General features: G+C 71.9%; 108 protein-coding genes and 2 tRNA genes (2 of these 110 cut by a window edge). 25 read left to right on the top strand and 85 right to left on the bottom strand.

The features are described 5' to 3' along the window. The 4 genes from frr to rpsB form a co-directional block, all read right to left on the bottom strand. Positions 1-373, bottom strand: the 5' portion of a protein-coding gene (gene frr, locus ACYU7L_RS14945; RefSeq protein ID WP_460798819.1) for a ribosome recycling factor. Its footprint begins 182 nt before the window's first position; only the first 373 of its 555 coding nucleotides appear in the window; the start codon lies at positions 371-373; its stop codon lies beyond the left edge, outside the window. Positions 374-421: 48 nt separating this feature from the next. Further along, complete coding sequence (pyrH, locus tag ACYU7L_RS14940; RefSeq protein WP_460798063.1) at positions 422-1,135, bottom strand: UMP kinase; 714 nt, start codon at positions 1,133-1,135, stop codon at positions 422-424. Positions 1,136-1,336: 201 nt separating this feature from the next. Next, positions 1,337-2,149, bottom strand: coding sequence for a translation elongation factor Ts (gene tsf / locus ACYU7L_RS14935; protein WP_460798060.1), 813 nt, complete (start codon positions 2,147-2,149; stop codon positions 1,337-1,339). Positions 2,150-2,194: 45 nt separating this feature from the next. Continuing rightward, a complete protein-coding gene (gene rpsB / locus ACYU7L_RS14930; RefSeq protein WP_460798056.1) occupies positions 2,195-3,187 on the bottom strand; it encodes a 30S ribosomal protein S2 in 993 nt (330 codons plus the stop codon). A gap of 447 nt (positions 3,188-3,634) precedes the next feature. Here rpsB and ACYU7L_RS14925 point away from each other — a divergent pair, with 447 nt between their 5' ends. Beyond that, positions 3,635-4,237, top strand: a complete 603-nt coding sequence (locus ACYU7L_RS14925; protein WP_460798054.1) for a M23 family metallopeptidase — start codon at positions 3,635-3,637, stop codon at positions 4,235-4,237. On the opposite strand, the gene ACYU7L_RS14920 is transcribed toward ACYU7L_RS14925, so the two are convergent. From ACYU7L_RS14920 to rpsP, 14 genes are all read right to left on the bottom strand, one after another. Then, positions 4,222-5,121 carry a tyrosine recombinase XerC gene (locus tag ACYU7L_RS14920; protein ID WP_460798817.1) on the bottom strand — a complete coding sequence of 300 codons (900 nt, stop codon included), beginning with the start codon at positions 5,119-5,121 and terminating at the stop codon, positions 4,222-4,224. The genes ACYU7L_RS14925 and ACYU7L_RS14920 overlap by 16 nt on opposite strands. Before the next feature lie 63 nt (positions 5,122-5,184). Then, positions 5,185-6,333 (bottom strand): DNA-processing protein DprA, encoded by a 1,149-nt coding sequence (dprA, locus tag ACYU7L_RS14915; RefSeq protein ID WP_460798051.1) that lies wholly within the window; start codon positions 6,331-6,333, stop codon positions 5,185-5,187. Beyond that, positions 6,330-7,919, bottom strand: a complete 1,590-nt coding sequence (locus ACYU7L_RS14910) for a YifB family Mg chelatase-like AAA ATPase (RefSeq protein ID WP_460798049.1) — start codon at positions 7,917-7,919, stop codon at positions 6,330-6,332. Before ACYU7L_RS14910 ends, dprA begins: the two co-directional genes overlap by 4 nt. Position 7,920: 1 nt before the next feature. Further along, positions 7,921-8,295: a YraN family protein gene (locus ACYU7L_RS14905; protein WP_460798045.1), complete on the bottom strand. Its 375-nt coding sequence runs from the start codon at positions 8,293-8,295 to the stop codon at positions 7,921-7,923. Between the two features lie 107 nt (positions 8,296-8,402). Further along, positions 8,403-9,956 (bottom strand): pilus assembly protein TadG-related protein, encoded by a 1,554-nt coding sequence (locus ACYU7L_RS14900; protein WP_460798043.1) that lies wholly within the window; start codon positions 9,954-9,956, stop codon positions 8,403-8,405. Between the two features lie 29 nt (positions 9,957-9,985). After that, positions 9,986-10,474: a TadE/TadG family type IV pilus assembly protein gene (locus ACYU7L_RS14895; RefSeq protein ID WP_460798041.1), complete on the bottom strand. Its 489-nt coding sequence runs from the start codon at positions 10,472-10,474 to the stop codon at positions 9,986-9,988. A gap of 107 nt (positions 10,475-10,581) precedes the next feature. Next, positions 10,582-10,890 carry a DUF2469 domain-containing protein gene (locus ACYU7L_RS14890; protein ID WP_460798039.1) on the bottom strand — a complete coding sequence of 103 codons (309 nt, stop codon included), beginning with the start codon at positions 10,888-10,890 and terminating at the stop codon, positions 10,582-10,584. Then, positions 10,887-11,639, bottom strand: coding sequence for a ribonuclease HII (locus tag ACYU7L_RS14885; RefSeq protein ID WP_460798037.1), 753 nt, complete (start codon positions 11,637-11,639; stop codon positions 10,887-10,889). The genes ACYU7L_RS14890 and ACYU7L_RS14885 overlap by 4 nt, the downstream gene beginning before the upstream one ends. Positions 11,640-11,657: 18 nt before the next feature. Then, positions 11,658-12,455, bottom strand: coding sequence for a signal peptidase I (gene lepB / locus ACYU7L_RS14880; protein WP_460798034.1), 798 nt, complete (start codon positions 12,453-12,455; stop codon positions 11,658-11,660). 37 nt (positions 12,456-12,492) lie between these two features. Next, positions 12,493-12,843: a 50S ribosomal protein L19 gene (rplS, locus tag ACYU7L_RS14875; RefSeq protein ID WP_460798031.1), complete on the bottom strand. Its 351-nt coding sequence runs from the start codon at positions 12,841-12,843 to the stop codon at positions 12,493-12,495. A gap of 225 nt (positions 12,844-13,068) precedes the next feature. Continuing rightward, positions 13,069-14,229: a tRNA (guanosine(37)-N1)-methyltransferase TrmD gene (gene trmD / locus ACYU7L_RS14870; RefSeq protein ID WP_460798029.1), complete on the bottom strand. Its 1,161-nt coding sequence runs from the start codon at positions 14,227-14,229 to the stop codon at positions 13,069-13,071. Further along, positions 14,230-14,808, bottom strand: coding sequence for a ribosome maturation factor RimM (gene rimM / locus ACYU7L_RS14865; RefSeq protein WP_460798026.1), 579 nt, complete (start codon positions 14,806-14,808; stop codon positions 14,230-14,232). Between the two features lie 137 nt (positions 14,809-14,945). Beyond that, on the bottom strand, positions 14,946-15,188 hold the full coding sequence (locus ACYU7L_RS14860) for an RNA-binding protein (protein ID WP_460798814.1): 243 nt from the start codon (positions 15,186-15,188) through the stop codon (positions 14,946-14,948). Between the two features lie 5 nt (positions 15,189-15,193). Next, complete coding sequence (rpsP, locus tag ACYU7L_RS14855; protein WP_460798024.1) at positions 15,194-15,700, bottom strand: 30S ribosomal protein S16; 507 nt, start codon at positions 15,698-15,700, stop codon at positions 15,194-15,196. Between the two features lie 316 nt (positions 15,701-16,016). On the opposite strand from rpsP, the gene ACYU7L_RS14850 reads away from it, so the two are divergent. Both ACYU7L_RS14850 and ACYU7L_RS14845 read left to right on the top strand, forming a co-directional pair. Beyond that, positions 16,017-16,532, top strand: a complete 516-nt coding sequence (locus ACYU7L_RS14850) for a hypothetical protein (protein WP_460798021.1) — start codon at positions 16,017-16,019, stop codon at positions 16,530-16,532. Positions 16,533-16,580: 48 nt separating this feature from the next. Next, positions 16,581-17,519, top strand: a complete 939-nt coding sequence (locus ACYU7L_RS14845; protein WP_460798019.1) for a response regulator — start codon at positions 16,581-16,583, stop codon at positions 17,517-17,519. Positions 17,520-17,586: 67 nt separating this feature from the next. On the opposite strand, the gene ACYU7L_RS14840 is transcribed toward ACYU7L_RS14845, so the two are convergent. From ACYU7L_RS14840 to ACYU7L_RS14815, 6 genes are all read right to left on the bottom strand, one after another. Further along, positions 17,587-18,666 carry an amidohydrolase family protein gene (locus tag ACYU7L_RS14840; protein WP_460798017.1) on the bottom strand — a complete coding sequence of 360 codons (1,080 nt, stop codon included), beginning with the start codon at positions 18,664-18,666 and terminating at the stop codon, positions 17,587-17,589. A gap of 17 nt (positions 18,667-18,683) precedes the next feature. Beyond that, entirely contained in the window at positions 18,684-19,052 is a 369-nt protein-coding gene (locus ACYU7L_RS14835; protein WP_460798015.1) for an NYN domain-containing protein, read from the bottom strand. Positions 19,053-19,082: 30 nt separating this feature from the next. Then, positions 19,083-20,669 (bottom strand): signal recognition particle protein, encoded by a 1,587-nt coding sequence (gene ffh / locus ACYU7L_RS14830; RefSeq protein ID WP_460798012.1) that lies wholly within the window; start codon positions 20,667-20,669, stop codon positions 19,083-19,085. Positions 20,670-20,748: 79 nt separating this feature from the next. Beyond that, on the bottom strand, positions 20,749-23,004 hold the full coding sequence (locus ACYU7L_RS14825; protein ID WP_460798009.1) for a [protein-PII] uridylyltransferase: 2,256 nt from the start codon (positions 23,002-23,004) through the stop codon (positions 20,749-20,751). A 123-nt stretch (positions 23,005-23,127) separates the two neighbouring features. Beyond that, positions 23,128-23,466 carry a P-II family nitrogen regulator gene (locus ACYU7L_RS14820; RefSeq protein WP_460798007.1) on the bottom strand — a complete coding sequence of 113 codons (339 nt, stop codon included), beginning with the start codon at positions 23,464-23,466 and terminating at the stop codon, positions 23,128-23,130. Next, positions 23,463-24,809: an ammonium transporter gene (locus ACYU7L_RS14815; RefSeq protein ID WP_460798003.1), complete on the bottom strand. Its 1,347-nt coding sequence runs from the start codon at positions 24,807-24,809 to the stop codon at positions 23,463-23,465. Before ACYU7L_RS14815 ends, ACYU7L_RS14820 begins: the two co-directional genes overlap by 4 nt. A gap of 214 nt (positions 24,810-25,023) precedes the next feature. On the opposite strand from ACYU7L_RS14815, the gene ACYU7L_RS14810 reads away from it, so the two are divergent. The 3 genes from ACYU7L_RS14810 to ACYU7L_RS14800 are packed head-to-tail and all read left to right on the top strand — an operon-like array spanning position 25,024 to position 29,093. Beyond that, entirely contained in the window at positions 25,024-25,980 is a 957-nt protein-coding gene (locus ACYU7L_RS14810) for a rhamnan synthesis F family protein (protein WP_460798001.1), read from the top strand. Continuing rightward, positions 25,970-26,683, top strand: a complete 714-nt coding sequence (locus tag ACYU7L_RS14805; RefSeq protein ID WP_460797999.1) for a hypothetical protein — start codon at positions 25,970-25,972, stop codon at positions 26,681-26,683. The genes ACYU7L_RS14810 and ACYU7L_RS14805 overlap by 11 nt, the downstream gene beginning before the upstream one ends. Beyond that, positions 26,583-29,093 carry a glycosyltransferase gene (locus ACYU7L_RS14800; RefSeq protein WP_460797997.1) on the top strand — a complete coding sequence of 837 codons (2,511 nt, stop codon included), beginning with the start codon at positions 26,583-26,585 and terminating at the stop codon, positions 29,091-29,093. The genes ACYU7L_RS14805 and ACYU7L_RS14800 overlap by 101 nt, the downstream gene beginning before the upstream one ends. 43 nt (positions 29,094-29,136) lie before the next feature. Here the strand turns inward: ACYU7L_RS14800 and ftsY are convergent, their stop codons facing one another. After that, a complete protein-coding gene (ftsY, locus tag ACYU7L_RS14795) occupies positions 29,137-30,303 on the bottom strand; it encodes a signal recognition particle-docking protein FtsY (RefSeq protein ID WP_460797995.1) in 1,167 nt (388 codons plus the stop codon). A gap of 20 nt (positions 30,304-30,323) precedes the next feature. After that, positions 30,324-30,494: a hypothetical protein gene (locus tag ACYU7L_RS14790; RefSeq protein WP_460797993.1), complete on the bottom strand. Its 171-nt coding sequence runs from the start codon at positions 30,492-30,494 to the stop codon at positions 30,324-30,326. 238 nt (positions 30,495-30,732) lie between these two features. On the opposite strand from ACYU7L_RS14790, the gene ACYU7L_RS14785 reads away from it, so the two are divergent. Then, entirely contained in the window at positions 30,733-31,812 is a 1,080-nt protein-coding gene (locus ACYU7L_RS14785; protein WP_460797991.1) for a class I SAM-dependent methyltransferase, read from the top strand. A gap of 6 nt (positions 31,813-31,818) precedes the next feature. Here the strand turns inward: ACYU7L_RS14785 and ACYU7L_RS14780 are convergent, their stop codons facing one another. The 11 genes from ACYU7L_RS14780 to ACYU7L_RS14730 form a co-directional block, all read right to left on the bottom strand. Further along, positions 31,819-32,289 carry an acyl-CoA thioesterase gene (locus tag ACYU7L_RS14780; protein WP_460797989.1) on the bottom strand — a complete coding sequence of 157 codons (471 nt, stop codon included), beginning with the start codon at positions 32,287-32,289 and terminating at the stop codon, positions 31,819-31,821. After that, positions 32,286-35,840 (bottom strand): chromosome segregation protein SMC, encoded by a 3,555-nt coding sequence (gene smc, locus ACYU7L_RS14775; protein ID WP_460797986.1) that lies wholly within the window; start codon positions 35,838-35,840, stop codon positions 32,286-32,288. Before smc ends, ACYU7L_RS14780 begins: the two co-directional genes overlap by 4 nt. 77 nt (positions 35,841-35,917) lie before the next feature. Next, a complete protein-coding gene (locus ACYU7L_RS14770) occupies positions 35,918-36,115 on the bottom strand; it encodes a hypothetical protein (RefSeq protein ID WP_460797984.1) in 198 nt (65 codons plus the stop codon). A 159-nt stretch (positions 36,116-36,274) separates the two neighbouring features. Then, positions 36,275-37,168, bottom strand: coding sequence for a bifunctional DNA-formamidopyrimidine glycosylase/DNA-(apurinic or apyrimidinic site) lyase (mutM, locus tag ACYU7L_RS14765; RefSeq protein WP_460797982.1), 894 nt, complete (start codon positions 37,166-37,168; stop codon positions 36,275-36,277). A 3-nt stretch (positions 37,169-37,171) separates the two neighbouring features. Then, entirely contained in the window at positions 37,172-37,966 is a 795-nt protein-coding gene (gene rnc, locus ACYU7L_RS14760; protein ID WP_460797978.1) for a ribonuclease III, read from the bottom strand. Then, positions 37,917-38,102, bottom strand: coding sequence for a 50S ribosomal protein L32 (gene rpmF / locus ACYU7L_RS14755; RefSeq protein ID WP_460797976.1), 186 nt, complete (start codon positions 38,100-38,102; stop codon positions 37,917-37,919). The genes rnc and rpmF overlap by 50 nt, the downstream gene beginning before the upstream one ends. 68 nt (positions 38,103-38,170) lie before the next feature. Next, a complete protein-coding gene (locus ACYU7L_RS14750) occupies positions 38,171-38,686 on the bottom strand; it encodes a YceD family protein (RefSeq protein ID WP_460797973.1) in 516 nt (171 codons plus the stop codon). Positions 38,687-38,830: 144 nt separating this feature from the next. Then, a complete protein-coding gene (gene coaD, locus ACYU7L_RS14745) occupies positions 38,831-39,325 on the bottom strand; it encodes a pantetheine-phosphate adenylyltransferase (protein WP_460797971.1) in 495 nt (164 codons plus the stop codon). A gap of 4 nt (positions 39,326-39,329) precedes the next feature. Beyond that, positions 39,330-39,932 (bottom strand): 16S rRNA (guanine(966)-N(2))-methyltransferase RsmD, encoded by a 603-nt coding sequence (gene rsmD / locus ACYU7L_RS14740; protein ID WP_460797969.1) that lies wholly within the window; start codon positions 39,930-39,932, stop codon positions 39,330-39,332. After that, complete coding sequence (locus tag ACYU7L_RS14735) at positions 39,929-42,166, bottom strand: ATP-dependent DNA helicase RecG (protein WP_460797967.1); 2,238 nt, start codon at positions 42,164-42,166, stop codon at positions 39,929-39,931. The genes rsmD and ACYU7L_RS14735 overlap by 4 nt, the downstream gene beginning before the upstream one ends. A 13-nt stretch (positions 42,167-42,179) precedes the next feature. Beyond that, positions 42,180-43,832 (bottom strand): DAK2 domain-containing protein, encoded by a 1,653-nt coding sequence (locus ACYU7L_RS14730; protein ID WP_460797965.1) that lies wholly within the window; start codon positions 43,830-43,832, stop codon positions 42,180-42,182. Between the two features lie 220 nt (positions 43,833-44,052). Between ACYU7L_RS14730 and rpmB the strand changes: the two genes are divergently transcribed. Continuing rightward, positions 44,053-44,238 (top strand): 50S ribosomal protein L28, encoded by a 186-nt coding sequence (gene rpmB / locus ACYU7L_RS14725; protein WP_460798812.1) that lies wholly within the window; start codon positions 44,053-44,055, stop codon positions 44,236-44,238. A gap of 146 nt (positions 44,239-44,384) precedes the next feature. Here rpmB and ACYU7L_RS14720 read toward each other — a convergent pair whose 3' ends face one another. After that, positions 44,385-45,347: a thiamine-phosphate kinase gene (locus ACYU7L_RS14720; RefSeq protein ID WP_460797963.1), complete on the bottom strand. Its 963-nt coding sequence runs from the start codon at positions 45,345-45,347 to the stop codon at positions 44,385-44,387. A 118-nt stretch (positions 45,348-45,465) separates the two neighbouring features. Here ACYU7L_RS14720 and ACYU7L_RS14715 point away from each other — a divergent pair, with 118 nt between their 5' ends. Continuing rightward, positions 45,466-45,702, top strand: coding sequence for an Lrp/AsnC ligand binding domain-containing protein (locus ACYU7L_RS14715; RefSeq protein WP_344735486.1), 237 nt, complete (start codon positions 45,466-45,468; stop codon positions 45,700-45,702). Between the two features lie 2 nt (positions 45,703-45,704). Then, complete coding sequence (locus ACYU7L_RS14710; protein ID WP_460797960.1) at positions 45,705-46,229, top strand: DUF3515 domain-containing protein; 525 nt, start codon at positions 45,705-45,707, stop codon at positions 46,227-46,229. 22 nt (positions 46,230-46,251) lie between these two features. Here ACYU7L_RS14710 and ACYU7L_RS14705 read toward each other — a convergent pair whose 3' ends face one another. Continuing rightward, positions 46,252-47,391, bottom strand: coding sequence for a D-alanine--D-alanine ligase family protein (locus ACYU7L_RS14705; protein ID WP_460797958.1), 1,140 nt, complete (start codon positions 47,389-47,391; stop codon positions 46,252-46,254). A 33-nt stretch (positions 47,392-47,424) separates the two neighbouring features. Between ACYU7L_RS14705 and ACYU7L_RS14700 the strand changes: the two genes are divergently transcribed. After that, entirely contained in the window at positions 47,425-48,504 is a 1,080-nt protein-coding gene (locus ACYU7L_RS14700; RefSeq protein ID WP_460797956.1) for a trans-sulfuration enzyme family protein, read from the top strand. Between the two features lie 39 nt (positions 48,505-48,543). Here the strand turns inward: ACYU7L_RS14700 and ACYU7L_RS14695 are convergent, their stop codons facing one another. From ACYU7L_RS14695 to ACYU7L_RS14685, 3 genes are all read right to left on the bottom strand, one after another. Then, complete coding sequence (locus ACYU7L_RS14695) at positions 48,544-50,058, bottom strand: hypothetical protein (RefSeq protein ID WP_460797954.1); 1,515 nt, start codon at positions 50,056-50,058, stop codon at positions 48,544-48,546. Between the two features lie 212 nt (positions 50,059-50,270). Continuing rightward, complete coding sequence (locus ACYU7L_RS14690; protein WP_460797952.1) at positions 50,271-51,272, bottom strand: NAD(P)H-dependent glycerol-3-phosphate dehydrogenase; 1,002 nt, start codon at positions 51,270-51,272, stop codon at positions 50,271-50,273. Beyond that, positions 51,272-52,027, bottom strand: a complete 756-nt coding sequence (locus tag ACYU7L_RS14685) for a lysophospholipid acyltransferase family protein (protein ID WP_460797949.1) — start codon at positions 52,025-52,027, stop codon at positions 51,272-51,274. Before ACYU7L_RS14685 ends, ACYU7L_RS14690 begins: the two co-directional genes overlap by 1 nt. 147 nt (positions 52,028-52,174) lie before the next feature. On the opposite strand from ACYU7L_RS14685, the gene cofC reads away from it, so the two are divergent. Then, entirely contained in the window at positions 52,175-52,876 is a 702-nt protein-coding gene (gene cofC / locus ACYU7L_RS14680) for a 2-phospho-L-lactate guanylyltransferase (RefSeq protein ID WP_460797947.1), read from the top strand. On the opposite strand, the gene ACYU7L_RS14675 is transcribed toward cofC, so the two are convergent. The 3 genes from ACYU7L_RS14675 to leuC form a co-directional block, all read right to left on the bottom strand. Further along, the gene (locus ACYU7L_RS14675; protein ID WP_460797945.1) at positions 52,877-53,632 is read right to left on the bottom strand and encodes an HU family DNA-binding protein; all 756 of its coding nucleotides are present in this window, start codon (positions 53,630-53,632) and stop codon (positions 52,877-52,879) included. A gap of 194 nt (positions 53,633-53,826) precedes the next feature. Next, positions 53,827-54,435 (bottom strand): 3-isopropylmalate dehydratase small subunit, encoded by a 609-nt coding sequence (gene leuD, locus ACYU7L_RS14670; RefSeq protein WP_460797943.1) that lies wholly within the window; start codon positions 54,433-54,435, stop codon positions 53,827-53,829. A gap of 40 nt (positions 54,436-54,475) precedes the next feature. Next, positions 54,476-55,894, bottom strand: a complete 1,419-nt coding sequence (leuC, locus tag ACYU7L_RS14665; RefSeq protein ID WP_460797941.1) for a 3-isopropylmalate dehydratase large subunit — start codon at positions 55,892-55,894, stop codon at positions 54,476-54,478. Positions 55,895-56,013: 119 nt separating this feature from the next. On the opposite strand from leuC, the gene ACYU7L_RS14660 reads away from it, so the two are divergent. Then, entirely contained in the window at positions 56,014-56,736 is a 723-nt protein-coding gene (locus ACYU7L_RS14660; RefSeq protein WP_460797939.1) for an IclR family transcriptional regulator, read from the top strand. Positions 56,737-56,742: 6 nt separating this feature from the next. Here the strand turns inward: ACYU7L_RS14660 and ACYU7L_RS14655 are convergent, their stop codons facing one another. The 12 genes from ACYU7L_RS14655 to ACYU7L_RS14600 form a co-directional block, all read right to left on the bottom strand. Beyond that, positions 56,743-57,234, bottom strand: a complete 492-nt coding sequence (locus ACYU7L_RS14655) for a methylated-DNA--[protein]-cysteine S-methyltransferase (protein WP_460797936.1) — start codon at positions 57,232-57,234, stop codon at positions 56,743-56,745. A 1-nt stretch (position 57,235) separates the two neighbouring features. Next, complete coding sequence (locus ACYU7L_RS14650) at positions 57,236-58,786, bottom strand: AlkA N-terminal domain-containing protein (protein WP_460797933.1); 1,551 nt, start codon at positions 58,784-58,786, stop codon at positions 57,236-57,238. A 63-nt stretch (positions 58,787-58,849) separates the two neighbouring features. Beyond that, a complete protein-coding gene (locus ACYU7L_RS14645; RefSeq protein ID WP_460797931.1) occupies positions 58,850-59,800 on the bottom strand; it encodes a class II glutamine amidotransferase in 951 nt (316 codons plus the stop codon). A gap of 31 nt (positions 59,801-59,831) precedes the next feature. Continuing rightward, positions 59,832-60,821, bottom strand: coding sequence for an FKBP-type peptidyl-prolyl cis-trans isomerase (locus ACYU7L_RS14640; protein ID WP_460797929.1), 990 nt, complete (start codon positions 60,819-60,821; stop codon positions 59,832-59,834). A 107-nt stretch (positions 60,822-60,928) separates the two neighbouring features. Beyond that, complete coding sequence (locus tag ACYU7L_RS14635; protein WP_460797927.1) at positions 60,929-61,966, bottom strand: zinc-binding dehydrogenase; 1,038 nt, start codon at positions 61,964-61,966, stop codon at positions 60,929-60,931. Positions 61,967-62,017: 51 nt separating this feature from the next. Next, positions 62,018-63,151 (bottom strand): hypothetical protein, encoded by a 1,134-nt coding sequence (locus ACYU7L_RS14630; RefSeq protein ID WP_460797925.1) that lies wholly within the window; start codon positions 63,149-63,151, stop codon positions 62,018-62,020. Then, on the bottom strand, positions 63,148-63,636 hold the full coding sequence (locus ACYU7L_RS14625; protein WP_460797923.1) for a SigE family RNA polymerase sigma factor: 489 nt from the start codon (positions 63,634-63,636) through the stop codon (positions 63,148-63,150). Before ACYU7L_RS14625 ends, ACYU7L_RS14630 begins: the two co-directional genes overlap by 4 nt. A gap of 135 nt (positions 63,637-63,771) precedes the next feature. Further along, positions 63,772-63,844 (bottom strand) — tRNA-Glu (locus tag ACYU7L_RS14620). A 93-nt stretch (positions 63,845-63,937) separates the two neighbouring features. Next, positions 63,938-64,009: transfer RNA gene (locus ACYU7L_RS14615), tRNA-Gln, on the bottom strand. Positions 64,010-64,034: 25 nt separating this feature from the next. Further along, the gene (locus ACYU7L_RS14610; protein WP_460797920.1) at positions 64,035-65,054 is read right to left on the bottom strand and encodes a lysostaphin resistance A-like protein; all 1,020 of its coding nucleotides are present in this window, start codon (positions 65,052-65,054) and stop codon (positions 64,035-64,037) included. A gap of 2 nt (positions 65,055-65,056) precedes the next feature. After that, positions 65,057-66,481 carry a glutamate--tRNA ligase gene (gene gltX / locus ACYU7L_RS14605; RefSeq protein WP_460798808.1) on the bottom strand — a complete coding sequence of 475 codons (1,425 nt, stop codon included), beginning with the start codon at positions 66,479-66,481 and terminating at the stop codon, positions 65,057-65,059. 81 nt (positions 66,482-66,562) lie between these two features. Continuing rightward, positions 66,563-67,372, bottom strand: a complete 810-nt coding sequence (locus tag ACYU7L_RS14600) for a fumarylacetoacetate hydrolase family protein (RefSeq protein WP_460797917.1) — start codon at positions 67,370-67,372, stop codon at positions 66,563-66,565. Positions 67,373-67,412: 40 nt separating this feature from the next. On the opposite strand from ACYU7L_RS14600, the gene ACYU7L_RS14595 reads away from it, so the two are divergent. The 4 genes from ACYU7L_RS14595 (at position 67,413) to ACYU7L_RS14580 (ending at position 70,432) form a co-directional block, all read left to right on the top strand. Next, positions 67,413-68,297 carry a 3-methyladenine DNA glycosylase gene (locus tag ACYU7L_RS14595; protein ID WP_460797914.1) on the top strand — a complete coding sequence of 295 codons (885 nt, stop codon included), beginning with the start codon at positions 67,413-67,415 and terminating at the stop codon, positions 68,295-68,297. A 10-nt stretch (positions 68,298-68,307) separates the two neighbouring features. Beyond that, complete coding sequence (locus tag ACYU7L_RS14590) at positions 68,308-68,874, top strand: M23 family metallopeptidase (protein WP_460797912.1); 567 nt, start codon at positions 68,308-68,310, stop codon at positions 68,872-68,874. Beyond that, on the top strand, positions 68,871-69,482 hold the full coding sequence (locus tag ACYU7L_RS14585) for a pentapeptide repeat-containing protein (RefSeq protein ID WP_460797911.1): 612 nt from the start codon (positions 68,871-68,873) through the stop codon (positions 69,480-69,482). The genes ACYU7L_RS14590 and ACYU7L_RS14585 overlap by 4 nt, the downstream gene beginning before the upstream one ends. Before the next feature lie 68 nt (positions 69,483-69,550). After that, positions 69,551-70,432, top strand: a complete 882-nt coding sequence (locus tag ACYU7L_RS14580) for a PT domain-containing protein (RefSeq protein ID WP_460797909.1) — start codon at positions 69,551-69,553, stop codon at positions 70,430-70,432. Positions 70,433-70,481: 49 nt separating this feature from the next. Here ACYU7L_RS14580 and ACYU7L_RS14575 read toward each other — a convergent pair whose 3' ends face one another. Both ACYU7L_RS14575 and cimA read right to left on the bottom strand, forming a co-directional pair. Next, complete coding sequence (locus ACYU7L_RS14575) at positions 70,482-71,888, bottom strand: amidase (RefSeq protein ID WP_460797907.1); 1,407 nt, start codon at positions 71,886-71,888, stop codon at positions 70,482-70,484. Positions 71,889-72,085: 197 nt separating this feature from the next. Then, positions 72,086-73,666 carry a citramalate synthase gene (gene cimA / locus ACYU7L_RS14570; RefSeq protein ID WP_460797905.1) on the bottom strand — a complete coding sequence of 527 codons (1,581 nt, stop codon included), beginning with the start codon at positions 73,664-73,666 and terminating at the stop codon, positions 72,086-72,088. 276 nt (positions 73,667-73,942) lie between these two features. Here cimA and ACYU7L_RS14565 point away from each other — a divergent pair, with 276 nt between their 5' ends. Beyond that, entirely contained in the window at positions 73,943-74,608 is a 666-nt protein-coding gene (locus ACYU7L_RS14565) for a PaaI family thioesterase (RefSeq protein WP_460797903.1), read from the top strand. 24 nt (positions 74,609-74,632) lie between these two features. Here the strand turns inward: ACYU7L_RS14565 and ACYU7L_RS14560 are convergent, their stop codons facing one another. The 5 genes from ACYU7L_RS14560 to ACYU7L_RS14540 all read right to left on the bottom strand — a co-directional run bounded on the left by ACYU7L_RS14560 (position 74,633) and on the right by ACYU7L_RS14540 (position 79,199). After that, positions 74,633-76,333 carry a serine/threonine-protein kinase gene (locus ACYU7L_RS14560; protein ID WP_460797900.1) on the bottom strand — a complete coding sequence of 567 codons (1,701 nt, stop codon included), beginning with the start codon at positions 76,331-76,333 and terminating at the stop codon, positions 74,633-74,635. Between the two features lie 22 nt (positions 76,334-76,355). After that, positions 76,356-76,769, bottom strand: a complete 414-nt coding sequence (locus tag ACYU7L_RS14555; RefSeq protein WP_460797897.1) for an MmcQ/YjbR family DNA-binding protein — start codon at positions 76,767-76,769, stop codon at positions 76,356-76,358. A 38-nt stretch (positions 76,770-76,807) separates the two neighbouring features. Further along, entirely contained in the window at positions 76,808-77,884 is a 1,077-nt protein-coding gene (locus ACYU7L_RS14550) for a branched-chain amino acid aminotransferase (protein ID WP_460797894.1), read from the bottom strand. Positions 77,885-77,971: 87 nt separating this feature from the next. Next, positions 77,972-79,063, bottom strand: a complete 1,092-nt coding sequence (locus ACYU7L_RS14545; protein ID WP_460797892.1) for a 3-isopropylmalate dehydrogenase — start codon at positions 79,061-79,063, stop codon at positions 77,972-77,974. A 10-nt stretch (positions 79,064-79,073) separates the two neighbouring features. Then, on the bottom strand, positions 79,074-79,199 hold the full coding sequence (locus ACYU7L_RS14540; RefSeq protein ID WP_460797890.1) for a hypothetical protein: 126 nt from the start codon (positions 79,197-79,199) through the stop codon (positions 79,074-79,076). 386 nt (positions 79,200-79,585) lie between these two features. Here ACYU7L_RS14540 and ACYU7L_RS14535 point away from each other — a divergent pair, with 386 nt between their 5' ends. Beyond that, positions 79,586-80,152 carry an O-methyltransferase gene (locus ACYU7L_RS14535; RefSeq protein WP_460797888.1) on the top strand — a complete coding sequence of 189 codons (567 nt, stop codon included), beginning with the start codon at positions 79,586-79,588 and terminating at the stop codon, positions 80,150-80,152. Here the strand turns inward: ACYU7L_RS14535 and yczE are convergent. After that, positions 80,133-80,825, bottom strand: a complete 693-nt coding sequence (yczE, locus tag ACYU7L_RS14530) for a membrane protein YczE (protein ID WP_460797886.1) — start codon at positions 80,823-80,825, stop codon at positions 80,133-80,135. The genes ACYU7L_RS14535 and yczE overlap by 20 nt on opposite strands. A gap of 61 nt (positions 80,826-80,886) precedes the next feature. Here yczE and yczR point away from each other — a divergent pair, with 61 nt between their 5' ends. Then, positions 80,887-82,344 (top strand): MocR-like transcription factor YczR, encoded by a 1,458-nt coding sequence (gene yczR, locus ACYU7L_RS14525; RefSeq protein ID WP_460797884.1) that lies wholly within the window; start codon positions 80,887-80,889, stop codon positions 82,342-82,344. A 41-nt stretch (positions 82,345-82,385) separates the two neighbouring features. After that, positions 82,386-83,681 (top strand): TerC family protein, encoded by a 1,296-nt coding sequence (locus ACYU7L_RS14520; protein ID WP_460797882.1) that lies wholly within the window; start codon positions 82,386-82,388, stop codon positions 83,679-83,681. Between the two features lie 30 nt (positions 83,682-83,711). On the opposite strand, the gene serA is transcribed toward ACYU7L_RS14520, so the two are convergent. Beyond that, a complete protein-coding gene (gene serA, locus ACYU7L_RS14515; RefSeq protein WP_460797880.1) occupies positions 83,712-85,298 on the bottom strand; it encodes a phosphoglycerate dehydrogenase in 1,587 nt (528 codons plus the stop codon). A gap of 282 nt (positions 85,299-85,580) precedes the next feature. Between serA and ACYU7L_RS14510 the strand changes: the two genes are divergently transcribed. After that, on the top strand, positions 85,581-87,191 hold the full coding sequence (locus tag ACYU7L_RS14510) for an ABC-F family ATP-binding cassette domain-containing protein (RefSeq protein ID WP_460797878.1): 1,611 nt from the start codon (positions 85,581-85,583) through the stop codon (positions 87,189-87,191). Between the two features lie 6 nt (positions 87,192-87,197). On the opposite strand, the gene ACYU7L_RS14505 is transcribed toward ACYU7L_RS14510, so the two are convergent. The 12 genes from ACYU7L_RS14505 to ACYU7L_RS14450 form a co-directional block, all read right to left on the bottom strand. Then, positions 87,198-88,088 carry a hypothetical protein gene (locus ACYU7L_RS14505; protein WP_460797875.1) on the bottom strand — a complete coding sequence of 297 codons (891 nt, stop codon included), beginning with the start codon at positions 88,086-88,088 and terminating at the stop codon, positions 87,198-87,200. After that, positions 88,085-88,417 carry a type VII secretion target gene (locus ACYU7L_RS14500; RefSeq protein ID WP_460797872.1) on the bottom strand — a complete coding sequence of 111 codons (333 nt, stop codon included), beginning with the start codon at positions 88,415-88,417 and terminating at the stop codon, positions 88,085-88,087. The genes ACYU7L_RS14505 and ACYU7L_RS14500 overlap by 4 nt, the downstream gene beginning before the upstream one ends. Beyond that, positions 88,414-88,857 carry a YbaB/EbfC family nucleoid-associated protein gene (locus tag ACYU7L_RS14495; protein WP_460797870.1) on the bottom strand — a complete coding sequence of 148 codons (444 nt, stop codon included), beginning with the start codon at positions 88,855-88,857 and terminating at the stop codon, positions 88,414-88,416. The genes ACYU7L_RS14500 and ACYU7L_RS14495 overlap by 4 nt, the downstream gene beginning before the upstream one ends. Positions 88,858-89,049: 192 nt before the next feature. Beyond that, positions 89,050-90,483 (bottom strand): argininosuccinate synthase, encoded by a 1,434-nt coding sequence (gene argG, locus ACYU7L_RS14490; protein ID WP_460797868.1) that lies wholly within the window; start codon positions 90,481-90,483, stop codon positions 89,050-89,052. A 63-nt stretch (positions 90,484-90,546) separates the two neighbouring features. Next, entirely contained in the window at positions 90,547-91,254 is a 708-nt protein-coding gene (locus ACYU7L_RS14485) for a DsbA family oxidoreductase (RefSeq protein ID WP_460797865.1), read from the bottom strand. A gap of 153 nt (positions 91,255-91,407) precedes the next feature. Further along, entirely contained in the window at positions 91,408-92,436 is a 1,029-nt protein-coding gene (gene ilvC, locus ACYU7L_RS14480; RefSeq protein ID WP_460797862.1) for a ketol-acid reductoisomerase, read from the bottom strand. Between the two features lie 74 nt (positions 92,437-92,510). Further along, a complete protein-coding gene (gene ilvN, locus ACYU7L_RS14475) occupies positions 92,511-93,068 on the bottom strand; it encodes an acetolactate synthase small subunit (protein ID WP_460797860.1) in 558 nt (185 codons plus the stop codon). Between the two features lie 11 nt (positions 93,069-93,079). Then, positions 93,080-94,858: an acetolactate synthase large subunit gene (locus ACYU7L_RS14470; protein WP_460797858.1), complete on the bottom strand. Its 1,779-nt coding sequence runs from the start codon at positions 94,856-94,858 to the stop codon at positions 93,080-93,082. Between the two features lie 249 nt (positions 94,859-95,107). Beyond that, positions 95,108-95,812 carry a VOC family protein gene (locus ACYU7L_RS14465; protein ID WP_460797856.1) on the bottom strand — a complete coding sequence of 235 codons (705 nt, stop codon included), beginning with the start codon at positions 95,810-95,812 and terminating at the stop codon, positions 95,108-95,110. After that, on the bottom strand, positions 95,809-96,225 hold the full coding sequence (locus ACYU7L_RS14460) for a VOC family protein (RefSeq protein ID WP_460797854.1): 417 nt from the start codon (positions 96,223-96,225) through the stop codon (positions 95,809-95,811). The genes ACYU7L_RS14465 and ACYU7L_RS14460 overlap by 4 nt, the downstream gene beginning before the upstream one ends. Before the next feature lie 10 nt (positions 96,226-96,235). Beyond that, on the bottom strand, positions 96,236-97,255 hold the full coding sequence (locus ACYU7L_RS14455) for a S66 family peptidase (protein WP_460797852.1): 1,020 nt from the start codon (positions 97,253-97,255) through the stop codon (positions 96,236-96,238). Between the two features lie 40 nt (positions 97,256-97,295). Then, the gene (locus tag ACYU7L_RS14450; RefSeq protein ID WP_460797850.1) at positions 97,296-98,543 is read right to left on the bottom strand and encodes a kynureninase; all 1,248 of its coding nucleotides are present in this window, start codon (positions 98,541-98,543) and stop codon (positions 97,296-97,298) included. Between the two features lie 48 nt (positions 98,544-98,591). Here ACYU7L_RS14450 and ACYU7L_RS14445 point away from each other — a divergent pair, with 48 nt between their 5' ends. Next, a complete protein-coding gene (locus tag ACYU7L_RS14445) occupies positions 98,592-98,867 on the top strand; it encodes a DUF6916 family protein (RefSeq protein ID WP_460797846.1) in 276 nt (91 codons plus the stop codon). 52 nt (positions 98,868-98,919) lie between these two features. Here ACYU7L_RS14445 and ACYU7L_RS14440 read toward each other — a convergent pair whose 3' ends face one another. The 7 genes from ACYU7L_RS14440 to ilvD form a co-directional block, all read right to left on the bottom strand. Further along, a complete protein-coding gene (locus tag ACYU7L_RS14440; RefSeq protein WP_460797843.1) occupies positions 98,920-100,227 on the bottom strand; it encodes an ABC transporter substrate-binding protein in 1,308 nt (435 codons plus the stop codon). Beyond that, the gene (locus tag ACYU7L_RS14435) at positions 100,220-100,732 is read right to left on the bottom strand and encodes a GNAT family N-acetyltransferase (protein ID WP_460797842.1); all 513 of its coding nucleotides are present in this window, start codon (positions 100,730-100,732) and stop codon (positions 100,220-100,222) included. Before ACYU7L_RS14435 ends, ACYU7L_RS14440 begins: the two co-directional genes overlap by 8 nt. Then, positions 100,732-101,259: a phage tail protein gene (locus tag ACYU7L_RS14430; RefSeq protein ID WP_460797840.1), complete on the bottom strand. Its 528-nt coding sequence runs from the start codon at positions 101,257-101,259 to the stop codon at positions 100,732-100,734. The genes ACYU7L_RS14435 and ACYU7L_RS14430 overlap by 1 nt, the downstream gene beginning before the upstream one ends. Positions 101,260-101,268: 9 nt before the next feature. Further along, entirely contained in the window at positions 101,269-101,772 is a 504-nt protein-coding gene (locus tag ACYU7L_RS14425; RefSeq protein WP_460797838.1) for a phage tail protein, read from the bottom strand. Positions 101,773-101,784: 12 nt separating this feature from the next. Further along, positions 101,785-102,282: a phage tail protein gene (locus tag ACYU7L_RS14420; RefSeq protein WP_460797836.1), complete on the bottom strand. Its 498-nt coding sequence runs from the start codon at positions 102,280-102,282 to the stop codon at positions 101,785-101,787. Positions 102,283-102,318: 36 nt separating this feature from the next. Then, positions 102,319-109,770, bottom strand: a complete 7,452-nt coding sequence (locus ACYU7L_RS14415; RefSeq protein WP_460797833.1) for a cadherin domain-containing protein — start codon at positions 109,768-109,770, stop codon at positions 102,319-102,321. Positions 109,771-110,067: 297 nt separating this feature from the next. Then, positions 110,068-111,771 (bottom strand): dihydroxy-acid dehydratase, encoded by a 1,704-nt coding sequence (ilvD, locus tag ACYU7L_RS14410; RefSeq protein ID WP_460797831.1) that lies wholly within the window; start codon positions 111,769-111,771, stop codon positions 110,068-110,070. Between the two features lie 56 nt (positions 111,772-111,827). Here ilvD and ACYU7L_RS14405 point away from each other — a divergent pair, with 56 nt between their 5' ends. Together ACYU7L_RS14405 and ACYU7L_RS14400 are read left to right on the top strand one after the other, a co-directional pair. Then, positions 111,828-112,556, top strand: coding sequence for an HAD family hydrolase (locus tag ACYU7L_RS14405; RefSeq protein WP_460797829.1), 729 nt, complete (start codon positions 111,828-111,830; stop codon positions 112,554-112,556). Then, positions 112,556-113,381: the start of a glycoside hydrolase family 65 protein gene (locus ACYU7L_RS14400; RefSeq protein WP_460798806.1), read on the top strand. Its footprint extends 1,721 nt past the window's final position; the window shows 826 of its 2,547 coding nt (coding positions 1-826); it begins with the start codon at positions 112,556-112,558; the stop codon falls past the right edge of the window. The genes ACYU7L_RS14405 and ACYU7L_RS14400 overlap by 1 nt, the downstream gene beginning before the upstream one ends.

Raw genomic sequence — 113,381 nt, 5'->3', positions numbered from 1 at the left:
CCCGGCCGTCCTCGGCCTTGCCCTTGGCGACCTTGATGTACTCCTTGCGGCGCTCCTGGCTCAGGTCCGGGAAGACGCAGCGCAGGGTCTTGCCGTCGTTCGAGGGGTTGACGCCGAGGTCGGAGTCGCGCACGGCCCGCTCGATGGCCCCCATCGCGCCCATGTCGAAGGGCGCGATCAGGATGATGCGCGCCTCGGGCGCGGTGAACGACGCCAGCTGCTGGATCGGCGTCGGGGAGCCGTAGTAGTCGACGAGGATCTTGTTGAACATGCTCGGGTGCGCCCGGCCGGCCCGGATCGCGGCGAACTCCTCGCGCGTCGCCTCGACGGACTTGGTCATCTTGTCGTCGGCCTCGTTGAGGATGTCCTTGATCACGGGTTCTCCTTGTGTCGGTGGGTGGTGCGGTGGTGGCGCGTCGACTCAGCCGCGCGAGAGCGTCGTCCCGATCTTCTCACCCGTGACGACGCGACCGATGGTGCCCGTCTCGGAGAGGTTGAAGACGATCATGTCGAGGTCGTTGTCGCGGGCCAGGCTGACCGAGGTGGCGTCGGCGACCAGCAGACCGCGGGTGAGGAACTCGTCATAGGTGAGGGTGTCGAACTTGACCGCCTCGGGGAACTTGTTCGGGTCGGAGTCGTAGACCCCGTCCACGCCCTGCTTGCCCATCAGGATCACCTCGCAGCCGATCTCCAGCGCGCGCTGGGCGGCCACGGTGTCGGTGGAGAAGAACGGCATGCCGGCGCCGGCACCGAAGATCACGACCCGGCCCTTCTCGAGGTGCCGGATCGCCTTGCGGGGGATGTAGGGCTCTGCGACCTGTCCCATCGCGATGGCGGTCTGCACCCGGGTCTCGACGCCGTGCTTCTCGATGAAGTCCTGCAGCGCGAGGCAGTTCATCACCGTGCCGAGCATGCCCATGTAGTCCGCCCGTGAGCGCTCCATGCCGCGCTGCTGGAGCTCGGCCCCGCGGAAGAAGTTACCGCCACCGACGACGATCGCGACCTCGGTCCCACCGCGGGCGACGTCGGCCACCTCGCGGGCGATGCTGTTGATGACGTCGAGGTCCAGACCGACCTTGCCGCCGCCGAACACCTCGCCTGACAGCTTGAGCAGGACTCGCTTGTATCCGGTCACGGGGATTCCCTTCGTACGGCGGGTGGCGGGCGGCGGTGGCCGCTCAGCGCCCTGGGTCGGCTGCACAGCGGTCGTGTGCACAGCGGTCGTGTGTACAGCGAAGGAGGCCGGTCCGACGATGACCCCGATGTTCTCGGATCATGTGGGACCGGCCTCCTCGAGCTCGGGCCGCCGGCGGGCGGCCGGAGCAACCTTACTGGGTCAGGCGCCGACCTCGAAGCGCGCGAAGCGCTTCACGGTCGTGCCGGCCTCGTCGAGCACCTTCTGGACCGACTTCTTGTTCTCCGTGACCGACGGCTGCTCCAGCAGCACGACGTCCTTGAAGAACCCGTTCAGACGACCCTCGGTGATCTTGGCGATGGCCTGCTCAGGCTTGCCCTCCTCACGGGAGGTCGCCTCGGCGATCTCGCGCTCCTTGGCGACGATGTCCGCGGGGACCTCGTCACGGGTGAGGTACTGCGGGCGCATCGCGGCGATCTGCATCGCGGTGCCGCGAGCGGCCTCCTCGTTGCCGTCGTACTCCACGAGCACACCCACGGCCGGCGGGAGGTCGGCCGCACGCTTGTGCATGTAGACCACGACCGGGCCGTCGAAGTAGGCCACGCGACCGAGCTCGATCTTCTCGCCGATGGAGACGGCGAGGTCGTGCACGGTCTCGCCAACGGTCTTGTCGCCCAGCTGGACGGCGCTGAGGGCCTCGGCGTCGCCGGCCTTGGCCTCGGCGGACGCGTCGGCGATCCGCTGAGCCGTGGCGACGAACTCGTCACCCTTGGCGACGAAGTCGGTCTCGCACTTGATCTCGACCAGGGCACCGCCCGAGGTGGCGACCAGACCGGCCGACGCCTCGCGCTCAGCGGCGCGCTCGGCCATCTTCTTGCCGCCCTTGATCCGCAGGATCTCGACAGCCTTGTCGAAGTCCCCCTCGGCCTCGGTGAGCGCCTTCTTGCAGTCCATCATGCCGGCGCCGGTCAGCTCGCGGAGCTTCTTGACGTCAGCGGCGGAGATGTTCGCCATGTTCCTTCTTCCTCGAAGTAGTCGAAAGCGATGCGGTGGAGGCGCTCAGGCCGGAGCGTCGGTGGACGCCTCGGCGGGCGCCTCGGTGGCCTCGGTGGCCTCGGCCGGAGCCTCGGTCGACTCAGCAGCGGCCTCGGCGGGCGCCTCGGTGACGGCCTCGGCAGCAGCGTCGGACGCGGCGGCCTCGGTGGACGCACCGGTCGCCTCGGAGGCCGGGGCCTCCGCAGCGGCGTCGCCACCGGTCGCCTCGACGGCGGCCTTCTCGGCGTCACCGGTCAGCAGCTCGCGCTCCCACTCGGCCAGGGGCTCGGCAGCGGCGGCGCTGTCGGTGGCCTCGGCCTTGCCACCGGAGCGGGCGATGAGGCCCTCGGCGACGGCGTCGGCGACCACGCGGGTCAGCAGGCCGACCGCGCGGATGGCGTCGTCGTTGCCCGGGATCGGGAAGTCGACGAGGTCGGGGTCGCAGTTGGAGTCCAGGATCGCGATGATCGGGATCCGCAGCTTGCGGGCCTCCTCGACCGCGAGGTGCTCCTTGTTCGTGTCGACGATCCACACGGCGTTGGGCGTGCGGCCCATCTCGCGGATGCCGCCGAGGGTCTTGTCGAGCTTGTCGCGCTCCCGCTTCATCTGAAGCAGTTCCTTCTTGGTGCGACCCGAGCCCGCGACGTTGTCGAAGTCGAGCTCGTCGAGCTCCTTCAGACGGTTAATCCGCTGGTGCACGGTCTGGAAGTTGGTGAGCATGCCGCCCAGCCAGCGCTGGTTGACGTAGGGCATCCCGACGCGCGTCGCCTGCTCGGCGATGGCCTCCTGGGCCTGCTTCTTGGTGCCGACGAACATGATCGTGCCGCCCTTGGCCACCGTCTCCTTGACGAAGGCGAAGGAGCGGTCGATGTAGGCCAGCGACTGCTGCAGGTCGATGATGTAGATGCCGTTGCGCTCGGTCATGATGAAGCGCTTCATCTTCGGGTTCCAGCGACGGGTCTGGTGTCCGAAGTGGACGCCGCTCTCGAGGAGCTGGCGCATGGTCACGACTGCCATGAGGGGTTCTCTCCTGTTGTGTGGAGGCACCGTCCGTGGCGCCCGTCCTTCGAGCAGGACGGACCGGTGGTGCTCTCCGGTTGTTTTCAGTTGCCGCAGCCGACGGGTGCCGGCTGCCCTGACGCTCGAGCGCCGATCCCACCCGGACCAGAGCTGGTGCTCAGGGCCGGGACCGAGGATCGCCGCCTGCGGATGACCGGGCCGGCGAGGAGCATGCCGGACCCGCCGCGGAGGACGAGCGTGCGAAGTCAGTCCACTGGACTGCTGGTGGCAGCGTAGTCCACCTGTCGAGGTAGCCGCTAATCACGCTCCTCCGGTCTGGGCGCTCCTCGGCGCCGTGTCCTCCCCCGGACCACCAGTCGTCCACAGACGGCCGTCGCAGGCCGCTTCTCCACCGGCCCGGTCGTGCCGGCTGCGAGACCGGTCCGAGTCGCGCACGCTGACGGCATGCGCGTCGCCTCATCCCTCGTCCTGTGCCTCGCCCTGCTCTGGGCCACCGCATCCCCTCTGCATGCCGACGAGCAACCGCGCGGCACGTGGCCACTGGACCCGGAACCGGAGGTCGTGGAGCGATTCGACCCGCCCGACACCCCCTACGGCGCGGGCCACCGGGGCGTCGACCTCCTGGGCTCCGTCGCGCAACCGGTGCGGGCTGCCCTGGCCGGGCACGTGTCGTACGCCGGACGGCTGGCGGGGCGCGGGGTCGTCACGGTCACTCACGGCGAGACCCGCACGACCTACCAACCGGTGACCGCGACCGTGGCCGTGGGTGACCCGGTGGCTGCGGGTGAGCGCATCGGCGCCCTGGAGCTCGCCGGCTCCCACTGCTTCCCTCGGGTCTGCCTGCACTGGGGCTGGATCCGAGGCGACACCTATCTCGATCCACTGCTCCTGGTGGGGGGTGGCCCGGTCCGGCTGCTGCCTCAGTGGGGCGACCTGCCGGTGACGGGCTCCGGCCCCACGCACGGCGGATCGCGAGAGAGCCCCGCCCTGCCCCTCCGGCGCCTGGAGCTGCCCTACGCCGACTGGCTGGCTCAGGCCCTGGGATGAGCCTGCTGGTAGGCGCGCCGCAGCCGGTCCGTCGTCACGTGGGTGTAGATCTGCGTGGTGGCGAGGGAGGCATGGCCGAGCAGCTCCTGGACCGACCGCAGGTCGGCGCCCCCCTCGAGCAGGTGCGTCGCGGCGCTGTGCCGGAGCCCGTGCGGGCCGATGTCAGGCGCGCCCGCCACCCCGGCGATCCGCCGATGCACCAGGGTGCGGACCGCCCGTTGGTCGATGCGCCGGCCCCGCACGCCCAGGAAGAGCGCGGCGCCGGCCCCCTCGGCCCACAGCTGCGCCCGACCGAGGTCGAGCCACCGGTCCACCGCGGCGGCGGCGGGCTGGCCGAACGGGACGCTGCGCTCCTTGCGTCCCTTGCCGAGCACACGCACGACGTTGCGCTCACGGTCGACGTCACCGAGGTCGAGCGCCACCAGCTCGCCGACCCGGATCCCGGTGGCATAGAGCAGCTCCAGCATCGCGACGTCACGCAGCCCCACCGGGCTGCCGTCGTCGGCCAGCTCCGTGGCGGCCTCGATCAGGTCGCGCGCCTCATCGACTCGCAGCACGGGTGGCAGCGAACGATGTGCCTTGGGCGATCGCAGGGACGACCCGGCGTCGCTCTCCGACCGGCCGGTGCGGGCGGCCCACCCGGTGAACACCCGGGCCGCCGTGGCGCGACGCGAGAGCGTCGTACGCGACATGCCGGTCGTCTGCTGCAGGGCCAACCAGCTGCGCAGGGTCCTCAGGTCGAGCTGGGAGACGTCGTCGAGCCCCATCCGGGCGGCGTGACGCAGCAGACCGGCCACGTCTGCGACGTAGGCCCGCACGGTGTGGGGGGTCAGGTCGCGCTCGGAGACCAGATGGCGCTCGTAGTCGCCCAGCACCCGGGCCATCGCCTCGGGCAGGTCCTCGTCCTCGGCCACCTGCCCAGCATAGGACCGCGGCGCTGCCCTGGGTCACCGCGCCGCATCCGTCAGCCGCCAGCCGACGCCGGACTGCTCGACGAGTCCGAGACGCGCGAGGGCCCCGAGCGCGGAGCGGACCTCCACCAGCCCGATGCCCGCGGTTCGCGCAACCGAGTCCACGGGGGCTCCCCTCACGACCGGCACCGCATCCAGGACCTGCTGGTGGCGCAGGGTCAGCCGGTCGCGGACTCGGGTCGGTCCACGTGGCACCTCGACCAGGTGCTCCCCCGCTCCGCCGACCTGCTCGAGCACCTCCTCCCCGCTGGTGACCAGGCTCGCGGCACCGCTGCGGATCAACTGATGGACCCCCTGTGAGGGCGCGCTGGTGACCGGCCCCGGAACCCCCATCAGGGGCCGGAGGAGACGCTCCGCCCAGTTGGCGGTGTTGAGCGCCCCGCTGCGCACGGCGGCCTCCACCACCACGGTGCCACCGCTCAGGGCCGCGATGATCCGGTTGCGGGCGAGGAAGCGGATGCGTGTCGGTGCGCAGCCCGGCGCCGCCTCCGAGATGATCGCCCCCTGTTCGCCCAGGTGAGCCAGCAGCCGGCGATGCGCGGCCGGATAGACGCGGTCGGCGCCGCACGCCAGGACGGCGACCGTGGGCCCGCCCCCGGCCAGGGCGCCTCGGTGCGCCGCCTGGTCGATGCCGAAGGCGGCTCCCGACACCACACAGAAGCCGGCGCGGGCGATCACCGAGGCCATCTCCGCCGCTGTGTCCGCCCCATAGGTGGTGGCCGATCGGGATCCGACGATGGACACGGAGCGTGCGAGCTGCTCGAGCCGCACGGGTCCTCGGATCCACAGCCCCAGCGGCGACCCGCCGCGGTTCTGCAACGGCTCCGCCACCCCGAGGTCGTCGAGGCTGGCGGGCCACTCGTCATCCCCGGGGATGACGAACCGGATGCCCAGCCGCGCCGCCTGCTCGAGCTCGCGCTCCGGGTCGACCTCCGCCATCCGTGCGGCCGTGTCGGTGAGCATGCCCGCGATGTCGCGCTCGCCGGCGAGGTGCTCGTGGACCCGGACGGCGCCCACCTCAGCCACGAGCGCGACCAGACGGGGGTCGCCCGGCTCGGTGATCCGGTTGAGGGCGACCCTGGCCAGCCGCTCCGCATCGCCTGGTGATGTCGGTCGGCTGCTCATCGGGCGGCTCGCTCGAGGCTGGCGAGGGGCAGGGCGTCTCCGGTGCGCAGGCACAGAGCCGTCATCAGCTCGGTGAGCCCGGGCCGCTCCACCCCGAGCAGGTCGCCGACCGTCCATGCCAGCCGGTGCACACGGGTGGCCCCTCGCCGGCTCAGCCGGCCGGCGTACATCTCGTCGTCCAGACGCTCCTGGGCCTGCTCCGTGAGCGGCCACTGCTCACGCAGCAGGGGCCCGGGCGCCTGGCCGTTCAGCCGCCAGGTCTGGCCGAGGTAGCGCTGCCGCTGGCGCTCGCGGGCCCGCTCGACGCGCTCCAGCACGCAGGCCGAGGACTCCCGCTCCGCGAAGGGGTCGCGCGCCTCGTGGGGCCGAACCGGCAGCACGTGGCGGACGATGTCGATGCGATCCGCGATGGGCCCGGTGAACTTGCGGCGGTAGTCGCGTCTGCGCACCTCTGTGCAGGTGCAACGGTTCTCGGCCGCGCTCGGATGGAAGTCGCCGCAGGGGCACGGATTGCACGCAAGCACGACCATCCCCCGAGCGGGGAACGTCGCCGACTCCTCACCGCGCGAGATCGTCACCTCTCCGCTCTCGAGGGGCTGACGAAGCGCCTCGATGACGTCGGCGTTGAAAAGCGGGAACTCGTCGAGGAACAGGACCCCGCAGTGCGCCCGGCTGACCTCCCCGGGTCGGACCCGACCGGACCCGCCGCCCAGCAGTCCGGCCTTGCTCGCACTGTGGTGCGGCGCGAAGAACGGCGGCCGGACGATCATGTCGTCGCCGGGCTCGAGCGCACCGGCCAGCGAGTGGATGGCGGTGATCTCGAGGGACTCCTCCGGGGTCAGGTCCGGGAGGATGCCCGGGATCCGCTCGGCCAGGGTCGTCTTGCCGGCTCCCTTCGGTCCGGACAAGAGCAGGTGGTGGCCCCCGGCAGCTGCCACCTCGACGGCGTAGCGCGCGTCCTGCATGCCGACGAGGTCGGCGAGGTCGAGCTCGCCCATCCGGTCCTGGCCGCGCCAGGCGAGCAGACGATTGCCCGACATGGGCGCCACCGGTGCCGCGTCGGGGACCTCCTTGCCGCAGAGCTCGGCGACCACCTGGGCGAGCGAGCGCACACCGAAGACCGACATCCCCGGCACCATCACGGCCTCTCGCGCCTGGGGCTCGGGCACGAAGACCCGGGAGATGCCCCGCGCGGAGGCGGCCAGCACCATGGGCAGCACCCCCGGCACGGAGCGCAGCCCCCCGTCGAGGGTGAGCTCGCCGATGAAGACGCTCTGCGCGAGCGCCTCGCGCGGCAGCTCCCCCGCAGCCGCGAGGACAGAGACGGCGATGGCCAGGTCGAAGTGGGTTCCGCGCTTCGGCAGGTCCGCCGGGGAGAGGAGGATCGTGACCCGGCGCGTCACGGGCCACGGGAAGTGGCTGTTGGCGACCGCCATCCGACAGCGGTCGCGGGCCTCGTTGAGAGCCGAGTCGACCCGTCCTACGAGCGTCGTGCCGACCATGCCCGGTGAGACGTCGGCCTGGACGTCGATGAGGTGGCCCAGCGCCCCTTGGAGCGAGACGGTGTGGGCGGTGGCGAAGGGCATGTCAGCCGATCCCCCGCACGTGCTCGATCACCGACGGTCCGCGCCGTGGCCGCACCACCCCGACCATGTCGAAGCGGACCTCCGAGGCGCGCACCCGGTGCTCCTGGAGCCAGCGGGCCCCGAGCTTGCGCAGGCGACGCAGCTTGACCTCGTTGACGGCCTCCAAGGGGCCACCGAAGTCGACCGAGGAGCGCGTCTTGACCTCGCAGATGACCAGCACGTCGCCGTCGCGCAGGACCAGGTCGATCTCCCCCATCTCGCACGACCAGTTGCGGTCGAGCAGGACCATGCCCTGCTCGCGCAGGTGGCGCTCCGCCAGTCGTTCGCCGTAGCTGCCCAGCGCGAGCCTGCGCGCCGCCGATGCCGATGTCGTCATGTTGGCCTCCTGCGCCCAGCCTCGCCGCAGCGGGCGACGGAGCTGCCTGCGTGGAGCGCGCCTGTGGACAAGCGCCCTCGCCCGACGCCCTGTGGACGCTGAGTGGCTCAGCCGCGCAGGGCGGGGACGCCGCAGCTGGGCGTGGGACGGGCGAACACGTCCGCTCCACTGATCTGCACGCCCAACGAGGAGAGAAGAGGGTCGAGAAGGGCGGAGTCGAGAGTCTGGATCACCGGGTTGACCACCTGCTCGAGCAGCAACGGCTCGACCAGCTCCTGCACCAGCGCGCCGAGGGGTAGCCCCAGGGTCCTCAGGCCGCTGACGTCCGCTCGAAGGACAGGGAGTCCACTCGAGCCGGCCCCGACTCGCGCCGCAGTGTCGTAGTCCCCATCGACGATGTCGATCACCGCCTGACCCGAGGAGCTGGTCTGCCCGGAGACGGTGATCGGCCCGGAGATCGCGGGAACCAGCCCGAACACCGCGTCGATCTTGACCTCGAGGGTGAGGTCGACGTCGAGCAGCCCGTCCGCCACGTCGACGGTGATGCCTGGGCCGGGATCGCACCTCACGTCGCGCAGCGTCCCCTGGGCCGGGGCCACGTCCACGACCCCGTCCAGCCGGACCTCCGTGCTGAGGACTCCCAGGTTCAGCGACAGCAAGGACGAGGTCAGCTCGAGACCGACCTGCGACGTCGATGCGGTGGCCACGTCCTTGCGCCCGCAGCCCACCTGGGGGGCCTGGGTGACGTGCGCCGACACGGCCACGCCGGCCAAGGGGCCCAGGTCGACGGAGAGCTCCGGGACGGAGATCGCGTTGGCCTTGTTGGCCGCGAACGCGGCCGCGGTGACGAGGTCGAGCACGTTGAGGGTGGCCGCCAGCCCCGCTGCCCCGTCCGTGCCGACGCTGAGCAGGTCGCGGACCGGGACACTCAGGCTCACGTCTCCGACGGCGACCGCCAGCGACTCGAGCAGCTCCACCCCGGCCACCGAGTCCGACTCACTGTCCAGCACGTCCGCGAGCGCGAGATAGAACCGCGCCAACGGCACCGAGGTCCCCAGGTGCACCAGTTCCAGGACCGTGCCCGCCCCGAGGTCGGCCTCGAGCAGTCCGGCGAGCGACACGTCGAGCGCCGCGAGAGCCCGGTAGTCCAGGACGTCGAGCTCGAGGCCGCTGTCGATGCCACCGAGGAGGGGGCCCAGCAGCGGGGACTGGCCGGCGCGCAGCTGCGCGGCGTACGAGCCGAGAGCGAAGCAGGCGCCGGCGTCCGCCGAGGCGACGGCGCTGCGCGAGGCCCCACCCTCGCCGGGGACGAAGGAGAACCCGACCGCACCGTCGGCACGGACCCGCACCGCGGTGGGGATGCCGGCTCCGGTGACCACGCTGAACTCCCCGTCGGCGCCCACGACGCCCAGGTCGACCGTGACGTCCGGGTCACGGTCGAGGGTGTCGCCGTTGCGGGCCTCGCTGGCCTCCTTCGCGACATCGAAGAAGCCGCCGGGGTAGTCCTGCGCGCTGCGCCCGTCGAGCTCGCGCGCGAGGTCGAGTGCGACGACGTCGGCGAGCGCCTGCATGTCGCGCCGCAGGACCCGCTGCTGGCCGAGGTCCACGGCGAGCGCGGCGACCAGGATCAGCAGGGTCATCGAGACGGCGACGAAGGGCACGATGGCGCCCCGTTCGTCGCGGGAGCGCCTCAACTCACCCTCGCGACGGCCTCGTAGCGGAGGCTCTCCGGCAGCGGCACCCCCGGCAGCTTCGGCAGGAGCGGGTCGTCGGCGTAGGTGTAGTCGAGCACGACGTGCGCGCAGTCCTGGCTGGCGTCGTTGGCGCAGGGACCGAGCGTGACCGTGCAGACGCCCGCCCCGTCTGCCCCGTGCCGCAGGGAGCCGGCAGTGCACGTCACCCCATAGCTCGAGAGCGCCTCCTGCAGCGCCGCCTCGGCCTTGCCCTGACGTTGTGCCGCCAGGGGCGCCACCGCAGCCGCCCGCGCCGCCTCGGCCGCCCCTTGGCTAAGCGCCTGACGGAAGCTCAGCATGTAGCCGTAGCCGATGATCCCGAAGAGCAGCACCAGCAGCAGCGGGACCACGAGGGCGAACTCCACTGCCGCGGCGCCCTGCTCGCCACGACACCGACGCGCGCGCCCCAGGGGCACCCCACGCAGCCCTGCCCTGCTCTCAGCCACCAGCCCCACCCATGCGCTCTTCGGCAACGTCCTGTGCCGCCGGTCACACAGGGTAGGGGCCCCGCCCGATCCCTCGGCAAAGAAACCGCCCGCCGGACGGGACCGGACTAGACCTTCGGCGGGTCGATCTCCGACGGGGCGAGCTCCTCGACGTTCACGTCCTTGAAGGTCAGCACCTTGACGTTCTTGGCGAACCGGGCCGGGCGGTACATGTCCCACACCCACGCGTCACTCATCGAGACCTCGAAGAACACGTCGCCGACCTCCGTGCGCGCCTTCACGTCCACCTGGTTGCACAGGTAGAAGCGTCGGTCGGTCTCGACGACGTACTTGAAGATGCCCACGACGTCGCGGTACTCGCGATAGAGGTTGAGCTCCATCTCGGTCTCGTACTTCTCGAGATCCTCGGCACTCATCGCGACTCCTGGACTGACGATCGGGGGGCGGGCTGTCGTGGGGCGGGCTGCCGGGCGGCGGGCTGACTTCCGAGCATCCCACAGTCATCCTCGGGCTCCAGGCCGGCCGCCCGGCGCACGTTGACGAACCGCATCCGGTGGACCTGCGAGGGGCCGTGCTGGATCAGCGCAGTCGTGTGCACGTCGGTGATGTAGCCCTTGTGGGTCTTGAAGTCGTACGCCGGGTACTCGCGGTCGAACTCGCACATGATCCGGTCGCGGGTCACCTTGGCGAGGACCGAGGCAGCGGCGATGCAGGCAGCGACCCGGTCGCCCTTCCACACCGCCAGCCCGGGGGCGCCGAGACCGTCGACAGGGAACCCGTCGGTCAACACGTAGGCGGGACGCACGTCGAGCAGGGCCACGGCGCGACGTAGCGCCTCGATGTTGGCCACGTGCATCCCGAGCCGGTCGCACTCGTCGGGGCCGATGACCACGACCGACCAGGCGACGGCTCGGCGCACGATCTCGGTGTAGCAGCGCTCCCGCGCCCTCTCGGTGAGCAGCTTCGAGTCGGCCAGCCCGGGGATGGCCCCGCCCCTGCCGGGAGCCAGGATCGCGGCCCCCGCGACGAGTGGCCCCGCACAGGCGCCGCGCCCGGCCTCGTCGACGCCGGCGATCGGCTCGATGCCGACGCGGCGCAGGGCCCGCTCGTAGCCGTAGAGACCGGCGTCACGGCGCACGGTCAGGCCGCGGGGAAGCTCAGTCACCTCGCGCACACCAGCTCGTCATCCGGCGTCGGGCACGTCCGCGAAGGCGTCGGGCCGGTCCAGCCAGTCCCACCGCTCGCGGGGCCAGACCAGGGAGAACACCTTGCCGACCACGAGATCCTCGGGGATGAACTCGTCGCCCGGCACACAGTCGGTCTCCTCGGTCTCGCGCCCGCACATGTGGAACGACGAGTCCGCGGAGTGATTGCGGTTGTCCCCCATCACGAAGATGTGGTTCTCCGGCACCGGGCCGGCCTTCCACTCGCACGACGACTTCATCGGCCCCGCGCACTCGTCCGTCGACCCCGGCTTGGTGAAGCCCGACTCGTCGATCGCAACGCCGTTGATCATCAGCCGACCCTGCTTGTCGCAGCACTCGATCACGTCGCCCTCCACCCCGATCACGCGCTTCACCAGGTGTCCCCCGGAGGGGTAGAGCCCGACCGCGGCCATCAGCTTGGCCGCCGGGTTGGTCGGGCCAGCCGACTCGACCTCGTTGAGCCAGCCGCCCGGGTCCTCGAACACCACGACGTCACCACGCTGCGGCGTGCCGCCGGCCCAGTAGGAGGGCTTCTGCACCAGGATCCGGTCGTTCTCCACCAGGCCGGGCTCCATCGACTGCGAGGGGATGTAGAACGCCTGCAGGAAGAGCGCCTTGATCGCGACGGCCAGCACGAGGGCGATGGCCAGGAGCAGGATCGTCTCCTGCCACAGCGGGAGCGACTTGCGGGCCTTGGTGCGGGAACGCGAAGACCGCGACCCCTGCTCCTCGTCGGTCTCGACGTCGGGAGTGGGATCGCGGTCTTCGGAAGTCACGCGCAGAGCGTAGCCACAGGTCTGATGAGCAGAGTGCTCAGGCCTCGCGGCGCTCCTTGATCTTCGCCTTCTTGCCGCGCAGGTTGCGCAGGTAGTAGAGCTTGGCGCGACGCACGTCGCCGCGGGTCACGACCTCGATCTGCTCGAAGATCGGGGAGTTCAGCGGGAAGGTGCGCTCCACGCCGACGCCGAACGTGACCTTGCGGACCGTGAACGTGCGGCCGACGCCCGAGCCCTGGACGCGGATGACGACGCCCTGGAAGATCTGGACGCGGGCGCGGTTGCCCTCGACGACCTTGACGTGCACCTTGATGGTGTCACCGGCGCGGAAGTCCGGGACGTCATCGCGCTTCTGCGCGTTGCCGAGCTCGGAAATGATGTTGGTCATGTCTCTCCTCACGGATGCCACAGGTCAGCCGCGTTCGATGTCGTTCGTGATGGCCCGGTGCGGGTGGCCGGCGGCGCCGACTCCCCCTGTGGCAGGAGAACTGACGCGGACCCTCCGTGTGTGACGCGGGAGCAGTCCTTCGGCCGACTGGGCCGAGGAGCAAGTCTGCCACAGCCCTAGGACGACGGGCCAATCCCGACCGACGGCCGTCACGGGCGAGGGCCGTCAGCCGTCGCGCCGTCGCTTCACGAGCCTCAGCACGCCGGCCACCGGGTGCGGGGCCGGCCGATAGCCCACCGAGCGCGCGGCCCGGATGGTGTCCTCGCTCCCGCTGAGCGCGAACAGGGCGTACGACGTGGCCTCCGCCGGGGCCGTGGCCTCCGCATGCTGGAGCAGCACCTTCCCGATCCCCTGCCGCTGCAGGTCGGGGGCCACCAGCAGCCGGCCGATGACCCAGTCGGCCCCGTCGCTCTGTGCCCGGACCGACGCGATCATCCGGCCCCCGGCGCGAATGACCCAGGTCTGCCACTCCTCGAGCCCCTGGCGGATGTCGTCGAGGCTCTCGTGCAGGGCCGCGACGGGCGCGCCAGGATCCTCGATCACGGCCTGGACCAGGCACGCCCGCTGCAGCACCATCAGCTCGCCGGCGTCGCCGGGCTCGGCCCGACGCAGGAGCGCGGTCAGGTCACCGACCGTGAGAGCCGTCGCCGGGTGGGCCAGATCCGGTCGTCGTTGCGTGGTGCGGTGCAGCGCCTGCTCGTGGCGCCAGCGGGAGATCGCACCGTGGTTGCCACTCATCAGCACCGGCGGGACGTCGAGTCCGCGCCAGGAGGCCGGCTTGGTGTAGACGGGGTACTCCAGCAGACCGTCCTCGTGCGACTCCTCCACCAGCGAGTCAGGATTGCCCATGAAGCCCGGGATCAGACGCACCACAGCCTCAGTGATGGCCAGCGCCGCCACCTCGCCCCCGTTGAGGACGTAGTCGCCGATCGAGATCTCACGGACCTCCGTGCGCTGCCCCGCGTGGTCGATGACCCGCTGATCGATGCCCTCGTAGCGCCCGCAGGCGAAGATCAGGTGCTGGTGCTGGGTCAGCTCCCGTGCCACCGCCTGGGTGAAGGGCTGCCCGGACGGCGTCGGCACCACCAGCGTGGCCTGGTCGAGCCCGAGCGCGTCCAGCGCCTCTCCCCAGGGCTCGGGCTTCATCACCATCCCGGCGCCACCGCCGTAGGGCGTGTCGTCCACGGTGCGGTGCCGGTCGTGAGCCCAGTCCCGCAGGTCATGGACCTCGATGTCGAGCAGGCCGCTCGCCCGGGCTCGACCGGCCAGGGAGAGCTCGAGCGGCGCGAGGTATCCCGGGAAGATCGAGACGATGTCGATGCGCACTCAGCGCCCGTCCTCGTCGTCCGGGAAAGGGCTCACCAGCCCGGGTCGATCCGCGACCACCAGGCGCCCGGCGGTCAGGTCGACCTCGGGAACCAGCTGGGAGACGAACGGGACCAGCGTGTCTCGACCGTCGGACGTGCGGATCGTGAGCAGGTCCTGGGCCGCGCCGTGCGCCACCGCCGTCACCTCACCGAGGTGCGCGCCGTCCACGTCGTACGCCGCGAGTCCGACGAGCTGGTGGTCGTAGTACTCCTCGGGGTCCTCCGGGGACGCGTCGAGGGCGAGCTCCGCGTGCAGGACGATGCCCCGGGCTGCCTCGGCGGCGTCGCGGCCGGCGATCTCCTCGAACGTCACCAGCAGCACCTGCTGATGCCATCGCGACCGGGCCACGGTCAGCGAGCGCAGGGTGCTCGCCGAGCCTGCGGGCGGCTGGGCCCGCAGCGTCACACCGGCCGCGAAGCGCCGCTCGGGCTCGTCGGTGCGGACGTCGACGGTGACCTCGCCGCGCAGGCCGTGCGGCTTGCCGATGCGACCGACCACGACCTCGATCGTGTCGTCACCCAACGGGGAGCGCTCCACGCAGGTTCCCTCTCTCGAAGTCCCCGGTCCGTGGTGACGGACCGGGGGCGGATGTGACGTGCGGGGCGCCTCCCCCATGAGACGCCGAATGGGTGCCACCCCGGAGGGGACGGCACCCATTCTCTAGCAAGTGAAGCTCAGCGACGCCTGTCGACGTCCACGAAGTCGATCCGGGCACCGCCCCGACCGGCCAACGCGGAGATCACCGTGCGGAACGCGGTGGCCGTGCGGCCGTTGCGGCCGATGACCTTGCCGAGATCGTCCGGGTGGACCCGCACCTCGAGGATCGAGCCGCGGCGCAGCTGCTTGTCCTGGACCGAGACGTCGTCGGGATTGTCGACGACTCCCCGGACGAGGTGCTCGAGTGCCTCCGCGAGCATCATGCTCAGGCCTCGGTGCTCTCAGTCTCGGCAGCAGCCTCGGCGGGCTTCTCCTCGGCCTTGGCGGGCTTCTCCTCGATCGCGGGCTTGTCGGCCTCGGCCGACTTGTCCTCGGCCTTGTCAGCCTTCTTTGCCGACTTCTTCGTGACAGCCTCGCTCTTGGCGGAGCTGTGCGCCTCGGCGAGCGCCTCGTTGAAGATGTCGATCTTCGGGCGCTTCGGCTCGGCGACCTTCAGCGTGCCCTCGGTGCCCGGAAGGCCCTTGAAGGTCTGCCAGTCACCGGTGATCTTGAGGATGGCGGCGACGGCCTCGCTGGGCTGCGCGCCGACACCGAGCCAGTACTGCGCCCGCTCGGAGACGACCTCGATGTACGAGGGGTCCTCCTTGGGGTGGTACTTGCCGATCTCCTCGATCACCTTGCCGTCGCGCTTCTTGCGCGAGTCGACGACGACGATGCGGTACTGCGGCACCCGGATCTTGCCCAGGCGCTTCAAACGAATCTTGACGGCCACGTTTGTGGTGTCTCCTCGGAAATTGTGGTGGGTGAGGACTCCCGAACCGGGTGGGGACCAAGCGGTCGTCCTCGATGGGCGCTGCATGGTCGGTTGAGAGGGACCGTCCGTGCAGGACTCAGCCGGTCATTGTGCCAGATGTCGCCGAGGCATCGGAAATCCCGGCCCGGGCTCAGCGGCACGACATCATGGTCGCATGACCACCCCGCCCTCGTCCTCCCCGCCCGGCGGGCCTCCCTCTCCGCCGCCGCCTCCGCCCTGGGCGCCCTTCCCGGCCCCGCCGCGGCGACCTCGACCGAGTCCGTGGTGGTTCGCCGTGGGGGCCGCACTGCTGGTGCTCGCCGCCGTGGCCGGCGTGGGACTCTTCGTCTGGACCCTGGTCGGCTTCACCGAGACCGACACCGCCGTGCCCGCCGACGGCGAGACGCACACGGTGACGGTTCCCTCCGAGGGGGACCGGATGCTCTGGTACGACGAGTCGCGGGTGCGTCCGGAGTGCATCGTGGAGGACGCCGCCACCGGCGAGAGCCTCACGCTGCGCTCCCCCGGCGGCTCCTTCACCCGAGGTGACGGCTCTGCCAGCTGGCGCGCCTTCCACCGCTTCGACCCTGGCTCGGGCGAGCTGGTCGTGACCTGCACGTCGTCCGCATCCGACGCCGAGGTCGAGATCGGACCGGCCCCGCGCGTCGCCACCCTGGTCGGCGGCATCCTCGCCACGCTGCTCGTGCCCGTCCTGCTCGGCGGGATCGGGCTGATCGTGCTCGTGATCACCGCGGTCCGCTTCGCGACGGGTGATCCGCGCACGCCCCCCGTCCGGTCGGGCCCGAGCTGATCGGTCGATACGCCTCACGTGCAGGGCGAACCTGCCGAAGAGTGCCGTATGGCCACTGCCGCTGCACCGTCCACCGCGCCCGTGGCCCTGGTGATCGAGGACGACGCGGACACCGCCGATCTCCTCCACCTGGTCCTGTCGCAGGCCGGCTTCTCCGTCGTCACTGCCACCAATGGCGCCGACGGGCTGACACTCGCCCTCATGCACCGCCCGGCGCTCGCCACGATCGACGTGTCGATGCCCGGCATGGACGGGCTGGAGACGACCCGGCGGATCCGCGACTTCAGCGGCACCTACATCGTCATCATCAGCAGCCGCTCCGCGGAGCAGGACATCCTGGCCGGATTCGAGGCCGGTGCCGACGACTACGTCCCGAAGCCGATCCGGCCACGTGAGCTGCAGGCCCGCCTCGCCGCGGTCGCTCGACGACCCACCACGTCGTTCGTCCAGCAGCCGGACCACGCAGCCTGGGCCGCGGCGGAGGAGGATCTCGAGCGCTCGGCCTACCACCAGCAGGTCGTGGCCGGCGCCAAGCCCGACCACCCCCTGGTCTCAGCCCCGGAGCCGGAGGCCTGCGACCCCGAGGCGGACCCGGACGACGAGGACGGTGGCGAGGACGGTCGCGACGGCATGCTCGACCTCGGCATGCGCTTCATCGGCAACTGGGTGGAGTTCAACGGGCTCCGGATCAACCCCGGCCGCAGCCTCGTCGTCGTCGACGACCGCCTGGTCGACCTCAACCCGCGGCAGTTCGACCTGCTCCAGCTGATGCTCTACTCGGGCACACGCTCCCGCACCGCCCGCTTCCTGGCCCTGCAGCTGCGGGGCGAGACGGAGGCCACGACGACCACGCAGGCCTTCCACGACCGCGACTGGATCGACTCGATGATGGAGAACCTGCTCCACCGGGTCGGCGAGAACCCGGACCGCCCACGCTGGGTCGAGATCCTGCCGAAGTCGAGGTACCGCCTGATTCAGCCGGCCTAGCGCGCCCCTCCCGGCGTCACCCTCCCCCTTGACGCCGGCCTGCTCGCTGGCCTGCTCGACGGCGTCCTCACGCCACCACGTGCCCGCGAAGCACCACCCGGCTGGGCGCGTAGAGCACCGACGGGTCGGCCACCGGGTCACGATCGACGACCACGAGGTCGGCCTCAGCGCCCTCCTCGAGGGTCGCGGCGAACCCGAGCCACTCGCGTGCACGCCAGGAGGCGGCCGCGATGACGTCGGCCGCCGGCAGTCCGAGCTCGACCATGGCCATCACCTCACCTGCCAGGTGACCGTGGCGAGCGGGACCGCCACCGTCGCTGCCCACATAGAGCGGCACACCCGCCTCCCAGGCGCTCATCAACACCTCGCGCCGCTGGGCGTAGAGCTCCTCCATCGTCGCGGCGTACGCCGGGAACTTCTCGCGCCCGTCCGCGGCGAAGCCCGGGAACTTCGCCGTCTGCATGACGGTCGGGACCAGCGCCACCCCGGCCGCGGCCATCTGCTCCACCTGGTCGAGACCGAGCCCGGTGCCATGCTCGATGCAGTCGATGCCCGCCTCGAGGAGCCCCGGGAGGACGTCGCGTCCGAAGCAATGCGCGGTGACCCTGGCACCCTCGGCGTGCGCGGCCGCGATCGCGGCGGCGAAGGACTCGGCGGGGAAGGACGGCGCCAGGTCGCCCTCCTCGCGCGAGATCCAGTCCCCGACCAGCTTGATCCAGCCGTCCCCCGCCCGCGCCTGCTCCGCGGCGTAGGTCGGCAGGTCGTCGGGCTCGATCTCGTGGCCGAAGTTGCGGATGTAGCGCCGGGTCCTGGCCAGGTGGCGCCCGGCGCGCACCAGGCGCGGCAGGTCCTCGCGCTCCTGCACCCAGCGGGTATCAGCGGGCGAGCCGCAGTCGCGCAGCAGCAGGGCTCCGGCGTCCCGGTCGGCCAGCGCCTGCCGCTCGACCTCGGCGTCGTCGACGGCTCCCCCGTCGTCCAGGCCGAGGTGATTGTGGGCGTCGACGAGACCGGGCAGCACCCACCCCTGGGCGACGGTCTCGGCGCCGGCCTGCCGCTCGTAGGTGATGCGGCCGTCGACGACGTACAGGTCGCGCACCTCCCCATCGGGCAGGACCGGACCATGGATGTGGAGGGCGGGGGCGCTCATGGGCGCGACGCTACCGCTCAGAGCTGGTCGAGCAACCAGGACGGGCCGAGCACGACGGCGCCGAGCCCCTGGACCCTGGCCTGCAGCATCCGGTCGGCGGTCACCACCGTCACCCGGTCGCCGCTCTCGGCCGCAGCCGCCACCTCCGCGACGATCGTGGCGTCGCCGTCCTTCGGCGCGTGGACGGTGCGGACGTGCGCGTCCCGGCCGGCCCGGACGCCACTTTTGGCCGCGCCCTCGAGCACCAGCACCACGACGTCGTACGACGTGTCGGCGACGAGCAGCCCCTCGTGGAGGCGTCGGGCGGCACCGGCCCGGTCCTTCCACCAGCCGTCGGGGCGGCTGCCCACGACGTTGGCGCCGTCGACGACCAGGACCGTGCTCACTTCAAGACCGTGCTCACTTCAAGACTGTGCTCACTTGAGGAACTTGGAGAAGTCCTTGGGCAGGTCGAGCGCGGCGGCGGCCTTCTCGTAGTCCAGCTCCTCGCCGGCCGGCTGGCCGAACGGGTTCGGCGCCTCGGCGGCCTTGGCCTGGGCCGCCTTCTTGGCCTCGGCGGCCTTGGCGGGGTTGCCGGAGACGCGCTTGCCCTTCGCCTTCTTGGCGGCAGGCTTGGCCTTGGCCTTCTTGCCGCCCCCCATGCCGGGCATGCCGGGCATCCCCGGCATGCCGGGCATCCCGCCGCCGCGAGCCATCTGCATCATCATCTTGCGTGCCTCGAAGAACCGGTCGACGAGCCCGTTGACGTCGGAGACCTGACGGCCCGAGCCCTTGGCGATGCGCGCCCGGCGCGAGCCGTCGATCATCTTCGGGTTGGCCCGCTCGGCCGGCGTCATCGACTGGATGATCGCCTGGATCCGGTCGATCTCGCGCTCGTCGAAGTTCTCGAGCTGCTCGCGGAACTGCCCCATCCCGGGCAGCATCCCCATGATCTTCGACAGCGACCCCAGCTTGCGGACCTGCTGCATCTGCTCGAGGAAGTCGTCGAGGGTGAACTCGCCACCCTGGCCGCTCAGCTTCGAGGCGGCCTTCATCGCCTGCTCCTGGTCGAAGGCCTTCTCGGCCTGCTCGATCAGGGTCATCATGTCGCCCATGTCCAGGATGCGCGACGCCATCCGGTCCGGGTGGAAGAGGTCGAAGTCGGTCATCTTCTCGCCGTTGGACGCGAACATGACCGGCTTGCCGGTGATCGAGGCGATCGAGAGCGCCGCACCACCGCGGGCGTCGCCGTCGAGCTTGGTGAGCACGACGCCGTCGTACCCGACTCCCTGGAGGAAGGCGAGCGCGGTGTTGACCGCGTCCTGGCCGATCATCGCGTCGACGACGTAGAGCACCTCGTCGGGGCTCACCGCGTCGCGGATGTCGGCGGCCTGCTGCATCAGCTCGGCGTCGACGCCGAGGCGACCGGCGGTGTCGACGATGACCACGTCGTGGAGCTTGCGCTTGGCCTCCTCGATCGAGGCGCGGGCCACCGAGACCGGGTCACCGCCGTGCTCGACCCCCTGGGAGTTGCCCGGCTCCGGCGCGAAGACCGGGACCCCGACGCGCTCACCGTTGACCTGGAGCTGGTTGACCGCGTTGGGACGCTGCAGGTCGCAGGCCACGAGCAGCGGGGTCTTGCCCTGCTCCTTGAGCCACAGCGCGAGCTTGGCGGCCAGCGTCGTCTTGCCCGCCCCCTGGAGCCCGGCGAGCATGATGACCGTCGGCCCGCTCTTGGCGTAGCGCAGCCGGCGGGTCTCGCCACCGAGGATCGTCACGAGCTCCTCGTTGACGATCTTGACGATCTGCTGGGCGGGGTTCAGCGCCCCGCTGACCTCCTCGCCACGGGCCCGCTCCTTGACGGCGCCGACGAACTCCTTGACCACGGGCAGGGCCACGTCGGCCTCGAGCAGGGCGATCCGGATCTCACGCGCGGTGGCGTCGATGTCGGCGTCGGAGAGCCGGCCCTTCCCCCGGAGGTTCTTGAAGGTGTCGGCGAGCCGGTCGGACAGAGTTGCGAACAAGGCGGGTATCCCCTGTGGTCAGCGGTGTGGAGCGATCTCGAGCGGTGACACGCCGAGCGGTGACGGTCGGGGACCAAGACTAGCCGCCACCCGCGCCCGCGTCCGACTCGCCCGAGAGGGCCGCGCGTACGGCGTGCGCCGCACTGGCCGCACGGTCGTCGGCCAGCGCCCCCGCGCCGCTCTCCTGGAGGTAGAACACATCCACCGCCTGGGGTCCCAGCGTGTCGACGTGCGCCGAGCGCACAGTGATGTCGAGGCGCGCCAGGGCCGCGCACACCAGGAACACCACGCCAGGGCGGTCCGTCGCCCGGACTTCGAGCACCGTCGCCTCGCGGGAGGCCTCGGGATGCACGACCACCGTGGGCGCCAGCACCCGCCGGTCGGCCGGGCGCAGCCGGGCCCGGGGGTCCACCCGCCCCTCGGCGATCGCCTCGAAGCGCTGGCGCAGCACGGTGGCGTCGAGGTGCTGGTCGGGCACCTCCCAGACCGACACGCCGTACTGGTCCTGGGCCCAGGCTCGGGCGGCGCGCACGTGGGTGCGCTGCAGCGCGAGCATGGCGGCGGCGTCGGCCAGGAGCCCCACCCGGTCGCGGGCGACGACCACCACCCGGGCTCCGTCGGGCAGCGGCTCGACCGTGACCGAGACGGCACCAGGGTCGCGGCGCACCTGGTCCGGGACGGGGACCTCCTCGTCCACGACCCGGGGCACCGAGGCTCCGGCGGCCCGGGCCAGCAGCGCAGCCAGCGTGCGCTGGGCCAGCCGACGCACGAGACCGGCCCGCCACGCTGACCAGGCCTTCGGGGACGCCGCCCGCGCGTCCGCCTCGCTCAGGGCGACGAGAAGGGACAGCACCTCGGGCGAGGTGATCCGCTGGGCGACGTGCTCCACCGTGGCGGGGTCGTCCGGGTCTCGGGTGGTGGCGGTCTCCGCGAGGAGCAGGTGCCAGCGCACCAGCGTCGCGATCACCTCCACGGTGTCCGGGGCGAACCCCATCCGCGTCGCCACGCCGCGGGCGATGGGCTCGCCGGCCACGCTGTGCTCGGTCAGACCGCCCTTGCCGATGTCGTGGAGCAGCGCGGCGACCATCAGGACGTCGGGACGGGCGACATCGCGGATCAGCGCGGAGGCCTCGACGCAGGTCTCCACCACGTGGCGGTCGACGGTGAAGCGGTGGATGACCGACGCGTGCGGCAGCAGCCGGATCCGCTCCCACTCCGGGAGGATCCGCGACAGCGCGCCGGTCTCCTCGAGGGTCCCCCAGACCGCGAGCAGCCCCCGGCCCGACGCGAGCAGCCGCACCAGCAGTCGGCGCGCCTCGGCCGACCAGGGCTCGGGCAGCGCCGGACACTCGCGGACCAGGCGAGCGGCCGTCACCGGGGCGAGCACGACATCACGCTCGGCCGCCTCGGCCGCCGCTCGCAGGAGCAGCAGGGGGTCGTCGGCCGGGGCGACCTTGCCGTCGAGCACGACCTCGCCCCGCGAGAGGGCGACCCCGGCGGCCAGCGGCACCAGCTCGGGGCGTCGTGCCCCGCGGGAGGAGACGGGCCGGTCCAGCACGGCCTCGATGCGGCGCCAGGCGAGCTGGGACAGGTGCGTCACCCGGCGTCCCGCCTCACGGACGTGGCGCTGCACCGCGTGGGCGTCGTCGAGTCCCAGGTCGGAGGCGAGGTCCGCCCAGGCCTCCGGCGCGATCCGGTCGGTGGCCCGGCCGGCATGGCCGTGCACCACGTCGCGCACGTCCAGCAGGGTCTGCCGGCTGCGCTCCAGCTCGGCGTGCGGCACGTCCACGAGCCAGGTGGCCACCAGCGCCTTGAGCACGCACCCGTCACGCAGCCCGCCCTGCGCCTCCTTCAGGTCGGGCACCGAGACGTGGGCGAGCTCCCCCAGCAGCTCATGGCGTGCCTGCACCAGCCGGCGCAGCTCCGGCATCCGGTCGCGTGCGTCGCGGCGCCACTGCGCCAACATGGTGGTGCGCAGTCGCAGCGTGAGGTTGGGGTCGCCCGCGAGGTGGCGCAGATCCAGCAGCCCGAGGGCGACCTTGAGGTCGCCGGCAGCCGTGCTCACCATCTCGCTCACCGAGCGCACCGAGTGGTCGAGTCGGGCCCCGGAGTCCCAGATGGGGTACCACAGCTTCTCCGCCAGCCCCTCGGGCGCGACGTCGTCGTCGTGGACGAGGACGACGTCGAGGTCGGAGTACGGCGCGAGCTCACCGCGTCCGTAGCCTCCCACCGCCACCAGAGCCACCCCGGACTCCGGGCCGTGGCACGTCTCGTAGGCCCCCGCGCACAGCGCGTCCGCCTCCTGGGTCCTGGCTGCTCGTTGCGCCGCGGTCATCGACTGCATCCTTTGCGTGGAGGTGGTGCATGGACGTGGCACGGCCCCGACTGTCACGGAGGACAGCCGGGGCCGATCAAGCGCTCCCCTGCTCGGCGTGCGGCCGGGAGCCGGTGCCACGACTCAGATCGCCGCTTCGTTCCGGTCGCCCGTGCGGACCCGGACCACGGTCTCGATGCCGCTCACCCACACCTTGCCGTCGCCGATCCGGCCCGTCTGGGCGGTCTTGACGATGATGCCCACGATGTCGTCGGCGTCGTTGTCGTCGACGACGATCTCGATGCGGATCTTCGGCACCAGCGCGATGTCGTACTCCGCGCCCCGGTAGACCTCGGTGTGGCCCTTCTGCCGGCCGTAGCCGCTGACCTCGCTGACGGTCATCCCCGTCACTCCGAAGGTCTCGAGGGCCTCGCGGACCTCTTCCCACTTGTGCGGCTTGATGACCGCGGTGACCAGCTTCATGCGTTGGCTCCTTCCGAGACCGGGGTGGTCTTCTTGTCGAGCACCGACGGCGTACGACGCGCGCCGCCGCCGGTGGCGAAGTCGTAGGCGGACTCGCCGTGCTCCGCGAAGTCGATGCCCTCGACCTCGTCCTCCTCGCTGATCCGCCAGCCCATCGCCGCCTTGATGGCCAGGGCGATGAGGAGCGTGGCGATCGCCGACCAGATCATCGCGAAGACCGCGACGGCGACCTGGACCACCAGGAGCTTCACGCCGCCACCGTAGAACAGGCCCATGTCGCCCTGGGCGAGGAAGCCGATGCCCACGGTGCCGACCAGACCGCCGACGAGGTGGACGCCGACCACGTCGAGCGCGTCGTCGTAGCCGAAGCGGTGCTTGAGGCCGACCGCGAGGGCGCACAGCGCACCCGCCACCGCGCCGAGGATGATCGCGCCCACCGGCGAGACAGCACCGCAGGCCGGGGTGATGGCGACCAGGCCGGCGACGACGCCGGAGGCCGCACCGAGCGAGGTGGCCTTGCCGTCACGGATCTTCTCGATGAGCAGCCACCCCATGATCGCTGCGCACGTCGCGACGGTGGTGTTGAGCCACACGAGACTGGTCTCGGCGACCCAGTAGGCCGCGTTGCCCTCGGCGTCGAGGTCGCCGCTGGGCACCCACGAGGCGACGTTGAAGCCGAACCAGCCGAACCACAGCAGACCTGCACCGATCATCGTGAGCGTCAGGTTGTGCGGCTTCATCGGCTCCTTGCCGAAGCCGAGTCGCTTGCCGATGACGATCGCCAGGACGAGACCGGCGATGCCGGCGTTGATGTGGACGACCGTGCCGCCGGCGTAGTCGATCGGCGCCACCTCGGCGCCGCCGTCGCCGGAGAAGATCAGGTCGGCGAGGCCGCCCTCGGCACCCGAGAGGAAGCCGCTGCCCCACACCATGTGGGCCATCGGGAAGTAGGACAGGGTCACCCAGATCGGGAGGAAGACCAACCAGGCGGAGAACTTCACCCGGTCAGCGATCGCGCCGCTGATCAGGGCCGCGGTGATGACCGCGAAGGTCATCTGGAACCCGACGGCGATGTAGCCCGAACCCTCGATCCCGTCGAGGCCGAAGCTCTCGAACGGGTTGTTGAAGAGCATCGCGACGTCCTCGGTGCCGTAGGACATCGACCAGCCCCACAGCACGTAGACGATGCCGACGACGCCGATGGCGGAGAACGACATCATCATCATGTTGAGCACGGACTTCGAGCGGCTCATGCCGCCGTAGAAGAGAGCCAGCGCCGGCGTGGTCATCAGCAGGACCAGAGACGCTGACATCAGCGTCCAGGCGTGCAAGCCGTAGTCCATCGAACCTCCAGGGTTGCATTCTCGGCAGACGGGGAACCGGCTCTCGACTGCGCTGTCCGCCGGGGTCCCGCCCCATTGCGCCCAACTTTCAGGCGATGAGGTTTCGACCCACGCCGTGTGATGTTGCGCGCATGCAACGAGTGCCCCCGGTTTGTTACTTCCCCGTGAACGCGAGCCGGTCCCCTATCCTGCTGGCGTCTCGGAAGGGGGATACGTGACCCGACTCGCTGTGATGGCCCACTACGACCCGCGAGGGGAGCTCGGCCCGCACGTGCGGCGCCAGGTGGAGGCCCTGGTCTCCGCTGTCGACGACGTCTCGGTCGTCACCACCGTCGAGCTGACCGGCGAGGCGCGCGGCTGGCTGCGCGAGCGCTGCCGACTCATCGAGCGCCCCAACTACGGCTACGACTTCTTCAGCTACAAGGTGGGTCTCGAGCAGGCGGGCGATCTCACCCGCTACGACGAGGTCATCGTGTGCAACGACAGCTACGTCGGCCCCCTCACGCCGTACCCGCGGATGTTCGAGGCGATGGCCGAGCGTCCGGTCGACTTCTGGGGGTTCACCGCCTCCGAGCGGGTCCAGCACCATCTGCAGAGCTTCTTCGTGGCCTTCCGGCCGTGGGTCGTGGAGTCGCAGGCCTTCGGGACGTTCTGGGCGGAGATGGCGCCGCTGCCGAACCGCACCGCGGTGATCGTCAACTACGAGATCGGGATGACGGCGCGGCTGGAGGAGGCGGGCTTCCGGTCCGGCTCGTTCTTCGAGCCCACGGAGCACGACCGCGCCGTGGCCCGGCGCCGGGTGCAGTGGTGGGCGGCGCGCCGCACCGGCATCCCCCGCAACCGGATGGTGCTGGAGGAGCTGCGCGAGCACGCCCGCACCGACTGGAACCCCGCGGCGGCGCTCGCGGATCGGGCCCTGGACCGCACCCCGGACGGGGGACGGCTCCCCTACGTCAAGATCGACACGCTGCGCTACGACCCCTACGACCTCGGGGCGGGGCGTCTGTTGGAATACTGCGAGGCGGCCTACCCCGCGCAGTTCGACGGGGTCCGGGGCTACCTGGAGCAGACCGCGCGGTTCTATCCGCCCCGCCCGTCCGAAGTCCTCGAGGAGGCCCCCGCCGTGCTGAAGAAGCTCCGCCCGATCGTGGAGTACAAGCGTGCTGGGTGACCTCCGGGCACGGGTGGGAGGTCGCCGCCGGGCCCATGCCGACGCGGTGCGCGCCACGATCGCCCGCGAGATCATCGAGGCGTCCGACCTGTTCGACCAGGAGTGGGTCGAGGCCCAGCTCGCGACACGCTTCGAGAGCCGGTCGGACGCGATCGACGCCTATCTGCACGCCCGCCCCGCCTGCTCCCCGCACCCCCTCTTCGAGCCGGAGTGGCTCGATCAGCGCGGTCACGACCGTGATCAGGCCTACGACGCGCTGTCCTGGTACGTCGACAGCCGCGAGGTCCGCAACCGTCGCCTGACGCACCCCCTCGTGGACCTCGACGCGATCGTCGAGCAGCTGCCCGACGCCCGCAAGCATCGCTACGGCCCGCTTGCCCTGTGGGCCTCTCTGGCCGGGGACGACACCCTGGTGCCCACGCCTCGCGACGTACCGCCCGTGACCTGGGGTCGCCTGCGCGAGCAGTCGCTCCGCTCGGCGCGCGAGTGGCGCAAGCTCAACCGCGTGGTCGACGCCCCGCGGCTCACGTCCCGGGCACCCCAGGAGGCCGACCTGGCCACCCCCGCCCCCCCCCGCCACGGGCCAGGGTCCGCTGGTCTCGGTGATCCTCCCGACCTGGAACCGCGCGGCCACCCTGCACACGGCCGTGGAGTCGGTCCAGGCCCAGTCGTTCGAGCGGTGGGAGCTCATCGTCGTCGATGACGGCTCCACCGACGACACCATGGCCGTCCTGCGCGGCATCACGGCCTTCGACAGCCGCGTGGTCGCGGTGGCCTCCGAGCACGCGGGAGTCAGCCACGCCCGCAACGTCGGGCTCTCCCACGCCCGCGGCACCTACGTCGCGTTCCTCGACTCCGACAACACCTGGCGTCCCGACTTCCTGCGGGTGATGCTCGGCCGGCTCGAGGCCGAGGGCTGGGGCATGGCCCACGCCGCCCTGCGCCTGCACCGCCGAGACGGCGTCGTCTACCGCGCCTTCCAGGGCACCCGCGCCCATCTGCTGGCCCGCAACCACGTCGACCTCAACGTGCTCGTCGCGCGCCGGGACCTCGTGCTCGAGGTGGGCGGCTTCGACGAGACGCTGCGCCGCGCGGTCGACTACGACCTGGTGCTGAAGCTCGCCGCACGCACCGATCTCCACCTCGTGGACTACGTGGGTGCCGAGTACAGCGACGACACGGGGGCCGAGGACCGGATCAGCGTCCGGGAGCCCTCGACGTGGATCTCGGTCGCGCTGTCGCGCCACCTGCTCGACTGGGAGCAGACCGCGGAGCTGCATCCCGGGCGCACCAGCGTCGTGCTTCCGGTCCGCACCACCATGCGTCTCACGGCCGAGTGGATCCGGGCCCTGGGTCGGCACCCCGGCAGCACCCCGGAGCGCGACCTCGAGCTCGTCGTCGTCGCCAACCGGCTGCGCCGCGCCCATCACGTCATCGTGTCCCAGCTCAGCATGCTCTTCGACGGGGTGAGGGTCGTGCCGCTCGCCGCGGACGTGGGAGCGGCCGCTGCGCTGGACGTCGGGCTGACGGCCTGCACGGGTGAGTACGCCGTGCTGGTGCGTGGCGGCGTCGCCCCCGACCGGGACTCGGTGCTGTCCCTGACCGAGGCACTCGCCGAGAGCGGGGCGACGTTCGCCCAGCCCGTCCTGCTCGACGCGGCCGGCTCGATCCTCTGCGCCGGGGCCGTCTTCGGGCCCGACAACGCCCGGCCGGAGCCGTTCCTGGCCGCCCACCCGCTCAGCGACGCTGTCCGGTTGGGCCGGCGCACGATCCCGGCACCGCTGGGCCCGGTGCTCGCCGTCCGCACCGAGGTCGCCGTACGCCACCACGGCCTGGACCCGCTGTTCGGCGAGGCGCTCCCGGAGCTGGCGCTGGCTCTCACGGCAGGTGCCGCTGCGGGTCGCGCACCGACCGTGCTGGAGCCCACTGCCACCTTCACCGTGCGCAGCGGCGCCTACGCTGCGCCTGCCGACCTCGCCACCAGCCTGGGCATCGTCGATGAGCGGTGGCCGGACTCCCCCGGGGCCTCGAGCCAGATGTGGGAGGCCGCCGGGTTCGAGGTGGTGGGCCACCGCTACGACGCGGTCCCGGCCTCGGGCCAGCCGACGCTCCCCGGCCCCCTGGACCGGGTGATGCTCACGCCACGCACCGTCATCCGGGTGCCCCGCGCCCAGGTCAGGGAGCAGCCACCGCGGCTGCGCTGGGCGATCGACCTCGCCTCACCGGCCGGACCTCCCGGCGAGCGCTGGGGCGACACCCACTTCGCCCGTGCCCTGGCGCAGGCGTTGGAGGCTCGTGGACAGCAGGTGGCGATCGACGCACGAGAGGCCCGTCACCGCCCGACCCGCGACCTCGACGACGTCGTCCTCGTGCTGCGCGGCCTGGACCGTGTGCACCCGCGCCCGGGGGCGCTCAACCTCGAGTGGGTCATCAGCCACCCTGATCTGGTGGACGCCGAGGAGGCCGCCGCGTTCGACCTCGTCTACGCCGCGAGTCTGTCGTGGGCCGCGGAGGTCTCGGCGTCGTGGGGCGTGCCGGTCGCTCCCCTGCTCCAGTGCACCGACCCCGCGCTGTTCCACCCGGGGCGCGGCGAGCAGGAGAGCGGCCCGGCCGTGCTCTTCGTGGGCAACTCGCGCGGTGTCTTCCGCACCAGCCTCCGGGTGGCCCGCGCCGCCGGAGCCGACGTGACGATCTATGGCGGGGGCTGGGCGCAGTTCCTGCCCGATCCCACGTCGATCAAGGCGACCCACGTGGACAACCGCGAGGTCGGCGGTCTCTATGCCTCCGCCGGAGTCGTGCTCAACGACCACTGGGAGGACATGCGCCGCTTCGGGTTCATCTCCAACCGGCTCTTCGACGCCGCGGCGTGCGGCGCCCGGGTGGTCAGCGACGAGATCGCGGGCCTCGAGGTCTTCGGCGGTCTGGTGCAGACCTTCACCGGGGAGGACGACATGGCCCGGCTGCTCGCGGAGCGTGACCAGCGCTTCCCCGACGCCGCTGAGCGGATCCGGATCGCGGCGCAGATCGCGGCCGAGCACTCCTTCGACCACCGCGCGGAGACACTGCTCGAGGACGCCGTCCGGGCGCTCGCCCGTCGTACCGGCTCACGGTAGGGGTGAGGTGCGCGCCCCCACCGCGAGGTGGGGGCGCAACACGTCAGCCCAGGAGCGCGTCGACGAACGCCTCGGCGTCGAACGGCGCGAGGTCGTCGGCGCCCTCACCGAGGCCGACCAGCTTGACGGGCACGCCGAGCTCGCGCTGGACGGCCACGACGATGCCGCCCTTGGCCGAGCCGTCGAGCTTGGTGAGCACGATGCCGGTGACGTTGACGACCTCGCTGAAGACACGCGCCTGGATCATGCCGTTCTGCCCGGTGGTGGCGTCGAGGACGAGCAGCACCTCGGTCACCGGGGCCTGCTTCTCGATGACCCGCTTGACCTTGCCGAGCTCGTCCATCAGGCCGGCCTTGTTCTGCAGGCGACCCGCCGTGTCGATGAGCACGGTGTCGGCGCCCTGCTCGGTGCCGGCCTTGACGGCCTCGAACGCGACGCTCGCGGGGTCGGTGCCCTCAGGTCCGCGCACGACAGGGACGCCGACGCGCTCGCCCCAGGTGGCCAGCTGCTCGACGGCGGCGGCTCGGAAGGTGTCGGCCGCGCCGAGCACCACGCTGCGGTCCTCGGCGACCAGGATGCGCGCGATCTTGCCCACGGTCGTGGTCTTGCCGGCGCCGTTGACGCCGACGACCAGGACGACACCGGGGTGGCCGTCGGTGCCTGTCACCTGGAGACGGCGATCGAGGGTCGGGTCGACCAGCGTCAGCAGCTCCTCGCGGAGCACCTCGCGGGCATCGGACGCGGTCGAGCCCTCCACCCGCAGCCGGGTCCGCAGCGCCTCGACCAGCTGCTGGGTCGGGGCGACGCCGATGTCGGCAGTGAGCAGCGTGTCCTCGATGTCCTCCCAGGTGTCCTCGTCGAGCCGGTCCCGTGAGAGGAGCGCCAGCAACCCGCGGCCCAAGGTGCCCTGGGAGCGCGAGAGACGCTGACGCAGCCGCACCAGCCGTGAGGCCGTCCCCTCGGGACGCTCCAGGACGGGGGCCGCCGCCTCCGGCGGCGCGACCGGCGCCTCCGCCGGCGGCTCGGCGGTCACCGGCGGCGCGGCCTCGCGCTCCTCGACCTCGGCCTGCGGCGGAGTCAGGACGTCGGTGCCGGCGGCAGGGGGCAGCTTCGTGCCGCGCCGCCCGCCTGCGAGCAGGCCGGCGACCGCGAGGACGCCGACGACGGCGACGCCGATGATCAGGTAGAGCCAGTCACCCAGGAAATCCATGGCGCCCATCCAACCAGGGGTCAGAACCGGGAGTCGTCCAGGGTCGGCACGGAGTCGGCTCCCCTGCGCAGGAGGCGCCCCAGCCAGGGAGCGCCGGGGACCTCCTCACCACGGTGGGGGTAGGTCACGTAGACCACCACGACCCCGGCGACGAGCAGGATCACGAGCATCGTCACGACGATGGAGAACACGGTGGATCACTCCCGAGTAGAACGCTTCGCGGCCGTCTGCGGCCACGGGGTCAAGGTTCGCACACCCCGCCGACGACACGCCGATCCCGACGCCCCGGCGCGTCGTACTCGCGTCTGCCGGAGGCGGGCCCGTGACCCCATGGTGACTCACCTCACGCCCGGACCGTGCTGTGCGGGTCCGCGCCGCTAGGCTGCCGAGCCAGGACGAACCCACCCGACGGACGCCGGAGGCAGCAACGTGCCCGAGCTTGAACTCAACCGTCGGCAGCGACGGCTGTGGGACCTGCACGACCTCAGCACCGGCCGCGGGCTCGAGATCGGTCCGCTCCACCACGCCCTGGTCCCCCGGGCGCACGCCGACGTCCGCTACCTCGACGTGTTCGACCGGGCGGGGCTGATCGAGAGCTATGCGTCGGACCCCAACGTCGACCCGGCCCTGATCCCGGAGATCGACTTCGCGCTGTACGACGGGGAGCGGGTCCGCTCGCTCCCGGAGGCGGTGGGCGCCGGCGGGCCCTTCGACTGGGTGGTCGCCTCCCACGTGATCGAGCACGTGCCGGACGTCGTGGGATGGCTCGCGCAGATCGCCGAGGTGACCGTCGACGACGGCCGGCTGCTGCTCATGGTCCCCGACCGGCGCTACTGCTTCGACGTGCACCGCCCGGGGACGACGGTCGGGCAGATGCTGCAGGCCCACGAGCTGGGCGACGTCGTCCCGTCGGTCCGGGCCGTCTACGACTACAAGCGTGGCCACGCGGTCACCCGCGCCGGCGCCGCCTGGAAGGGCCGCCCGCCGGGGTACGAGAACCGGATCTACTCCCTCGAGCAGGTGCTCGAGCAGGTGGCGCGAGCCCGATCCGGGGAGTATGTCGACAGCCATGTGTGGACCTTCACCCCCGGCACGCTCGCCGAGCAGCTGGTGGAGCTGCGCAGGCTGGGGCTGAGCGACTGGACGATCGAGGAGTTGCGCCCCACCCTGCGCAACGAGCTGGAGTTCTCGGTCGTGCTGCAGCGACTCCCCAGAGACCCCTCGGCTCGGCCGGCCCCGTCCCCGGACGAGCCCGGCGCCGATGTGCGGATGCCCGACTGGGTCGAGGAGTCCGCCAAGCTGCGCGCCGACCTGGTCGAGTCCCGGAGCCGGCTGCGCCGCCGTCGTGAGCGGATCACCCAGCTCCAGGCCGAGCTCGCAGCGAGCCGGGCCTCCAACCAAGGGCTGCGCCGCGAGCTGGAGTCGACGCGTCGCTCCTGGCGCTGGCGGATCGGCGGCGCCGCCACGCGTCCGATCGGGATCGTGCGGCGACGCCTGCGGTCTCGCTAGACCCCGTCAGGGACGCAGCAGCGGCTCCACGGCGGCGCGGATCGCGTCGGGCAGGGGCGCGACGGGGCGCTGTCCCTTGCCGTGGGTGTTGTCGACATAGACGTGGACGAAGCGTCCCTCGGCCGCCGCCTCGTCGGAGTCGCCCTGGAACAGACCGATGCGATAGACGATCGAGGAGCGGCCGACCTTGTCGACGACCAGACCGGTGTCGATGGGGTCGGGGAAGCCGAGCTCGCGGAAGTAGCGACACGACGTCTCCGCGACCACCCCGATCTGCGGCAGCTCGCGCACGTTGGTCCCCGTGGCCTCGAACAGGTGGGCGTTGACGGCCGTGTCGAAGAGCTCGTAATAGGTCGCGTTGTTGAGGTGGCCGTAGGCGTCGTCGTCGCGCCAGCGGGTGGTCACCTGGCGCCAGGCGACGTAGTCCGACCGGGTCGGTCGGCCCGTCGTCCCGCTGCCGTTCGCAGTGGCGCTCATGCCGTCTCCGTCTCGCGCAGTCGCTGGCTGATGACGGCGGACACGCCGTCCCCTCGCATCGTCACTCCGTACAAGGCGTCTCCGACCTCCATGGTCCGTTTCTGGTGGGTGATGACCAGCAGCTGGGAGTTCTCGCGAAGCTCCTCGTAGATCTCCAGCAGCCGGCCGAGGTTGGTGTCGTCGAGGGCGGCCTCGACCTCGTCGAGGATGTAGAACGGCGACGGGCGGGCCTTGAACAGCGCGACCAGGAACGCCACCGCGACCAGCGACCGCTCGCCGCCGGACAGCAGGGAGAGCCGCTTGACCTTCTTGCCCGGCGGCCGGGCCTCGACCTCGACGCCGGTGGTGAGCATGTCGCCGGGGTCGGTGAGCAGGAGGCGGCCCTCCCCTCCGGGGAAGAGCCTCGCGAACACGTGGTCGAAGGCCACGCGGACGTCCTCCCAGGCCTCGGTGAAGACCTGCTCGACGCGGTTGTCGACCTCCCGGACGATGTCGAGGAGGTCCTTGCGGGTCCGCTTGAGGTCCTCGAGCTGCTCGGACAGGAACTGGTGGCGCTCCTCCATCGCGGAGAACTCCTCGAGCGCCAGCGGGTTGACCTTCCCCAGCATGGTCAGCGCCCGCTCCGCCGCACGAAGCCGCTTGGTCTGCTCCTCGCGCACGAACGGCACCGGGTCAGGGACGACGCCGTCCTCGTCGGGCGCCTGTGTCGAGGGCACCAGCTGGTCGGGGCCGTATTCGGAGATGAGCGCCTCGACGCCCAGACCGAGCTCCTCGAGCGCCCGCTCCTCGAGCTGCTCGATGCGCATCCGCTGCTGGGCGCGGGCCATCTCGTCGCGGTGCACCGAGCTGACCAGCTCGTCGTGCTCACGCTGCAGGTCGCGCAGTTGGGCCCGGACGGCGAGCAGCTCCTGCTCCCGGCCCTGCCGAGCGTGCTCGACCTCCGCCCGCACCTCGGCGGCGTCCGCGACCGAGCGCTCCAGCCGCTCGAGCACGGCTGCGACGCCCACGCCCACTGCTCCGGCGGCCCGACCCTCGCGCATCAGCTGCTGACGACGCTCGGCGGCGCGGGCGCGCGCCTCGCGCTCGTTGCGGGCCGTGCGCAGCAGACCGTCGGCCCGCCCGTGGATCGCCCGGGCCCGCTCCTCGGAGGTGCGCAGGGCCAGACGTGCGTCCATCTCCTCCTGGCGGGCCGCTCGCGCCCGCTCGACGAGCTGCTCCCGGGCGCTGGTGTCGGGCTCCTCCTCGGGAGCCTCCTCGGCTGACGCGAGCCGCTGCTCGAGCTCGGCGAGCCCGGCCAAGTCACGGTCGCGGGCCTCCTCGGCGCCGGCGATGGCCTTCTCGAGGCGGTCGGCCTCGCCCTTGGCGGCGCGCGCCTGGGAGCCGTACTGCCCCAGCTCCTCCGCGACCGCTGCCAGCGTCGCGTCGGACTCGTGCAGCCGCGCCAGCGCGGCATCTGCCCGCTGCTGCAGCTCATGGCGCTCCGCCTCCAGGCGCGAGGTCTCGAAGGCCAGCCGCTCGGAGTCCGCGATCGCCTGGGTGAGCTGCTCGCTCGCCTCGTCGACGGCTGCCTGGACCTCGATCAGGCTCGGCTGGGCCGAGGAGCCGCCGGAGGCGAAGTGCGCTCCCAGCACGTCGCCGGCCCGGGTGGCGGCGGTGACGTCGGGCAGGTCGGCGACGAGCGCGCGGGCCGCGGCGAGGTCGTCGACGATCGCCACCTTGTGCAGCAGCCGGGTGAGCCCCGCGGTCAGAGCCTCGGGGCACTCCACCACGTCAACGGCGTACGTCGCGTGCCCGGGCAGCGTGGGCCAGTCGCGCGCGTCGGCCGGGCCGCCGCCGAGCAGCATCCCGGCCCGTCCGAGATCGGCATCCTTGAGGTGGCTGATCGCCTCGGTGGCCGCGTCGGCGTCGCGCAGCGCCACAGCGTCGGCGGCGGATCCGAGGGCTCCCGCGACGGCGGCCTCGCACCCGGTGCGGACCGAGATCAGCGCAGCGACCGAGCCGAGCAGTCCGGCGATCGGCTCGGAGGCGGCCAGGAGCGCACCGGCACCGTCCTTGCGGTTGAGGCCCATCTCCAGGGCGTCCTTGCGCGCAGCCAGCGCCGAGCGGTCCCGGTCGGCCTGCTGGGCCGCCTCACGGACCTTGACCAGGCGCTGCTCGACGTCCTCCAACGCATGGAGGGAGGCCTCGTGCTCCGCATCGAGGCCCTCCTCGCCGGCATCGAGCCCGGCCACCTTGGTCTCCAGGGCGGTGAAGTCGCGCTGGGCACGCTCGGCGCGGGCCAGGGCCTCCTCCCGGGCCAGGCCGAGGCGGCCGACCTCTTCGGCCGCGGCAGTGGCGCGGGAGCGCAGCGCGTTGACCTGGCCGTGCAGGCGCGCGAGGCCCTCACGCCGGTCGGCGGCAGCGCGCTGGAGGCCGGCGATGCGCCGCTCCTCCTCGGCGGCGGCGTCCTCCGCCGCCTTCCGGGCGGTGACCGCTTCGTCCATCGCGGTGCGGAGACGCTCCACCTCGGCCGCGATCTCCTCCTCCTGCTCGCGCACCCGGCCCGCCTCGGCCTCGAGCTGGTCGGGGTCGCGACCACCGGTGGCCACCGGCTCCGCCATGGCGGAGGAGGCATTCCGCGCTCGCTCGGCGGCCAGGGACTGGGTGCCGCGCAGCCGCTCACGCAGTCCGGACAGCGCGAACCAGGTCTCCTGGGCTCGCGACAGGGCCGGGAGGTCCTCGCGCAGCGCCGCCTCCAGGGCGGCCTCGGCCTCACGGGTGGCGCTGACGGCGGACTCGACCTGGGCACGGCGCTCCAGCAGGACCGACTCGTCGGCCATCTCCTGCTCCAGCGCCGTGCGCGCGGTGACGAGGTCGTCGGCCATCAGCCGGGCCCGGGCATCGCGCACGTCGGCCTGCACCGAGGCGGCCCGGCGCGCGACCTCCGCCTGGCGGCCCAGGGGCTTGAGCTGGCGCCGGATCTCGGTGAGCAGGTCCCCGAGGCGGTTGAGGTTGCCCTCCGTGGAGTCCAGCTTGCGCAGCGCCTTCTCCTTGCGCTTGCGGTGCTTGAGGACCCCGGCTGCCTCCTCGATGAAGCCGCGCCGCTCCTCAGGCGTTGCCCGCAGGATCGAGTCGAGCTGCCCCTGCCCGACGATCACGTGCATCTCGCGGCCGATGCCGGAGTCCGAGAGCAGCTCCTGGACGTCGAGGAGGCGACACGAGCTGCCGTTGATGGCGTACTCCGAGCCGCCGTTGCGGAACATCGTCCGGCTGATGGTGACCTCGGCGTACTCGATCGGCAGGGCGCCGTCGGAGTTGTCGATGGTCAGCTGCACCTCGGCGCGCCCCAGCGGCGGGCGCCCGGAGGTGCCGGCGAAGATGACGTCCTCCATCTTGCCGCCGCGCAGGGACTTGGCGCCCTGCTCCCCCATCACCCAGGCCAGCGCATCGACCACATTGGACTTGCCGGAGCCGTTGGGCCCCACGATGCAGGTGATCCCGGGCTCGAGCTGGAGTGTGGTGGAGGAGGCGAAGGACTTGAACCCCTTGAGGGTCAGGCTCTTCAGGTACAACGCGCACTCCTCCCGCGGTCGGTGACGAGCAGGCTACCGTCCGGCACCGGCCCGCGGGCGACGCGGAGGAAAAGCCGTCAGGCCGGCTGCAGCTGCTGGGCCTCGGAGTCGAGCCGGAGCAGGGAGGCTGCCTCCAGCCGGTCGTTCTCCGCCGACAGGCGGAGCACGAGCGCCTCGAGCTCTCCGACGCGGGTGCGGAGCCGGTGGTTCTCGGCGACGAGATGTGCCGGGGTCCGCAGGTCGCTGGGCAGGTGACCGATCAGCGCCTTGGCCATGGATGAGCCTTTCGAAGTGAGGAGGACGAGGTCCCGGACCGGAGTGCATCGGTTGGGTCTGCACCCCGCTGGCGGTCCTTACGGACCGTCTTCAAGAGTCTCAAAGGAACGGGCCGTGGTCAATCTGACGAAAGCCTCCGAACCCGCAGGTCAGAAGGCTCAGCCGACCGAGCCCGAGGCAGGCCGACGCACCCGCGGGACCGGCTGGCAGACGGGGCAGAAGTACGACGACCGGTTCATGAACGCCACGCGCCGGATTGGGGTGCCGCAGCGCCGGCACGGGAGCGCCTCGCGGCCGTAGGCGTCCAGGGACCGGTCGAAGTAGCCGGACTCACCGTTGACGTTGACATAGAGGGAGTCGAACGACGTGCCTCCCTGGCCCAGCGCGTCCGTCATCACCTCGCGGGCGTGGCCGAGCAGCTCACGGACCTGGCCGACGCGGAGCCGCTCCCCCGCCCGCTCCCCGTGGATCCGGGCACGCCACAGCGCCTCGTCGGCGTAGATGTTGCCGACGCCGGACACCAGCGTCTGGTCGAGGAGGAGCCGCTTGATCCCCGAGCTGCGCCGGCGCACGCGTCGTACGAACTCGTCGTCGTCGAACTCGTCGTCGAGCGGGTCACGGGCGATGTGGCTGATCTGGGCGGGGAGCTCGGCACCGCCGGCGGAGACCAGCAGGCCACCGAACATGCGCTGGTCGACGAAGCGCAGCTCGCGGGACTCGCCCTCCGGCTGCCCCGGGGCGCCCGCGAGGCGCAGGCGCACGCGCAGGTGGCGCTCGTCGGGCGAGTCACTGGGCTGGACGAGCATCTGGCCGCTCATCCCCAGGTGGGCGAGCAGGGCGTCACCGCTGTCGAGCGGGAGCCAGAGATACTTGCCGCGCCGCCGCGCGGACTCGATGCGCCGGCCGGTCAGGGCCAGCGCGAAGCCGGCCGGGCCGGTGGGATCGCGGCGGACCGGCCGGGTGTGCAGCACGTCGACATGGGTGACGTGGGCACCGACGACGTGCCGCTCGATGCCGGCGCGGACGACCTCGACCTCGGGCAGCTCGGGCACGACTCAGGCCCGGCCGCCGCCGGCCTGGTCGGCGGCGGTCTTCATCGCCGCCCCCGCGATCTCGCCGTACGCCGTCTCCGCGGCGGCCTGCTCGGCCTCCTTCTTGGAGCGGCCCACGCCGTGGCCGTAGAGGGAGTCGCCGACCCGGACCTGGGCGGTAAAGGTCTTCATGTGGTCGGGACCGTCGTCCTGGATGACGTATTCGGGCACCCCGAGGGAGTGCTCGGCTGCAAGCTCCTGCAGCGAGGTCTTCCAATCGAGCCCGGCACCCAGAGCTGCTGCCGCCGACATCAACGGGTCGAAGAGTCGGTGCACGACCTCGGCCGAGGACTCGAAGCCGCCGCCGCTGAGGTGCACGGCGCCGATCACGGCCTCGACGGTGTCGGAGAGGATCGAGGCCTTGTCGCGACCACCGGTCGTCTCCTCGCCGCGCCCGAGCTTGATGTGCGCGCCCAGCCCGATGGTGCGGGCCACCTCCGCCAGCGCCCGGGCGTTGACGACCGCGGCGCGCAGCTTGGCCAACCGTCCCTCGGAGAGGTCGGGATGGGTGGTGTAGAGGGCCTCGGTCACCACGACGCCGAGGACGGAGTCACCGAGGAACTCGAGCCGCTCGTTGGTCGGCAGCCCGCCGTTCTCGTAGGCGTAGGACCGGTGCGTGAGAGCGCGCTCGAGGAGCTCGGGGTCCAGGTTCGGATCCCCGAGCGCCTCGCGAAGCTCGATGTAGTTGGTCAGGGGACCGGGGTCGTGCTCAGAGGACCTGGCGACGGTCGGTCTTCGCGCCGTACTGGCCGCACTCACCACACGCACGGTGCGGCAGGTGCTTGGCAGCACACGCGGGGTTGGCGCAGGTCACGAGGGACGGCGCGACGGCCTTCCACTGCGAGCGACGGTGACGCGTGTTGCTGCGCGACATCTTCCGCTTCGGGACAGCCACTGTTCTCTCCTCTACCTTGGCCGGTTGTTCCGGCCACTTGCGTCCAGCCGGTGAAGTGTCCGGCTGGTTCAGTCTTCGTCTTGCTTGAGCTGGGTCAGCCCCATCCACCTCGGGTCGATCGCAGCCTCGTGCGTGTGCTCGGGGTCATCGGCCAGGCGGGCACCACATTCGATGCACAGACCCGGACAGTCTTCCTCACACAGCGGCTGGAACGGCAGTGCGAGCACCACCGCGTCCCTCAGTATCGGTTCGAGATCGAGCAGGTCGTCCTCGAGCCGGCTGACGCCATCCTCGTCATCGACGTCATGGCCGTGGTCGTCGTAGACGAACAGCTCCTGGAACGGCGCGGACATCTCGTCCTCGATGGGTTCCAGGCACCGTGCGCACTCGCCGACCAGCCCCGCCGTAGCGGTGCCGGTGACCAGGACGCCCTCCATGACCGCCTCGATCCGCAGGTCGAACTCGACCGGCGAACCTTCGGGGACACGCAGGACCTCGATGCCGAGATCTGCCGGTGCCGGCACCGAACGAAACACTTCGCGTTGGGACCCCGGGCGGCGGCCGAGCTCGCGTGTATCGAGCACGAGCGGCGCTCTCGGGTCCAGGCTGCTCAGGGTTTCACTTCCGGTGTCGGGGCACGACAGATCGGGTGGAATCGTAGCCGCCGGGGACCCTGCCCTGCAAAAGCGGGGTCACTGGCGGGGTCATTGGCGGGGTCACTGGCGGGGTCACTGGGCGTCCCGGGCGCGCTCGGCGAGGCGCCGGGTGAGGCGGTCGTTGACGAACGGCGGGATCAGCGCGGACACGTCGCCACCGAACGTCGCGACCTCCTTGACCAGGCTCGAGGCCAGGAAGGAGTAGGCCGGGCTGGTGGGGACGAAGACGGTCTCCACGCCGGTCAGGCTGGAGTTCATCTGGGCCATCTGCAGCTCGTAGTCGAAGTCGCTGACCGCCCGCAGACCCTTCACGATGGCGTGGATGTCGTGCTCGGTGCAGAAGTCCGTCAGCAGCCCCGTGAAGCCGTCCACGCGCACGTTGTCGAAGCCCACGCAGGCCTGCTCGAGCATGTCGATGCGCTCCTCGGGCGAGAAGAGCCTGTTCTTGGACTTGTTGACCCCGACCGCGACCACCACCTCGTCGAAGAGGCCGCTGGCACGCGACACGATGTCGATGTGTCCGTTGGTGACCGGATCGAACGACCCTGGACAGACGGCACGGCGCACGTGGCTACTCCTCGGTGGGCTGGTGGGGTGGGGCGAGTCCCGCGGACGGGGCGGCGTGACCGTACCAAAGCGCGGTCTCGCCGTAGCGTTTCTCCCGGCTGGCCTCGATCCCCTCGGGCCAGGTGACGACCGTCCGGCGCGAGGACCGCTCGACGACGACCAGGGCCCCGGGCACGAGCCAGCCGTGGTCGACCAGGGCCTGCAGGTCGGCGGTGACGTCCTCGTCGGGCTGCGGGTAGGGCGGGTCCGCGAACACCACGTCGTACGGCGCGCCGGGGGGCCGGGCCAGCACCGTCGCGACCGAGCCGGTCACCACGTCGGCGCGGGGGAAGCCGAGCGTCCTGGCGTTGGTGGCGATCAGCGCCGCGGCCTTCCGGTCGTGCTCGACGAGCGTGACCACACCGGCGCCACGGGACCAGGCCTCCAGCCCGATCGCCCCCGAGCCGGCGTACAGGTCGAGGAAGCGCAGGCCCGACAGTGAGCCGAACTCGTGCTCCAGCGCCGAGAAGAGCGCCTCGCGGACGCGGTCGCTGGTGGGACGTGTGCTGGTGCCCCGGGGAGTGCTGAGTCGACGCCCACCCGCCGAGCCGCCGATGATGCGGGTCATGACTTCTCCATGAACTCGGAGTGCTGGGAGAGCTCGAGATCCTGGACGGCGCGAGCCAGTCCCGGCGCGGCCCGCAGGTCGGGGTCCTCTGTCATCAGCTCGGTGGCCGCCTCGCGGGCGGCCAGGATCGTCTTCTCGTCGCGCAGCACCCGGAGATTCTGCAGGGAGGAGCGAAACCCCGACTGGGAGGCACCCAGGACGTCGCCCTCGCGGCGCTGCTCGAGGTCGACCCGGCTGAGCTCGAAGCCGTCGGTGGTGGCAGCGACGGCGTCGAGCCGCTCCCGGGCCGGGCTGCCCGGCTCGGCGTGGCTGACCAGCAGGCACAGCCCCGGGTGGCCGCCGCGGCCCACCCGGCCGCGAAGCTGGTGGAGCTGGGAGACACCGAACCGGTCGGCGTCGAGCAGGACCATCATGGTCGCGTTGGCGACGTCCACACCGACCTCGATCACGGTCGTCGAGACCAGGACGTCGACGTCACCGGCCGCGAACGAGCGCATCACCCGCTCCTTGTCGTCGGGGGCCATCCGGCCGTGCAGGCCCTCCACCCGCAAGCCCTCGAGCGCCCCCTCCCGCAGCGACGGCACGACCTCCTCGACCGCAGCGAGCGCCCCGGGGCGGATGGGCGCCGGCTGGCCCTCCTCGTCGAGGACGGGCGCATCGCGCTCGCCCTGCTCCTGCTCGTCGCCGCTGATCCGGGGGCACACGACGTAGACCTGGTGGCCTGCCTCGACCTCCTCGCGGACCCGCTGCCACGCGCGCTCGAGCCAGTGGGGTCGCTCGGCGATCGCGACGACATTGGTCTGGATGGGTGCCCGGCCGGCGGGCAGCTCGGTCAGGGTCGAGGTCTCGAGGTCACCGAACACGGTCATCGCGACCGTGCGCGGGATCGGGGTCGCCGTCATCACCAGCACGTGGGGCGGTGTGCCCGCCTTGTCGGTGAGCGCGGCGCGCTGCTCGACGCCGAAGCGGTGCTGCTCGTCGACCACCACGAGGCCCAGGTCGGCGAAGGAGACCCGCTCCTCGAGCAGGGCGTGGGTGCCGATCACGATGCCTGCCTCACCGGAGGCGATGCGCAGCAGGGCCTCCTTGCGCTGGGTGCGGTTCATCGACCCGGTCAGCAGTGCGACACCGGTCCCCTCCTCGGCTCCACCGAGCATCCCGCCGGCGGCCAGGTCGCCCAGCAGGGCGGTGATCGAGCGGTGGTGCTGCTGGGCGAGCACCTCGGTGGGCGCGAGCAGCGCCGCCTGCCCGCCGGAGTCGACGACGCGCAGCATGGCCCGCAGCGCCACGAGGGTCTTCCCGGAGCCGACCTCGCCCTGGAGCAGGCGGTTCATCGGGTGCGACTCGGCCAGGTCGGCCTCCAGCTCGGCCCCGATCTCCCGCTGCCCGGCCGTCAGCTCGAAGGGCAGCCGGGCGTCGAAGGCGGCCAGCAGCCGCCCCTGCTCACCCGTGCGGGCGCGGGCGCCCTGGGCGCGCAGTGCCGCCCGCCGGCGGGCCAGCACGAGCTGGGTGACCAGGGCCTCCTCGAAGCGGAACCTCCGCAGCGCCGCCCCCACCTGGGCGTGGTCGTCAGGCGCGTGGACCCAGTCGAGGGCGGTGCGCGCGTCCACCACGTCGTAGCGCCGACGCAGCTCCTCGGGGAGCACGTCCGGCACCTCGTCGAGCACGGTGCGAGCGAAGCTCACCGCGCGCTGGAGGTCCCACGAGTCGACGCCCTTGGTGACGGGATAGATCGGATAGAGGCCCCGCAGGTTCTCGAGCACGATGCGCGCGGTGTCGTCCTCGTCCGCTTCGCCGCCGAAGAGCAGCATCTGCGGGTTGGTCAGCTGCCAGGCGTCGCGGAAGCTGCTCGCCTGCCCGGTGAAGATTCCCTGGCGCCCGACGGGCAGCCGTCGGGCCTGCCAGTCGGCGACACGCTGGGACTTGGCGAAGAACGTCATCACCAGCGAAGGGCCGTTGGTGCGCAGCACCGTCTCGAGACGGAACGCGGTGCGCCCGCTGCGCCGATCGGTGTAGGTGTGGACCTTGCTGCGCGAGATCTCGCCCACGATCGTCAGGGCCTGTCCCGCCTCCAGCGTGCCCACCTCGGTCAGCTCGCCGGTCTTGATGTAGCGGCGGGGGAAGTGGTGCAGCAGGTCCCCGACCGTGCGCAGGCCGAGCCCCTCGGTGATCTTCTTGTGCTTCTTGTTCCGGTCCCCGAGCACCGTCGCCACCGGGGAGTCGAGGGTGATCATCGCGTCCTTCCCACTACTCGACCGCCACCAGGAGCGGGTAGCGCTCCTGGCCACCGTCGTACACCACGACGTCGACAGTGGGGTGCCGGCGCTCGACGTACTCGGCGCAGCTGGCCGCCAGGCCGTCACGATCCTCCGCCCCCGACACCAGCGTGACCAGGTCGCCGCCGCCGCCGAGCAGGCGGTCGACCACCTCGACCGCGACGTCGACAAGGTCGGGCCCGACGATCACGAAGTCGCCGGCGATGACGCCGAGCACGTCGCCGGGCTCGCACGGCCCGGCCATCGTCATCGCCTGGCGGGCGGCCACCGTGACCGCGCCGTGCCGGGCGTGGCGTGCCGTCGCCGTCATCTCGAGGACGTCCTGCTCGAAGCTGCGGCCCGGCTCGTGGACGGCGAGGGCGGCCAGTCCCTGGACCTGGGCCTGGGTGGGGACCACAGCCACCCGGATGTCCCCGGCCTCCTCGGCCGTGCGCGCGGCGATCTCCGCCACCCGCAGGGAGTCGTGGTCGTTGGGCAGCACCACGACCTCGGCGGCGTGGCAGCCGGTGATGGCGTCCAGCAGCATCCCCGACGAGGGACGGTTCCCCGGCCCGCCGCTGACCACGACGGCCCCGGCCCCGGCGAAGACCTGTTCGAGTCCCGGCCCCGCCGCGACCGTGACGACCTTGCGCCCGGTGCGCCGACGCAGCTTGTCGCGGGCCCCGGCCACCTGCTCGGCGAAGTGGGTGACCCGGACCCGGTGCGGGCGGCCCACCTGGATGCCCGCCTCGATCGCCGCGCCCACGTCGTCCACGTGCACATGGACGTTCCAGAGTCCGTCGCCGCCCACCACGACGAGGGAGTCGCCCAGACCGGCGAGGACCACACGGAGCCGCGCCACGGCGTCGTCCTCGGCGTCGAGGAGGTACATCACCTCGTAGGCCGGCCCGTCCTCGGTCAGGTCCCCCGTCGGGGTCACCAGCGGGACGGGGATCTGGTGCTGGCCCAGCGAGGCCGCGACGGAGACCGGTCGGCGCCCGGTCAGCACCGTCTCGGCCGCGTCCAGCACGACACTCAGCCCGCGACCGCCCGCGTCGACCACACCGGCGTCCCCGAGCACCTGCAGCTGCTGGGGCGTCCGCGCCAGTGCCACCCGTGCGGCCATCGCCGCCGCCTCGAACACGTCACGAGCCCGGGCCCCCGGGTCCTCGGCGCGCTGCAGCGCCGCGTCGGAGGCGGCACGCGAGACCGTCAGCATGGTGCCCTCGACGGGCTCCCCGACCGCGGCATAGCTGGCGTCGGTGGCCTCGCACATCGCGTCAGCCATCACCCGCGCGTTGCGCTCCCCCGGCTCGGCCGCCGCGATCCGGTGCGCGATCGCCCCCAGCATCTGGCTCAGGATCACCCCCGAGTTGCCGCGGGCGCCGAGCAGCGCGCCCCGGGCGAAGGCCGCCAGGGCAGGTCCGATGTCCGCTGGTCCGGAAGCGCTCATCACCACCCCCCGAAGGGCGTCGCGGGCGGCGGACATGGTCAGGAACATGTTGGTGCCGGTGTCACCGTCCGGGACGGGATAGACGTTGAGCGCGTCGATCTCCTCGCGCGCAGCGGAGAGCGCGTCGGTGGCGACGTCGACGAAGCGCAGCACGGTGGCGACGTCGACCTCGTCACCTGGCGGTGTCTGCATGCGTCCACCTCGAGATCCGTCGCGATGCCCGGGCCGGTCCGCCCTCGGCGATGAGTGCCACAATGTAGTGGCTGACCCCGACATCGCGGGCCCACCGGTCCGCGTGGGGTTCGATTCGCCTGTGGTCCGGCCATCGGATAGTCTGATTCGGTTGCCCGCGACCGTCCATTGGTCCGCGAGCACCCATTCTCGTTCCAACCTCAATCTTCAGGAGTTCACGGTGGCTGCCGTCTGTGACATCTGCGACAAGAAGCCGGGCTTCGGCAACAACCGTCCGTGGTCGCGCAAGATTACGAAGCGTCGCTTCAACCCCAACATCCAGCGCGTCCGCGCCACCGTCAACGGTGCGCCGAAGCGTCTCAACGTCTGCACCGGCTGCCTGAAGGCCGGCAAGGTCAGCCGCTGACCCCCTGAGACTTGCACGAAGAACCCCCGAGGCCCCAGGCCCCGGGGGTTCTTTCATGTCCCCCACCACACCCGAGCCCCGCCGTACGCCGACCCGTCACTCCCTCCGGCCACGACGGCGTGTCTGGTCGAGGGAGTGACGGGTCGTCAGAAGTGGGTCCAGCCGGGGGTGCCCACGTAGGGGTCTCCGTCCACCGTGACCCCCTCGCCCTGGTGGACCGAGCCGACCAGGAGCCACCCCTCCGGGACGTCGCTCTCCTCGCTGAACGTCGCCAGCAGGGCGTGGTCGTCGCCGCCGCCCAGGACGAACTGCAGGGGGTCCGCCCCCAGGGCCGCGCCCACCGCCTGCAGCGGCTCGGCGATCTCGAAGGCGGCGGAGCGGATGTCGATCGCGACGCCGGACTGCTCGGCGATGTGGGCGGCGTCGGCCACCAGGCCGTCGGAGACGTCGATCATCGCGGTGGCTCCGGCCTCGGCAGCCACCCGCCCCGCGTCGTACGGCGGCTCCGGGCGGCGGTAGGCCTCCACCAGCACGCGAGGCGACCGGAAGCCCCGGCCGAGGACCGCCAGACCGGCACCGGCCCAGCCCTGTCGGCCGCACATCGCCACCACGTCGCCGGGCTCGGCCCCCGAGCGGAGCACCGGCGCCTGCGTGCACGCTCCCAGCACGGTGACGGCGATGACGATGGCTTCACTGCTGGTCAGGTCGCCACCCACGACGCTCGCACCCACCGAGCCCGCCTCCTCCGCGAACCCCCGCGCGAAGTCGAGGACCCACGAGGCCGGGAGGTCCGGCGGCGCGGCGAGCCCGATCGTGAGCCACGTCGCGCGTCCGCCCATCGCGTTGATGTCGGAGAGGTTCTGGGCCGCCGCCCGATGGCCGACGTCGGTCGCCGACGACCAGTCCCGCCGGAAGTGCCGGTTCTCGACCATCAGGTCGGTCGAGACCACGACGTGGCCCGTGCGGACGCGCAGCACCGCGGCGTCGTCCCCCGGGCCCACCAGGACGTGCTCACCCTGTGCGAACGCCTCGGTGAAGGCCGCGATCAGGCCGAACTCGCCCACGTCCGCGAGGGTCGCGCCGGGGTCGGGAGGTGTGGGAGGAACCATGCGCCCCATCTCACCAGACCGGGAGCGCTACCGGCGCTCCGGGCGGCTACCGACACGCGGCTACGTCACGGTAGGTTGAGGCCGTCACATCTTCGCAACCTGTTCTGAGGAGCCTTCGATGGTCGTGCAGGCCTACATCCTGATCCAGACCGATGTCGGCAAGGCCGCCGAGGTCGCCGCCGCCATCGCCCAGGTCAAGGGCGTCACGCTGGCGGAGGACGTCACCGGGCCCTACGACGTGATCGTGCGGGCCGAGGCACGCAACGTCGATGAGCTCGGCAAGCTCGTGGTGGCCAAGGTGCAGACCCTCGACGGCATCACGCGCACGCTCACCTGCCCGGTCGTCCACATCTGAGCGTGTCCCTCCTGCCATCACGCCCCGGGTCCACCAGGACCCGGGGCGTCGCACTGCTCCTGCTAGTCTCCGCCCCGGTCGGGACCCTCGCGGCCTGCGCCCCGAGTGAGGTCCAGGTGCTCTCCCCCACGCTCAGCCGCCCGGACGGGACCGCGTGCGCCCAACTCATCGATGCGCTGCCCGAGCGCCTCGCCGGACTCGATCGTCGCGAGACCGAGCCCCCCGGCGCTCCCGCCCGGGCCTGGGGCGACCCCGCGGTCGTCGTCGAGTGCGGGACACCCGCCGCCGAGGACTTCGACGGCCTGTCCACGTGCCAGGAGGTGGACGGCGTCGAGTGGTTCGTCCCCGAGGAGCAGATCGCCGACCAGTCCGCCGACGTCGTGATGAGCACGATCGGCTTCGCGCCCACCGTGACCGTGCGGGTTCCCGCGGAGCGGCGTCCCCCGACAGACGTCTTCGTCGAGCTCGCGCCCGCCATCCGCACGTCGCTTCGGCACGTGTCCTCGTGCGACGACAGCACCCCCTGACCGCCGGTGGCGGCGCCCGCCCTCAGCGCAGGCCGGTGTCGCGTGCCAGGGCGAGCCGGATGAGGCGGTCGACCAGCTCGGGATAGTCGATCCCGCTCGCAGCCCACATCCGCGGGAACATCGACAGGCTGGTGAAGCCGGGCATCGTCTCGACCTCGTTGAGGACCACGCGCCCGTCGGGGAAGACGAAGAAGTCGACCCGCGCCAGACCCTCGCAGTCGAGCGCCTCGAAGGCCCGCGCGGCGAGCTCCTTGACCCGCTCGGCGACCTCCGGAGCGAGGTCGGCCGGCACGTCGAGGGCGGTGTTCTCCTCCGGAAGGTACTTCGCCTCGAAGTCGTAGAAGGCGTGGGCGGAGGCGACCCGGATCTCGGCCAGCTCGCTGGTGGCGGGCGGCGCTCCCCGCTCCCCCTCCAGGACCCCGCACTCGATCTCGCGGGCCCCGATCGCGGCCGCCTCGACGATCACCTTCGGGTCGAAGCGGCGCGCCTCGGCGAGGGCGTCCTCGAGCTGATCCAGCGAGTCGACGCGGGAGATCCCGAAGCTGGAGCCCGCGCGGGCCGGCTTCACGAACACCGGAAGCCCGAGCGCGACGATCTCCTCGTGGAGTCGGGCGCGGTCGCGCTCCCACGTGCGTGGCGGCAGCACGACGTACGGCAGGATCGGCAGGCCGTGGGCCTCGAAGAGCAGCTTCATGTACATCTTGTCGGTGCCGACCGCCGAGGACAGCACGCCGGCCCCGACGTAGCGCACGCCGGCCATCTCCAGCATCCCCTGCAGGGTGCCGTCCTGGCCGAAGGGCCCGTGCATGACGGGGAAGACCACGTCGACCTCACCGAGGGGCCGGGAGACCTCGCCGGGCACGTGGACCATCAGCTCGTTGGTCTCGCCGTGCACGATCTGCACGTCGGCCCCGTCGGTCACCTCCGGCAGCTCCCCGCCCGGCCCGAGCGCCAGCCGCGCGCCGTCGGCGGCCTCGAGCACCCATCGCCCCTCGCGGGTGATGCCGATCGGCACCACGTCGTAGGCCTCGCGGTCGATGGCCGCCAGCACGCTCCCGGCGGAGATGCAGGAGATGGAGTGCTCACTGGAGCGCCCGCCGAAGACGACGGCCACCCGGGGTCGGCGTGAGGCGTCGCTGGGGTCACTGCTGGGCTCGTTCATCGCCGCAGACCCTACCGGCCTAGGCTTGGCCCCATGCCCGAGGACACTCCCAGAGCACTCAAGCCTGCCACCGTCGCCGTCACCGTCGGCCGGCCCAAGGCCGAGCCCGACGCCCCCCTCAACGTGCCGATCACCATGGCGTCGACGTACGTCGCGGGCGGGGACCTCGAGTACGGCCGCTACGGCAACCCCACCTGGCAGGCGTTCGAGGAGGCGCTCGGCGCGCTCGAGGGCGGCCACTGCCTGTCCTTCGCCAGCGGGCTCGCGGCCGTGGCCACGGTGCTGGACCTCGTGGGCCAGGACAAGCTGGTGGTGGCGCCACGACACAGCTACAACGGCACCATCATGCAGCTGGGCGACCTCGAGGCCCGCGGACGGCTGCGCACCGAGCTCGTCGACATCACCGACACCGCAGCCGTGGTGAAGGCCTGCGAGGACGCCGCCCTGGTGTGGCTGGAGTCCCCCACCAACCCGGCTCTGGAGGTGGCTGACATCGAGACGATCGTGGCGGCCGGGCACGAGGCGGGGGCCTACGTCGTGGTCGACAACACGTTCGCCACTCCCCTGCTCCAGCGTCCGCTCGAGCTTGGCGCCGATCTGGTCGTGCACTCGGCCACGAAGTACATCTCCGGGCACAGCGACGCCCTCATGGGAGCGGTGGTGACCCGCGACGAGGAGCTCCACCGGGTCCTCAAGGGACGCCGGGACCTGCTGGGCGCCGTCCCCGGGACCCTGGAGGCGTGGCTGGCACTGCGCGGTCTGCGCACGCTGCACGTGCGCGTCGAGCGCGCCCAGGCCAATGCCCAGGAGCTGGTCGCCCGGCTCGCGGCGCATCCCGCGATCGGGGAGGTCCGCTATCCGGGCTTCGGATCCATCGTCTCCGTCGTGCTCGCCGAGGGCGCTCTGGCGGCCGACCTCTTCACCCGCAAGACCAGCCTGTGGATCCACGCCACCAGCCTCGGTGGGGTCGAGTCCACGATGGAGCGTCGTCGACGCTGGAAGTCCGAGCCGGCCACGATCCCCGACGCCCTGGTGCGCATGTCGGTGGGGATCGAGGACGTCGACGACCTGTGGGACGACCTGCGACGCGCCCTCGACACGCTCACCGCCTGAGACTCCCGGACGGGAGTCCGACGCCGCTGCCGGGCCCGCTCAGACCGCGGTGGGATCGTCCACGACGGCCCCGCCCTCGCGCAGCCACCAGTCGGCGGCGCCCTGAATCTCGGGGGAGGCCACCGCCCCTTCGGCGAGCTGCTTGAGCACCGGGTGCTGGGAGAGCCCTGCGGCGAAGACAGCGCGCCGGCTGATCACGTCCCCGGCCTCGAACAGGCTCTCGAGGACGCCCTCGGGGACGGGGTGGTCCGTGCTCGCCGCCAGCGTGGCCGCCGCCAGCTGCAGGTCGCGGGGGCCGTCGAACCAGTGGTGCAGCGCCATCGGGAAGTGCGTCTGCGGCATCGACATGAGGTGGATCGTGAGCCGCTCGCGGAAGGCCTCGTCGGTGCTCGTCTCGACGGCCCGGGCCAGGGTCTCGATCACCAGCGGGGAGAACGGCAGCGCCGAGAGCAGCAGATAGCTCACCACCACCGTCGCGTTGGAGGGGCCGGCGGCGAACTCGAAGAGCAGTCGGGTGAGGAGGGGTTGCTCATCGAGGCCGAGCTGGCGCGCGATGTCGGCCGACATCTGCTCGCACGCGGCCCAGTCGACGTTGCCCCGGTTGCGCGCCCACAGCTCGACCGGTGGCGGGGCGGCCGGCTCCCAGGGCAGGTGGCGCACGAGACCGCGCTGGACGTCGGCGGGCAGCTTCCAGAAGAGCACGGAGAGCGAGCGCCAGTGCTCGCTGCCGTGCGTCGTGGCGCGACAGGCCTCCATGAAGGGCTCGACCACGTCGAACCACCACTCGTGTCGGAAGTCCCGCATCACCGAGATCGTCTCGAGGGTCCACACACCGGCGTAGGTGATGTGCGAGCGGTGGTCGCTGAGCCGGTCGACGCCCCACATCCAGCTCTCATGGGTGGCGTGCTGGCCCATGACGACCGCGAGGTTGTAGAGGACCTGCAGGTGGGGATCGGCCAGTCGCTGCTCGGCCGCCTTCAGCACCGCTCGGCCGAGGGGGCCGCAGCGCAGGAGGGCGAGCGCCTCGAAGCGAGGGGCGTACGCCGAGCCGACCGCGCGCTCCAGCTCGCTGGCCAGACGTCCGGCCAGGTCGACGGCCAGCCGGTGGGGGAACGCGACTCCGGGCTGGGAGACGGCGCGAGCCCAGCGGAGCCAGTCCGCACCGGTGGGACGTCCCGCGAGCAGCGGCTCCGTGGCCGCGTTGATGTCGACCAGCTCACCGTGTCGGATGCCCGGATCGCGATCGGTGCGCGCCGTCGGGAAGATCCGGCACATGATGTCCACCGGCGCCCGCAGGCTGGCCCCCGGGCGTCCGAGCACCTGCTCGTAGGCGTCGATCAGGCGTCCCGAGCGCAGCTGTCCGGACTCCATCCGGCTCAGTGTGTAGGGCGTCGTCGTGATGCCCAGGTCGGCGAGCGCCACGATCATGTCCGACTGCCGTGGGACTCCTCCCGGACGAGTCGTCAGCCGGGCCATGCGCAACAGCCACCCGCAGCGGACGTTGGCGTCGATGACGCCCTCGCCGAGCCCCGTCAGGTCGTCGAGGACCTTCAACGGCGCCCCTCTGCCCCGCTTGGCAGGTCCCCCGCTCTCCGTCATGACTGACACCCCCGTGTCGCTGCTGTCTCGTCCCCGCGCCGAGCGCGCGCACCATTGTCACCTGCCGGCGTTGCGTTGTCCGGACAACTCGTCGACCTGACCGGACGTCACCCGTGACGCTGGTCACCGATCGGCGGGGTCGGCCGGCTGCTGAGTCGGACCGTCGCTCAGTCGGTCTCGGCCTTGGTGTCGCGGGAGATGAAGGAGACCATCATCTCGGGCGCGGTCATCCGCCCCGCGACGACGGCGTCGACGTGCTCGGCGATCGGCGCGTCCACCCCGGTACGACGCGCCAGGGCGAGCAGCGAGGAGGACGACTTGACCCCCTCCGCGACCTGGCGGGTGGAGGCGTAGACCTCGCTCGTCGTGAGGCCCTGACCGAGCCTCTCGCCGAAGGTGCGATTGCGGGAGAGCGGCGACGAGCACGTGGCGACCAGGTCCCCCAGCCCGGCCAGCCCCATCAGCGTGAGGGGGTTGGCGCCCAGGGCGGTGGCGAGCCGGGCGGTCTCCGCCAGGCCCCGGGTGATGACGGACGCGGTGGTGTTGTCGCCGAAGCCGAGTCCGACGGCCATGCCGACGCTCAGCCCCACGACGTTCTTGTAAGCGCCCCCCACCTCACAGCCCAGGACGTCGACGCTGGTGTAGGGCCGGAACGCCTTGGAGTGGCACAGCCGCTGGAGCCGCTTGGCCACCTCCTCGTCGGCACAGGCCACGACGGAGGCGGCCGGCTCCCGCCGGGCGATCTCCTTGGCGAGGTTGGGCCCGCTGACCACGGCGATCCGCTCCGGGCCCGCGTCGGCCACCTCGGCGATGACCTCGCTCATCCGCTCCAGGGTCCCGAGCTCGACGCCCTTCATCAGCGACACCAGCACCGCCTGTCGCGGCACGTGGGGAGCCCAGACGGTGAGGTTCTCGCGCAGGCTCTGGGAGGGGACGGCGAGGACGACGACGTCGGCGCCGGCCAGCGCCTGCTCCGGGTCGTGGGTGGCTCGCACCGATCGGGGCAGCTCGATCCCGGGGAGGTAGTCGGCGTTCTCCCGGGTCTGGTTGATCGACGCGCAGACCTCCTCGCGCCGCCCCCACATGGTGACGTCGTTCCCGGCGTCCGCCAGGACCATGGAGAACGCCGTCCCCCACGATCCCGAGCCCATCACTGCGACCTTCGCCATCAACGATCCTTCCGGTGGGGGTTGCCGATCTGTCGCATGCCCGCCTTGCGCGGGTCGAAGCGCTCCGCAGGGGCGGTCTCGTCGCGGATCTCCTCGAGGAGGCCCGTGATCGCGTCCATGATCCGCTCGGTGGCGGCTCGGATGGTCGTGGCCGAGCGGGGGACGGCGCGCAGGTCGTCGAGCAGCACCGGGTCGCCCACCTTCACCGTGATGTGCTTGCGCGGGAAGGGTCGGGGCACCTTGGCGTAGGGCGCCAACAGCTGCTGGGCCCCCCAGTGGGCGACGGGGATCACCGGCACACCGGTCTCCAGCGCGATCCGAGCCGCGCCGGTCTTGCCCACCATGGGCCACAGGTCCGGGTCGCGGGTCAGCGTCCCCTCGGGATAGACGACGACGCACGTGCCGGCAGCGACCTCGCGCAGCGCCGCGTCGTAGGCCCCGACCGCCGTGGGCGTGAGCCGATCCACCGGGATCTGCCCCGCTGCTGTGAGGAACCGTCGCAGAAACCGGTTGCGGAACAGCCCTGACTTGGCGAGGTAGTGCGGGAGGCGACCGTGGTCGTAGAGGACGTGCGCGCTGATCAGCGGGTCGATGTGCGACAGGTGGTTGAGCACGACGATGCAGCCACCGCTCTCCGGGATCTTCTCGCCGTCGATCCACGTGTGCCGGGTGGTGGCGAGGAACGTCGGCTTCAAGATGACCGCTCCGAGCGCGAACGCCCATCCGCGCCGTCCCTCGAGCTTGCGCACCCTCACCTGTGGTTCCTCGTCCTTCACCGGCGACCGTCTGCCGGTCGTGACGTGCCTTACGCCGAGTGCAGGTTACTCGCTCCCACCCGCCGCGACGGTCCGAGACGCGAACCGGCTGCCCGCGCGCCGACTCACGGTGGCAGGATCGTCTCGATGTCCGCTCCTGCCCCCTCCACGCCCGACCCCTCCGCAGCCCGCCCCGCCGACGCCGCTGCCAGCCGGGCTGACGGCGCGTTCGTCGTCCTCGTCCCGGTGAAGCCGCCGGCCGTGGGCAAGTCGCGGCTCGTGGGGCTGCCCGACGAGCAGCGGCGTCGACTCGCGGCCGCCTTCGCGCTCGACACCGTCACGGCGGCGCTGGGCACGCCCGCCGTCGCGGAGGTGCTCGTCGTGACCGACGACGCCCGGTTCGCCGCCCAGCTGAGCGCAGCTGGATGCTCGGTGCTCCCGGACGGGGCGGGCCACGACCTCAACGCGAGCCTCGAGCAGACCGCCGCCGAGGCACGGCGTCGGTGGCCCGGGCTCGTGCCTGCGGTGCTGTGCGCCGATCTGCCGTCCCTGCGCTCCGTGGACCTGCAGGCCGCCCTCGAGCAGGCGCACGAAGAGGTCGCCGCGGGGCACAGCTGCTTCGTGGCCGACCGGGTCGGCGTCGGGACCACGATGTACGCCGCGGCGCACGCGGACTTCGCTCCGCGGTTCGGCGGCAGCTCCCGCGCGGCGCACCTCGCCGGTGGCGCCCGCGAGATCGAGGGGACGCTGACGAGCCTGCGCTCGGACGTCGACGAGCCGGGGGACCTCGGCCGCGCCCTCGTGCTGGGCGTCGGGCATCACACGGCCGAGGCCACCGGCCGAGCCTGATCAGCTGCTGGCGCCTCCGCTGGTCTTCTTGGCGGGCGCCTTCTTGGCCGGCGCCTTCTTCGTGGTCGTCTTCTTGGCCGGCGCCTTCTTGGCGGTCGAGGACTTCTTCGCAGCCGGAGCCGACGCCGTCGCCTTGGTGGGCGTTGTCTTCGTGGGCGTTGTCTTCGTGGGCGTTGTCTTCGCGGCCGATGTCTTGGCAGGCGCCTTCTTGGCCGCTGCCTTCTTCGTGGTCGTCTTCGCGGCCGCGGTCGTCTTCTTGGCGGTCGTCTTCTTGGCCGTCGTCTTCTTGGCCGCCGTCGTCTTCGCGGCTGTCCTCTTCACCGGTGCCCCGGCTGTGGACTTCTTGGTCGCGGGCTTCGTCGTCGCACTCGCGGCGGAGGAGCTCTTCTTCGTGGCGGCATCGGCTGCCCCGCGTGCGGTGGCCGCAGCGGCCTTGGCGGGGGCGGTCGCCGCCGCCAAGGTGAGGGCGGGAAGCTTCTTGGCACCGGAGATGACAGCCCGCAGGTCAGCGCCGGGGGTGAACTTCGGGACGGCCGTCTTCTCAGCCTTCATCCGCTCGCCCGTGCGAGGGTTGCGCACCCAGCGCGCCTCCCGGATCCGCTTCTCGAACGAGCCGAAGCCCGTGATGGCGACCTTCTCCCCCCTCGCGACCTCGCGGGTGATCGTGTCCAGGACGGACTCGAGCGCCTGCGCGGCCGCCTTGCGGTTGCCGTCGTAGCGGGCTGCGAGGGCATCGATCAGCTGGGTCTTGTTCACTGGGCTCCCCTTAGGGACGTGAGCCGAGCCCGGTTGCTCGACAGTGCTGACCTGCACGCTAGGGAATCGTGCGGCCCGTCACAATCATCTGAGCGCAATTCTTGGTCCCACGCCCTCGAGGGCCGGACGAACGCCGACGGCCCGGCGACGAGGCCGCCGGGCCGTCGGAGTGATCGCTGGGTGGATCGAGGGGGTCAGGAAGCGTGCAGCGTGGCCGGCTTCCAGCTCGGACGGGTCGTCTCGTAGGACGTGATGTCGGCCTCGTGACCGAGCGTGATCCCGATGTCGTCGAGACCCTCGAGCAGGCGCCAGCGGGTGTAGTCGTCGATGTCGAAGGAGTCCTCGATCGCGTCGACGCCCTCGCCAGCCCTGACCGTGCGCGACTCGAGGTCGACGGTCACCGCGGTGCCGGGCTGGGTCTCGAGCAGGTCCCAGATGCGCTGCACGACCTTCTCGTCCACCTGGGCGGCCAGCAGCCCGGCCTTGCCCGAGTTGCCGCGGAAGATGTCGGCGAAGCGCGGCGAGATGACGGCCTTGAAGCCGTAGTTCTGCAGCGCCCAGACCGCGTGCTCGCGTGAGGACCCGGTGCCGAAGTCCGGTCCGGCCACGAGCACCGAGCCCGCGGCGTACACCGGGTTGTTGAGCACGAAGTCGGGGTCGTTGCGCCAGGCGGCGAACAGCCCGTCCTCGAAGCCGGTGCGGGTCACCCGCTTGAGGTAGACCGCGGGGATGATCTGGTCCGTGTCGACGTTGCTGCGTCGCAGCGGCACGCCGACGCCGGTGTGGGTCGTGAACTTGTCCATGTCGGGGTCCTGTTCTGCGATCGCCGTCAGGCTAGAGCCGTCAGGCGGGGGCGAGTGCGGGGGCGAGGTCGGCGGGCGACGAGAGCGTGCCGCGTACGGCGGTCGCGGCAGCGACGGGGATCGAGACCAGGTGGGTGCGTCCCCCCTTGCCCTGACGCCCCTCGAAGTTGCGGTTGGACGTCGAGGCGCTGCGCTCCCCCACGGCGAGCTGGTCGGGGTTCATGCCCAGGCACATCGAGCAGCCCGCGCCGCGCCACTCAGCGCCGGCCTCGATGAAGATCGCGTCGAGGCCCTCCTCCTGCGCCTGCAGCCGGACCCGCACGGAGCCCGGGACGACCAGCAGTCGGGTCCCCTCGGCGACCTTGTGCCCCTTGATGATCTCGGCGGCGAGGCGCAGGTCCTCGATCCGGCCGTTGGTGCAGGAGCCGACGAAGACGGTGTCGATCTTGACCTCGCGCAGCGGCGTGCCGGCCTCGAGGCCCATGTACTGCAGCGCCTTCTGGGTGGCGATCTTGTCGGTCTCGTCCTCGAAGTCGTCCGGGCTCGGCACGGAGGCGCCCAGCGGGACGCCCTGGCCGGGGTTGGTCCCCCAGGTGACGAAGGGCGTCATCGTCGAGGCGTCGAGCACGAGCTCCTTGTCGAAGACCGCGTCGTCGTCGCTGACGAGCGTCTTCCAGTGCGCGACCGCGGCGTCCCAGTCGGCACCCTTCGGAGCCTCGGGCTTGCCCTCGATGTAGTCGAAGGTGGTCTGGTCGGGAGCGATCAGACCGGCCTTGGCGCCCCACTCGATCGACATGTTGCAGATGGTCATCCGGCCCTCCATGGAGAGCTGCTCGATGGCCTCGCCGCGGTACTCCACGATGTAGCCCTGGCCGCCGCCGGTGCCGGTGTGCGCGATCAGCGTCAGCACCAGGTCCTTGGCGGTGACGCCCTCGGGCAGGGTGCCGTTGACGGTGACGGCCATCATCTTCGGCTTCGCCTGCATCAGGGTCTGGGTGGCCAGCACGTGCTCGACCTCGGAGGTGCCGATGCCGAACGCGATCGCGCCGAACGCCCCGTGGGTCGAGGTGTGCGAGTCGCCGCACACGATCGTCATCCCCGGCTGGGTCAGCCCCAGCTGCGGGCCGACGACGTGGACGATGCCCTGCTCGACGTCGCCGAGCGGGTGCAGCCGCACGCCGAACTCCGCGGCGTTGCGGCGCAGGGTGTCGACCTGGGTCTTGGAGACCGGGTCGGCGATCGGCTTGTCCCAGTCGAGCGTGGGGACGTTGTGGTCCTCGGTGGCGATGGTCAGGTCCGGGCGGCGGACGGCGCGACCGGCCAGGCGCAGACCGTCGAACGCCTGCGGCGAGGTGACCTCGTGGATGAGGTGGAGATCGATGTAGAGGAGATCAGGCTCCCCCTGCGCACTGCGGACGACATGCTCGTCCCACACCTTCTCGGCCAGGGTCTTGCCCATAACTTCCCCTCCACACTGACTCAGGCGAACGGCACGCGGTGCCGGCCGGCCATCGGTTGTCTCTTCGGACACGCAATCTACCTCTTGCATCCCATGATCTGAGACGGCAGTATTGCCATATGGACAACTCTAGCGGTGTGGGCGTTCTCGACAAAGCCGCGCTGGTGCTCGCCGCGCTCGAAGCGGGACCCGCGACCCTGGCCGGACTCGTGTCCGGCACCGGCCTGGCCCGACCGACGGCGCACCGCCTCGCGGTGGCCCTGGAGCACCACCGCCTGGTGGCCCGCGACATGCAGGGTCGCTTCGTCCTCGGTCCGCGGCTCGCGGAGCTCTCCGCAGCCGCCGGCGAGGACCGCCTGCTGGCGGCTGCCGGCCCCGTGCTGGCCCGGCTGCGCGACATCACGGGCGAGTCCGCTCAGCTGTGGCGCCGCCAGGGCGACCACCGCGTGTGCGTGGCTGCCGCCGAGCGCCCGAGCGGCCTGCGCGACACCATCCCGGTCGGCTCCCAGCTGACCATGCGGGCCGGCTCCGCCGCCCAGGTCCTGCTCGCCTGGGAGGACCCCGAGCGCATGCACCGGGGCCTGCAGAACGCCGCCTTCTCGGCCACCGCCCTGTCGGGGATCCGGCGACGCGGGTGGGCCCAGTCGATCGGCGAGCGCGAGCAGGGCGTGGCGTCGGTCTCCGCGCCGGTGCGCTCCCCCAGCGGCAAGATCATCGCCGCCGTCTCGGTCTCTGGTCCGCTCGAGCGGCTGTCTCGTCAACCCGGCCGGATGCACGCCCCGGCCGTCCTGGCCGCTGCCGAGCGCCTGTCCGAGTCACTGCGCCGCGCCGCGGCCGAGTAGTTCTCCTCAGAAGAGCGCGTCCTCGCTGCTCCGCTCCAGGTCGAGCAGGGTCTGCTTGCGCTCGATGCCGCCCGCATAGCCGGTCAGCGTGCCGTTGGCCCCGATCACCCGGTGGCACGGGATGACCACCGGGATCGGGTTGCGTCCGTTGGCCAGCCCGACGGCACGCGATGCCGCGTTGGTCATCCCCAGGCGCCGGGCGATCTCGCCGTACGACGCGGTCTCGCCGAACCCGATCAGCAGCAGCTGCTCCCAGACCCGCTGCTGGAACGGCGTCCCCGCAGGACGCAGCGGCAGGTCGAACGTCGTCCGCTCGCCGCGGAAGTACGACGCGAGCTGGGCGACCGCCTCCACCAGCACGGGATGGTCGTCGGCGCGCCCGCCGATGCCGGGTGCCTCCCCCACCGGCCGGTAGGGCGAGAACTCGATCGCCACGATCGCGTCATCGTGCTCGACCAGGCGCAGGTCACCGATGGGCGACTCCATCTCGGTCCACATCTCAGGTCTCCTGACTCGGTGGGGCGGGGCTCGGTGGGGCGGGGCTCGGTGGGGTGGGGCTCAGTGGGGTGGGGGCGGCGGGGGTCAGCGAGTGCCACAGGTGCATCAGCGCGTAGGAGCGCCAGGGGCGCCAGCGCTCGGCGAGCGTCGAGAGCGCATGCGCGTCAACGGGACCGCCGAGCCGGGCCACCGCGTGGCGGACGCCGACGTCGGTGGGCAGGAACACGTCCGGGTGACCCAGGGCGCGCAACGCGATGTAGTCAGCCGTCCACGGGCCTATGCCGGGCAGCGCGACCAGCTGGCGCCGTACGTCGTCGCGGTCCGGGCCGCGGTCCAGGGCCACAGACCCGTCGGCCAGGGCGCCGCACAGGCCGACCAGCGCCCGTCCGCGGGCGCGCGGCATCGGCAGCGCGCCGGGGTCCAGGGCGGCCATCGCCGCGGAGGACGGGAACAGGCGCAGCAGCGGCTCCTGGGGCACTTCCAAGGTGCGGCCCAGGGATCGCGCCAGGTCGGTGGCCATCGTCCGGGCGCGGGCGACGCTGACCTGCTGGCCGAGCACGGCCCGCACCGCCAGCTCGTCCCCGTCCACGTGGCCCGGCACCCGCAGGCCGGGGGTGGCGCGGACGAGCGGGCCCAGGACCGGGTCACCGAGGAACTGCTCAGCGATCGCGACCGGGTCGCAGTCGGCGTCGAGCAACCGGCGGGTGCGCTCGACGGCGGCGGAGGTGTCCCGCAGGTCGGTGAGCGCGAACGTCGCCTCGGCGAACGTCACCCCGCCGACCTCGGCGACGTCGGGCACCCGCACCGCGACGGTGCCGTCCCCGTGTGGCAGCGCGAGCGTGCGGGAGTAGACGTCGCCCTGCACGTGCTCCACCCCCGGGACCGCCCGCAGCGCGAGGAAGGCCAGCAGCGCCCGCCCGGCGTACGGCGTGCGCACCGGGATCCTCATCGTGAGGGTGCCGGCCGATCGCTCCCGGTCACCACGCCGGCCTCGCAGCTCGGACGGTGTGCTGGCGTAGACCTCGCGCACGGTCTCGTTGAACTGCCGGATGCTCGAGAACCCGGCCGCGAAGGCGATGTCGGCGAACGTCATCGGGGTCGACTCGATCAGGACGCGTGCGGTCTGGGCTCGGCGGGCCCGGGCGAGCGCCAGCGGTCCGGCTCCCAGCTCGGCGAGCAGGATCCGGTTGAGGTGGCGCGAGGTGTAGCCGACGCGCCTGGCCAGACCGTCCACGCCCTCCCGGTCGACGACGCCGTCGGAGATCAGCCGCATCGCCCGACCCGCCACGTCCGCGGCGACGTCCCAGTCGGGGCTGCCGGGGGTGGCGTCGGGCAGGCAGCGCTTGCAGGCCCGGTGACCGGCTGCCTGGGCGGAGGCCGCACTGAGGTGGAACGACACGTTCGAGAAGGCGGGGGTCCGCGCCGGGCAGGACGGCCGGCAGTAGATGCCGGTGGTGCGCACCGCGGTCCAGAACACGCCGTCGAAGCGCCGGTCACGGCTCTTCACCGCGCGGTAGCACGACTCCGGGTCGAGGCGTGCGGTCGTGGACATGCCCCCATCGTGACAGGTGGTCGCCGCCCGGGCTCGCGAGAATCGGACACGACCCTGCGGCGACTACACCTTCAACCGGTCGACGGTCCTGGTGATGTTATCGCCGGACTTCTCGAGGAACACGATCTCCCCGAACTCCAGCTGCGACCAGTCGTCGGTGCCCTCGGTCAACGGCTCCGAGGCGAAGATGACGGACGTCGCCTCCTCGACGGAGCAGTCCTCGAAGTCGTAGGTCGACTCGTTGTGCTCGAAGTTGCGCCCCAGCAGGAAGTACATCGGCTCCAGGAGCATGCCGAGCGCGAAGTCATCCGTGCCGGGGGCGGCCTGGCGCAGCTCTCTCCAGTCACCGGCCGGATCGGTCTCGCCCTGGTGGCCGGTGCCGACGTTGACCCCGATGATCCGGTTCGGAGAGACCAGGGCCATCTTCAGCTTGACCAGCGCTGGGAGATCGAGATCCTTCATCGCCTGCACCAGGAGTCTCACCATCTCCTCGATGGCACGCTTCACGTCCTCGTCACTATCGCTCTCGAGCAGGGACAGGAGGAGCACGTAGAGGAACTCCGTGTCGGTGTTGCCCGCCATCTGCTCGAGGTACTCGTCCTTGCAGTGGCGCAACAGCTCCCGCTGCAGGAGCTTCCAGTTCGGCACGTCACCGTTCTGCGCGACGATCCAGCGGGTCCCTCGGTAGGAGAAGGGATGGCAGTTCTCGTCGGCCAGCACGGTCTTCGCGTTGTAGTCGGCCGCTCTCACATGAGCCAGCAGGGTGCTGACCTGAAGACTCGGCACGATGCCGCCCACGTTGTCGTCGTAGAAGGCTGGCATGGGGCGGTGGTAGAGGAAGGGCTCGTCCGGCTTGAGCAGATGCTCGCTCCACGCGCCGAATCCCCACCCGGCCAGCTGGAGCTGAGGGTGACGCTCGGGGTCGAGGGTCTGGTTGACGAGACTGTTCTCCGGCTTGAGCAGCAGGCTGTCCAACGGGACTTCCGGCCCGATGTAGGCGAGAACTCGGCACATGGGTTTCCCTTTCCTTGGCGTAGCCGAGCGGCTACTTCGCCTTGACCACGTCGATCACGAACCACAGCGTCGCATTGCCGGGGATCGACTCGCCGCTCCCCTGCGCGCCGTACCCGAAGGCCGGCGGGATCTGGAGGAGGACGCGACTGCCGACCTTCACCCCGGTGAGACCGATGCTCCAGCCCGGGATCAGCCCGCTCAGCGGGGAGTTCAGTGGCGTGCCGCGCGAGTAGCTCTCGTCGAACGGGGCCGTCGCGTCGTACGTCGAGCCGAGGTAGTCGACGGTGACGGTGTCGGAGGCCTTCAGCGCCCGGCCCGTTCCCTCCTTCAGGACGACGCGCTGGACCGGCGTGTCGAGCGCGGGCTCGTCGACGCCCGAGAAGTCCAGACCCGTGGGCTTGCCGTTCTCCTCGACGACCGTCGGCTGCTCGTCGGGCGACGCGTCCTGCGCCTTGTCGTCCGTGGGCGTCGGTGCGACCGCCTCCTTCTCCACGAGGTCGGCGACGATCACCAGGCTGGCGGTCGGGTCGACACCCAGGTCGTTCTCCTCCTCCCCGAGCACGTCGCTCGCGAGGGCGACCGCGACGACCCTGGAGCCGTAAGTCTGTCCCTCGAGCAGCGCGCGGAAGACCGCGTCGAGCTGGTCCGGATCGTTGGGGATGGGCTGGGGCGCACCGTTGTCGTAGTCGCTGAGGACCTGCTCCTGGGTGGTGCCGTTGCCGACCCACAGGTAGGTGCTCACGGTGTCGCCGTCCGCGACCGCGGCGCCGTCACCCTCCACCACCGTGGTCACGGTCGTCTCCTCCGGCGCCTCGATCGCGGAGCTCCACTCCGCGCTGATGCTCTCGCCCACCTCGCCGCTGAACGAGACCTCGTCCAGCTCGCCCGCGGCGGCGCCGGACGCCTCGGACGCGGAGGCGGAGTCCGGTTCGGAGTCCTGCGACCCACAGGCGGCGAGAGCAGGGGCGAGGAGGAGGGCTGCGCACAGAGCAGCCGTCGGGCGATGGAGACGTCGAAGCACAGGGGACCTTCTGGTGAGGGCGAGAGTGACCTCGCCACGCTAGCCAACGAACCTGAGCAGAGCCTGGACGCCGCGCGCACCAGCACAGCGGCTCAGCAGCCGGCAGCTCAGCTGGTGGGATCGACGATGGTGATCCCGGCGACCTTGGCCTGGTCGTATCCCGGCAGGAGGGCCGCGGCGTCGTCGAGACCGATGGTGCGCTCGATGAGCCGCTGGGGCTGCAGGACTCCCGCCTCGATCAGCGCCAGCATGTCGGGATAGTCGCTCGCCGCCATCCCGTGGCTGCCCAGGACGTCGAGCTCCCACGCGATCACGCGTGACATGGGCACCCGCGGGTGCCCGTCGACCGGTGGGAGCAGTCCCACCTGGACGAGACGACCTCGACGTCGCAGGCTCAGCAGGGCCTCGGCACAGGTCTGCTCGCTGCCGACCGCATCGATCGCGATGTCGCTGCCACCCGCGATCAGCTCTCCGATCGCCGCGGGGATGTCGGCCCCGTCGGCGGCGACGGTGTGCTCTGCGCCGAGCCTGGTGGCCACGGCGAGGGCCTCGGGATTGCGGTCGACCACCACGACACGACCGCCCAGCGCGCGGGCGATCATCACCGCGCTGAGACCGACTCCCCCGGCACCGATCACCGTCACCCACTCCCCCTGGGCGAGTCGCGCACGTCCGACGAGCGCGCGGTACGCCGTGGCGAAGCGGCATCCGAGGCTGGCCGCGGTCGCGAAGCCCACCTGCTCGGGGATGGCGACGAGGTTGGTGTCCGCGGCGTGGAGCGCGACGTACTCGGCGAACGAGCCCCAGTGGGTGAACCCCGGCTGCTCCTGGTCGGGACAGACCTGGGCGTCGCCCCTCAGGCACCAGGCGCAGCGTCCGCAGCCGCAGACGAACGGCACGGTGACCCTGTCCCCGAGCCCCCACCGGGTCACGCCGGCGCCGACCTCCACGACCTCGCCGGCGAGCTCGTGGCCGGGCACGTGCGGGTACGCGATCTCGTCGTGCCCTGCCCACGCGTGCCAGTCGCTGCGGCAGATGCCGGTGGCGACCACGCGCACGACCACGCCGCCGGCGGGTGCCGCGGGCTGGGGCACTTCCCGGACCTCGGGCCGTGACCGGGCGGCGTCGACCACGAGTGCGCGCATCCGGACATTCTCGCAAACGCTCGCCGGGCGTCCTCTGCTGCGCGTCGAGGTCTAGCGGTCGGGCGGTGTGGCGTCCTCCAGTCGGACATCCGCGGGAAGCCTCCGCTCCACCGCCTCCAGAGCACCGCTGACGTCCACCCGGAGCAGGACGACGTCGTCCCCGGGGAACTCCGGGTAGAGCCCCAGCAGGTGCTCCTCGTCCTCCCACCTGAGGTCCGAAAGTCCGGGCAGTCCGCTGAACTCGGTGAGAGGAACGGTGCCCAGGATCTCCCCCGTGGCGGCGTCGGCGATGGTGTTGCCCGGCGCGTCGATGCCCTGGAGCAGCACGTGTCGACCGTCGGGACTGAAGCTCACGATCTCGCTGCCCCGTGGCCTCCAGGCGGTCAGCGCGTCGATCCGCCGGGGCTGGCCGGACGGCGGGACCGCCCACAGCTGCCGGGTCTCGCTGTCGCGGACGATGACGTCGTCGCCGCGGAGCAGCACGAGCTCGGGGCGGCCGCGGGTGGCCGGCACCGGGCGGGTGGTGCTCTCCCCGCTCGAGACGACCACGACGAGCTGCGGCGCAGCCCCGTCACCCGCCCCAGGGCACGGAGCCGCCAGATAGCCGACCGCTCCGCCGTTCCCGGCATGCAGACCGCTCGAGCAGCCGAGGCGCTCGGTCTCGCCGTCGGCCCCCTGACGATAGGTCGAGACCGAGGTGGGCACGCCCTCGTCGGACATGCCGTAGGTCGTCTCGGTGTAGAGGAACCCGTCCCCGACCCGAGCGAACTGGCCCAGCGGCCCACCCGCCGGCGGAGCGGGTCTCCGAGTGCCGTCGGCGGCGACGTACTCCCCCTCGACCGCGTAGCCCAACCGCGGGGGTGCTCCGAGCGGCAGATCGTCGATGTCGAAGACACGCGCCGACAGCGACGTGGTGGGTGACGACGGCGACGTGGTCGCTGTTGGCTGCGACGTGGTCGGGGACGGCTGCGCGGGCGCGGGAGCCGCGTCCGGTCGCAGGAGGATCGCTCCCGGAAGGGCGATGACACCCACGGCAGCGGCGGCGGTGAGCACGGCGCGACTGCGGTGGCGACGACGGATCCGACGGGCTCTGGCGGCGACGGAGCTCACGCTCGTGGGGTCGTACGCCGCCGCGTCGGCCGTACTGCGCAGGGCGTGGCTCAACCGGTCCTCGGATCTCGTCATCGGGGGTCCTCCGGCAGGGCGGTGCGCAATGTGGCGATCGCTCGATGGGCCTGCGACTTCACGGTTCCGAGCGTGATGCCGAGGACGGCGGCGGTCTCCGGCTCGGTGAGCTGCTCGTAGTAGCGCAGCACGATGACCGCCCGTTGGCGCGGGGGGAGCGCTTTGACGATGCCCCACACCGCCGCGGCGGAGCCGTCGTACTCGTGTGCGGGCACGCCGACCTCTGGCGGGCTCTCGGAGCTCACCTCCCGGCGACGCCATGGACGGCGCCAGGTCGAGCGATGCTCGTTGAGCATGATCCGCCGGGCGTAGGCGTCGACCTGGTCGTGGTCGCTGAGCCGATCCCACGCGAGGTAGAGCTTGGCCAGCGTGGTCTGGGTGAGGTCCTGACCCTGGTGCGGGCAGCCGGTCAACAACAGGGCGAGCCGCTGCATCGCGCCTTCGCGGGCAGCGAGCCAGGACTCGAAGTCGCTGCGCTGTGACACCTCGGTCTCCACCACCTCCACACGCGATCCGTCGGCCAACGGTTGCACGCACATGCCTGCCAGTTGTGGAGGTGGCAGGAAACGACGAAGGGCCCGTCTCAGCGTTTCCGCTGGGACGGGCCCTTCTGACTGCTGTACCCCCGACCGGATTCGAACCGGCGCTACCGCCGTGAGAGGGCGGCGTGCTAGGCCGCTACACAACGGGGGCCTTGCGAATCTCCGCCTTGCGGCTTCGTTCGCGAGCGAAACTTTAGCAGTGCTGCTGTCTCGCACAAAATCGCGGCCAGCGACCGCGATCTCGCTGGGATACTAGGACTCGAACCTAGACTAACTGGACCAGAACCAGTCGTGCTGCCAATTACACCATATCCCATGGTTTTGCAAGCCCTTGCAGGCCCTCAGGCCCGTCCTGGCGCCGAGGAGAAACCATACACGCGTCCGCGGGAGGCCACCAAAACGGCCGAGTCCGCGGTGCGGCGCAGCCCCATCGCGCGGGCCACGAGGAGGGCCAGTCCGAGGTAGACCAGCGACTGCGTGAGCGTCGTGGGGATGGTCCACCAGCTGCTCTCGGTGGGGTTCAGCGCCGTCGCCATGTCGCTGAAGGCCAGCGCCAGGCCGAAGGCCAGCCAGTTGTTCAGCACGTGCATCGCCAGCGCCGCCTCGAGCCCGCCGGTGAGCACCACGAGCAGCCCGGCCACGATCCCGAAGGCGAACCGGTCGAAGAAGATCGGGATGCTCTGTCCCAGCCCGTGGGCCAGCGCGAACAGCAGGGCCGGCACGAGCACGGCCACGGCACGGCTGCGGAACAGCCCGCCGAAGGCCTGGGTCAGGTAGCCGCGGAACGCGTACTCCTCCCCCGCGGCCTGCAGCGGGGTGAGGAGGAGCACGACGATCATGAAGTCGCGGATCTCGCGGGTGAACTCCTGCGGAGTCGCACTGATGTCCGTGCCCTCCTGGGCCGGCAGCAGCGCCGAGACCATCACCGTGGCGATGAGGGCCAGCACCGAGATCCCCAGGCAGGCCACGAAGTAGCCCCACCGCATCCGCGGGAACACCGACGTCGTCCAGCGCGGCTTGAGCCCGTGCAGGACCCGGGTCAGGAACCACACGACGGGGATCAGGCTGGCCAACGAGAGGTTGAGGTAGGCGAGTCCCAGGGGCGTGGGGTCACCGAGGTCGAGCAGGGAGCTCATCGAGTCGCCGACCGGCTCTCCGGCGACGGCGAACCCGATCGTGAACGGCACCAGCCAGAAGGCAGGGGCCAGGATCACCATCGTGACGGCGAGCAGCACCACCCCGAGCAGGGTGCGCCACCAGCCGCGCTCCCCGGCCCGGTGCAGCTCGTGGAACCCCAGCGGCGGGTAGGCCGCGTCGATCGCGTCCTGGGTCAGCTGGGGGCCGGGGACGACTGGCTGCACGCTCAGGCGTCCTGGGCGCTCTGCAGACGCGAGAGGCCTCGCTCGCGCCCGAGCAGCTCGAGGGACTCGAACAGCGGAGGCGAGATCCGACGCCCGGAGACGGCGACGCGGACCGGACCGAAGGCCAGCTTGGGCTTCAGCCCGCGCTCCTCGATGAGCGCGGTGCGCAGCGCCTGCTCGATGTCGGCGGTGGACCACGTGTGCAGCGCCGCCAGCGCGTCGTACGCCGCTCGCACGACCTCGCGGCCGGCGTCGTCGATCGGGTCGGTGCGGGTGAAGCTCTCCTCGTCGACGAAGAGGAAGCCCAGCATGTCGACGGCCTCGGTGAGCTTGTTGATGCGCTCCGCGACCAGCGGCATCGCCAGCTCGAGCAGCCGCGCGTCGGAGTCCGAGACCGGGTCGGAAACCACGCCGGCCTCCTTGAGGAACGGCAGCACCCGGTGCGTCATGTCGTCGAGGGTCAGCAGCCGCATGTGGGAGGCGTTGATCGCGGCGGCCTTCTTGAGGTCGAAGCGTGCGGGGTTGGGGTTGACCCGGCGGATGTCGAACGCCTCGACCATCTCGTCGAGGGTGAAGATGTCGCGGTCCTCGGCGATCGCCCAGCCGAGCAGGGCCAGGTAGTTGAGCAGGCCCTCGGGCAGGAAGCCCTGCTCGCGGTAGTGCAGGAGGTGGGCCTCCGGGTCGCGCTTGGAGAGCTTCTTGTTGCCCTCGCCCATGACGTAGGGCAGGTGACCGAACTCGGGGGTGAACTTCGCCACGCCGATCGCCTGGAGGGCGTCGAAGAGCGCGACCTGGCGCGGGGTGCTCGAGAGCAGGTCCTCGCCGCGCAGCACGTGACTGATCTCCATCAGGGCGTCGTCCACGGGCGCCACCAGCGTGTAGAGCGGGTCGCCGTTGGCGCGCGCCAGCGCGAAGTCGGGCACGAACTCGGCCTGGAAGGAGATCTCGCCGCGCACCACGTCGTCGAAGCGGATCTCGCCCTCGGGCATCCGGAAGCGGACCACGCTGGCACGCCCGACGAAGCCCGCCAGCTGCTCCTCGCTCAGCTCGCGGCAGAACCCGTCGTACCCCATCACCTTGGAGCCCGACGCCTTGCGGCGCTCCTCGACCTCGGCGTTGGTGCAGTAGCAGTCGTAGGTGTAGCCGGCCTCGCGCAGGCGGTGGAGCACGTCGCGGTAGATGTGCGAGCGCTCGCTCTGCAGGTAGGGCCCGTAGGCCCCGCCCACGAGCGGACCCTCGTCCCAGTCGAGGCCCAGCCACTGCATGACCTCGATCAGGGAGTCGTAGGACTCCTGGGTGTTGCGGGCCGCGTCGGTGTCCTCGATGCGGAAGACGAACGTGCCGCCGTGGTGACGGGCGAAGGCCCAGTTGTAGAGGGCCGTGCGCGCCAGCCCGACGTGCGGGCTGCCCGTCGGGGACGGCGCCATCCGGACGCGGACCGGACGGTCCCCCGCCGCGGAGCCCGGAGCCGGGGCGTTGGTCGGGCTGGTGTCGTTGGTCGAGGCCATTTAGCGCTGAGCCACCTTGTTCGTGAGAGTGCCGATGCCGGCGATCGAGATCTCCACCTCGTCGCCGACGTTCATGGGACCGACACCCTCGGGGGTGCCGGTGAGGATGACGTCGCCGGGCAGCAGCGTCATCACGCTGGAGACGTGGGCCACCAGCGTGGGGATGTCGAAGATCAGGTCGCGGGTGTTGCCGTCCTGCATCAGGTCGCCGTTGAGGTGGGTCTGGATCGAGACACCGTCCGCGAAGTGCTGCGGGTCGAGGTCGGTCTCGATCCACGGGCCGAGCGGGCAGAACGAGTCGAAGCCCTTGGCCCGGGTGAACTGCACGTCCTTGCGCTGCAGGTCGCGCGCGGTGACGTCGTTGGCGATCGTGTAGCCGTGGATGACGTCGGTGGCCTGCTCGGGCGGGACGTCGCGGCAGATCCGGCCGATGACGACGGCGAGCTCGCCCTCGTAGTGGAGGTCCTGGGTCTGGCGCGGGTAGAAGATCGGATCGCCGGGGCCGACCACCGAGGTGTTGGGCTTGAGGAACATCAGCGGCTCCTCGGGCAGGTCGCTGCCCATCTCCACCGCGTGGGCGGCGTAGTTGCGCCCGATCGCGACGACCTTGCTGCGCGGCAGGACCGGCGCCAGCAGGCGGACGTCGGCCAGCTTGTGCTCCTGCTCGAGCAGCTTGATGCCGACGTAGAGCGGGTCGCCGGCCAGGGCCACGATCACGCTGTCGTCGGCGGGCTGGCCGAACTCGTCGACCTCGCCGGTCACGACGCCGTACAGGGGGTCTTCTCCAGTGGTGAATCTCGCGATGCGCACGAGGCGAGCCTAACGTCCGGGGGCGCTTACCCTTGTCCCGATGGACGTGCAGGTGCTCGACGAGGCGCAGTGGTCGGCCCGGCGGGCCGCCCACGAGGCGCGCGTGGACGCCTTCGTGCAGCCTCACCTCGCGCGGCGCGAGTCCCGGGTCAAGCACCCGGTCCACGACTTCCTGTTCACCTACTACTCCCAGCGCCCGGCGCAGCTGCGCCGCTGGCACCCGGGGTACGGCGTCGCGTTGGCAGGCGCCGAGGAGCACCTGGGGCTCAAGGGCTACGAGCCGGTCGGCGAGGGGCTCGTGGCGGTCAGCACGGAGTACGTCGCGAGCCAGCGACCGCTGCTGGAGTCCCTGCACGCGCTGCTCACCGCGACCGCCTCGCGACCGGCCAACCTCGGCTGCTTCGGCATGCACGAGTGGGCGATGGTCTATCGACTCACCCCCGAGCAGGTCCGCCACGCCGACTGGCCGCTGCGGCTGGGTGCGGACGGCACCGACCGGGTCGTGGAGTCGCACCGGATCGCGTGCTCGCACTTCGACGCGTTCCGCTTCTTCACCCCGGAGGCGAGGCCCTTGAACGCGCTCTCGCCCACCAGCGGCGACCGCGCGGCGTACGAGCAGCCGGGGTGCCTGCACGCCGGCATGGACCTCTACAAGCACGCGTTCCGGCTCACCCCGATGGTCTGCTCCGACCTCGTCGCGGACTGCTTCGAGCTGGCCCGCGACATCCGGGAGCTCGACATGCGCGCCGCGCCGTACGACCTCAGCGATCTCGGCTTCAGCGCGCTGCCGGTGGAGACCGCCGAGGGCAAGCGCGAGTACGCCGAGCGCCAGCGCACGTTCGCGGAGCGCGGTGCTCCGCTGCGCGCGCGACTCATCGGTGAGTGCGAGCGGCTGCTGGCCGCCGATGTCCCCGCTGCGCGTTAGCGTGGTCGCCATGTTGCGAGCCGTCGTCGTCAGCCTGCTGGCCGTGCTGGTCAGCGCCCTCCTCGTGCCCGTCTCGGGGCCCGCGGCGTCCCGGGAGCCGGACCCGCGGTGGCGCTTCTACTCCTCGGACCGCACCGCCTACGCCTCCCCGTGGTACGTCGGCCGCCACCGGATCATGATCCCGTTCGGCTGCACCCGCGCGCCCTACTACTCCCCGGACTCGCGCTGCTCGCGCAACCGGGGGTTCCACCACGGCCTCGACATCGCGATCCCGTGTGGCCGCAAGCTGAGGGCAGGTCGTCCCGGCTGGGTGGTCGACAACAGCGCACTCGGTCCGGCCTACGGGCGCAACCCCCTGCTCATCCGCAACCACCGGCTCGGGGTCGACATCCTGATCGCCCACACGCGTCGGGTCTTCGTGCAGCGCGGTGACCGGGTGCGTCGAGGCGACGTGATCGCGCGCGTCTCCGACGACGGCGCCCCCGACGGCTGCCACCTGCACTTCGAGGTCCGCGACGCCCGCGGCGGGCTGTCCACGGCGGTCGCGCCGCGGCGGCTGCTGGGCCTGCGCAGGTGAGCGAGCCAGCAGACGGCGAGGTGCGCGGCGTCAACTACCGCGACGAGGACTGGTACGGCGACGACCTGGGCTCGGCGCGCTTCGTGGGGTGCACGTTCACCGAGGTCGACCTCACCGAGGTGCGCACCAGCGGGGCCGTGTTCGAGGACTGCACGTTCGACCGCTGCCGGTTCAACTCCTCGGTCCACGTGAGCAGCGCGTTCGTGGCCTGCACCTTCCGCAGCACGAGCTTCTTCGACGCGACCCTGGAGGGCTGCAAGCTGATCGGCTCCGTCTTCGAGCGGTGCACGCTGCGCCCGGTCAAGATCCGGGGCGGCCAGTGGGGCAGCGTCACGATCCGCGGCACGGACCTGAGCCGACTCGACCTCTGCGACCTCGACCTGCGCGAGGCGGACCTCTCGCTCAGCAACCTCAGCGGGTGCGTCCTGCGCGGTGCTCGGCTGGAGTCCGCCACCCTGCGCGAGACCGACCTCGCCGGCACGGACCTGCGCGGCACGAGCCTGGGCGGCGTCGACCTCTCGGTCGCGCGACTGCGGAACACCCACCTCGATCTCGCCGGCGCTGTGCTGCTCGCCGAGCTCAACGGTGCGATCATCGACCTCGGCTGAGGACTACTCCGTCCCACCCCGGGTAGAACAACCGCCGACCACACCTCGCCCTCAGGAGGCTCCGCTCCATGTCCCACTCCCAGCAGCCCCCGCTCGGCCCCGCGGACCCTGGCAAGGGCCCGGGCAGCAGCGGTCCGGGCAGCAGTAGTGGGGGCACCGGCGGCTTCGGCCCCTCGTCGTACCTCTCCGGTCCGATGGGCGCTCCGGGCAAGCCCCCGACGTCCGGCCGGGACAAGCTGGTGCTCGGTCTGCTCGTGGCCTCGCTGGTCCTGGGCCTGCTCGGCACGGCCGGCATCGTCTACGGCCTCAACAAGGACGACGAGACGACGGTCGCCGGTCCGAGAGAGGGCGGTGAGGACCCCACGGAGTCGCCCAGTGCCTCGCCCACCGAGTCCCCCAGCGAGTCACCCAGTGAGACGCCCACCGACGAGCCGACCGATGAGCCCACGGACGAGGAGACGAGCGAGGCGCCCGACCCGCCGGAGCGGGGCGAGAAGCTGAAGGCCAGCGAGTACCGCGACGACTGGAACTTCCGGCTCGGCGACGTGAAGCTGTCCGCGAAGAACGCCGGGTCGTGGGACTACAAGAAGTGCGGCCCGGTCGAGAAGGACGGGACGCTCACCGCCAAGGGCTGCCGCTACGCGGTCGAGGCGACCTACAAGGCGCGGGGCGGGAATCTCCAGTTCACCCACATCTTCTTCGGCATGCGCAACGACAAGGCCGCGGAGAAGGCCGCCAACCAGATGAAGGAGGAGCACTTCAACATCCAGGACGGCCGCTTCCTCCCCAACTTCACCGCCGGCAAGTTCCGCACCGGCGCCAGCGGCGAGGTCGTCGTCGTGACCGTGGCGACGCGGACCGACAAGGTGACCAACAAGATGCTCGACGAATACCTCAAGTACGCCCACGTCGACTTCAAGTCCGCGCTGCTCTTCCGCAGCATCGGCTGAGCTGGGCCTGTCACCAGCCCAGCCTCACCAGCCCCTCGCCAGCCCCGCCTCACCAGCCCGGCGGGCGGCGCTCGTGCCAGGGCGCGGCCGCCTCGATCTGGGCGGAGAGGCCGAGGAGCAGTCCCTCCTCGGCCGGGCGGCCGGCGAGCATCACCCCGACCGGCAGTCCGCCCGAGCTCACGTGCAGCGGGAGCGAGACCGCGGGCATCCCCGTCACGTTCCACACCGACGTCCACGGGGTGAAGGCCATCTGCGCGGCGAAGTCGGCGGCTGGGTCCGCGTCGTCGCGCAGGGCCCCGACGGGCAGCGGCAGCTGGGCCACGGTCGGCGTCAGCACCACGTCGTACGGCGCGAGGGCGCTCAGCGTGGCGGCGGCGTAGCGGCGCATCTGGCCGATCGCCAGCCCGAACTCCGGACCGGAGACGGCTGCGCCCCGCGCGGTCAGCCAGCGGGTCAGCGGTCGGAGCATGTGCTCGCGACCCGCCGGCGCGCTCGACAGCGCGGTCAGCACCGCCCAGCAGGTCTCGAAGACTGCGATCGCCTCGGGCGCGAGCGGCACGGGGATGTCCTCGACCTCGTGGCCCAGGGACTCCAGCAGGCGGGAGGCGTCCTCCCAGGCCATCAGGCACTCGGGGTCGACCGGGGCGTCGGGGTCGAGCACCGGGGCCCGGAACCGGGCGACGCGCAGCCGGCGCGGGGTGCGGTCGCAGGCGGAGAGGAAGCTCTCCTCCGGCTCCGGCGCCCAGGTCGGGTCCCCCACCCGGCGACCGGCGAGGACGTCGAGGAGGGCGGCCGCGTCCCGCACGGTGCGCGCGAGCGGGCCGTGGACCGCCAGTCCGATCGGGTCGCCGTACATCGGCGCGCCGCTGACACGCCCCCGGGTCGGCTTCAGACCGACGAGACCGCAGCAGGACGCCGGGATCCGGATCGAGCCGCCCCCGTCGGACCCGGGCGCGACCGGCACAAGTCCCGCGGCGACGGCGGCCGCGGCTCCGCCGGAGGAGCCGCCGGCCATCCGGGTGGGATCCCAGGGCGTCACGGCCGGGGGCAGGCCGTCGGGCTCGGTGTAGCAGGGTGAGCCGAACTCGGGCGTGCTGGTCTTGCCCAGACTGACCATGCCCGCCGCCTCGAGCGACGTGGTGACGTTGTCGGAGGTCTCGGGGACATAGTCGGCGAAGGCCGCGGAGCCGAACGTGGTGCGCACGCCCGCGGTCAGGTTGAGGTCCTTGATCGCCGTCGGCACGCCGTACAGCGGAGACGCGTCGGGACCGGGGCGCCCCAGTGCCGCCGCCCGCTCACGCGCCAGGTCGGGGGTCAGCGTGACGAACGCCCCGACCTGGTCGGCGCGCCCGAGGTAGTGGTCGACCAGCTCCAGGGGCGTCACCTCGCCGCGGCGGACGAGGTCCCCCTGCTCGAGCGCGGTCAGGTCGTGCAGCTGCTCCTGGGGTGCGGCCATGCCCCGACGCTAGCGCCGCCTACCAGGACACAGCCCCTCCCCCGCCCAGTCGGCGCAGTTTCACGGCCCAGTCGGCGCAGTTTCACAGCCCAGTCGGCGCAGTTTCACGGCGAGGGCCCCGCCAACGGTCAAGATGCGCCGACTCGACGGTCAAGATGCGCCGACTCGACGGTGAAGATGCGCCGACTCGGCTGGGGCTAGGGGTGGTGGCGGCGGAGACCGAAGGTGACGCCGTCGACGAGGGCGGCCCAGGAGGCCTCGATGACGTTGGCGCCCACCCCGACGGTGACCCAGGAGGACTGGCCGTCGCTGGTCTCGATCAGCACCCGGGTGATGGCGTCGGTGCCGTGACCCTGGTCGAGGATCCGCACCTTGTAGTCGATCAGCTCGAAGCGGGCGACCTCCGGGTAGGCCTGGCCGATCGCCTCGCGCAGGGCGTGGTCGAGGGCGTTGACCGGGCCGTTGCCCTCCCCTGTCACGACGAAGCGGACCCCGCCCGCGTGCAGCTTGACCGTGGCCTCCGACAGCGCCTCGGCCCCGGGGCGGGTCTCGGTGATCACCCGCCAGGACTCGACGTCGAAGTACGACGGGCGCTCGCCCTCGACCTCCTCGACGAGCAGCAGCTCGAACGACGCGTCAGCCGCCTCGAAGGTGTGCCCGCGCGACTCCAGCTCCTTGACGCGGTCGGTCACCCGGCCCACCAGGTCCTTGTCGCCGGAGAGGTCGAAGCCGAGCTCCTTGCCCTTGAGCTCGATCGAGGCGCGCCCGGCCATGTCGGAGACGAGCAGCCTCATGTCGTTGCCGACCGCCACCGGGTCCAGGTGCTGGTAGAGGTTCGGGTCCACCTTGATCGCGCTGGCGTGCAGACCGGCCTTGTGGGCGAAGGCGGAGGTGCCGACGTAGGGCTGGCGCGAGGCCGGCGGGAAGTTCGTGACCTCGGCGACCGCGTGGGCGATGCGCGTCGCCTCGCTCAGCAGACCGGGAGGAAGCACCGGGCGCTCCAGCTTGAGCTCGAGGTTGGCGACGACCGTGACGAGGTCGGCGTTGCCGGTCCGCTCGCCGTACCCGTTGACGGTGCCCTGCACGTGCGTCGCACCCGCCTCGACGGCGGCGAGGCTGTTGGCCACCGCGCACCCGGTGTCGTTGTGGCAGTGGATGCCGACTCGGACGCCGGTCGAGTCGATGACGTCGTGCACGACGTCGGCCACCCAGCCGGGCAGCATCCCGCCGTTGGTGTCGCAGAGCGCGACCACCTCGGCGCCGGCGTCGTAGGCCGTGCGGAGCACCTCGAGGGCGTAGGCGCGGTTGGCGCGGTAGCCGTCAAAGAAGTGCTCGGCGTCGAGGAAGACCTGCTGGCCCTCCTCGCGCAGGTGCGTGACGCTGTCGCGGACCATCGCGAGGTTCTCCGCCAGCGTCGTGCGCAGCGCGAGCTCGACGTGGCGGTCGTGGGACTTGGCGACCAGCGTGACCACGCCGGCCCCCGAGTCGCGCAGCGCTGCCACCTGCGGGTCGTCGGCAGCGCTCAGGCCGGCCCGGCGCGTGGCGCCGAACGCCGCCAGCCGGGCGTGCTTCAGGTCCAGCTCCGTGGTCGCCCGCCGGAAGAACTCGGTGTCCTTGGGGTTGGCCCCGGGCCAGCCGCCCTCGATGTAGCCGACGCCCAGCCCGTCGAGCTGGCGGGCGATGGCCAGCTTGTCGGCCACGGAGAGGTTGAGGCCCTCCTGCTGCGCACCGTCACGCAGCGTCGTGTCATAGACGTGGAACGAGCCGTGCAGGTCCATCGGTGTCCATCTCGATTCGTACGGCGGGTGGGGCGGCGGGTCGGGCGGCGGGTGGGGCGGTCGGGCATTGGTGCAGGCTGCTCGGGCAACAAAAAAACCTCCCGAGGAACGAGAGGTCGGCGCGTCGGTGGCCCGGGGGCCGCGACGCGCTAGGGAATGTCGATCGTGGTCAGCACGGCGTCATTGTGGCACGACGGGCCTCCCGCTTCACGGGTGTCTCACGAACCGGCGGGACGCGGAACCAGAACGCGTTTCACTTTGTGGCAGAGTGCGCGCATGCTCCAGTTCGTCCACGACCAGCTCAGCGACGACGAGGTCGCCGCCCAGGCCGAGCAGTTCACGCCGCTGACCCAGAGCGTGCGCGAGCTCATCGACGCCGTCATCCGCACCGAGGCCGACGACGCCACGATCGCGGCGGCCCGCGCCGACATCGAGCGGGTGGTCGCCTCGCTGTCCGAGCGGCAGATGCCCGGCTCCTACGGGATGCGCGTCAGCACGTCGGGCACCGCCCGTGCCTGGGGCAACGTCGTGATGGGCCTGCGCAACCCGATGGCGCCGCCGCTCGACATCCACCGCGACGCGGACGGGGTCTCCACCGCCAGCTTCCACCTCGGCGCCGCCTTCGAGGGTCCGCCCGGTCTCGTCCACGGCGGGGTCGCGTCCCTCGTGCTCGACCACCTGCTCGGCCATGCGGCCGGGTTCGACCGGCGTCCGCGGATGACGACGACGCTGACCATGCACTACCGGCGCAAGACGCCGCTGGGCCCGCTGCAGGCCCGGGCCCACATCGAGCGGATGGACGGCACGACCGCCCACGTGGTGGGCCACATCGCCGAGCCGGACGGCCGGGTGACGGTCGAGGCCGAGGGCACCTTCGTGCTCCCCCGGTGGGTGCGCGAGCTCGAGGAGCTCTCCGGGGACGACGGCCCGCGCTTCGCCTGACTGCGCCCCGCTCAGCAGCCGAGATCAGCGCAGGGCGTCCAGCGGGGCCTGCCGCGACGGCGCCCAGTCGACACCGGCGCTCTCCACGGCGGCGAGCAGCAGCATCGCCAGGCCGACGGCGAGCGCCGTCGCCACGAGCCAGGCCGGGAGGCCGGCGCAGACCGGGTGGACGATCCGGTTGAGCGGTCCGCGGACCCGGTCCCCACCGGGACCCACCCACAGCCCCAGGGCGAAGGCGGCCCCCGCGATCGCGAGCGTGGTGGCCATCCCGAGCGCGGCCGCATAGCCGAGCAGCACCGCCGCCGCGGCGAGCCCGAGCGCCCACAGGACCAGCAGCAGGGTGCCGGGGATCGCCCCGACGAGGTGCCAGGGGGCGGCCAGCGACGTCACGATGCCGTCGTACCAGCGCCTGCCGCGCTGGGCCCGGCGCTCCCCTGCCGCACTGGCGGCGAGCGAGCCGCTGCGCAGGAGCCAGGCCGCGAGGACCAGCAGCGTCACGGCGACGTAGGGCATGGCTGCGACCGCCGCGCCTGCCGCGATCCCGCCGGCACCCACCAGCACCCAGCGACGCATCCGCTCCAGCACCGGGACGGTGACCGGCGGCTCCTGCCACGGGGCGTCGTCGGCCCAGGGGGAGGCGGCGTCACCGTCGACCGGCGGCGGGGTCTGGTAGGGCTGGTGCTCAGGAGGGAGTACGGCGGTCGCGCGGCGCGTCGCGGGCTCCTCGGCCCAGGGGTCCCCCGCCCAGGCCGGTTCAGGCCCCCAGGCCTGCTCGGTCGCCGGCTCCTCGAGCACGTCGGTCTGCGCGGCCGGCTCACCCTGGACCGCTGCGAAGGGCATCGTGAACTGGTCCTGCTCGGCGGCTGCGGCGACGCCCGCCACCATCCCGGGCGCCAGCCGGTCCAGCCGGGGGCCGAGCCGGTCGAGCAGCGTGTCGAGCGTGGGGCGGCGGCGCGGGTCGGGATCCAGCGCGCTCTCCACCAGCTGGCGCAGCTCGCGGCCGGCGTCGCCGGGGAAGCCGCGCAGGTCGTGCTCGCCGCGCCGGGCGCGGTCCATGATCGCCATCGCCGGCCCGCGACCGAACGGCGAGTGGCCGAGCGCCGCATAGACGACCGTGGCCGCCCAGGAGTGGATGTCGGAGGCGGCGGTGGCCTCCTCGCCGTACAGGATCTCGGGGGCGAGGTAGCCAGGCGTCCCGAGCAGCCAACCGGTGTGGGTGAGCTTGGGGTCGTCGGCCAGGCGTGCCAGCCCGAAGTCGATGAGGACCGGAGAGCGCCCCTCCATCAGCACGTTGGACGGCTTGACGTCGCGGTGCAGCACGTCGACGGCGTGGACCGCCTCGAGCGCCTCGGCCAGACAGCCGGCGAACCAGATCAGGTCGTCGCCGTGCAGCGCCCCCTCCGACTGCACGTGGTCGTGCAGCGAGAGCCCGGGGACGTAGCGGGTGGCGACGAAGGGGATGTCCCCCCACGGGTCGGCGTCGACGATCTCGGCCACCCGGCGCGAGCGGACCCGGCTCAGCGAGCCCACCTCGCGGGCCAGCCGCTGGCGCGCCTCGTCGTCCCCGACGACGTGGGGGCGCAGCACCTTGAGCGCGACCCGCTCCCCGCCGGTCTTGCGCGCCAGGTGGACCACGCCCATGCCGCCCTCCCCGATCCGGGTCAGCAGCGAGTAGTCGCCGACCGTCATCGGTGTGGGCGGGCGCGCTGAGGGCGAGGTGGTCACCGCACGAGGTTAGCGTCCGGCCTCACGACAACCGGTCGTCGAGCTCGGCGACCCGCCGACGCGGCGCCACGATCCGGTACGACGCGTCGACCAGCTCGCCGATCTCCGTCCAGTCCGGGGCGTCCTTCCCCTCCCCGTCCAGGTCGATCCCGCGCCACCCGAACGGGCCGTAGTAGGCGGGCAGGAAGAACCGGGGGTCCTCGTCGAGCGCGGGGATCTCGAGGGCGTCGGCCTTGAAGAGAAGGGCGTGGGGGTGCGGCTCGTGCTCCCCGGGGCGCACCTTCACTCCCCCGCCGTAGACCGCGAAGATCTTGCCGATCCGATAGGTCGGCCGGCCGTGGCTGACGATCTCCTCGGCGCCCGGGAAGGTCAGGCAGAGCCCGCGCAGGCGCGCCAGGACCGGGTCGTCCTCGTCGAACATCACCGGGTGCGCCAACGCTGCCTCCCCCGCTCCCTGGACCGGGCCGGTCCGCCCTAGACGACCCGGTGCATCCAGCCGAAGGTGTCCTCGGCGCGGCCGTACTGGATGTCGACGAGCGCCTGGCGGATCCGCATGGTGACCTCGCCACCGTCGGAGGCACCCGGGATCTCGCCACCGTCCCACTTGAGCGACCCGACCGGGGTGACGACGGCGGCGGTGCCGCAGGCGAAGACCTCGGTGATCTCGCCGCTCCTCACCCCGTCGCGCCACTCGTCGATCGAGAAGCGGCGCTCCTCCACCTGGTGGCCGAGCTTGCCGGCGAGCTCGATGATCGAGGAGCGCGTGATGCCCTCGAGGATCGTGCCGGTCGCGGGGGTGACGATGTGGCCGTCGGCGTGCACGAAGTACATGTTCATGCCGCCGAGCTCCTCGACGTACTTGCCCTCCTGGGCGTCGAGGAAGACGACCTGGTCGCAGCCCTGGGCGGAGGCGAGCTGCTGGGCGAGCAGCGAGCTGGCGTAGTTGCCGCCGGTCTTGGCCGCGCCCATCCCGCCGCGACCGGCGCGGGTGAACTCCTCGGTGAGCCACAGCGACACGGGCTTGATGCCCTGGCTGAAGTAGGCGCCGGCGGGCGAGGCGATCACCATGTAGGTGACGTGCTGGGAGGGGCGCACGCCGAGGAACTTCTCGGAGGCGAACATGAACGGGCGCAGGTAGAGGCTCTTCTCGCCCTCGGCGTCGGGCACCCAGCGCTCGTCGACGCGGATCAGCTCGTCGACGGTCTGCAGGAAGTCCTCGACCGGGAGCTCGGGCAGGGCGAGTCGCTGTGCCGAGCGCACCAGCCGCTCGCCGTTCGCCTCGGGCCGGAAGGTCCACACCGACCCGTCGGCGTGCCGGTAGGCCTTCATCCCCTCGAAGATCTCCTGCGCGTAGTGCAGCACCGCGGTGGCGGGGTCCAGCGACAACGGACCGTACGGCGTGACGCGGGCGTCGTGCCAGCCCGCCTCGGGCGTCCACTCGACCGTGAGCATGTGATCGGTGAAGTGCTTGCCGAACCCGGGGTTGGCCAGGATCTCCGCGAGGGCCGCGTCGTCGACGCGCTGGGTCGAGGTGGTGGTGCTGATCTGCATGAGGGGCACGCTATCCAATCGGAAGGGAAATGTGTGACGCCGGGCACGGGAGACCCGTACCCGGCGTCACAGGACGCGAGGGGCGGGTCAGCCGGCTACTCGCGCGGCGATCGCGTCGCCGACCTCGGCGGTACGACGGGTCGTCCCCGGCGTGCGCTCGGACAGGTCGGCCAGCACGGCCGTCTCGATCGCGGCCGACTCGGCGGCGAAGCCGAGGTGGTCGAGCAGCAGCGACGCCGAGAGGATCGCGGCGGTCGGGTCCGCCAACTGCAGTCCGGCGATGTCGGGCGCGGAGCCGTGGACGGGCTCGAACATGGAGGGCGTGGTCCGGTCGGGGTTGACGTTGCCGGACGCGGCCAGACCGATGCCGCCGGTGATGGCGGCGGCGAGGTCGGTGATGATGTCGCCGAAGAGGTTGTCGGTGACGATCACGTCGAAGCGCGCGGGGTCCGTGGTCATGTGGATCATCGCGGCGTCGATGTGCATGTAGTCGGTGGTGACGTCGGGGTACTCCGCGGCCACCTCCTGGAAGAGGCGCCACCACACCGAGCCGGCGTTGACGAGCACGTTGGTCTTGTGGACCAGCGTGAGCTTGCGGCGCGGGCGGCGCTGGGCGCGGGCGAAGGCGTCTCGCACGACACGCTCGACGCCGAACGCGGTGTTGACGCTGACCTCGGTGGCGACCTCGTGGGGCGTCCCGACGCGCAGGGCGCCGCCGTTGCCCGTGTAGGGGCCCTCGGTGCCTTCGCGCACGACCACGAAGTCGACCTCACGGCCGCCGAGGACGCTGTCGGACAGCGGGGAGGCGACGCCGGGGTAGATCCGCGAGGGACGCAGATTGACGTAGTGGTCGAGCTCGAAGCGCAGCTTGAGCAGCAGGCCGCGCTCGAGGATGCCGGGCGGCAGGTTCGGGTCGTTGGGCTTGCCCCCGACCGCGCCGAGCAGGATCGCGTCGTGGCTGCGGATCTCCTCCAGGACAGACGGCGGCAGGACCTCGCCCGTGGCGAGGTAGCGCTCGGCGCCGAGGTCGTAGCGGGTCTGCTCGAACTTCACGTCGGCGGGGGCGGCCACCTCCAGCACCTTGAGGGCTTCCGCGGTCACCTCCTGGCCGATGCCGTCGCCGGGGATGACAGCGAGCTGGAGGCCGTGGGCCACGTGGTTCGAGGAGGAGTCAGTCATGGGGCGAAGCCTAGTTGTCGTCGGGGCGCGAGCCGCCGTTGTCTCGCAGGTCAAGCGCCTGCTGCACGGCCTCGAAGCTGCGGGGGTTCTCGGGGTGATGGCTGGCCGGGCCCCACTCGGGGTACATGTCGTACATCGTCTTTTCTCCTGTCGCTGGGCTGAGTCGGGTGCGGAAGGTGCTGCACCGAAGACGCCCCGCGGCGGGGAGATGACGAGACTCCTCACGGATCGCGTGAGGGCCGGTCGATCAGGACCAGGGAGAGCGGATCGCGCCGTACTGCTGGGCGGTTCCGCCGCGGAGGCGTCTGCAGGCAAGAAGTGCAGAAAGGGCAGTAAGGCCGTCAACGCCGAACACCGCGGCGAGGTGGCCTTACTTAAGAGGCCTCGCCGCGGCAGTCAATAAGTACGTAGACGCTCCGCATGGTGAGCCGAGAGTACGACTCATCCCCCGCGCCGTGGGGGGTTTTCCGCAGATGTGCTCACGATGCGAGACAGGGAGTCCGGGATGGAAGACTCCATCCCATGAGTCACCCGCCCGAGCTGCCCCGCATCGTCTCCCGCGCCTTCGACGTCTCCCGCAAGGCGGGCTACGTCTCGTTCTGCCGCAACGAGACCGGCCGTCTGCTGGCCACGCTGGCCGCCACCCGAGGCGGGACCCTGGCCGAGTTCGGCACCGGCTGCGGCGTGGGCACCGCCTGGCTGCGCTCGGGAGTTCGCAACGGCGCGCGCATCCTCACCGCCGAGCTCGATGCCGAGCTGGCCGGTGCCGCCGCCGAGATCTTCGTCGACGATCCCCAGGTCGAGGTGCTGGCCGCCGACTGGTCGACGCTGCGCGACAAGGGGCCCTTCTCGCTGCTGTTCATCGACTCGGGCATCCCCTCGGAGGTGGGCGTCGACTCGATCGCCGACCTCGTCGAGCCCGGCGGCATCGTGGTCCTCGACGACTTCGTGCCCTGCGAGGTGTGGCCGCCGATCAGCTACGGCCGGGTCGACACCCTGCGCGAGCAGTGGCTGACCGACGAGCGGTTCACCGCCGTCGAGGTGATGATCGCCCCCGACGCCTCCGCGGTCATCGCGACCCGTCGCTGAGCCGCCCCTCGTCGAGCTCGACCGTGAACCACGGGAGCAGCACCTGCGCCAGCGGTCCGATGCCGAACGCATAGACCAGTGTGCCGAGGCCGGCGATGCCTCCCAGGGCCAGGCCGACGGCGACCACCGTGAGCTCGATGCCGGTGCGCACCACCCCCAGGGACCAGCCGGTACGGCGCACGAGGCCGGTCATCAGCCCGTCGCGGGGCCCCCGGCCGAACTGCGATCCGATGTAGAGCGCCGTGGCCAGCGCATTGAGCAGGACCCCGCTCACGAGCAGCGCCACCCGGGCCCAGAGCCCGTCCGGGGCCACCAGCACCGCGAGCGTCGCGTCGGCGGCGAGCCCGACGATGATGGCGTTGGAGATCGTCCCGAGGCCCGGCACCTCCCGCAGCGGGATCCAGGCGAGCAGCACGAGGAAGCTGAAGACCACCACCGCCTGCCCGAGGGTGAGCGGCAGGTGCCGGATCGCGCCGGAGTGCAGCACGTCCCAGGGCGACAGGCCGAGCGCGCCGCGGACCATCAGCGCCAGGGACGCGCCGTACAGCACGAGCCCCACGAAGAGCTGCGGCAGGCGCCGTGCCAGGCGCCCGGCGCGCAGCTGCTGGAGCGGACCGAGGGTGGTCAGCTGGACGGGTTGTCCGCGGCGGGATCGGGGGGCGAGGTCGGTCACGCCACCAGTGGACACGCAATTGGCCTTCTGACAAAGGGCCAATCGTGGAACACTGGCCTGCATGTCCTCCGCCAGCAGCTCCCGCGCCGTCAGCGCCGCCCGCGTCGCCGGGCTGGTCGGGAGCTTCGACCAGTCCCCCGCCTACGAGGGCCTGGCCCACGCCCTGCGCCTGCTGATCGGCGACGGCCGGATCGGCTACGACGTCCGGCTGCCCAGCGAGCGTGAGCTGACCCAGGCCCTCGGTGTCTCGCGCACGACCGTCGCCCGCGCCTACGCCGTGCTGCGCGAGAGCGGGTACGCCGTGGCGCGCCAGGGCGCCGGCACCTTCACGCGGGTCCCGGGCGGACGCGCCCGCTCCCACGACCGGGCGCTGCTCCCGGGCACCGGCGACGGGGACCTGATCGACCTCAACTGCGCGGCCACCTCCGCACCCCCCGGCCTGGCCGACGCCTACACCGCGGCGGCGGCCGAGCTGCCCGCCCACCTGGGCGGGCACGGCTACTTCCCGACCGGGCTTCCGACCCTCCAGCGCGCGATCGCAGCGACGTACGACGATCGGGGGCTGCCCACGGACCCCGACCAGATCATGGTGACGCCCGGCGCGCTCTCGGCCGCCGCGATCGTGGCGCGCGCCTTCACCGGCCCCGGGGACCGGGTGCTGGTGGAGTCGCCCGTCTATCCCAACGCCGTCCAGGCCCTGCGCAGCAGCGGAGCGCGGGTGACCGGCTCGCCGGTGGACCCCGGCGGCTGGGACCTCGACGCCGTCGGCGCCTCCCTGCGCCAGACCGCGCCGCGCCTGGCCTACCTCATCCCCGACTTCCAGAACCCGACCGGCCACGTCATGAGCGACGCCCGGCGCGAGGAGTACGCCACCCACCTGCGCCGCGGGCGGACGCTCGCGGTCGTCGACGAGGCGCACCAGGCCCTGGCGCTGGAGGGACAGTCGATGCCGCGCCCGTTCGCGTCGTACCACCGCGACGCGATCACGCTGGGGAGCGCCAGCAAGGCCTTCTGGGGCGGCCTGCGCCTGGGCTGGCTGCGGGCGCCCCTCGAGCGTGTCGACGCCCTCGTCGACGCGCGACTGGCCCTGGACCTGGGCGCCCCGGTCCTCGAGCAGCTCGTGCTCGCCCGGCTGCTGGCCGACCCCGCGCCGATCCTGGCCGCGCATCGGTCCCGACTGCGCGAGCAGCGCGACGTGCTCGTCGCGTCCGTGCGCGATCTGCTGCCGTCCTGGAGGTTCCACACCCCGGCCGGTGGACTGGCGCTGTGGTGCGAGCTGCCCTCCCCCCGTGCCAGCGCCCTGTGTGCCGCGGCCGAGCAGCACGGCGTCATCGTCGCTCCCGGGCCGGTGTTCGCCGTCGAGGGAGGCCTGGACCGGTTCGTCCGGATCCCGTGGACGGTGCCGCCCGATCAGCTCCGGGCCGCGGCCGAGCGCCTCGCCACCGCCTGGGAGGAGGTCAGCAGCACCGACGCCGTGGGCACGGCCTCCGGCTCGGGCGGTCGGGTGATGGTCGCCTGACGCGGAGATCCGCGTTTCGACCTCTTGTTTATCGTGGGCGCATGGAAGCCACTCCCCTTGCCTGGGGCCTGACGATCGCCTTCATCGGAGGGCTTCTCGCCTTCGACTTCATCTTCCACGTGCGCAAGGCGCACGTGCCGACGCTGAAGGAGGCGGCCGTCTGGTCAGCGCTCTACGTCGGGATCGCCGTGCTGTTCGGCCTCGGGGTGCTGATCGTCTCAGGGGGCACCGCCGGCTCCGAGTACTTCGCCGGCTACATCACCGAGAAGGCGCTGTCGGTCGACAACCTCTTCGTCTTCCTCATCATCATGGCCAGCTTCCGGGTCCCCCGCGAGGACCAGCAGAAGGTGCTGCTCTTCGGCATCGTCTTCGCGCTGATCGCGCGGACCGGCTTCATCTTCATCGGCGCCGCGCTCATCAACCAGTTCGCCTGGGTGTTCTACCTCTTCGGGCTGGTGCTGCTGCTGACGGCCGGCAACATGCTCAAGCCGGAGAGCGAGGACGAGCACTCCGCGGACAACTTCATCATCCGCATCGCCCGCAAGGTCTTCCACACCACCGACTACTACGACGGCGACAAGATGTTCACGATCCACGACGGCAAGCGGGCGCTCACGCCGATGCTGCTCGTGATGGTCGCCATCGGCGGCACCGACATCCTCTTCGCCCTCGACTCGATCCCCGCGATCTTCGGCCTGACCCAGAGCACCTTCATCGTGTTCACAGCGACGGCGTTCTCGCTGCTGGGCCTGCGCCAGCTCTACTTCCTCATCGACGGCCTGCTCGACCGCCTGATCTACCTCTCCTACGGCCTCGCGGGCATCCTCGCGTTCATCGGCGTCAAGCTGATCCTGCACGCCCTGCACGAGAACAACCTGCCCTTCATCAACGACGGCGAGCACGTCAAGGTCGTCGAGGTGAGCACCGAGCTGTCCCTGTCGGTGATCGTGGGCGCCCTGGTCGTGACCGTCATCGCCTCGCTCTACAGCAAGAAGGGCAAGGCGCAGACCGCGATCATCAACGCCCGCAAGCACGCGACCAACTACCTCGACCTCGACTACACCGCGGACCCCGCCGAGCGGGAGCGGGTCTTCCGGGCGCTGCTCGACGAGAGCGAGCAGATCCGGTCGATGGACCCGAAGTACCTCGCGATGGCGCGCGACGAGGCCGGTCTGATGGCGCTGGTGGCGCGGGCCCGCACGGAGCACGAGCGAGCGGTGTCCCAGGGCCGCGAGCCCTCGGCGCCCGGCTATCCGTCACCCGAGGACTCGCTGGTCGACCACCGGGCGGCCACGCCCACCGCGACGGACCTCACCAAGGGCGAGGACCGCGACTAGGCCGCTCGCCCTGGGGCCCGAGGGGACCTGTCAGCCGAGGTTGACCGTGCGCACCGCGTGGGCGTCCATCGAGACCTGCATCTCCTCGAGGATGTGGGGCTCGATGGCGGTGTCCACCGAGATCGCGACCAGCGCCCGGCCACCCTTCACGTCACGCGCGACCTGCATGCCGGCGATGTTGATCTCCGCGTCACCGAGGATGCGGCCCACCGTCCCGACCATCCCGGGCCTGTCCTGGTAGACGAGGAAGGCCAGGTGCTCGGTCGGCTCGATGTCGAGGTCGAAGCCGTTGACCTCGACCAGACGCTCCTTGTGGTGGATGCCGACCAGGGTGCCGCTGACGGAGACCTGTGAGCCGTCCGCCAGGGTGCCGCGGATCGTGATCAGGTTGCGGTGGTCGGGACTCTCGGAGTCGGTCACCAGGCGGACCGCGGTCCCGCGCTCGGAGGCCAGCAGCGGCGCGTTGACGTAGGACACCTGCTCCTCGACGACGTCGGCGAAGACGCCCTTGAGCGCGGCCAGCTCGAGCACCCTCACGTCGTACTCGGTGATCTCGCCGCGGACCTCCACGTCGATCTGCTGGGCGACCTCACCGGCCAGGGCGGTGAACACCCGGCCCAGCTTCTCGGTGAGGGGTACGCCGGGGCGCACGTCCTCCGCGATGAGGCCGCCCTGGACGTTGACCGCGTCGGGGACGAGCTCACCGGCGAGCGCGAGCCGCACGGAGCGGGCCACGGCCAGGCCGGCCTTCTCCTGGGCCTCGTCGGTGGAGGCGCCCAGGTGGGGGGTCGCGACGACGTTCTCCAGCTCGAGGAGGGGGCTGTCGACGCACGGCTCGGAGGCGAACACGTCGAGTCCCGCGGCGGCGATCCGGCCCTCCTTGAGAGCCGCGAAGAGCGCCGCCTCGTCGACGATCCCGCCACGAGCCGCGTTGACCAGCACCAGGTGCGGCCTGACCTTGGCCAGCTCCTCGTCGCCGATCAGGCCGATGGTCTCCGGTGTCCTCGGGAGATGGACGGACATGAAGTCGGCCTCGGCGAGCAGGGTGTCGAGGTCGACGAGCCGCACACCCATCTGCGCGGCGCGCCCGGCCTGCACGTAGGGGTCGTAGGCGATGACCCGCATGCCGAAGGCGCTGAGCCGCTGGGCCACGAGGACCCCGATCCGGCCGAGCCCCACGATGCCGACGGTCTTCTCGTAGAGCTCGGTCCCGGTGTAGCGCGAGCGCCTCCACTCCCCCGCCCGGAGCGCGGCGTGGGCCGGCGAGACGTGGCGCGCCGCGGCGAGCATCAGTGCCACCGCGAGCTCGGCGGCCGACACGATGTTGGACGTCGGCGCGTTGACGACCATCACGCCCGCCTGCGTGGCTGCGCGCACGTCGACGTTGTCGAGGCCGACGCCGGCACGAGCCACGACCTTGAGCCTCCGCGCCGCGCTCAGCGCCTCCCCGTCGACCTTGGTCGCCGATCGCACCAGCAGGGCGTCCGCGTCGACGATCGCCGCGAGCAGCTCACCTCGGTCCGCGCCGTCGCAGCTGCGGATCTCGAAGTCGGGCCCGAGCGCCTCCACCGTGGCGGGGCTGAGCTCTTCGGCGATGAGGACGACGGGCTTGCTCACAGCGGGATCCCTCGATGCTGGTTCGTGGATGTCGGACCGCCCGGCGCAGGACGCGCAGCGATCGTGCACGACGCTGTGCCCGCGGCAACTGTACCCGACTCAATCGAGCCCGCCGGGGCGACGGAGGGGCGACCGGGACGCGATATCCGATCGCGCACGGCCCCGCACCGGCCTATCCTCGAGACGTCCCACTCCCCATCTGCAGGCAGGTCCCGTTGCTCCTCTGAGGCGTCCGCACCCGTCGCCGTTCGGCGACTCCGCACCCCTCATGAGGAGACCCCCATGCCTGCTGTCATCACGTTGTCAGGAGTCGGCTTCCACTGGCCTGACGGCTCCCCGATCGTCGCCGGCCTCGACCTGGCCGTCGGCCCCGGCCGATCCGCTCTTGTCGGGGTCAACGGCTCCGGCAAGTCGACGCTGCTGCGCCTCGTCGCGGGGCAGCTGACACCGACCGTCGGGCGGGTCACCGTCGCCGGCCGGGTCGGCTACCTGCCGCAGGACCTCACCCTCGACGTCGCCCAGCGCGTCGACGCCTTCCTCGGCATCGCGCCCGTCCGGCGCGCCCTCTCCGCGATCGCGGCCGGCGACCGAGGCCCCGAGCATCTCGCCGCCGCCTGGGAGACGGTGGGCGACGACTGGGACGTCGAGGAGCGCGCCGGTGCGGAGCTGGACCGGCTGGGGCTGGACCCGGCCCTCCTCGACCGACGTCTCGGCCAGCTCTCCGGGGGCGAGGTGACCAGGCTGGGCCTCGCCCGCGAGCTGCTCGCCCGCCCGGACGTCCTGCTGCTCGACGAGCCGACCAACAACCTGGACCCGGCTGCGAGGGCCCGCCTGTACGCCGTCGTGGAGGGCTGGCGACGTCCACTGCTCGTGGTCAGCCACGACCGCGAGCTGCTGGAGCGGATGGATCGGATCGGGGACCTGCATCAGCAGCCCGAGGGTCTCACCGTGCAGTGGTACGGCGGCGGCTACTCGTCGTACGCGGCCCAGCTGGAGGCCGAGCAGGACGCCGCGGCCCGGGCGGTCACCAGCGCCCGCGCCGACCTGCGCCGCCAGCGAGGGGACCTCGTGGACAGCGAACGGGTCCTCGCGACGCGTCGCCGCTACGGGCGCAAGATGGAGGCGACGCTGCGCGAGCCGCGGATCGTCATGCGATCACGCAGGAGGCAGGCCCAGGTATCGGCGGGCAAGCACCGCGCCGTGCACGAGGACCGGGTCGAGGCCGCCCAGGAGCGATTGGCGCAGGCCGAGTCGCGGCTGCGCGAGGAGCCGGCGATCCGCGTCGACCTGCCCGGGACGGTGGTGCCGCACGGCCGGTCGGTGCTGGTCGCCGAGCAGCTGGTGCTGCGCACCGGGCGTCAGGTGGACCTCGAGCTGCGCGGACCCGAGCGGGTCGCACTCATCGGCGCCAACGGAAGCGGCAAGACGACGCTGCTGCACACGCTCGCCGGGCGGCTGGCTCCGGTCTCGGGCACCCTCGGCGTGCGGGTCCCCGTCGCCCTGCTCCCCCAGCGTCTCGACCTGCTGGACGACGCACGCTCGGTCTTCGACAACGTCGCCGCGCGCGCCGGCGGTGCGGACACGAACGCCGTGCGAGCCAGGCTGGCCCGGTTCCTCTTCCGCGGCGCCGCCGCCGACCGGCTCGTCGGCACGCTGTCGGGCGGCGAACGGGTCCGCGCCACCCTCGCGGCCGTGCTGCTGGCCGACCCCCCACCGCAGCTCCTGCTGCTCGACGAGCCGACCAACAACCTCGACTTCGCGGCGTACGACGCGCTCGTCTCGGCGCTGCGCTCCTTCCAGGGAGCGCTGGTCGTCGCCGGGCACGACCACGCCTTCCACGAGGACATCGGGGTGGAGCGCGTCGTCGAGCTGGGCGGCGTGGAGCACGGGTGAGGGCCCCTAGTCGCCCCGGTCATCGAGCCCGGCGTGGTTCTTGGCAGCGTTGCTCCCCGCGGTGTAGGCCGCGTTGGCCGGCGACGGCGCCTGGGGCGCCGGCCCGCGGAAGTCCCACCCCTGGCTGATCGGGCGCGCCTGGTGGTCGTCGACCACGCGACGCAGTGTGCGCTGGAGCGTGGCGACCGCGTCCATCACCTCGTCGAGGAGCCGTCCGAGCCGGCCCATCGTCGTGATCAGCGCGCGGATGAAGGTGGAGACGCGCTCGGACCACTCGGCGACCTTGGCGACGATCTCGGCCAGGGCACGGGGCGCGTCGGGGGTGAGCAGCCGGGCGATCTTGGTGAGCGCGTAGGCGACACACTCGCTGAGCGCGTCCCGCACGATCGCGCGCACTCCCGCGACCAGGGAGCCCGCGACGTCCGTCGCGGCGCCGACGCCCTGGGTGAGGGCGCCGTAGCCGTGCACGATCAAGGCGACCAGGCCGGTCGAGACCTCGTAGGCCCCTGAGGCGAGGCCGTTCCACGGCGCCGCCGCCGTTCGGGCCGCCTTCATGTAGTCGTCGGCGTCGGCATGGAGCCGACCGCCGACATTGCCCCAGGTCACCGCGAACGAGTGGATCCGGTCGGGGTCGCCGACGGTGTCGTCGAGCCAGTCGCGCAACGGGGAGAACCGCTCCATCGCCCAGCCCAGCCCGGCGGCCACGAGCGCCCCGGTCGGGTCGCACGCGGCGTTGAGAGTCTCGAGGCCCGAGGCGGCGCCGTTGAGGCCGGCCTCCACCCAGTCACCGCGGTCGAGCGCCTCCACCGAGGTGGCCATCGCGTCCAGCGGGCCGGCCGCGGTGTGCCAGCTGCGCGAGGCGACGGTCTCGGCCACCAGGGCGTTGGGCGCGCTCACAGCGCGAACCCCGGGTGCTCGCCCACCTCGTCCCGGAGCCGGGCCAGCCCGTCGACGACCACGCGCTCGGCGAGGTCGAACCCGCCGGCCACCCCCCGCACGCCGTGCCCGGTCACCTCGACGGCCGCCGTCGCCTCCCGGGCCGCCGCGACGCCGGCGACCTGGACCGGAGCCAGGGCCGTCCCGATGAAGGCGCAGATCCGACCGAAGGCGTCACCCTGGACGGCGACGTGGCGTCCGGCGTCGACCGCCTCCCGCGCGGACTCGGCGATCCGGTCCAGCTCGGCGGCGTGCGCCCGCAGCACGTCGGTGTCCACGTCGAGCGTCATCGGACCACTCCCGTCCGGCGCGGCTGCCCGACGCTCTCCTCGTGGGCACCAGGTGCGGCCCCGGGGGCGAGCAGCTCGGTGAGCCGACTCGTCAGCTCCTCGGCCGTGGCCGAGCCGGCCCCGTAGTGCGCAGCGGCCAGCGCCGCCGCCTCCTCGCTCATCGTGCGGCGGGCGGCCGCGTTGGCCTCCAGGACCCCGCGCCGGATCTCGTCGAGCGTGCCCTGCGCGAGTCCCGGCGAGAGCCACAGGTCCACGAGCCCGCCGCCGTGGCCCACGGTGACCTCGCAGCGGCCGTCGCCCGAGCGCCCGCGCACGGCCAGCGACTCCAGCTCGTCGGCCATCGCCCGGGCCCGGACGACCTGCGTGCGAGCCTGCTCCATCAGCTCGTCGACATAGGCCTGGGCCTGCTGCTCGCTCTGCATGCCGGGCGCTGCGGACATGGCGTCCCCCTTCGTCGAGATGTCGTGGTCCCGGTGATCCGGGTGCCAGTCGTCTGCCCGAGGAGGGAGGGTGGAAACAACGAGTTCTCGAGCCTGTGGAGAAACCGCAGACCCCGAGACACGACGACGCCCCGCGCCGTCGACGGACGGCGCGGGGCGGGGAGGGGGCGGTGACGGGCGTGAGCCCGCGAGTCAGTCGGTGCCGAACTCCATCGCGGCGGCGTCCAGCGCCTCGTCGCTGAGCTCGTCCTCAGCCAGCGGGTTCGCGGTGATCCGGTCGTAGCCGCCCTCGGGCAGCTCCCCGAACAGGGTGCCGTTCTCGACGAGCACCTGGCCCTGCTCGACCGGCTGGTTGGCGTACATCTCCAGCTTGGCGCGGGAGTCGGCGATGTCGAGGTTGCGCATCGTCAGCTGGCCGATCCGGTCGGTCGGGCCGAAGGCGGCGTTCTCGGTGCGCTCCATCGACAGCTTGTCGGGGTGGTAGGAGAACGCCGGGCCGTCCGAGCGCAGGATCGTGTAGTCCTCGCCGCGGCGCAGCCGCACGGTGACCTCACCGGTCACCAGCGACGCGATCCAGCGCTGGATCGACTCGCGGATCATCAGTGCCTGCGGGTCCAGCCAGCGACCCTCGTAGAGCAGCCGGCCGAGCTGGCGGCCCTGGGCCGCGTAGTTGGCCATCGTGTCCTCGTTGTGGATCGCGTTGAGCAGCCGCTCGTAGGCGATCCAGAGCAGTGCCATCCCCGGGGCCTCGTAGATGCCGCGCGACTTGGCCTCGATGATCCGGTTCTCGATCTGGTCGGACATGCCGAGCCCGTGCCGCCCACCGATCGCGTTGGCCTCCATCACCAGCGCCACGGAGTCGTCGTACGTGGTGCCGTTGATCGCGACCGGACGGCCCTGCTCGAAGCGGATCGTGACGTCCTCGGTCTCGATCTGCACGCTGGGGTCCCAGAACTTCACACCCATGATCGGCTCGACGGTCTCCAGCGAGACGTCGAGGTGCTCCAGGGTCTTGGCCTCGTGGGTGGCGCCCCAGATGTTGGCGTCGGTGGAGTAGGCCTTCTCCTGCGAGTCGCGGTAGGGCAGGTCGTGGGCGACCAGCCACTGGCTCATCTCGGTGCGGCCGCCGAGCTCGTGGACGAAGGCGGCGTCGAGCCACGGCTTGTAGATGCGCAGCTCGGGGTTGGCGAGCAGGCCGTAGCGGTAGAAGCGCTCGATGTCGTTGCCCTTGAACGTCGAGCCGTCGCCCCAGATGTCGACGCCGTCGTCGTGCATGGCGCGCACCAGCAGGGTGCCGGTCACCGCGCGCCCCAGCGGCGTGGTGTTGAAGTAGGCGCGACCGCCCGAGCGGATGTGGAACGCCCCGCACGCGAGCGCCGCCAGGCCCTCCTCGACGAGCGCCGTACGGCAGTCGATCAGGCGCGCGATCTCGGCGCCGTACACCGTGGCACGGCTGGGCACCGAGGCGATGTCGGGCTCGTCGTACTGCCCGATGTCGGCGGTGTAGGTGCAGGGCACGGCACCCTTGTCGCGCATCCAGGCGACGGCGACAGAGGTGTCGAGACCTCCGGAGAAGGCGATGCCGACGCGTTCGCCGACGGGGAGACTGGTGAGGACCTTGGACATGTCCCCTACTTTATGCGCACCTTTGCATGTTTATACAATCGGGGCGCCTCCCCGCCGGCAGGATCAGATCGCGCAGCCGTCCGGGCCGCAGGCGTCGGCGTCCCCGCCGACCATCTGGACGGTGGGACGGGAGTCGGCCCAGGCCTGGTCGAGCGCGTTGCGGAACACCTCGGCGGGCTGTGCGCCGGAGATGCCGTAGCGCTGGTCGACGACGAAGAACGGGACGCCGGTCGCGCCGTAGGCCCGTGCCTGCGCGATGTCGGCCTGCACCTCGTCGTCGTACGCCGTGCCGGCGAGCACCTCGTCGACCCGGGCGGCGTCGAGGCCGGCCTCGATGGCGACCGCACGCAGCACGCCGTGGTCGCCGACGTTCTCGGCGCGCACGAAGTACGACGCGAGCAGGGCCTCCTTGAGCCGCTCCTGCTGCGCCGGGCCGCCGACGTCGAGGGCCAGGTGGAGCAGCCGGTGGGCGTCCACGGTCTTGGTGTGCACCGTCTCGGAGAGACGGAAGGCCAGGCCCTCCTGCGCGGCGGTGTCGGTCAGCTGCTGCTGCATCTGACGCATCGTCGCGACGTCGGTGCCGTACTTGCGCGACAGCGACACCTCGGTCAGCTCGTCTCCGTGCGCCGGGGCGGACGGGTCGAGCTCGAAGGAGCGGTAGACCACCTCCACCTCGTCACGGTGGGGGAAGTCGGCGAGCGCGCTCTCGAGGCGGCGCTTGCCGACGTAGCACCAGGGACACACGACGTCGGACCAGATCTCGATTCTCACGTCGGGCTCAACAGCCTGGGGCCGGTGCGTGTTCCCCAGGGCGACGTGGCCGGCATCGCACGCCGTACTGACCACGCAAAACCCCCACTTACCTCACGAAGGTTCGCGTGGTAAGTGGGGGTTTCACGAGTTAACTCGTGAAACGAGCAGGGCTCAGCGCGTCGCGGTGCCCTCGACGTAGTCGGAGTCGTGCGACTTGACCCAGCTCATCAGCTTGCGCAGCTCGCGGCCGGTGGCCTCGATCGGGTGCTGCTCGCCCTTGGCGCGCAGCTCCTTGAACTCCGGGCTGCCGGCGTCCTGGTCGTCGATGAAGCGCTTGGCGAACGCGCCGTTCTGGATGTCGGAGAGGACGGCCTTCATGTTCTCCTTGACGCGCTCGTCGATGACGCGCGGGCCCGAGACGTAGTCGCCGTACTCGGCCGTGTCGGAGACCGACCAGCGCTGCTTGGCGATGCCGCCCTCGTACATCAGGTCGACGATCAGCTTGAGCTCGTGCAGGCACTCGAAGTAGGCGACCTCGGGCTGGTAGCCGGCCTCGGTGAGGACCTCGAAGCCGTACATGACCAGCTGCGAGGCGCCACCGCACAGGACGGCCTGCTCGCCGAACAGGTCGGTCTCGGTCTCCTCGGTGAACGTGGTCTTGATGCCGCCGGCGCGCAGGCCGCCGATACCCTTGGCGTAGGAGAGGGCGAGCGGCCAGGCGTTGCCCGAGGCGTCCTTCTCCACGGCGACGAGGACCGGCACGCCGCGCCCGTCGACGTACTCACGACGCACGAGGTGACCGGGGCCCTTGGGGGCGACCATGAACACGTCGACGCCCTCGGGCGGGGTGATGTAGCCGAAGCGGATGTTGAAGCCGTGGCCGAAGACCAGGGTGTCGCCGGGGACCAGGTTGGGCTCGACGTCCTTGGCGTAGAGGTCGCGCTGGACCTGGTCGGGGGCCAGGATCACGATCACGTCTGCCTCGGCGGCGGCGTCGGCGGGCGTGAGGACGCGCAGGCCCTCGGCCTCGGCCTTGGCGCGGCTCTTGGAGCCCTCCGGCAGGCCGATGCGGACGTCGACGCCCGAGTCGCGCAGGGACAGCGAGTGGGCGTGGCCCTGGCTGCCGTACCCGAGGACCGCAACGCTCTTGCCCTGGATCAGGGACAGGTCGGCGTCGTCGTCGTAGAACATCTCAGCCACAGGGGCTCTCCTTCATGGTGTGGATCATTCGTTGAATTGTGGTGCGTAGGGGGATCCGGCCGACGGCCGGCCCCTCACCCGACGGTCGAGGCGCCGACCGGCGGGGCCGGAACGGGGATCGGGACGGGCCGCAGGGTGCGCTCGGTGATGGAGCGCGAGCCGCGGCCGATGGCGACCATGCCGGACTGCACGAGCTCGCGGATGCCGAACGGCTCCAGGACCCGCAGGAAGTCCGCGAGCTTGTCGGCGTTGCCGGTGATCTGGATGGTGATCGCGTCGGTCGCGACGTCGATGACCTTGGCGCGGAAGAGCTGGACGGTGTCGAGCACCTGACCGCGGGTCTCGGCGTCGGCGCGGACCTTGACGAGCAACAGCTCGCGGGTCACCGAGGCGGTCGAGTCGAGCTCGACGATCTTGATCACCTCGACCAGCTTGTTGAGCTGCTTGGTGACCTGCTCGAGCGGGGAGGAGTCCACGTTGACCACGATCGTCATCCGCGAGACCTCGGGGTGCTCGGTGGGACCGACCGCGAGGCTGTCGATGTTGAAGCCGCGGCGGCTGAAGAGACCCGCGATGCGGGTCAGGACGCCCGGCTTGTTCTCGACCAGGACCGAGAGGGTGTGCTTGGTCATTGCAGGGCTCCTCAGAGGTCGTCTTCGTCGAACTGGGGGGCCAGGTCGCGGGCGTACTTGATGTCGTCGTTGCTGGTGCCGGCGGCCACCATCGGCCACACCATCGCGTCGCGGTGGACGCGGAAGTCCACCACGACGGGCACGTCGTTGATCTCCATCGCCTTGTTGATCACGGCGTCGACGTCGCCGGGGTTGTCGCAGGACAGGCCCACGCAGCCGTAGGCGTCGGCGAGCTTGACGAAGTCGGGGATCCGGATCGGGCCCTCGTGGCGCTGCAGGTTGGTGTTGGAGTAGCGCTCGTTGTAGAAGAGCGTCTGCCACTGGCGCACCATGCCGAGCGACTCGTTGTTGATGATCGCGACCTTGATCGGGATGCCCTCGATCGCGCAGGTGGCGAGCTCCTGGTTGGTCATCTGGAAGCAGCCGTCGCCGTCGATCGCCCACACCGTGGTGTCGGGGCAGCCGACCTTGGCGCCCATGGCGGCGGGCACCGAGTAGCCCATGGTCCCGAGGCCGCCGGAGTTGAGCCAGGTGTTGGGCTTCTCGTACTTCACGAACTGCGCGGCCCACATCTGGTGCTGTCCGACGCCGGAGGTGTAGATCGTGTCGGGGCCGGCGATCGCGCCGAGGCGCTCGATGACGTACTGCGGGGCGAGGGCGCCACCGGGCGGGGTCTCGTAGCCGGGGGCGTACTTCATCTTCACCCCGGCCAGGAACTGCACCCACGACTCGTAGTCGCCGGTGTTGCCCGCGTCGCCCTCGGCGCGCAGCGCGGCCACGAGGTCGTTGATGACCTCGCGGCAGTCCCCCACGATCGGGACGTCCGCGTGGCGGTTCTTGCCGATCTCGGCGGGGTCGATGTCGGCGTGGATCACCTTGGCACCGGGCGCGAAGGAGTCGAGGTTGCCGGTGACGCGGTCGTCGAAGCGCGCACCGAGGCTGATGATCAGGTCGCTGCGCTGCAGAGCGCCGACGGCCGCCACGGTGCCGTGCATGCCGGGCATGCCGAGGTGCTGCGGGTGGCTGTCGGGGAACGCGCCGCGCGCCATCAGCGTGGTGACCACCGGCATCCCGGTCAGCTCGGCGAGGACGAGCAGCTCCTGGGAGGCGCGGGACCGGATCACGCCGCCGCCGACGTAGAGCACCGGGCGGCGCGACTCCAGGATCAGCCGCGAGGCCTCACGGATCTGCTTGCTGTGCGGCCGCGTGACGGGACGGTAGCCCGGCAGCTGCAGCTCGCTGGGCCAGCGGAAGTCGGTCATCGCCTGGAGCGCGGACTTGGCCACGTCGACGAGGACCGGGCCGGGGCGGCCCGTCGAGGCGATGTGGAAGGCCTCGGCGATCGTGCGCGGGATCTCGGCCGGGTCGGTGACCAGGAAGTTGTGCTTGGTGATCGGCATCGTGATGCCTCGGATGTCCGCCTCCTGGAAGGCGTCGGTCCCGATGGAGGCGGCGCCGACCTGGCCGGTGATCGCGACCAGCGGCACCGAGTCCATGTGGGCGTCGGCCAGCGGCGTCACCAGGTTGGTCGCGCCCGGCCCGGAGGTCGCCATGCAGACGCCGACCTTGCCGGTCGCCGACGCGTAGCCCTGGGCGGCGTGGCCGGCCCCCTGCTCGTGGCGGACCAGGATGTGGCGGATCCGCGTGGAGTCCATCAGCGGGTCGTACGCCGGAAGGATCGCCCCGCCGGGGATGCCGAAGATGTTCTCCGCCCCGGCGCACTCGAGCGACTTGATCAGGCTCTGGGCGCCGGTGATCTGACCCTGACTCTGACTGCCCTGCTCGGCCATTCTCGTTCCCGTCTGTCTTGCGATCTGGTGCTGCTCGGACCAACAAAAAACCCCCCGGCCTGACGGCAGCGAGGGGAGGACGCGTGTGCGGTGAGACCTTGCGGGTCTCAGCTCACGCGTCGCGTGCATACAAGGAGGTCCATGCGCATGCACCTACGGTCGTCGTTGGCGCCGTCCGCCGTCAAGCAACTGTGTCACGCGTCCCACATATTGGTATCTGAATCCCACATGTTGGAGCCCGCAGCACCGTCAGCTCTCAGTCCCGGACCCGGTGTCGGCCTCCAGGCAGGTGCAGACGCAGGCCTTGTTCCCCTCCGCGTCCGCCAGGACCCAGAAGCTCGGGGCCTCGGCTTCACTGACCATCGTGCCACCCGCCGCCAGCGCGGCCGACACCCGCTCCTCCGCCAGGTCGTGGGGGACGTGGACATCGAGGTGGAAGCGCTGGGCGCCGGGCTCGCTCGCGGCCCCCGGTGCCTCCTGGAACCACAGCGCCGGCAGCGGTCCGCCCTGGTCGCCGAGCTCCGCGTCGTACGTCGGGTGGTCGCTGAGCCCGAGCACCGCCCGCCAGAAGGGCTTGAGCAGCCGGTAGTCCGGGGTGTCGAGCGCCACCTCGAGGACCTGGACGGCGTGCGGCTCGGCGGCCACACCCTCCTGCGCGGCGATGTCGCTGATCCGGCGGGCGAGCCGGATGTCGCGCAGGGTGACCGCCCGGACGTCGTGACTGGCCAGCCGCACGTCGAGGTGGTCGTAGCGCAGGTCCAGGTCGGGGTGGTGGTCCATCTCGTCGGCGGCCTCGGCGATCCGCGCCACCAGGCGGGCGCCGGTGCGGTGGTCGCCGGTGCGCAGCCGGGTGTGCAGCGCGTGCAGGAGCTGGCGCCAGTCGGTCAGCTCCTCGGCGAGGACGTCCTGGGCACTGAGGGCGACGCTGTCCCCAGGGGTGGGTGCGGGGCTCATGGCAGCACCTCCTGCCCGATGGGGCCGGCATTGACGGCGACCTCCCAGCGGTAGCCGTCCGGATCCCCGAAGTAGCCCGAGTAGCCGCCCCAGTCGCGCTGGACGGCCTCCTGCACCGGCGCTGCGCCGGCGGCGCTCGCGACCCGGAGCACCTCGTCGACCTCCTCGGGCGTGACGACGTTGTGGGACAATGTGAACGGCGCCACTCCACTCCCCCGCGCGATCGGGCCCACCTCGGCCTCGAACGCCGCGGCGTCCCAGAGCGAGAGCACCAGGTGCTCCCCCGCCTTGATCATCAGCACCTCCCCCGGCACGTCCAGCGCGGCCTCCCAGCCGAGGCCGTCGAGGTAGAACCTTCGGCTGGCGTCGAGGTCCGCCACCGCGAGGGTGATGAAGCTGATCCGCTGGTCCATGCGAGTCCCCTCAGGTCCAGGTCTGGGTGATCTCGTGCCGCTCGCCGTCGACCACGACCCGTGCGCGGGCGCCGTTGACGAGTGGAAGGAACGGTTGCACGTGTCCGCACTCCACGTCGAGCACCAGCGGCAGATCCAGTCCGCCGAGCGCGTCGAGCACGGCGGCGTGCTGGGTCATCCCGGCGCTGTCGGGAGCCGTGGTGCGGCCGACGAGGACCGCCTTCGCGTGCTCGAACCACCCGGCCAGCCGCAGGCCGTGCAGCGCGCGGGCCGTCTCGTAGGCCTCGCACTCGGCCGCCTCGAGGTAGACGACCAGCCCCTCGTCGGCGTGCGCCCGGCCGAAGCCCGCCACGTCGCCGTACGGCGTGGGCGCGAGGTGGTGCACGATGTCAAGGCAGCCCCCCACCAGTCGCCCGCTGACGTCGAGGCTCTCCGCACCCACCAGCCGCCAGCGGCCGGTGGCGTCGAGGGTCATCTCGTCGATGCCGGGCTGGTTCTCGTAGTCGTCCCAGCCCGCGGAGCGGAAGCGGCCGGGACTGCGCTGGACGAGCGCCTCGGTTGCCGCCGCGACGTCCGTCCAGTGGGTCAGCCCGGTCGGGGGACGGTAGGGCGTGTCCATCAGGTTGGAGCCGTGCAGGGTCGCCCACCCGAGCCGGGTCGTCAGCGCGAGCAGCACCGTGCTGAGGTCGCTGAACCCCACCACCCAGGTGGGCTCGGCCTGCGCGAGAGCGTCCCAGTCGAGCAGGTCGAGCAGGTCGATGGACAGCTCGCCACCCCACGGCGGCACCACCGCGCGGATCGCCGGGTCGAGGAGCATCGCCTGGAGCTCGGCTGCTCGCTGCGGAGCGGGAGCGCTGACCGGGCCGTCCCCGACCAGGCACGCGCCCACCGTCACGTCGTACCCGCGGCTGCGGAGCGTCTCGACGCCCTGGTCGAGCCGGCCGCGGAGCCGGGCGGGCACGCCCGAGGAGGGCGCGGTGACGCCGATGCGGTCGCCGGGCTGGAGGGGGCGGGGATAGCGGATCTGCACGCGCCCGACCCTGCCGCGCCCGGCCCGCCGGCGCAAGCGACTAGCGGGTCGTGCTGAGCGCCTCCCGGGTCGCGAGCAGGCCGCGCCGCACCTCGTCGTACGACGTGGAGAGCGGCGAGAGCCCCAGGCGAAGCCCGCCGGGGTCGCGGTAGTCGGGGATGACGTCACGCTGCCAGAGGGTCGCGGTGACCTCGCGCATGGCGGGATGGCTCAGCGTCACGTGGCCGCCGCGCAGTCGGGCCTCCCGGGGCGAGGCGACGGTGACACCGAGGGGTGCCAAAAGCTCGTTGACGAGCTCCACGGCATAGTCGGTGAGGGCGACCGACTTGGCGCGCACCGCAGGCATCCGGACCTCGTCGAGGAGCGCGATCATGTCGCGCATCGCGAGCATCCCGACGATCGGCGGCGTGCCGCTGAGGAAGCGACGGATCCCCTCCGCCGGCGCATAGTCGGGCCCCATCAGGAACGGGTCCCGTGCCCCCATCCAGCCGCGCACGGGCTGGGTCAGGGTCTCGAGGTGGCGTGCGGCGACGTAGACGAAGGCCGGGGCGCCGGGTCCGCCGTTGAGGTACTTGTAGCTGCACCCGACGGCCAGGTCCACACCGGCGGCGTCCAGCTCCACCGGCACCGACCCGACCGAGTGGCTGAGGTCCCAGAGCACGAGCGCGCCGGACTCGTGGGCGAGCCGGGTGAGCTCGGGCATGTCCGCGAGCCAGGCCGAGCGATAGGCGACGTGACTGAGCACGACGAGCGCGGTCTGCGGACCGACCGCCTCCGCGAGCTGCTCGGCACCGACTCCTCCGGCGAGGTCGACGTCGACCCAGCGCAGCCGCAGGCCGCACTCCTGCGCCACGCCCTCGGCGACGTAGCGGTCGGTCGGGAAGTTGTCCCGGTCGACGACGATCTCGCTGCGTCCGGGACGGGCGGCGACCGCGGCGCGCATCGCCTTGTAGAGCAGCACGGTCGTCGAGTCGCCGATCGCGGTCTGCCCTGGTCCTGCCCCCAGACAGACCCGCGCCAGCTCGTCGCCGAGGGTCAGCGGCAGGTCGAACCAGCCCTCGTCCCAGCCGCGGATCAGCCGGCCACCCCACTCCTCGCGCACGAAGCCCGCGATCCGGTCGGCCGTGACCGCGAGGGGGCGCCCCAGGGAGTTGCCGTCGAGGTAGACCAGCTCGCTCTCGGCGCCGACGAAGCGCGCGCGCAGGGGTGCCAGCGGGTCCGCGGCGTCGAGGGCGGCGGCGCGCGCGGCCGAGGCGACGGACGAGGGGGTGCTGAGCGGGGATGACATGCGCCCTTCCTACCCGATCGGGCCGCTCCACACGCTAGCGTCGTCGCCGTGGACCTGACCTTCGACCTGCTGGCGAACCACCTCGGAGAGACCGTCGCGCTCGAGGCCGAGGGCGGCGTCGAGGTGGCACTGGTGCTCGCCGCGGCCCACCCCGCCGGGGAGGGCCGGATCGGCGGCTCCCTCACACTCACCGGGCCCGTCGACCAGCCGCTCGGTCAGGGCACCTTCCCGCTGCGCAGCGACTCCCTCGGCGAGGGGCTGCTGTTCATCGTGCCCGTCGCCCAGGACGAGCGCTCGCGCACCTACGAGTCGGTCTTCGGCTGACGCCGCGGCGCGCGTTCGTGCTGCGAGCCCCGGCCCTGGCTCGGGCTCGGGCTCAGGTCCCGAGGTACTCGTTGACGTAGGCCGCGACCTCGTTGCGGCCCAGGATGGCCAGGGACGGGGGCACGCCGTCCACCCGCTGGCGCGTCGCCACCACCACCTGTCGTGGCCGTCCGGCTCCACCGGCGGTCCGTCGTACGGCGAGCGGGGTGCTGACCGTGCCCAGGCTGCGGTGGACGCGCTGGGTGCCGCGCAGACCGGGCACCGACGAGCCGGCCAGCACCGCGGCGAGATCGGACCATCCCCGGCCCGAGGTCTGGAGTCGGCCGGCCCCCTCGGCGATGAGCAGACCGGTGTCGTGCCCGAGCGCGGCGAAGGAGTCGGGGGCGCGTCCGCTGCGGGCGCGGTAGGCGCGGGCGAAGGAACGGTTGGCCGCGCTGGAGGCTGTCCGCGTCCAGGCGGCGACCGAGTGGGCGCCCACGGCGGCCCGTCCCATCCTCCCCATGGCGAAGTCCTCCACGGCGAGCGAGTCCACGACGAGCTCGACCTTGAGGCCGGCCCGGCGGATCGCCGTCACGATCTCCGCGGCCCGGCGCCCGCTCGCGCTGACGGACACGACCTTCGCCCGACTCGCCCGGGCGGCCCGCACCGCGGCGCCGATGCCGTCATCGCCGGGCGACTCGTGGGTGAGTGCCCGCCCGACCACCGCTCCCCCGGCCGACTCGAAGCCGCGGCGCACGGCGAACACGGTGTCGTAGCCCGCGTCCGGGACCGAGACGATCGTGAACATCCGCCGACCGAGGCGCCGCGCGGCCCACTGGCCCATCGACAGCGACGACTGCCAGTGCTGCAGTGAGCTGTGCAGCACCCCCGGCTCCGGGTCGGTCACGACGTGGGCGCCGACGTTGGCGACGACCAGCGCCACGCCGGCGTCACGACAGACCGGGGCGACGCGCTGGGCGGCGAGGGCGGAGACGCCGGCCACGATCACCTGCGCCCCGCCGGCGATCAGCTCCTCGGCCCCTCCCACGGCCCCCGCGTAGCCGTAGGTCACCGGTCGGGTGGTGAGCGTCGGGGCCACCGGCCGACGGCCCGCCGCCAGCCCGACCGCGAGGCCGTGCACCAGGTTGGCGCCGCTCGCGGCATGGCTCGTGGCCACGGGGGTGAGCACGCCGACCTGCAGGGGCCGGCCACGCGGGGCGGCCGTCACTGCTCCGGCCGTCACTGCTCCGGCCGGTGGCGTGAGCGAGCCCGGGACCGCGGCGATCAGGGCGGCCGCTCCTGCGGTGGCGACCAGGCCGCGTCGGCTGAGGGAGGCGGCGGGGTCGGGCCGCTCCGTCGTGGTCGGGTGGGGCTCAGACATGGGGGGCCTTTCGCTGCGCCGGGCGACGCAGGTGGACGAGATGGGTCGTGGAGGAGGTCTGCCGGGGTTGGAAGCCCAGTCCTGCGTAGAGGGCACCCGCGGGGTTGCCCGGTGACATCTGGAGCGTGACCGGCCGCTCCGCGTGGTCCGCCCGCTCGAGCCAGTGCCGCAGCGCAGCCGTGGCCGCGCCACGACGGCGCTCGGCCTGCGTCACCGCGAGGTCGACGACGCGCACCTCGACCCCACCCGCGTCGGCGACCTCGGCGACCAGGATCCGACCGACCGGGTGGCCCTCGCGCTCGACGATCTGGGAGACCGCCTCCGGGAAGCGCCCGGCGTAGGACCGGTCGCGGGCGGTCAGCTGGAGGTCGAGCAGCTGCTCCAGCTGGTCCGGCGAGCAGCCGGAGCGCGCGAGCTCGACGCGACGCTCCTGGACGAACAGCTCCCGCAGGAGCGCCGCGTCCTCGGGTCGGGCCGAGCGGAGGCGGTAGGTGGCAGCGCTCATCAGGGCCTCGGCGGGAAGACGCCCTGCAGGGCGATGCAGTAGTAGAAGGTCAGGTAGGGCATCAGGTTGTTGTGCGGCAGTCCCCCACCTGCGGGCCCCAGCGTCTGGGGCGCCATCGCGGCCGGCAGCCCACCCGAGGCCGGCCCGTAGGCCGCGGCACCCGAGGACGTGCCCAGGGCACGCGCCGGTCCGGGGACCCGCAGGTCCGCTGACTCGGGGCTGGCCAGGACCGAGTGCGTGTGGTGCGGGATCTCGCTGTTCAGCAGCGCAACGGTCTCGGTGCCCCCCGTCTCGCCGAGGTCGTACGACGACAGCCCCGGGCCCTGGCCGGGGTGCATCGCGAGCCGCCCCCGCAGGTCGGGAAGCGCGAAGTTGGACTTCCCGTCCCCGCCGTACGTCGTGCCCAGCAGGGAGAACAGAGCCGTGTTCTGCGAGATCGGCAGCACCTGGCCGTCGCACCACGCCCAGCCCTTGGGGGCGAAGTTGAAGGGGAACAGCCGGATCTCGGCCACGAAGGGGTCAGCCACAGTCGCTCCTCAGTTCGAGCTCGGGAAGATCCCGAACAGCGAGATGATGTAGTGCACGCACAGGTAGGGCTGCAGGTTGGTGTGGGGCTGACTGCCCCCGGTCGGGGCCACGGTCGTCGGCGCCAGCGCTTGCGTCGGGGTGTCCTCGACGAACAGCCGCGTCGACGGCGGCTGGGCCAGCAGGTGGTCGCCCGGGCCGTTCGCCGTCCCGGGACGGCCCTCCACCATCAGGGGATGGCTGTGACGCGGGATCTGGTTGACCGTCAGCGTGACGTCCTCGACTCCCCCGGTAGAGGCGAGGACGTTGCCGTTGCCCTGGTGCACCGGCACCCGACCGCGCAGGTCCGGCAGACGGAAGGTCTCCTGGCCGTCACCGCCGTAGGTGGTGCCGATCAGCTGGAAGAGCGTCTCGTTCTCGCTGATGGACAGCTGCTGCCCCTCGCAGAACATCCACCCGTTCGGGGCGAAGTTGCCGGCGAAGAGACGGATCTCCCCCACGTAGGGCTGTGCCATGTCGTCCGCCTCTCAGTTCCGGCTCGGGAAGATGCCCTGGAGGGCGATGCAGTGGGACGTGGTGAGGAACGGCTGCCGGTTCTCATGTGCCTGGCTGCCACCCACGTCGCTCACCGACGAGCCCACCAGTGCGGTCGACCCGGTGCCGGGCGTGTAGAGGTTCGGTCCGGCGGCGGGCAGGTTCCCCACCGGCGTCGCGGCGGTCGCCGCATCCGTGCGACCCGTGACGGCGTGGGAGTGCGTCGGCAGCTCGTGGAGCGACACCGTGTGCGCCTGCTCGCCGCCCCGCTCACCCAGGGTGTGACCGCCACCGACGTGCATCGGCGAGCGCCCCCGCAGGTCGGGGAGCGCGAAGTTGACCCGCCCGTCGCCACCGAAGGTGGTGCCGAGAAGCGCGAAGAGCGCCTGGTTCTGGTTGATGGGCAGGAGCTGGCCGTTGCACAGCGCCCAGCCCTGGGGGGCGAAGACGAACGAGAACATCCGGATCTCGCCCAGGAACGACTCGGCCATCTCAAGGTCTCCTTCGGGGTGTGGCCACGGAGCGGCTCAGGGGGTTGGACACGCAGCAGCACCTCCGGCGTAGGTCCCGCCGACGGGAGTCGAGGCGATCACCGGCGCCAGCCCGGACGACGTCGTCACGGCGTTGAGCCCGGCCAGGTACGCCGTCACCGCGGCGCCGTCGGTCGGCGCACCGGAGTACGACGGGAGCCGCAGCGTCGCGTAGCGGTGCCAGACCCGCAGCCCGTGCCCGTAGGCGCCGCCGGCGAACGTGTTGCCGCGGACGTCGAGGCAGGACGTCCCGGTGTCGGCGGCCGCGATGCCGAGGTTGGCGAAGAAGCCGTGGCGTGGGCGCTGCTGCCCGAGGTCGACGTCGGCCAGGTCGAGGACCTGGTTGCCCGTCACCGTGGCGTTCACCGTGGAGGCCCCGTCACCGGCGTCGACGTTGATGCCGATGTCGGCACAGCGTCGCAGGGTGTTGCCCGACACGGTGGTCGTCAGCGCGCCGGCCCCGCCCTGGTTGGTGACGTCGATGCCGTGCCCGGTCCGCGAGCACGAGTAGGGCGCCCCGGTCCCGATCACGTTGTCGCGGACGCGGCCGCTGAAGGTGGTGGCCGCCCCCGTCCCGCTCCCGCTGACGGTGACCGCCGAGCCCTGGGCCCCCTCGATCAGGTTGCCGGACACGTCGAAGCGGAGCAGACCGCTCCACGGGAGACCGGCAGCGCTGATGGTGACGCCCTGTCCGATCGCGCCCGGCGTGTCCCCGCTCATCGTGTTTGCGGACACGGTCGCCGCGGTGACCTGCGAGCTGTCGCCCGAGGCGACCTGGACGTGGTCTCCGCGGTTGCCCGCGAAGCTGTTCGCACGGATCTCCGTCGCCACGGAGGCGGTGCCGAGCGCCCGCACGAGGACACCGTCCTGGACCGTGCCCGAGGCACCTGCGCCGCTGATCTGGCTCCCGGTGATGTTCAACGTCGCTGCCCCCGAGGAGTTCCCGAGCACGACGTTGCTGTCGGCGGATCCGCGCACGGTGCTGCTGGTGATCGCGGTCGTCCCGGTGACCCCCTGGGGCGCGGGCGAGAGGGAGTCGCCCAGATCGACCCCGTTCTCGTGGGCAGCGTCGCCGTTGGCCTCGATCAGGCTGTGGGCGAGCGTGAGGCCACCCGTCACACCGTTGGCCAGGATGCCGTCGCTCTGGCCGTGGTGGATCCACATCCGGGTGAGCGCCGGGCCCTGGGTGTTGCTGAGCACGACCCCGGGACCGGTCGTGTTGGCGATGGTGCCACCCGAGCAGTCGGCCGGGACCGGAGTCTGGGTCACGACGCCCGACGCGTCGACGGTGCCGCCGCAGGCCCCGCCGCTGTTGCCCGTGACGACCAGCCGCCCGGACGAGCCCGTGTTGACCAGCTCGATGCCGCTCGAAGCTCCTGCGGCCGAGATCGAGCGGAACGTGAAGGCCGACCCGATCGTGGTGTCCCTGACCCTGAGCGGGGCGCCCGTGCCGGTGCTGATCGTGCTGGTCGGGTCGCTCACCGAGACCGTGCCGCCGGAGGTGGCGCTCAGGCCGGCGAGGTTGCCGGTCGCCAGCGCGACGTGGCCGAAGCTGACGGCTGCCCCGGTGTTGGAGCCCAAGGAGATCCCACCACGTGCCCCGGTCCCGGACGTCGTCACCGGTTGCGCGAAGGCGACCTTCCCGCCGGTCCTGCCCTCGACGCGGACGGCGAGGCCGGTGCCGGCGTTGGTGATCGGGGCGTCGACGGTGATGTCGCCGGCGGCGGCGCCGGTGACGCTCACCACGGGACCGGTGCTGCCGGCCGACCTCAGCTCGACGTCGGGACCGACCTGCGCCGTGGCGACAGATCCGGCCACCAGCCCCGTGGCGGAGCCGGACACCGAGACGTCGATGCCGTCCACCGAGGAGCCGTCGCTCAGCGTCACGGCCGTCCCGCTGCTGGGGTTGACGACAGGAGCCGCACCGGGAGCGACCAGGCCCGGGGCGAGCCCGATGCCTGCTCCGACCAGCTTCTGGCCGGCCTCGAGAGCGATGCCGGCCCCATAGGCGCCGCTGTCGACGAAGATCGTGTCTCCAGGTCCGTCGGGGTCGCCCGCGCCGTTCGCGCCGCTGAGGGCGCTCAGAGCCGGGTACGGCGCGGTGGACCGGCCGTCCGGGACTCCGGCGAAGTCGCGGTCGACGTACCAGACGAGGCGGTCGGCGATGACCAGCGAGACCGTCCCCTCGGCTGTCGCGACGCCGTCGGTGACGCGGTAGACGAACGTGTCGGTGAGGTCCTTGTCCCCCACCCCGGGCAGGTAGCGGAACGACCCGTCGACGGCGATGTCGACGCTGCCTCCGGCGGTCGTCGTCACGTTGCTCTGCGCGACGACCTCGAGGGGGTCGCCGTCCTGGTCATCGTCGTTGGCGAGCGGCAGCGCCCCCGTGAGCGCCACCGTGGGCCCGGTGGTCGCGAACGTGCCGAGCCGCGCACGGGTGTTGCCGACGACGCCGGTGTAGCTGTCCGACGCCGCGGTCGGCGCGTCGTTGAGGTCCCCGACGTCGATGGTCACCTGCTGCTCCAGGGACAGCCCGCCCGCGTCGGTGACCTTGACCCGGATGCTGCGCGTGCTGGCCGCCTCGTGGTCGAGCTCCTCGGCGGTGCGCACCTCTCCGGTCGCCGCGACGACCGTGAAGCGTGCGTTGTCGGCCGAGCCCGCGCCGGCGGCGAGGGCGTAGACGAGCGTGTCGCCCGGGTCGGGGTCGGTGCCGGCGAGCGTGCCGACCCTCGTGCCGCCCGGCTGGTTCTCGTCGACCTGGTGGTCGGCCATGGTCAGGGCGGTCGGTGCCTCGTTGACGTCGGTGACGGTCACCGTGAAGTCCTCATCGGTGGTGGCACCGGCGAGATCCCTGGCCCGCACCAGCGCCGCGAGACCGCTGATCCCGTCGGGGCCGTCGAAGTCGAGCACGGCTGTCGTGCGGAGCTCGTCGCCCACGATCGTGAGGCTCGGGCTGGAGCCGGCGCGCAGGCTGAAGGTCACGCTGTCGCCGGCGTCCGGATCGGTGGCGCTGAGCGTGCCCACCACGGTGCCGATCGGTGCTCCCTCGGCCACGGCGGTGGACGACAGGGTCACCACGCTCGGTGCCTCGTTGACGTCCGCGACCGTGATCGTGAGCGCGCGCTCGACGAACAGGCCGCCGGCGTCGGTGGCCCGCACCCGGACCGAGAGCGTGGGGTCGCTCTCGTGGTCGAGACCGACCGCGATGGACAGCTCGCCGGCGGCGCTGAGCACGAACGACCCGTTGTCGCCCGACCCGGTCCCCGCCACCAGGCTCCACGTGTGGGTGTCCCCGGCGTCCGGGTCATTCGTCGTGAGCGTGCCGACGGTGCTGCCGGGCGCGGCGTCCTCCGCGATCGTGTCCGCCGACAGGGTCGCGCCCACCGGGGCGTCGTTGGCGTCGGTCACGGTGATCGTGAAGGTGCGCTCGAACGACGCCCCGCCGGCGTCGGTGACCCGGACCCGCACCGAGCGCGTCGTGGCCCCGGTCTCGAAGTCGAACGCGGTCGTGGCGCGCAGCATCCCTCCGGTCAGGGCGAAGTCGCCGTTGTCGGTGTCGCCGGCCCCGGAGACGAGCTCGTAGACGTACGGCGCGAGCCCGTCGGCGTCCGTCGCGCTCAGCGTGCCCACGTCGTACGACGCGCGGTTCTCCGGCACGCTCGCCGAGGAGAGCGTGAGCCCGGTGGGCGCCTCGTTGACGTCTGTCACGGCGATCACGAAGACGCGCTCCACCTGCTCGCCGGAGGCGTCGCTCACCCGCAGCCGCACCGAGCGCGTGTCCCCCGCCTCGTGGTCGAGCAGGACGGCGGTCTCGAGCCTCACCCCATCGACCCGGAAGTCGGCGTTGTCGTCGTCACCGCCGCCGGCGACCAGGGCGAAGCCCACCGAGTCCCCGAGGTCGGGGTCGTCGGAGGAGAGCGTGCCGACCAGGGTGCCGACCGGCTGGTTCTCGGCCACCGTGGTGGCGGAGAGGTCGAGGGACGAGGGCGCCTCGTTGACGTTGGTCACCGTGACGGTGAGCGCCTGCTCGACGAAGGCGCCGGCGGAGTCGGTCGCGCGGACCCGGATCGAGTAGGTCGCCCATGCCTCGTAGTCCAGGGGCGCGGCCGTGCTCAGCTCCCCCTCCGGGGTGAGGGAGAAGGACGCGTTGCCGGTGGCCCCCGGGCCGATGACCAGGGCGTAGGCGTGGGTGTCGCCCGGGTCCTGGTCGGTCGTGCTCAGGGTGCCCACATCCGCGCCGGCAGGCAGGTTCTCGCTGACGGTCGAGCCGGTCAGGAGGATCGCGGAGGGGGCGTCGTTGGCGTCGGTGACGGTGATGCTCACCGACTGCTCGAGGGAGGCGCCGCCGGCGTCGGTGACGCGGACCCGCACCGTGCGGGTCGCCCCTGCCTCGAAGTCGAAGGCGGTCGTGGCGCGCAGGGTGCTCCCGGTGATCGCGAAGGAGGCGTTGTCGTCGTCCCCGGCCCCCGCGACCAGCGCGAACGTGTATGGCGCGAGCCCGTCGGCGTCCGTCGCGCCGAGCGTGCCCACGTCGTAGGAGGCGGTGTTCTCCGGGACCGTCGCCGACGAGAGGCTGAGCCCGGTCGGAGCCTCGTTGACGTCCGTGACGGTGACCGTGAAGGACCGCTCGACGCCGGCTCCCGCGGCATCGGTCGAGGAGATCCGCACGCGCAGCGTCGGCTCGGTCTCGGCGTCCAGGCCGCCGCGGGTGCGCAGCTCGTCACCGACGACCTGGAAGCGGGCGTTGTCGTCGTCGCCGGCTCCCTCCGCGAGCGCATAGGTGTGGGAGTCCCCGGTGTCCTGGTCGGTCGTCGACAGCGTGCCGATCGCGGTGCCGGCGGCGGCGTCCTCGTCGACCTCGTCGACGCTGAGCAGCACGGAGGTCGGCGCGTCGTTGACGTCGCCGATCGTGATGGTGAGCGCGCGGTCCAGGACTCCGCCGGCGAGATCGTCGGCGCGCACCCGGACCGAGAGCGTCGGGTCGGTCTCGAAGTCGACGGAGCCAAGCGCGACCAGCTGGTCGCCGGTCAGCGAGAACCTGGCGTTGTCGGTGTCGCCGCTGCCCGCGACGAGCGTGTAGACCAGCGGCCGGCCCTCGGGGTCGGCCGCCGAGACCGTCCCGACGGTCGTGCCTGCGGGACGGTTCTCGGCCAGGGTCGCGGGGGCCACCGCGAGCCCGGTCGGCGACTCGTTGACGTCGCTCACCCGGACGGTGAAGGTCTCCTCGCGGCTCAGCCCGGGAGTGCCTGCGTCGGTCACCCGGACCCGGATCGGGTAGGAGCTCACCGTCTCGTGGTCGAAGGTGGCAGTGGTGCGCAGCGTGCTGCCCGCGATGACGAAGGCGCTGTTGCCGCCCGAGCCGGGACCCGTCACCAGGGTGTAGGTGGCGGTGTCCCCCGCGTCAGGATCGGTGGAGAGGAGCGTGGCGACGTCGGTGTTCGCGGGCTCGTTCTCGGCGACGGTGTCGTTGCTCAGCGTGAGCGAGGTCGGCGCCTCGTTGCGGTCGAGCACGGCGATCGTGAAGGTGCGCTCGAGGCGCTCGCCGTCGGCGTCCTGGACGCCGACGCGCACCGTGTAGGACGTGGTGCTCTCGAAGTCGAGGGCGCTGGCGGTCTGCAGTCGGTCCCCGACGATCTCGAAGGCGGCGTTGTCGGTGTCGCCCGGTCCGGCGACGAGCGCGTAGGTGGGCGCGTCGGGCCCATCGGGGTCGGTCGAGGTCAGCGTCCCCACCAGGCTGCCCACCGGCCGGTCCTCCGCCACGGTGCTGCCGGAGAGGTCCAGCGCTGAAGGGGGCTCGTTGACGTTGGTGACGGTGACCGTCACGGCCGACTCGACGACGGCTCCCGACGTGTCCTGCGCGCGGACCCGCACCGACAGCGACGCGGTCGTCTCGTAGTCGAACGGGGCGGCCGTGACCAGCCGGGAGCCGGTGATCGTGAACGACGCGTTGTCGGTGTCGCCGGGGCCGCTGACCAGGCTGAAGACGTGCCGGTCGCCCGGGTCCTGGTCCTGGGCGCTGAGCGCGCCCACGTCGGTGCCCGCCGGCCGGTTCTCCGCCACGCTCGCGGGTGAGAGGGCGATGCCGCTCGGCCCGTCGTTGCCGTCGCCGACCGTGATCACCAGCGCCTGCTCGAACGACGCGCCCGCAGCGTCGGTGACCCGCACCCGGATCGAGTGGCTGGGCCCCGTCTCGAAGTCCAGGGGCACGGCCGTGCTCAGCTGGTCGCCGGAGAGCGCGAAGAGCGCGTTGCCGGTCGAGCCCGGACCCGCAACCAACGCGTAGGTGTGGGTGTCCCCGGCATCGGGGTCGCGGGTGCTCAGCGTCCCGACCACCGCCCCTGCACTGTTCTCCGCGACGACCGCCGGAGCCAGCACGACGGCGGCCGGTGCCTCGTTGGCGTCGGTCACCTCGACCTGGAGCACCTGGACCACGGATCCGCCCTGGCCGTCCCGGCTGCGCACGCGGACCGAGCGAGTGGGGCCGCCGGTCTCGAAGTCGAAGGGGGCGGCCGTCCGCAGCACGCCGTCGACGATGCGGAACGCCGCGTTGTCGTCGGCCACGCCCTCCTCGGACTCGAGGACGTAGGTGTGCTCGTCCCGGGGGTCGGGGTCCTGCGTGGTGAGTGCACCGACCCGGGTGTCCGCGGGCTCGTTCTCGGCGACGGTCGCCGAGTCGAGGGAGATCGCGGTCGGCGGCCGGTTCTCCTCGAGGTCGTCGACCGCGATCGTGAAGGAGGCGGCCCGCTTCCTGCCCAGGAGGTCGGTGGCCCGGATCCGCACCCGGAGGGTGGGCTCGCTCTCGTGGTCCAGCGCGGCGGCGGTGACGAGGCGGTTGCCGACGATCGCGAAGCGGTCGTTCCCCTCGCCGCCCGCACCGCGCTGCAGCGTGAAGCGGGCCCGGTCCCCCAGATTGCGGTCGGGCGCGCGCAGGGTCCCGACCACCGTGCCCACCGCGTCGTTCTCCGTCACGGAGCGGCCGGCGAGCCGCAGGGAGGTGGGAGGCAGGTTGCGCATCAGCCGCGGCGCCTCACCGGCCCGGCAGCCGCCGAACCCGCGCACCCAGCGCAGCGGCCCCCCGCGCCTCGGCGCGCACAGGCGCACGGGCTCGTTGTCGGGCAGCAGCCGGGTGGAGCCGCGCTGCGCCTCGCAGGCCCGGGCCCCGAGCCGTCGTACGACGGAGCGCGGCAGCAGGCACGTGGCCACGCGGGCGTCGGCCCGGAACCGCACCCGGGAGGCACCGCCGCCGCAGCTGCCGGAGGGGCTGTGGCGCAGTCGCCCGTCGCCGGTCTCGCAGGCCGAGTCCAGGAGCGTCGGCCGGCTCGGCGCAGCAACCGCGGCGCGACCCGAGGCGGGGTCCGCCGTGATCGAGGGGGCGGCCGAGGCCGAGTCGATGGGCACGAGCATCGTGGTCCCGAGGCACATCGCCACGCACCAGAGGATTCGCTGCATTGGGTCGGGCCTCCACTAGATGCAAGGTGCGACCCCCCACCGCACATTTCACGGCTCCCTGCGTGGAGCCTGCGCCATCGTCGGGCCTCGGAGGCCCGAGCGCGAGGAAATTCCCCGGACGACCAGACCAGTTGGTCTCTGACCCCACGCCCTGGTAGCCGGTGGTGGACGGGCTCCGGAGGCGCCTGTGCCGTGCACGCACCGAGAGCGGGCCCGGTTCGTCCCGGCCCCGCCCTCGTCCCTCCTCAGCCCGCCCTGCCAGCTGCTGAGGTCAGCCGCTGAGGTCAGCCGTCCCCGTCAGCCGGTGACGGCACCGACCGCCGCCGACTGCACCGTGCGGGCGTACTTGCCCAGCACGCCCTTGGTGTACTTCGGCGGGTTCGGCTCCCAGCCGACCTTGCGCTTCGCGAGCTCGTCCTCGTCGACCTCGAGCTCGAGGAGCCGGTTGGCCACGTCGAGGGTGATCTGGTCGCCGTCGCGGACGAAGGCGATCGGTCCGGCGTCGACGGACTCGGGGGCGATGTGGCCCACGCAGAGCCCGGTGGTGCCCCCGGAGAACCGTCCGTCGGTGATCAGCAGCACGTCCTTGCCGAGACCGGCGCCCTTGATGGCACCGGTGATCGCGAGCATCTCGCGCATCCCCGGCCCGCCCTTGGGGCCCTCGTAGCGGATGACGACGACGTCGCCCGCGGCGATCCGGCCCTCCTCCAGCGCGTCCATCGCGGCCCGCTCGCCGTCGAAGACCCGGGCCGTGCCGCGGAACACCTCGGTGTCGAAGCCGGCCGTCTTCACGACCGCGCCGTCGGGGGCGAGCGAGCCCTTGAGGATCGTCAGGCCACCGGTCTTGTGGATCGGGCGCGACATCTCGCGAATGACCTCGCCGTCGACGGCCGGCGGCGCGATGTCGGCGAGGTTCTCGGCGAGGGTCTTGCCGGTGACGGTGAGGCAGTCGCCGTGCATCAGGCCCGCGTCGAGGAGCAGCTTCATCACCATCGGGATGCCGCCGACCTTGTCGACGTCGTTCATCACGAAGCGACCGAACGGCTTGAGGTCGCCCAGGTGCGGGACCTTGTCGCCGATCCGGTTGAAGTCGTCGAGGTCGAGGTCGACCTCGGCCTCGCGGGCGATCGCGAGCAGGTGGAGCACGACGTTGGTGGAGCCGCCCAGCGCCATCGCCACCGTGATGGCGTTCTCGAACGCCTCCTTGGTCAGGATCTGGCGGGCGGTGATGCCCTTGCGCAGCAGGTTGACCACGGCCTCGCCGGACTTGTGGGCATAGCCGTCGCGGCGGCGGTCCACGGCCGGCGGGGCGGCGGAGCCGGGCAGCGACATGCCGAGGGCCTCGGCGACCGAGGCCATCGTGTTGGCGGTGTACATGCCGCCACAGGCACCCTCGCCGGGGCAGATCGCGCGCTCGATGCGGTCGACCTCCGCACGGGTGATCTTGCCGGCCAGGCAGGCGCCGACTGCCTCGAAGGCGTCGATGATCGTGACGTCCTTGCCGTCAACCTGGCCGGGCATCGTGGAGCCGGCGTAGAGGAAGACCGAGGCGAGGTCGAGGCGGGCGGCCGCCATCAGCATGCCCGGCAGCGACTTGTCGCAGCCGGCCAGCAGCACGGAGCCGTCCAGGCGCTCGGCGCTCATCACGACCTCGACGGAGTCGGCGATGACCTCGCGGGAGACCAGCGAGAAGTGCATGCCCTCGTGGCCCATCGAGATCCCGTCGGAGACCGAGATGGTCCCGAACTCGAGCGGGTAGCCACCCCCGGCGTGCACGCCGTTCTTGACCGCCTTGGCCAGCCGGTCCAGTGAGAGGTTGCAGGGCGTGATCTCGTTCCACGACGAGGCGACGCCGATCTGCGGCTTGACCCAGTCGTCGTCGCCCATCCCCACCGCTCGCAGCATCCCCCGGGCCGCGGCCTTCTCGAGTCCGTCGGTGACGTCGCGGGATCGGGGCTTGATGTCGGGCGTCTCGGCAGGGTTCTCGGGAGGCGTGCTCATGCCCTTCAGGCTAGTCGCGAATGTGCGAAGCGTGCGCGGGGCCCTAGCCTTGTTCCGTGACCTGGGACGACTACTCCGCTGCCCTGTTCGACCTCGACGGTGTCATCACCCCGACCGCGGTCGTCCACATGCACGCCTGGTCGGCGATGTTCAACGGCTTCCTCGCCGACGCTCCCGAGGACCTGGGCGGTGACCGCTCGCCCTACACCGACGCCGACTACTACGCCCATGTCGACGGCAAGCCGCGCTACAACGGGGTGCGCGACTTCCTCGCCTCCCGCGCGATCGAGCTGCCCGAGGGGACCCCGGACGACGCCCCGAGCCGGCTGACCGTGTGCGGCCTCGGCAACCGCAAGAACGACGCCTTCAACGAGGTCCTCGAGCGCGAGGGCGTCGAGGCGTACGCCGGGTCGCTGCGGCTGCTGGACCACCTGCGCGACATCGCGATGCCGCTGGCCGTGGTGTCCTCGTCGGCCAACGCCCCGGCGGTGCTGGCGGCCGCCGGCCTGCTGGAGCGGTTCGGCTGCATCGTCGACGGCCGGGTGGCCACCGAGATGGGCCTCCCGGGCAAGCCCGCCCCCGACACCTTCCTGCACGCGGCCGCGCTCCTCGGCGTACCTCCCGAAGGATGCGTGGTCCTCGAGGACGCCGTGTCCGGGGTCCGGGCCGGAGCGGCCGGCGACTTCGGGCTCGTCATCGGCGTCGACCGCGGAGCGGGCGAGCAGGTGCTGCTCGACGCGGGTGCGGACCGGGTGGTCGCCGACCTCGCGGAGCTGCTCGCGTGATGGGCGGCACGGCGGCCGCCGACCCGATGGACCGTCGGCGCTTCCCCGCCGACCCCTGGACCCTCGTGGAGAAGTCCCATGAGCCCAGCGACCTGGGGGTCACCGAGACCCTCTTCACGGTCGGCAACGGCTACCTCGGGATGCGCGGCAACCCCGAGGAGGGGCGCAACGCACACAGCCACGGGACCTTCATCAACGGCTTCCACGAGACCTGGCCGATCCGCCACGCCGAGTCCGCCTTCGGCTTCGCGCGCACCGGGCAGACGATGGTCAACGTCCCCGACGCCAAGGTCATGAAGATCTACGTCGACGACGAGCCGCTGATCATCGGCACCGCCGACCTCGAGCACTACGAGCGCACCCTCGACTTCCGCGACGGCATCCTGCGCCGGAGCCTGATCTGGCGCACGCCCTCGGGCAAGCTGGTGCAGATCGACTCGACGCGGATGGTGTCGATGACTCAGCGTCACCTGGCGCTGCTCACGCTCGAGATCACGATGCTGCAGGGCGACGCCCCGGTCGTGATCTCCTCGCAGATCCTCAACCGCCAGGACGGCAAGGACGAGTACCACGTCGCCGCGGCAGCCATGGGCGAGGGCATCGACCCCCGCAAGCATGGCGGCTTCGAGGAGCGGGTGCTGTTCCCCCGCCTCGACTACGCCCACGAGGACCGGATGCTGCTGGGCTACCAGTGCGCCAACTCGCGGATGACGATCGCGGTCGCCGCCGACCACGTGCTCGAGACCGACAACCACTTCGACGTCCTCGTCGCCAGCGAGGACGACCTCGGCAAGATGGTCTTCGAGGTCGACGCCGTCGAGGGCC

The sequence above is a fragment of the Nocardioides pacificus genome, from assembly GCF_054775955.1.
This window is presented reverse-complemented; position numbering and strand designations above follow the sequence as displayed.

Bases quoted from the DNA above. Each gene is read 5' to 3' on its own strand.
- ACYU7L_RS14545 (WP_460797892.1), bottom strand. From the start codon at position 79,063: ATGACTGACTCCTCCTCGAACCACGTGGCCCACGGCCTCCAGCTCGCT.
- ACYU7L_RS14460 (WP_460797854.1), bottom strand. From the start codon at position 96,225: ATGGACCAGCGGATCAGCTTCATCACCCTCGCGGTGGCGGACCTCGAC.
- ACYU7L_RS14435 (WP_460797842.1), bottom strand. From the start codon at position 100,732: ATGAGCGCTGCCACCTACCGCCTCCGCTCGGCCCGACCCGAGGACGCG.
- ACYU7L_RS14425 (WP_460797838.1), bottom strand. From the start codon at position 101,772: ATGGCACAGCCCTACGTGGGGGAGATCCGTCTCTTCGCCGGCAACTTC.
- ACYU7L_RS14540 (WP_460797890.1), bottom strand. From the start codon at position 79,199: ATGTACGACATGTACCCCGAGTGGGGCCCGGCCAGCCATCACCCCGAG.
- tsf (WP_460798060.1), bottom strand. From the start codon at position 2,149: ATGGCGAACATCTCCGCCGCTGACGTCAAGAAGCTCCGCGAGCTGACC.
- ACYU7L_RS14450 (WP_460797850.1), bottom strand. From the start codon at position 98,543: ATGTCATCCCCGCTCAGCACCCCCTCGTCCGTCGCCTCGGCCGCGCGC.
- cofC (WP_460797947.1), top strand. From the start codon at position 52,175: ATGTCCGCTCCTGCCCCCTCCACGCCCGACCCCTCCGCAGCCCGCCCC.
- argG (WP_460797868.1), bottom strand. From the start codon at position 90,483: ATGTCCAAGGTCCTCACCAGTCTCCCCGTCGGCGAACGCGTCGGCATC.
- ACYU7L_RS14700 (WP_460797956.1), top strand. From the start codon at position 47,425: ATGCCCGAGGACACTCCCAGAGCACTCAAGCCTGCCACCGTCGCCGTC.
- ACYU7L_RS14925 (WP_460798054.1), top strand. From the start codon at position 3,635: ATGCGCGTCGCCTCATCCCTCGTCCTGTGCCTCGCCCTGCTCTGGGCC.
- ACYU7L_RS14580 (WP_460797909.1), top strand. From the start codon at position 69,551: ATGTCCCACTCCCAGCAGCCCCCGCTCGGCCCCGCGGACCCTGGCAAG.
- ACYU7L_RS14705 (WP_460797958.1), bottom strand. From the start codon at position 47,391: ATGAACGAGCCCAGCAGTGACCCCAGCGACGCCTCACGCCGACCCCGG.
- ACYU7L_RS14650 (WP_460797933.1), bottom strand. From the start codon at position 58,786: ATGTCCACGACCGCACGCCTCGACCCGGAGTCGTGCTACCGCGCGGTG.
- ACYU7L_RS14730 (WP_460797965.1), bottom strand. From the start codon at position 43,832: ATGCAGACACCGCCAGGTGACGAGGTCGACGTCGCCACCGTGCTGCGC.
- ACYU7L_RS14655 (WP_460797936.1), bottom strand. From the start codon at position 57,234: ATGTGGACCGAGATGGAGTCGCCCATCGGTGACCTGCGCCTGGTCGAG.
- ACYU7L_RS14495 (WP_460797870.1), bottom strand. From the start codon at position 88,857: ATGTCCGCAGCGCCCGGCATGCAGAGCGAGCAGCAGGCCCAGGCCTAT.
- ACYU7L_RS14550 (WP_460797894.1), bottom strand. From the start codon at position 77,884: ATGCAGATCAGCACCACCACCTCGACCCAGCGCGTCGACGACGCGGCC.
- ACYU7L_RS14920 (WP_460798817.1), bottom strand. From the start codon at position 5,121: ATGGCCCGGGTGCTGGGCGACTACGAGCGCCATCTGGTCTCCGAGCGC.
- ACYU7L_RS14720 (WP_460797963.1), bottom strand. From the start codon at position 45,347: ATGGTTCCTCCCACACCTCCCGACCCCGGCGCGACCCTCGCGGACGTG.
- ACYU7L_RS14520 (WP_460797882.1), top strand. From the start codon at position 82,386: ATGGAAGCCACTCCCCTTGCCTGGGGCCTGACGATCGCCTTCATCGGA.
- ACYU7L_RS14470 (WP_460797858.1), bottom strand. From the start codon at position 94,858: ATGGCCGAGCAGGGCAGTCAGAGTCAGGGTCAGATCACCGGCGCCCAG.
- ACYU7L_RS14910 (WP_460798049.1), bottom strand. From the start codon at position 7,919: ATGCCCTTCGCCACCGCCCACACCGTCTCGCTCCAAGGGGCGCTGGGC.
- ACYU7L_RS14465 (WP_460797856.1), bottom strand. From the start codon at position 95,812: ATGAGCCCCGCACCCACCCCTGGGGACAGCGTCGCCCTCAGTGCCCAG.
- ACYU7L_RS14595 (WP_460797914.1), top strand. From the start codon at position 67,413: ATGGACGTGCAGGTGCTCGACGAGGCGCAGTGGTCGGCCCGGCGGGCC.
- ACYU7L_RS14840 (WP_460798017.1), bottom strand. From the start codon at position 18,666: ATGAGCGCCCCCGCCCTCCACATCCATGGTCCGGTCCTGCCCGATGGG.
- ACYU7L_RS14535 (WP_460797888.1), top strand. From the start codon at position 79,586: ATGAGTCACCCGCCCGAGCTGCCCCGCATCGTCTCCCGCGCCTTCGAC.
- ACYU7L_RS14500 (WP_460797872.1), bottom strand. From the start codon at position 88,417: ATGACGCTCGACGTGGACACCGACGTGCTGCGGGCGCACGCCGCCGAG.
- ACYU7L_RS14825 (WP_460798009.1), bottom strand. From the start codon at position 23,004: ATGACCGCGGCGCAACGAGCAGCCAGGACCCAGGAGGCGGACGCGCTG.
- ACYU7L_RS14510 (WP_460797878.1), top strand. From the start codon at position 85,581: ATGCCTGCTGTCATCACGTTGTCAGGAGTCGGCTTCCACTGGCCTGAC.
- ACYU7L_RS14415 (WP_460797833.1), bottom strand. From the start codon at position 109,770: ATGCAGCGAATCCTCTGGTGCGTGGCGATGTGCCTCGGGACCACGATG.
- gltX (WP_460798808.1), bottom strand. From the start codon at position 66,481: ATGGCGCCGTCCCCGACGGGCAGCCCGCACGTCGGGCTGGCGCGCACG.
- ilvN (WP_460797860.1), bottom strand. From the start codon at position 93,068: ATGACCAAGCACACCCTCTCGGTCCTGGTCGAGAACAAGCCGGGCGTC.
- ACYU7L_RS14815 (WP_460798003.1), bottom strand. From the start codon at position 24,809: ATGGACTACGGCTTGCACGCCTGGACGCTGATGTCAGCGTCTCTGGTC.
- ACYU7L_RS14420 (WP_460797836.1), bottom strand. From the start codon at position 102,282: ATGGCCGAGTCGTTCCTGGGCGAGATCCGGATGTTCTCGTTCGTCTTC.
- leuC (WP_460797941.1), bottom strand. From the start codon at position 55,894: ATGGGCAAGACCCTGGCCGAGAAGGTGTGGGACGAGCATGTCGTCCGC.
- ACYU7L_RS14820 (WP_460798007.1), bottom strand. From the start codon at position 23,466: ATGAAGCTGGTCACCGCGGTCATCAAGCCGCACAAGTGGGAAGAGGTC.
- ACYU7L_RS14715 (WP_344735486.1), top strand. From the start codon at position 45,466: ATGGTCGTGCAGGCCTACATCCTGATCCAGACCGATGTCGGCAAGGCC.
- leuD (WP_460797943.1), bottom strand. From the start codon at position 54,435: ATGGACAAGTTCACGACCCACACCGGCGTCGGCGTGCCGCTGCGACGC.
- ACYU7L_RS14575 (WP_460797907.1), bottom strand. From the start codon at position 71,888: ATGGCCGCACCCCAGGAGCAGCTGCACGACCTGACCGCGCTCGAGCAG.
- ACYU7L_RS14770 (WP_460797984.1), bottom strand. From the start codon at position 36,115: ATGGCCAAGGCGCTGATCGGTCACCTGCCCAGCGACCTGCGGACCCCG.
- rsmD (WP_460797969.1), bottom strand. From the start codon at position 39,932: ATGACCCGCATCATCGGCGGCTCGGCGGGTGGGCGTCGACTCAGCACT.
- cimA (WP_460797905.1), bottom strand. From the start codon at position 73,666: ATGGACCTGCACGGCTCGTTCCACGTCTATGACACGACGCTGCGTGAC.
- ACYU7L_RS14780 (WP_460797989.1), bottom strand. From the start codon at position 32,289: ATGAGCGCCACTGCGAACGGCAGCGGGACGACGGGCCGACCGACCCGG.
- ACYU7L_RS14845 (WP_460798019.1), top strand. From the start codon at position 16,581: ATGGCCACTGCCGCTGCACCGTCCACCGCGCCCGTGGCCCTGGTGATC.
- ACYU7L_RS14590 (WP_460797912.1), top strand. From the start codon at position 68,308: ATGTTGCGAGCCGTCGTCGTCAGCCTGCTGGCCGTGCTGGTCAGCGCC.
- ACYU7L_RS14645 (WP_460797931.1), bottom strand. From the start codon at position 59,800: ATGTGCCGAGTTCTCGCCTACATCGGGCCGGAAGTCCCGTTGGACAGC.
- dprA (WP_460798051.1), bottom strand. From the start codon at position 6,333: ATGAGCAGCCGACCGACATCACCAGGCGATGCGGAGCGGCTGGCCAGG.
- ACYU7L_RS14860 (WP_460798814.1), bottom strand. From the start codon at position 15,188: ATGCTCGCGGAGGCACTCGAGCACCTCGTCCGGGGAGTCGTCGACAAT.
- ACYU7L_RS14890 (WP_460798039.1), bottom strand. From the start codon at position 10,890: ATGAGTGCCGAGGATCTCGAGAAGTACGAGACCGAGATGGAGCTCAAC.
- ACYU7L_RS14660 (WP_460797939.1), top strand. From the start codon at position 56,014: ATGGACAACTCTAGCGGTGTGGGCGTTCTCGACAAAGCCGCGCTGGTG.
- ftsY (WP_460797995.1), bottom strand. From the start codon at position 30,303: ATGGATTTCCTGGGTGACTGGCTCTACCTGATCATCGGCGTCGCCGTC.
- ACYU7L_RS14440 (WP_460797843.1), bottom strand. From the start codon at position 100,227: ATGTCTGAGCCCCACCCGACCACGACGGAGCGGCCCGACCCCGCCGCC.
- ACYU7L_RS14735 (WP_460797967.1), bottom strand. From the start codon at position 42,166: ATGATCACCCTCGACTCCCCGGTGGCGACGGTGCTCGGGGACCGGAAC.
- ACYU7L_RS14565 (WP_460797903.1), top strand. From the start codon at position 73,943: ATGCTCCAGTTCGTCCACGACCAGCTCAGCGACGACGAGGTCGCCGCC.
- yczR (WP_460797884.1), top strand. From the start codon at position 80,887: ATGTCCTCCGCCAGCAGCTCCCGCGCCGTCAGCGCCGCCCGCGTCGCC.
- ACYU7L_RS14630 (WP_460797925.1), bottom strand. From the start codon at position 63,151: ATGACGAGATCCGAGGACCGGTTGAGCCACGCCCTGCGCAGTACGGCC.
- ACYU7L_RS14690 (WP_460797952.1), bottom strand. From the start codon at position 51,272: ATGGCGAAGGTCGCAGTGATGGGCTCGGGATCGTGGGGGACGGCGTTC.
- rpsB (WP_460798056.1), bottom strand. From the start codon at position 3,187: ATGGCAGTCGTGACCATGCGCCAGCTCCTCGAGAGCGGCGTCCACTTC.
- rplS (WP_460798031.1), bottom strand. From the start codon at position 12,843: ATGACCAACATCATTTCCGAGCTCGGCAACGCGCAGAAGCGCGATGAC.
- ACYU7L_RS14905 (WP_460798045.1), bottom strand. From the start codon at position 8,295: ATGACGACATCGGCATCGGCGGCGCGCAGGCTCGCGCTGGGCAGCTAC.
- ACYU7L_RS14635 (WP_460797927.1), bottom strand. From the start codon at position 61,966: ATGCGCGCACTCGTGGTCGACGCCGCCCGGTCACGGCCCGAGGTCCGG.
- ilvD (WP_460797831.1), bottom strand. From the start codon at position 111,771: ATGAGCACGCCTCCCGAGAACCCTGCCGAGACGCCCGACATCAAGCCC.